This is a genomic window from Streptomyces sp. NPDC090119 (genome assembly GCF_044747085.1).
In the GTDB taxonomy this organism is placed as follows: domain Bacteria; phylum Actinomycetota; class Actinomycetes; order Streptomycetales; family Streptomycetaceae; genus Streptomyces.
In genome coordinates this window covers 397987-511287 of the sequence record NZ_JBIVDK010000002.1, presented here as the reverse complement: position 1 = coordinate 511287, position 113301 = coordinate 397987, and the positions used below count along the sequence as shown (strand labels likewise).

At 72.1% G+C, this 113301-nt stretch carries 102 protein-coding genes, 1 other RNA gene, 2 pseudogenes and 1 riboswitch (1 of these 106 only partly in view); of the genes and pseudogenes, 46 read left to right on the top strand and 59 right to left on the bottom strand.

Features of this window, described 5'->3' with window-relative positions; all coding sequences use genetic code 11:
* The first annotated feature begins 25 nt into the window (after nt 1-25).
* The gene (locus tag ACIPPM_RS09680) at nt 26-1441 is read left to right on the top strand and encodes a glycosyltransferase family 39 protein (RefSeq protein WP_401445172.1); all 1416 of its coding nucleotides are present in this window, start codon (nt 26-28) and stop codon (nt 1439-1441) included.
* Here the strand turns inward: ACIPPM_RS09680 and ACIPPM_RS09675 are convergent.
* From ACIPPM_RS09675 to ACIPPM_RS09645, 7 genes are all read right to left on the bottom strand, one after another.
* Nucleotides 1403-2089 carry a YoaK family protein gene (locus ACIPPM_RS09675; RefSeq protein WP_401445170.1) on the bottom strand — a complete coding sequence of 229 codons (687 nt, stop codon included), beginning with the start codon at nt 2087-2089 and terminating at the stop codon, nt 1403-1405. The genes ACIPPM_RS09680 and ACIPPM_RS09675 overlap by 39 nt on opposite strands.
* 112 nt (nt 2090-2201) lie before the next feature.
* Nucleotides 2202-2618: a transglycosylase SLT domain-containing protein gene (locus ACIPPM_RS09670; protein ID WP_401445167.1), complete on the bottom strand. Its 417-nt coding sequence runs from the start codon at nt 2616-2618 to the stop codon at nt 2202-2204.
* A gap of 302 nt (nt 2619-2920) precedes the next feature.
* Nucleotides 2921-3742 (bottom strand): ECF transporter S component, encoded by an 822-nt coding sequence (locus ACIPPM_RS09665; protein WP_401445165.1) that lies wholly within the window; start codon nt 3740-3742, stop codon nt 2921-2923.
* Entirely contained in the window at nt 3739-5385 is a 1647-nt protein-coding gene (locus tag ACIPPM_RS09660; protein ID WP_401445163.1) for an ABC transporter ATP-binding protein, read from the bottom strand. The genes ACIPPM_RS09665 and ACIPPM_RS09660 overlap by 4 nt, the downstream gene beginning before the upstream one ends.
* Nucleotides 5382-6506 (bottom strand): CbiQ family ECF transporter T component, encoded by a 1125-nt coding sequence (locus tag ACIPPM_RS09655; protein WP_401445160.1) that lies wholly within the window; start codon nt 6504-6506, stop codon nt 5382-5384. The genes ACIPPM_RS09660 and ACIPPM_RS09655 overlap by 4 nt, the downstream gene beginning before the upstream one ends.
* Nucleotides 6499-7137 (bottom strand): SCO2322 family protein, encoded by a 639-nt coding sequence (locus ACIPPM_RS09650; RefSeq protein WP_401445157.1) that lies wholly within the window; start codon nt 7135-7137, stop codon nt 6499-6501. Before ACIPPM_RS09650 ends, ACIPPM_RS09655 begins: the two co-directional genes overlap by 8 nt.
* Nucleotides 7134-8321 (bottom strand): prenyltransferase/squalene oxidase repeat-containing protein, encoded by a 1188-nt coding sequence (locus ACIPPM_RS09645; RefSeq protein WP_401445154.1) that lies wholly within the window; start codon nt 8319-8321, stop codon nt 7134-7136. Before ACIPPM_RS09645 ends, ACIPPM_RS09650 begins: the two co-directional genes overlap by 4 nt.
* A gap of 130 nt (nt 8322-8451) precedes the next feature.
* Nucleotides 8452-8526, bottom strand: a riboswitch (cobalamin riboswitch).
* 203 nt (nt 8527-8729) lie between these two features.
* On the opposite strand from ACIPPM_RS09645, the gene ACIPPM_RS09640 reads away from it, so the two are divergent.
* The 3 genes from ACIPPM_RS09640 to ACIPPM_RS09630 are packed head-to-tail and all read left to right on the top strand — an operon-like array spanning nt 8730 to nt 11973.
* Entirely contained in the window at nt 8730-10163 is a 1434-nt protein-coding gene (locus tag ACIPPM_RS09640) for a glycosyltransferase family 4 protein (RefSeq protein ID WP_401445152.1), read from the top strand.
* Nucleotides 10157-10906: a class I SAM-dependent methyltransferase gene (locus tag ACIPPM_RS09635; protein WP_388992940.1), complete on the top strand. Its 750-nt coding sequence runs from the start codon at nt 10157-10159 to the stop codon at nt 10904-10906. Before ACIPPM_RS09640 ends, ACIPPM_RS09635 begins: the two co-directional genes overlap by 7 nt.
* Nucleotides 10903-11973 (top strand): prenyltransferase, encoded by a 1071-nt coding sequence (locus ACIPPM_RS09630; RefSeq protein ID WP_401445149.1) that lies wholly within the window; start codon nt 10903-10905, stop codon nt 11971-11973. Before ACIPPM_RS09635 ends, ACIPPM_RS09630 begins: the two co-directional genes overlap by 4 nt.
* Nucleotides 11974-12019: 46 nt before the next feature.
* On the opposite strand, the gene ACIPPM_RS09625 is transcribed toward ACIPPM_RS09630, so the two are convergent.
* A complete protein-coding gene (locus ACIPPM_RS09625) occupies nt 12020-12307 on the bottom strand; it encodes a hypothetical protein (RefSeq protein ID WP_401445147.1) in 288 nt (95 codons plus the stop codon).
* 159 nt (nt 12308-12466) lie between these two features.
* Between ACIPPM_RS09625 and ACIPPM_RS09620 the strand changes: the two genes are divergently transcribed.
* Together ACIPPM_RS09620 and ACIPPM_RS09615 are read left to right on the top strand one after the other, a co-directional pair.
* Nucleotides 12467-13015 (top strand): hypothetical protein, encoded by a 549-nt coding sequence (locus ACIPPM_RS09620; protein ID WP_401445144.1) that lies wholly within the window; start codon nt 12467-12469, stop codon nt 13013-13015.
* Between the two features lie 107 nt (nt 13016-13122).
* On the top strand, nt 13123-13533 hold the full coding sequence (locus ACIPPM_RS09615) for a VOC family protein (protein WP_401445142.1): 411 nt from the start codon (nt 13123-13125) through the stop codon (nt 13531-13533).
* 120 nt (nt 13534-13653) lie between these two features.
* Here the strand turns inward: ACIPPM_RS09615 and ACIPPM_RS09610 are convergent, their stop codons facing one another.
* The 7 genes from ACIPPM_RS09610 to ACIPPM_RS09580 form a co-directional block, all read right to left on the bottom strand.
* Nucleotides 13654-14472 carry a DUF5336 domain-containing protein gene (locus tag ACIPPM_RS09610; protein ID WP_401445139.1) on the bottom strand — a complete coding sequence of 273 codons (819 nt, stop codon included), beginning with the start codon at nt 14470-14472 and terminating at the stop codon, nt 13654-13656.
* A gap of 85 nt (nt 14473-14557) precedes the next feature.
* A complete protein-coding gene (locus tag ACIPPM_RS09605) occupies nt 14558-15442 on the bottom strand; it encodes an N-acetylmuramoyl-L-alanine amidase (protein WP_401445137.1) in 885 nt (294 codons plus the stop codon).
* A gap of 52 nt (nt 15443-15494) precedes the next feature.
* The gene (locus tag ACIPPM_RS09600; protein ID WP_401445135.1) at nt 15495-16145 is read right to left on the bottom strand and encodes a class I SAM-dependent methyltransferase; all 651 of its coding nucleotides are present in this window, start codon (nt 16143-16145) and stop codon (nt 15495-15497) included.
* Between the two features lie 100 nt (nt 16146-16245).
* Nucleotides 16246-17994 (bottom strand): MFS transporter, encoded by a 1749-nt coding sequence (locus ACIPPM_RS09595; RefSeq protein WP_401445133.1) that lies wholly within the window; start codon nt 17992-17994, stop codon nt 16246-16248.
* A gap of 127 nt (nt 17995-18121) precedes the next feature.
* Nucleotides 18122-18733: a response regulator gene (locus ACIPPM_RS09590; RefSeq protein ID WP_401445131.1), complete on the bottom strand. Its 612-nt coding sequence runs from the start codon at nt 18731-18733 to the stop codon at nt 18122-18124.
* 31 nt (nt 18734-18764) lie between these two features.
* Nucleotides 18765-19955 carry a sensor histidine kinase gene (locus ACIPPM_RS09585; protein ID WP_401445129.1) on the bottom strand — a complete coding sequence of 397 codons (1191 nt, stop codon included), beginning with the start codon at nt 19953-19955 and terminating at the stop codon, nt 18765-18767.
* A 558-nt stretch (nt 19956-20513) separates the two neighbouring features.
* Nucleotides 20514-21665 (bottom strand): hypothetical protein, encoded by a 1152-nt coding sequence (locus ACIPPM_RS09580; RefSeq protein ID WP_401445126.1) that lies wholly within the window; start codon nt 21663-21665, stop codon nt 20514-20516.
* Nucleotides 21666-21850: 185 nt separating this feature from the next.
* Here ACIPPM_RS09580 and ACIPPM_RS09575 point away from each other — a divergent pair, with 185 nt between their 5' ends.
* Genes ACIPPM_RS09575 through ACIPPM_RS09565 form a run of 3 tightly spaced genes read left to right on the top strand, consistent with a single transcriptional unit; the run spans nt 21851 to nt 24831 of the window.
* Complete coding sequence (locus ACIPPM_RS09575) at nt 21851-22726, top strand: Nif3-like dinuclear metal center hexameric protein (protein WP_401445123.1); 876 nt, start codon at nt 21851-21853, stop codon at nt 22724-22726.
* The gene (locus ACIPPM_RS09570) at nt 22723-23466 is read left to right on the top strand and encodes a zinc ribbon domain-containing protein (RefSeq protein ID WP_393599082.1); all 744 of its coding nucleotides are present in this window, start codon (nt 22723-22725) and stop codon (nt 23464-23466) included. Before ACIPPM_RS09575 ends, ACIPPM_RS09570 begins: the two co-directional genes overlap by 4 nt.
* 12 nt (nt 23467-23478) lie before the next feature.
* Nucleotides 23479-24831 (top strand): bifunctional RNase H/acid phosphatase, encoded by a 1353-nt coding sequence (locus ACIPPM_RS09565; RefSeq protein WP_401445120.1) that lies wholly within the window; start codon nt 23479-23481, stop codon nt 24829-24831.
* Here the strand turns inward: ACIPPM_RS09565 and ACIPPM_RS09560 are convergent.
* Together ACIPPM_RS09560 and yaaA are read right to left on the bottom strand one after the other, a co-directional pair.
* Nucleotides 24803-25459 (bottom strand): bifunctional 4-hydroxy-2-oxoglutarate aldolase/2-dehydro-3-deoxy-phosphogluconate aldolase, encoded by a 657-nt coding sequence (locus ACIPPM_RS09560; protein WP_401445117.1) that lies wholly within the window; start codon nt 25457-25459, stop codon nt 24803-24805. The two genes, ACIPPM_RS09565 and ACIPPM_RS09560, sit on opposite strands and share 29 nt — an antisense overlap.
* Nucleotides 25460-25523: 64 nt before the next feature.
* Nucleotides 25524-26306: a peroxide stress protein YaaA gene (yaaA, locus tag ACIPPM_RS09555; RefSeq protein ID WP_401445114.1), complete on the bottom strand. Its 783-nt coding sequence runs from the start codon at nt 26304-26306 to the stop codon at nt 25524-25526.
* A gap of 107 nt (nt 26307-26413) precedes the next feature.
* On the opposite strand from yaaA, the gene rnpB reads away from it, so the two are divergent.
* An RNA gene (rnpB, locus tag ACIPPM_RS09550) (RNase P RNA component class A) lies at nt 26414-26814 on the top strand.
* Between the two features lie 61 nt (nt 26815-26875).
* Here the strand turns inward: rnpB and ACIPPM_RS09545 are convergent.
* Together ACIPPM_RS09545 and ACIPPM_RS09540 are read right to left on the bottom strand one after the other, a co-directional pair.
* A complete protein-coding gene (locus tag ACIPPM_RS09545; protein WP_401445111.1) occupies nt 26876-28024 on the bottom strand; it encodes a Fic family protein in 1149 nt (382 codons plus the stop codon).
* A 73-nt stretch (nt 28025-28097) separates the two neighbouring features.
* Complete coding sequence (locus ACIPPM_RS09540; protein WP_401445108.1) at nt 28098-28643, bottom strand: DoxX family protein; 546 nt, start codon at nt 28641-28643, stop codon at nt 28098-28100.
* Between the two features lie 131 nt (nt 28644-28774).
* On the opposite strand from ACIPPM_RS09540, the gene ACIPPM_RS09535 reads away from it, so the two are divergent.
* The 6 genes from ACIPPM_RS09535 to ACIPPM_RS09510 all read left to right on the top strand — a co-directional run bounded on the left by ACIPPM_RS09535 (nt 28775) and on the right by ACIPPM_RS09510 (nt 35049).
* The gene (locus ACIPPM_RS09535) at nt 28775-29101 is read left to right on the top strand and encodes a nuclear transport factor 2 family protein (protein WP_401445105.1); all 327 of its coding nucleotides are present in this window, start codon (nt 28775-28777) and stop codon (nt 29099-29101) included.
* Nucleotides 29102-29218: 117 nt separating this feature from the next.
* Complete coding sequence (locus tag ACIPPM_RS09530; protein ID WP_401445102.1) at nt 29219-30553, top strand: D-alanyl-D-alanine carboxypeptidase family protein; 1335 nt, start codon at nt 29219-29221, stop codon at nt 30551-30553.
* A 134-nt stretch (nt 30554-30687) separates the two neighbouring features.
* Nucleotides 30688-31986, top strand: coding sequence for a multidrug effflux MFS transporter (locus ACIPPM_RS09525; RefSeq protein ID WP_401445100.1), 1299 nt, complete (start codon nt 30688-30690; stop codon nt 31984-31986).
* 77 nt (nt 31987-32063) lie between these two features.
* Entirely contained in the window at nt 32064-33113 is a 1050-nt protein-coding gene (locus tag ACIPPM_RS09520) for a serine hydrolase domain-containing protein (protein ID WP_401446392.1), read from the top strand.
* A gap of 33 nt (nt 33114-33146) precedes the next feature.
* Nucleotides 33147-34139, top strand: coding sequence for a small ribosomal subunit Rsm22 family protein (locus tag ACIPPM_RS09515; RefSeq protein WP_401445098.1), 993 nt, complete (start codon nt 33147-33149; stop codon nt 34137-34139).
* Nucleotides 34140-34305: 166 nt separating this feature from the next.
* On the top strand, nt 34306-35049 hold the full coding sequence (locus ACIPPM_RS09510; protein WP_401445095.1) for a bifunctional DNA primase/polymerase: 744 nt from the start codon (nt 34306-34308) through the stop codon (nt 35047-35049).
* 7 nt (nt 35050-35056) lie between these two features.
* On the opposite strand, the gene ACIPPM_RS09505 is transcribed toward ACIPPM_RS09510, so the two are convergent.
* From ACIPPM_RS09505 to efeO, 4 genes are all read right to left on the bottom strand, one after another.
* Complete coding sequence (locus tag ACIPPM_RS09505) at nt 35057-36049, bottom strand: hypothetical protein (RefSeq protein ID WP_401445092.1); 993 nt, start codon at nt 36047-36049, stop codon at nt 35057-35059.
* Nucleotides 36050-36123: 74 nt separating this feature from the next.
* Complete coding sequence (gene efeU / locus ACIPPM_RS09500) at nt 36124-36966, bottom strand: iron uptake transporter permease EfeU (RefSeq protein ID WP_401445089.1); 843 nt, start codon at nt 36964-36966, stop codon at nt 36124-36126.
* Nucleotides 36967-36969: 3 nt separating this feature from the next.
* A complete protein-coding gene (efeB, locus tag ACIPPM_RS09495; protein ID WP_401445085.1) occupies nt 36970-38223 on the bottom strand; it encodes an iron uptake transporter deferrochelatase/peroxidase subunit in 1254 nt (417 codons plus the stop codon).
* Between the two features lie 17 nt (nt 38224-38240).
* Entirely contained in the window at nt 38241-39377 is a 1137-nt protein-coding gene (gene efeO, locus ACIPPM_RS09490) for an iron uptake system protein EfeO (RefSeq protein ID WP_401445082.1), read from the bottom strand.
* 214 nt (nt 39378-39591) lie between these two features.
* On the opposite strand from efeO, the gene ACIPPM_RS09485 reads away from it, so the two are divergent.
* Nucleotides 39592-40236, top strand: a complete 645-nt coding sequence (locus ACIPPM_RS09485) for a PhzF family phenazine biosynthesis protein (RefSeq protein WP_401445079.1) — start codon at nt 39592-39594, stop codon at nt 40234-40236.
* 11 nt (nt 40237-40247) lie between these two features.
* Here the strand turns inward: ACIPPM_RS09485 and map are convergent, their stop codons facing one another.
* The gene (gene map / locus ACIPPM_RS09480) at nt 40248-41105 is read right to left on the bottom strand and encodes a type I methionyl aminopeptidase (RefSeq protein ID WP_401445077.1); all 858 of its coding nucleotides are present in this window, start codon (nt 41103-41105) and stop codon (nt 40248-40250) included.
* Between the two features lie 57 nt (nt 41106-41162).
* On the opposite strand from map, the gene ACIPPM_RS09475 reads away from it, so the two are divergent.
* The gene (locus ACIPPM_RS09475) at nt 41163-41393 is read left to right on the top strand and encodes a hypothetical protein (protein ID WP_388992861.1); all 231 of its coding nucleotides are present in this window, start codon (nt 41163-41165) and stop codon (nt 41391-41393) included.
* A 70-nt stretch (nt 41394-41463) separates the two neighbouring features.
* On the opposite strand, the gene ACIPPM_RS09470 is transcribed toward ACIPPM_RS09475, so the two are convergent.
* Nucleotides 41464-42060 (bottom strand): hypothetical protein, encoded by a 597-nt coding sequence (locus ACIPPM_RS09470; protein ID WP_401445075.1) that lies wholly within the window; start codon nt 42058-42060, stop codon nt 41464-41466.
* Nucleotides 42061-42187: 127 nt separating this feature from the next.
* Between ACIPPM_RS09470 and npdG the strand changes: the two genes are divergently transcribed.
* Nucleotides 42188-42913: an NADPH-dependent F420 reductase gene (gene npdG / locus ACIPPM_RS09465; protein ID WP_401445073.1), complete on the top strand. Its 726-nt coding sequence runs from the start codon at nt 42188-42190 to the stop codon at nt 42911-42913.
* A 78-nt stretch (nt 42914-42991) separates the two neighbouring features.
* Nucleotides 42992-43186 carry a hypothetical protein gene (locus ACIPPM_RS09460; RefSeq protein WP_393598977.1) on the top strand — a complete coding sequence of 65 codons (195 nt, stop codon included), beginning with the start codon at nt 42992-42994 and terminating at the stop codon, nt 43184-43186.
* Here the strand turns inward: ACIPPM_RS09460 and ACIPPM_RS09455 are convergent.
* Nucleotides 43176-43976, bottom strand: coding sequence for a site-2 protease family protein (locus ACIPPM_RS09455; protein ID WP_401445071.1), 801 nt, complete (start codon nt 43974-43976; stop codon nt 43176-43178). The genes ACIPPM_RS09460 and ACIPPM_RS09455 overlap by 11 nt on opposite strands.
* A gap of 158 nt (nt 43977-44134) precedes the next feature.
* Here ACIPPM_RS09455 and ACIPPM_RS09450 point away from each other — a divergent pair, with 158 nt between their 5' ends.
* A complete protein-coding gene (locus tag ACIPPM_RS09450) occupies nt 44135-47410 on the top strand; it encodes a BTAD domain-containing putative transcriptional regulator (protein ID WP_401445069.1) in 3276 nt (1091 codons plus the stop codon).
* A 14-nt stretch (nt 47411-47424) separates the two neighbouring features.
* On the opposite strand, the gene ACIPPM_RS09445 is transcribed toward ACIPPM_RS09450, so the two are convergent.
* Nucleotides 47425-48249: an ABC transporter permease gene (locus ACIPPM_RS09445; RefSeq protein ID WP_393598983.1), complete on the bottom strand. Its 825-nt coding sequence runs from the start codon at nt 48247-48249 to the stop codon at nt 47425-47427.
* Nucleotides 48246-49271: an ATP-binding cassette domain-containing protein gene (locus ACIPPM_RS09440; protein ID WP_393598984.1), complete on the bottom strand. Its 1026-nt coding sequence runs from the start codon at nt 49269-49271 to the stop codon at nt 48246-48248. The genes ACIPPM_RS09445 and ACIPPM_RS09440 overlap by 4 nt, the downstream gene beginning before the upstream one ends.
* A gap of 134 nt (nt 49272-49405) precedes the next feature.
* On the opposite strand from ACIPPM_RS09440, the pseudogene ACIPPM_RS09435 reads away from it, so the two are divergent.
* Together ACIPPM_RS09435 and ACIPPM_RS09430 are read left to right on the top strand one after the other, a co-directional pair.
* Nucleotides 49406-49682: pseudogene (locus tag ACIPPM_RS09435) on the top strand (AraC family transcriptional regulator); the annotation flags it as partial.
* A gap of 162 nt (nt 49683-49844) precedes the next feature.
* Nucleotides 49845-50762, top strand: a complete 918-nt coding sequence (locus ACIPPM_RS09430; protein WP_401445065.1) for a DUF6891 domain-containing protein — start codon at nt 49845-49847, stop codon at nt 50760-50762.
* 130 nt (nt 50763-50892) lie between these two features.
* Here the strand turns inward: ACIPPM_RS09430 and ACIPPM_RS09425 are convergent, their stop codons facing one another.
* Complete coding sequence (locus tag ACIPPM_RS09425; protein ID WP_401445062.1) at nt 50893-51159, bottom strand: 2'-5' RNA ligase family protein; 267 nt, start codon at nt 51157-51159, stop codon at nt 50893-50895.
* On the opposite strand from ACIPPM_RS09425, the gene ACIPPM_RS09420 reads away from it, so the two are divergent.
* On the top strand, nt 51158-52315 hold the full coding sequence (locus tag ACIPPM_RS09420) for a methyltransferase domain-containing protein (RefSeq protein ID WP_401445060.1): 1158 nt from the start codon (nt 51158-51160) through the stop codon (nt 52313-52315). The genes ACIPPM_RS09425 and ACIPPM_RS09420 overlap by 2 nt on opposite strands.
* 68 nt (nt 52316-52383) lie before the next feature.
* Here ACIPPM_RS09420 and ACIPPM_RS09415 read toward each other — a convergent pair whose 3' ends face one another.
* The 4 genes from ACIPPM_RS09415 to ACIPPM_RS09400 form a co-directional block, all read right to left on the bottom strand.
* Nucleotides 52384-53598: an MFS transporter gene (locus tag ACIPPM_RS09415; protein ID WP_401445058.1), complete on the bottom strand. Its 1215-nt coding sequence runs from the start codon at nt 53596-53598 to the stop codon at nt 52384-52386.
* A gap of 99 nt (nt 53599-53697) precedes the next feature.
* A complete protein-coding gene (locus ACIPPM_RS09410) occupies nt 53698-54750 on the bottom strand; it encodes an endonuclease/exonuclease/phosphatase family protein (RefSeq protein ID WP_401446389.1) in 1053 nt (350 codons plus the stop codon).
* A 189-nt stretch (nt 54751-54939) separates the two neighbouring features.
* The gene (locus tag ACIPPM_RS09405) at nt 54940-55569 is read right to left on the bottom strand and encodes a TetR/AcrR family transcriptional regulator (protein ID WP_401445056.1); all 630 of its coding nucleotides are present in this window, start codon (nt 55567-55569) and stop codon (nt 54940-54942) included.
* Nucleotides 55570-55634: 65 nt separating this feature from the next.
* Nucleotides 55635-57221: an MFS transporter gene (locus ACIPPM_RS09400; RefSeq protein ID WP_401445054.1), complete on the bottom strand. Its 1587-nt coding sequence runs from the start codon at nt 57219-57221 to the stop codon at nt 55635-55637.
* 184 nt (nt 57222-57405) lie between these two features.
* On the opposite strand from ACIPPM_RS09400, the gene panB reads away from it, so the two are divergent.
* On the top strand, nt 57406-58269 hold the full coding sequence (gene panB / locus ACIPPM_RS09395) for a 3-methyl-2-oxobutanoate hydroxymethyltransferase (protein WP_031179807.1): 864 nt from the start codon (nt 57406-57408) through the stop codon (nt 58267-58269).
* Nucleotides 58270-58348: 79 nt separating this feature from the next.
* Here the strand turns inward: panB and ACIPPM_RS09390 are convergent, their stop codons facing one another.
* The gene (locus ACIPPM_RS09390; RefSeq protein ID WP_401445052.1) at nt 58349-59326 is read right to left on the bottom strand and encodes a transcriptional regulator; all 978 of its coding nucleotides are present in this window, start codon (nt 59324-59326) and stop codon (nt 58349-58351) included.
* 615 nt (nt 59327-59941) lie between these two features.
* Between ACIPPM_RS09390 and ACIPPM_RS09385 the strand changes: the two genes are divergently transcribed.
* The 4 genes from ACIPPM_RS09385 to ACIPPM_RS09370 all read left to right on the top strand — a co-directional run bounded on the left by ACIPPM_RS09385 (nt 59942) and on the right by ACIPPM_RS09370 (nt 63128).
* Complete coding sequence (locus ACIPPM_RS09385; RefSeq protein WP_401445049.1) at nt 59942-60895, top strand: hypothetical protein; 954 nt, start codon at nt 59942-59944, stop codon at nt 60893-60895.
* Nucleotides 60896-61009: 114 nt separating this feature from the next.
* Nucleotides 61010-62332, top strand: coding sequence for a UDP-glucose dehydrogenase family protein (locus ACIPPM_RS09380; RefSeq protein WP_401445047.1), 1323 nt, complete (start codon nt 61010-61012; stop codon nt 62330-62332).
* A gap of 71 nt (nt 62333-62403) precedes the next feature.
* Nucleotides 62404-62607 carry a hypothetical protein gene (locus ACIPPM_RS09375; RefSeq protein WP_388992822.1) on the top strand — a complete coding sequence of 68 codons (204 nt, stop codon included), beginning with the start codon at nt 62404-62406 and terminating at the stop codon, nt 62605-62607.
* Nucleotides 62604-63128 (top strand): putative immunity protein, encoded by a 525-nt coding sequence (locus ACIPPM_RS09370; RefSeq protein WP_401445043.1) that lies wholly within the window; start codon nt 62604-62606, stop codon nt 63126-63128. Before ACIPPM_RS09375 ends, ACIPPM_RS09370 begins: the two co-directional genes overlap by 4 nt.
* Here the strand turns inward: ACIPPM_RS09370 and ACIPPM_RS09365 are convergent, their stop codons facing one another.
* The 4 genes from ACIPPM_RS09365 to ACIPPM_RS09350 all read right to left on the bottom strand — a co-directional run bounded on the left by ACIPPM_RS09365 (nt 63129) and on the right by ACIPPM_RS09350 (nt 68481).
* Nucleotides 63129-64883 carry an NAD+ synthase gene (locus tag ACIPPM_RS09365; protein WP_401445040.1) on the bottom strand — a complete coding sequence of 585 codons (1755 nt, stop codon included), beginning with the start codon at nt 64881-64883 and terminating at the stop codon, nt 63129-63131. It abuts the gene before it with no gap.
* Nucleotides 64884-64979: 96 nt separating this feature from the next.
* Complete coding sequence (locus tag ACIPPM_RS09360) at nt 64980-66944, bottom strand: protease pro-enzyme activation domain-containing protein (RefSeq protein WP_401445038.1); 1965 nt, start codon at nt 66942-66944, stop codon at nt 64980-64982.
* A gap of 221 nt (nt 66945-67165) precedes the next feature.
* On the bottom strand, nt 67166-67798 hold the full coding sequence (locus ACIPPM_RS09355; RefSeq protein WP_401445035.1) for a DUF305 domain-containing protein: 633 nt from the start codon (nt 67796-67798) through the stop codon (nt 67166-67168).
* A complete protein-coding gene (locus ACIPPM_RS09350) occupies nt 67795-68481 on the bottom strand; it encodes a DUF3105 domain-containing protein (protein WP_401445032.1) in 687 nt (228 codons plus the stop codon). Before ACIPPM_RS09350 ends, ACIPPM_RS09355 begins: the two co-directional genes overlap by 4 nt.
* Nucleotides 68482-68610: 129 nt before the next feature.
* On the opposite strand from ACIPPM_RS09350, the gene ACIPPM_RS09345 reads away from it, so the two are divergent.
* Nucleotides 68611-69051 (top strand): RrF2 family transcriptional regulator, encoded by a 441-nt coding sequence (locus ACIPPM_RS09345; protein WP_401445030.1) that lies wholly within the window; start codon nt 68611-68613, stop codon nt 69049-69051.
* On the opposite strand, the gene ACIPPM_RS09340 is transcribed toward ACIPPM_RS09345, so the two are convergent.
* On the bottom strand, nt 69048-70211 hold the full coding sequence (locus ACIPPM_RS09340; protein WP_401445028.1) for a globin domain-containing protein: 1164 nt from the start codon (nt 70209-70211) through the stop codon (nt 69048-69050). The genes ACIPPM_RS09345 and ACIPPM_RS09340 overlap by 4 nt on opposite strands.
* A gap of 263 nt (nt 70212-70474) precedes the next feature.
* On the opposite strand from ACIPPM_RS09340, the gene ACIPPM_RS09335 reads away from it, so the two are divergent.
* Nucleotides 70475-71836 (top strand): glutamine synthetase family protein, encoded by a 1362-nt coding sequence (locus tag ACIPPM_RS09335; RefSeq protein WP_388992804.1) that lies wholly within the window; start codon nt 70475-70477, stop codon nt 71834-71836.
* A gap of 339 nt (nt 71837-72175) precedes the next feature.
* On the opposite strand, the gene ACIPPM_RS09330 is transcribed toward ACIPPM_RS09335, so the two are convergent.
* Complete coding sequence (locus ACIPPM_RS09330; protein WP_401445025.1) at nt 72176-72592, bottom strand: VOC family protein; 417 nt, start codon at nt 72590-72592, stop codon at nt 72176-72178.
* A gap of 136 nt (nt 72593-72728) precedes the next feature.
* On the opposite strand from ACIPPM_RS09330, the gene ACIPPM_RS09325 reads away from it, so the two are divergent.
* The 3 genes from ACIPPM_RS09325 (at nt 72729) to ACIPPM_RS09315 (ending at nt 76678) form a co-directional block, all read left to right on the top strand.
* Nucleotides 72729-72998 carry a CopG family transcriptional regulator gene (locus tag ACIPPM_RS09325; RefSeq protein ID WP_401445022.1) on the top strand — a complete coding sequence of 90 codons (270 nt, stop codon included), beginning with the start codon at nt 72729-72731 and terminating at the stop codon, nt 72996-72998.
* A complete protein-coding gene (locus ACIPPM_RS09320) occupies nt 72995-73432 on the top strand; it encodes a type II toxin-antitoxin system VapC family toxin (RefSeq protein WP_401445020.1) in 438 nt (145 codons plus the stop codon). Before ACIPPM_RS09325 ends, ACIPPM_RS09320 begins: the two co-directional genes overlap by 4 nt.
* Before the next feature lie 252 nt (nt 73433-73684).
* Nucleotides 73685-76678 carry a bifunctional [glutamine synthetase] adenylyltransferase/[glutamine synthetase]-adenylyl-L-tyrosine phosphorylase gene (locus ACIPPM_RS09315; protein ID WP_401445018.1) on the top strand — a complete coding sequence of 998 codons (2994 nt, stop codon included), beginning with the start codon at nt 73685-73687 and terminating at the stop codon, nt 76676-76678.
* Here the strand turns inward: ACIPPM_RS09315 and ACIPPM_RS09310 are convergent.
* Both ACIPPM_RS09310 and ACIPPM_RS09305 read right to left on the bottom strand, forming a co-directional pair.
* Nucleotides 76666-77532, bottom strand: coding sequence for a phosphatase PAP2 family protein (locus ACIPPM_RS09310; protein WP_401445016.1), 867 nt, complete (start codon nt 77530-77532; stop codon nt 76666-76668). The genes ACIPPM_RS09315 and ACIPPM_RS09310 overlap by 13 nt on opposite strands.
* 98 nt (nt 77533-77630) lie before the next feature.
* Nucleotides 77631-78665 carry a LacI family DNA-binding transcriptional regulator gene (locus ACIPPM_RS09305; protein WP_401445014.1) on the bottom strand — a complete coding sequence of 345 codons (1035 nt, stop codon included), beginning with the start codon at nt 78663-78665 and terminating at the stop codon, nt 77631-77633.
* 458 nt (nt 78666-79123) lie between these two features.
* Here ACIPPM_RS09305 and ACIPPM_RS09300 point away from each other — a divergent pair, with 458 nt between their 5' ends.
* The 6 genes from ACIPPM_RS09300 (at nt 79124) to pulA (ending at nt 91324) form a co-directional block, all read left to right on the top strand.
* The gene (locus ACIPPM_RS09300) at nt 79124-80398 is read left to right on the top strand and encodes an extracellular solute-binding protein (RefSeq protein WP_401445012.1); all 1275 of its coding nucleotides are present in this window, start codon (nt 79124-79126) and stop codon (nt 80396-80398) included.
* 105 nt (nt 80399-80503) lie between these two features.
* The gene (locus ACIPPM_RS09295; protein WP_393599028.1) at nt 80504-81508 is read left to right on the top strand and encodes a carbohydrate ABC transporter permease; all 1005 of its coding nucleotides are present in this window, start codon (nt 80504-80506) and stop codon (nt 81506-81508) included.
* Nucleotides 81509-81527: 19 nt separating this feature from the next.
* Nucleotides 81528-82448, top strand: a complete 921-nt coding sequence (locus ACIPPM_RS09290; protein ID WP_401445009.1) for a sugar ABC transporter permease — start codon at nt 81528-81530, stop codon at nt 82446-82448.
* A 58-nt stretch (nt 82449-82506) separates the two neighbouring features.
* Nucleotides 82507-84189, top strand: coding sequence for a glycoside hydrolase family 13 protein (locus tag ACIPPM_RS09285; RefSeq protein WP_401445007.1), 1683 nt, complete (start codon nt 82507-82509; stop codon nt 84187-84189).
* A 158-nt stretch (nt 84190-84347) separates the two neighbouring features.
* Nucleotides 84348-85724 carry an alpha-amylase family protein gene (locus ACIPPM_RS09280; RefSeq protein ID WP_401445005.1) on the top strand — a complete coding sequence of 459 codons (1377 nt, stop codon included), beginning with the start codon at nt 84348-84350 and terminating at the stop codon, nt 85722-85724.
* Between the two features lie 203 nt (nt 85725-85927).
* Complete coding sequence (gene pulA, locus ACIPPM_RS09275) at nt 85928-91324, top strand: pullulanase-type alpha-1,6-glucosidase (protein WP_401445003.1); 5397 nt, start codon at nt 85928-85930, stop codon at nt 91322-91324.
* Nucleotides 91325-91328: 4 nt separating this feature from the next.
* Here pulA and ACIPPM_RS09270 read toward each other — a convergent pair whose 3' ends face one another.
* From ACIPPM_RS09270 to ACIPPM_RS09250, 5 genes are all read right to left on the bottom strand, one after another.
* Nucleotides 91329-92021: a TetR/AcrR family transcriptional regulator gene (locus ACIPPM_RS09270; RefSeq protein WP_401445000.1), complete on the bottom strand. Its 693-nt coding sequence runs from the start codon at nt 92019-92021 to the stop codon at nt 91329-91331.
* A 68-nt stretch (nt 92022-92089) separates the two neighbouring features.
* Nucleotides 92090-93154: a PDR/VanB family oxidoreductase gene (locus tag ACIPPM_RS09265; RefSeq protein WP_401444997.1), complete on the bottom strand. Its 1065-nt coding sequence runs from the start codon at nt 93152-93154 to the stop codon at nt 92090-92092.
* Complete coding sequence (locus ACIPPM_RS09260; RefSeq protein ID WP_401444995.1) at nt 93147-94049, bottom strand: metal-dependent hydrolase; 903 nt, start codon at nt 94047-94049, stop codon at nt 93147-93149. The genes ACIPPM_RS09265 and ACIPPM_RS09260 overlap by 8 nt, the downstream gene beginning before the upstream one ends.
* A 79-nt stretch (nt 94050-94128) precedes the next feature.
* On the bottom strand, nt 94129-96051 hold the full coding sequence (locus tag ACIPPM_RS09255; RefSeq protein WP_401444993.1) for a hypothetical protein: 1923 nt from the start codon (nt 96049-96051) through the stop codon (nt 94129-94131).
* Nucleotides 96052-96121: 70 nt separating this feature from the next.
* A complete protein-coding gene (locus ACIPPM_RS09250; RefSeq protein ID WP_401444991.1) occupies nt 96122-96628 on the bottom strand; it encodes a tetratricopeptide repeat protein in 507 nt (168 codons plus the stop codon).
* 123 nt (nt 96629-96751) lie between these two features.
* On the opposite strand from ACIPPM_RS09250, the gene ACIPPM_RS09245 reads away from it, so the two are divergent.
* Nucleotides 96752-97168 (top strand): hypothetical protein, encoded by a 417-nt coding sequence (locus tag ACIPPM_RS09245; RefSeq protein ID WP_401444989.1) that lies wholly within the window; start codon nt 96752-96754, stop codon nt 97166-97168.
* Nucleotides 97169-97275: 107 nt separating this feature from the next.
* Here ACIPPM_RS09245 and ACIPPM_RS09240 read toward each other — a convergent pair whose 3' ends face one another.
* The 5 genes from ACIPPM_RS09240 to ACIPPM_RS09220 form a co-directional block, all read right to left on the bottom strand.
* On the bottom strand, nt 97276-98847 hold the full coding sequence (locus tag ACIPPM_RS09240) for a DUF1996 domain-containing protein (RefSeq protein ID WP_401444986.1): 1572 nt from the start codon (nt 98845-98847) through the stop codon (nt 97276-97278).
* A gap of 137 nt (nt 98848-98984) precedes the next feature.
* Nucleotides 98985-100013 carry an NAD-dependent epimerase/dehydratase family protein gene (locus ACIPPM_RS09235; protein ID WP_401444984.1) on the bottom strand — a complete coding sequence of 343 codons (1029 nt, stop codon included), beginning with the start codon at nt 100011-100013 and terminating at the stop codon, nt 98985-98987.
* A 71-nt stretch (nt 100014-100084) separates the two neighbouring features.
* Entirely contained in the window at nt 100085-100687 is a 603-nt protein-coding gene (locus tag ACIPPM_RS09230; RefSeq protein ID WP_401444982.1) for a winged helix-turn-helix domain-containing protein, read from the bottom strand.
* 435 nt (nt 100688-101122) lie between these two features.
* On the bottom strand, nt 101123-102154 hold the full coding sequence (gene glnII / locus ACIPPM_RS09225; RefSeq protein WP_401444980.1) for a glutamine synthetase: 1032 nt from the start codon (nt 102152-102154) through the stop codon (nt 101123-101125).
* A gap of 359 nt (nt 102155-102513) precedes the next feature.
* Nucleotides 102514-103260: a hypothetical protein gene (locus ACIPPM_RS09220; RefSeq protein WP_401444978.1), complete on the bottom strand. Its 747-nt coding sequence runs from the start codon at nt 103258-103260 to the stop codon at nt 102514-102516.
* Between the two features lie 322 nt (nt 103261-103582).
* On the opposite strand from ACIPPM_RS09220, the gene ACIPPM_RS09215 reads away from it, so the two are divergent.
* Nucleotides 103583-103888, top strand: a complete 306-nt coding sequence (locus ACIPPM_RS09215) for a hypothetical protein (RefSeq protein WP_401444976.1) — start codon at nt 103583-103585, stop codon at nt 103886-103888.
* A gap of 46 nt (nt 103889-103934) precedes the next feature.
* Here ACIPPM_RS09215 and ACIPPM_RS09210 read toward each other — a convergent pair whose 3' ends face one another.
* Nucleotides 103935-105584 (bottom strand): alpha/beta fold hydrolase, encoded by a 1650-nt coding sequence (locus ACIPPM_RS09210; RefSeq protein ID WP_401444974.1) that lies wholly within the window; start codon nt 105582-105584, stop codon nt 103935-103937.
* A gap of 91 nt (nt 105585-105675) precedes the next feature.
* On the opposite strand from ACIPPM_RS09210, the gene ACIPPM_RS09205 reads away from it, so the two are divergent.
* A complete protein-coding gene (locus tag ACIPPM_RS09205; protein ID WP_401444972.1) occupies nt 105676-105945 on the top strand; it encodes a hypothetical protein in 270 nt (89 codons plus the stop codon).
* A gap of 36 nt (nt 105946-105981) precedes the next feature.
* Here ACIPPM_RS09205 and ACIPPM_RS09200 read toward each other — a convergent pair whose 3' ends face one another.
* The 4 genes from ACIPPM_RS09200 to ACIPPM_RS09185 all read right to left on the bottom strand — a co-directional run bounded on the left by ACIPPM_RS09200 (nt 105982) and on the right by ACIPPM_RS09185 (nt 109129).
* Nucleotides 105982-106578, bottom strand: a complete 597-nt coding sequence (locus ACIPPM_RS09200) for a hypothetical protein (RefSeq protein WP_401444969.1) — start codon at nt 106576-106578, stop codon at nt 105982-105984.
* Between the two features lie 3 nt (nt 106579-106581).
* Nucleotides 106582-107502: a zinc metalloprotease HtpX gene (gene htpX, locus ACIPPM_RS09195; protein ID WP_164187584.1), complete on the bottom strand. Its 921-nt coding sequence runs from the start codon at nt 107500-107502 to the stop codon at nt 106582-106584.
* Between the two features lie 96 nt (nt 107503-107598).
* A complete protein-coding gene (locus tag ACIPPM_RS09190) occupies nt 107599-108648 on the bottom strand; it encodes a hypothetical protein (RefSeq protein ID WP_401444967.1) in 1050 nt (349 codons plus the stop codon).
* A gap of 223 nt (nt 108649-108871) precedes the next feature.
* Nucleotides 108872-109129 carry a hypothetical protein gene (locus ACIPPM_RS09185; RefSeq protein ID WP_401444965.1) on the bottom strand — a complete coding sequence of 86 codons (258 nt, stop codon included), beginning with the start codon at nt 109127-109129 and terminating at the stop codon, nt 108872-108874.
* A gap of 286 nt (nt 109130-109415) precedes the next feature.
* Between ACIPPM_RS09185 and ACIPPM_RS09180 the strand changes: the two genes are divergently transcribed.
* Nucleotides 109416-109667 (top strand): hypothetical protein, encoded by a 252-nt coding sequence (locus ACIPPM_RS09180; RefSeq protein ID WP_401444963.1) that lies wholly within the window; start codon nt 109416-109418, stop codon nt 109665-109667.
* Nucleotides 109668-109724: 57 nt separating this feature from the next.
* Here the strand turns inward: ACIPPM_RS09180 and ACIPPM_RS09175 are convergent, their stop codons facing one another.
* Complete coding sequence (locus ACIPPM_RS09175) at nt 109725-110831, bottom strand: sensor histidine kinase (RefSeq protein ID WP_401444961.1); 1107 nt, start codon at nt 110829-110831, stop codon at nt 109725-109727.
* A complete protein-coding gene (locus tag ACIPPM_RS09170; protein WP_401444959.1) occupies nt 110824-111498 on the bottom strand; it encodes a response regulator transcription factor in 675 nt (224 codons plus the stop codon). Before ACIPPM_RS09170 ends, ACIPPM_RS09175 begins: the two co-directional genes overlap by 8 nt.
* A 90-nt stretch (nt 111499-111588) precedes the next feature.
* Here ACIPPM_RS09170 and ACIPPM_RS09165 point away from each other — a divergent pair.
* Nucleotides 111589-112578, top strand: a pseudogene (locus ACIPPM_RS09165) (endonuclease/exonuclease/phosphatase family protein); the annotation flags it as partial.
* A 146-nt stretch (nt 112579-112724) separates the two neighbouring features.
* Nucleotides 112725-113301: the 5' portion of a VanZ family protein gene (locus ACIPPM_RS09160; RefSeq protein WP_401444957.1), read on the top strand. 776 nt of this gene lie beyond the right edge of the window; the window shows 577 of its 1353 coding nt (coding positions 1-577); it begins with the start codon at nt 112725-112727; the stop codon falls past the right edge of the window.

Here is a 113301-nt window from a genome sequence, read left to right as displayed (position 1 = left end):
AAGACGCGCGGGGGCCCCGACACTCGTGCCCGCCGCGCTCGCGATGGCCCTCGGACTGTGGGGCCTGACCCGCCACGACAGCATGTGGCGGGACGAGTCCGTCACCTACCAGGTAGCCCACCGCTCCCTCGGTGACCTCCTCGCCCTGCTGGGCCGTATCGACGCCGTGCACGGGCTGTACTACCTGCTCACGCACGGCGTCTTCGCCCTCTGGGACGGCGGGCTCCCCGCGCTGCGGCTGCCCTCGGTACTGGCCACCGCCCTCGCCGCCGCCGGGGTCGGCGCGCTCGGCACCCGGCTCGCCGGACCCCGGACCGGCGTCCTCGCGGGCACGCTGTTCGCCCTGTTCCCGGCGACCCAGCAGTACGCGCAGGAGGGCCGGTCGTACGCGCTGGTCACCGCCGGTGTCGTCTGGGCGACCCTCCTCTTCCTGCGCGGGCTCGGCTCCCCCGCACGCGGCTGGTGGGTGGGGTACGGGGTGCTGCTGGCGGTGGCGTGCTGGATGCACGAGTTCGCCGCGCTGGTGCTGTTCGCCCACGCGGTGACCCTGCGGCTGCTGGGCAAGCCGTGGCGTCGGTGGGGCGTGGCGGCGGCCGGGGTGCTGGTGGCGGTGGCGCCGCTGGCGGTGGTCAGCGCCGGGCAGGCGGACCGGCAGCTCGGCTGGCTGGGCCGCCCGAGCCTGGCCATGTGGCTGGCGTTCCTGGCCGTTTCCGCGCTGGGCCTGCTGCTGAGCCGGGTCCCGGCCCTGGCCGACCGCACGGTGACCGCGCTCGCCCTGCCCCTGCTCATCGTCCCGCCCGGCCTGCTGATCACCGGCTCGCTGCTGAAGCCCTGGTACGTCGACCGGTACGTCCTCTACGCCCTGGCCGGGCTCGCCCTGCTCGGCGGGGTCGCGCTGGACCGGCTGCCGGGACTGCTCGGGACCGGCCCGCGCAAGGGCGCCGCCTGTGTGCTGGCCGCCGCCCTGGTCGCCGCGTGGCTGCCCGCGTCCCTCGCGGTCCGGGCGCCGGAGAGCCGTAAGGACGACGTGGCCGCGGTCGCCCGGACCGTGCGGGAGCTGGCCGAGCCCGGTGACGGTGTCCTGTTCCTGCCGTCCCGGCGCCGCGAGTGGCTGCTGTCGTACCCCGCGCTCCACGCCCGCCTCGACGATCTGGCGCTCGCCCGCTCCCCGGTCGCCTCCCGCACCCTCGAGGGCACCGAGCTGCCGCCGGACGCCATCCGGGCCCGCCTCCTGGCCACGCCCCGGGTGCTCGCCCTGACGGACTCCGACGGCCAGCCGCTCGACCCGTTTCCACGGGAGGCCGTCAAACGGCGGACGCTGGCGGCGTACTTCCAGCAGTGCGCGCGGGTCCGGGTATGGGGTGCCCAGGTCGTGGTCTACGTCCGCAAGCCGGGCCCCGGTTCAGTCGCGGTCCGAGGCGAGGGCTGCCAGCGCCGCTGAGGCCAGTGCCGCGAGCAGCAGCGGGATGCCCAGACCGTGGTGGAGGACCAGCCAGGCGCCCAGACAGGCACCGCCGAACATGGCCAGCACCGCGGCCGTCCGGCGCGGGGCGCGGTGCCCGGTGCCGCTGCCGAGCCGGGACTCGGCGGCCAGGCCGGTCAGGGTCATCGTCAGCACGGTGGTGGTGAGGTCGGGGACGCCCAGCGCGCGGACGGTCGCGTTGCGCAGACCCATGGCGAGCGCGGTCAGGGCGATCAGCGCGTACCGGGTGCCCGGCTCCTCGGGCCAGGCGAAGGCGATGGCCGCCGAGGCGCCGACCAGCAGCGCTTCCGCCGTCAGGGTCAGCCGGGTCCAGCGCAGCCGGGTCGCGCTCCGGACGCGGGAGGTGAGCCGCCCGCCCGCCGCCGCGCCGAGCAGGAAGCAGCCGAGCGAGGTGGCGGTGAGGGGTACGGAGAAGCCGGGGGCGCCGACGGCGGCGAAGCCGAGGACGATCACGTTGCCGGTCATGTTGGCCGTGAAGACGCGGCCGAGGCCCAGATAGCCGACGGCGTCGATCAGCCCGCTCACCACGGTCAGCACCAGCAGGACGAGCGGGAGCCGCAGCCCGCGCTGCCGGGGCTCCGGCGCCGCAGCGGTCGTCGTCGGCATCCGGTCCTCCGGTCGGGCGGGCGGGGGCCGGACCAGTGGACCACGGGGGTGCGGACATGCGCGCGCACCCTCGCCGAGCGGTGGCGAGGGTGCGCGAAAGAAGGGGGGCTGCTCAGTACCAGCCGTTGGCCTGCCAGAAGTTCCACGCCTGCACGGGGCTGCCGTAGCGGGAGTTCATGTAGTCCAGGCCCCACTTGATCTGGGTCTTGGGGTTGGTCTTCCAGTCGGCACCGGCCGAGGACATCTTCGAGGCCGGGAGGGCCTGCACCAGGCCGTAGGCACCGGAGGAGCTGTTCTCGGCGGAGACGTTCCAGCCGCTCTCATGCTCGACGATCTTGCTGAACGCGTTGTACTGCGCGGCGTTCGGGATCATCTTGTGCGCCACGGACTGCGCCGAGGACGGCGACGGGGCGGTCGCGGCCTGGGCCGGGGCGGCGCCGAGCGCGACACCGGCGACACCGGAGGCCAGGGCGGCCACGGTGAGGGCCTTCTTCGGGGAAGCGATGCGGCGGATGGCGGGGAACGACACGAGAACCTCTTACGTCGGGGACATCGGGTCGCCGTTCGCGTTCCAGCACGCTCCGCGTGATGGCCGCATGCGTCGGCGCCGCGATCCGTGCGGACCGTGGCGCCGGGCGACGGGCTCCAGAGAAGCAAGCTTCCGAAACGCCCGCAATACCCCCTTTTACTAGTTGCGGCCGGACCGCCGAGGATGTCCCCGTATGTGACCGGGCTCTCAAAGCGCAGGTCGGAGGGGTTGCAAGAAGGTGCATAAAGGACGTGTCGGCCTACGATCCCAGGTCGTAGGTGACCTCGGTCATATGGGGTGGCTCACGCGCCGGGCGCGTCGAAGGTGACCGGCGCCTCGAAGGCGGCCCGGCGGGTGGCCCGGCGCAGGGCGCGCAGCACGGCCGGACCGACGGTCAGGGTGAGGACGACCGTGCAGACGGCCCGGCCCAGGTCCCAGCCCATGGAGGTGGCCAGACAGTAGGCGAGGAAGCGGGCCAGGTTGGCGGGGACCGCCGCGTGCGGGTCGAAGGAGATGTTTGACGCCATGGTGCCCATGAAGGGCCAGCCCGCCAGGTTCATGATCGTGCCGTAGGCGAAGGCCGCGAGGAAGCCGTAGAGGGCGAGCAGCGCCAGTTCGCCCTTGCCGCGCAGGCGGGCGGCGCCCGGCAGCAGGCCCGCGCCCATGGTGAACCAGCCCATCGCCAGCATCTGGAACGGCATCCACGGCCCGACCCCGCCGGTCAGCAGCGCGGACGCGAACATCGTCACCGAGCCCAGCACGAAGCCGAAGCCGGGGCCGAGCACCCGTCCGCTGAGCACCAGCAAGAAGAACATCGGCTCGATGCCCGCCGTCCCCGCGCCGATCGGACGCAGGGCCGCGCCGGTCGCCGCGAGCACCCCCAGCATGGCCACGGCCTTCGGGCCGAGCCCCGACTCGGAGACGGTCGCCGCCACCACCGCGACCAGCAGCACCAGCAGCCCCGCGAACAGCCAGGGCGCGTCCTCGGCGTGCGCGCTCACCTGCGAGTCCGGCGGCGCGAGGAACGGCCACCCGAACGCGGCCACCCCGACCGCGCCGACCAGCACGAGCGCGACGACGGAACGGGGGCCGAGCCGGACGGCACGGACAACGGTACGGGTCATGCCAGGGCCTTCCGTACCTCGGACACCGTCAGCCAGGGCTGCGGGGCCAGGATCTTGGTGACCTGGGGCGCGAAGGAGGGCGAGGACACCACGATGTCGGCCGTGGCGCCGTCCGCTATCACCTCGCCGTCCGCCAGCAGCACCACCCGGTGCGCGATCTCGGCGGCCAGCTCCACGTCGTGCGTGGCCAGCACCAACGCGTGCCCCTCGGCCGCCAGCCCGCGCAGTACGGCGACCAGGCGGGCCTTGGCCGCGTAGTCCAGGCCGCGGGTCGGCTCGTCCAGCAGGAGCAGCGGGGGGCGCGCCGTCAGGACGACGGCGAGGGCGAGGGCGAGACGCTGGCCCTCGGACAGGTCGCGGGGGTGCGTGTCGTTGCCGATGCCCGGCAGCAGCTCCGACACCAGGGCCCGGCAGGTGCCGGGGTCGGCGGCCGCGTCCTTGTCGGCGGCGACGCACTCGGCGCCCACCGTGTCGGCGTACAGCAGATCGCGCGGCTCCTGCGGCACCAGGCCGACCCGGCGCACCAGTTCGGCGGGCTTCAGCCGGTGCGGGGCGGCCCCGCCGACCTGGACGGAACCGCCGGTCGGCGCGACCAGCCCGACCAGGGAGCCGAGCAGGGTGGACTTCCCGGCGCCGTTGCGGCCCATGAGGGCGACGGTCTCGCCGGGGGCGACGGTGAGGTCCACACCGCGCAGCGCGTCGACCCGGCCCCGGCGTACGGCGAGGTCCCGGATCTCGGCGACCTGCGGCTCGGCGGGGGCGGGCGCGCGCCGGAAACGGCGGCGGGGCGCGGGGACGGCGGCCGGGGGGAGGAGGTCCCGCTCGCTTCCGGCGAGCCGCTCCCGCAGCGGGCCCGCCCGGCGCCGCGCGTCCCGGACGGTCAGCGGGAGCGGGCTCCAGCCGGCCAGGCGGCCCAGCTCGACCACCGGGGGGATCACCGGGGAGACGGCCATCATGTCGGCCGGGGCGCCGAGCACCGGGGGAGCGCCCGGCGCGGGCAGCAGCACGACCTGGTCGGCGTACTGGACGACCCGCTCCAGCCGGTGTTCCGCCATGAGGACCGTGGTGCCCAGGTCGTGCACCAGGCGTTGCAGGACCGCGAGGACCTCCTCCGCCGCGGCCGGGTCCAGTGCCGAGGTCGGCTCGTCCAGGACCAGGACGCGGGGGTGCGGGGTGAGCACCGAGCCGATGGCGACCCGCTGGCGCTGACCGCCGGACAGGGTGGCGATGGGACGGTCCCGCAGATCGGCGAGGCCCAGCAGGTCGAGCGTCTCCTCCACCCGGCGCCGCATCACCTCCGGGGCGAGGCCCAACGACTCCATGCCGTAGGCGAGTTCGTCCTCCACGGTGTCCGTGACGAAGTGCGCGAGCGGGTCCTGGCCCACCGTGCCGACCACGTCGGCCAGTTCGCGCGGCTTGTGGGTGCGGGTGTCCCGGCCCGCCACCGTGACCCGGCCGCGCAGGGTGCCCCCGGTGAAGTGCGGGACCAGCCCGCTGACCGCGTTCAGGATCGTCGACTTGCCCACCCCGGACGGCCCGACGAGCAGCACGAGTTCACCCTCGGGCACCTCGAAGTCGACGCCCTGGACGGTCGGTTCGGCCGCCCCGTCGTACGTGACGGCGACATCCTCGAAGCGGATCACGACGGCTCCTTGCGGTCCTGGGGTACGACGAGCACGGGCAGCAGCCCCAACAGCACGGCGGCCGCGGGCCACAGGGGCAGCGCGGGGGCGGCCAGCGGGACGACACCGGGGTTCAGCGCGCCCGGATCGCGCACCGCCGCCAGCGTCAGCAGCGCGGTGACGGCCGCGCCCGACCCCGCCACCAGCCACGCCCGCACCCCCCACGGTGCCGGACGGTACCGGGTGCGCGGCGAACGGCGGCCGCCCAGCCGCAGCCCGGCGAGCGCGGACAGCGCCCCGGCGAGCAGCAGCGGCAGCCCGTACACCCCGCCCTCGGCGGTGAGCAGCCCGTACGTGCCCGCGCACACCCCGAGCAGCCCGCCCAGGGTGAGTGCGGTCGTCGTACGGCGCACCCGCGCGGGCACCTCGGCGGTGCGGCCGTAGCCGCGGGCGTCCATTGCGGCGGCCAGCGCCACCGAGCGCTCCAACGCGCCCTCCAGCACCGGCAGTCCGACCTGGAACAGGCCCCGCAATCCACGGTCGGGGCGCCCCCTGAGGCGGCGGGCGGCGCGCAGCCGCTGCACGTCGGCGATGAGATGCGGGGCGAAGGTCAGCGCGACCACCACCGCCACCCCCGCCTCGTACAGCGCGCCCGGCAGCGACTTCAGCAGCTTGGCCGGGCCGGCCAGGGCGTTCGCGGCGCCGACACAGACCAGGAGGGCGGCCAGCTTCAGGCCGTTGTAGCCGGAGAACAGCAGCGCCTCCGCCGACACCGGCCCGCCCAGCCGGATGCCCTGCGCCCAGCCGGGCAACGGGATCTCGGGCAGCGTGAACAGGATGTGCGTACCCGGTACCGGCGAGCCCAGCACCGCCGTGAACACCAGCCGGATCAGCAGCACGGCGACGGCCAGCTTGGCGAACGCCGTGTAGGACCGGGCCCACGGCGCGCTGGAGCGGTGCACGGCCACCACGTAGCCCGCCACCGCCATCAGCAGGGCGAGCAGCAGCGGGTTGGTGGTGCGGGTGGCCGCGGTGCCGAGCCCGAGCGACCACAACCACCAGGCACCGGGGTGCAGTTCGAAGCGTGTCCGGCTGCGGACGGGCACGGTGGTGCGGGCGGCGCGGACGCCGGTGTCAGGCATTCCGGCGCCGCCGCGCCTGCCAGAACGCCGCCCCGCCGAGCACCACGATCACGCCGATGCCGAGGGGGAGGCCGAGGGAGGGGCCGTCGTCCTTCGGGGCGGCCTGCTCGCCCGACGTTTGCTCATCTGCCGCCACCTGCTCCCCGCAGCCCCGTGCCGGGTAACCGGCGATGGCGCACAGCAGGGCGTTGGTGTCGTAGCGCAGGGGCTTGGCCGCCTGGGCCAGGGCGTCGGCGGTGCTCGCGTCCGGGGCGACGCGGGCGCAGACCGTGCGCGCGGCGGGCGGGGTCTCCCCGGCCGGGGCGTCGGCCGGGGTGCCGAAGTCGAGGACGAGGGCGACGCGCTTGGTGCCCGCCTTCGCGGGCGTCTTCGCGCAGATCGAGCCGAAGTCCGCCGTGCCGCGCGGCCGGTTCGCGTCCGAGGAGTCCGCGCTGACCGCGAACCGGAAGCCCTGGACCGAGCCGTCGTCGGGACGCTGCATCGCCGGGCCCTGGGTGGCGTACGTCCACCGGTCGCCGGAGCGGTCCCAGAAGGACCAGTACCGGTATCCGGCGGCCTGCGCCTCAGCGGCGGCGGCCAGTACGAGGAGGGACGCGATCAGCAGGGCCGCGGCACGGCGGACCGAGGTCACGGGCGGTTCTTCTTCCGCCCGCTGAACAGGAAGCCGACGCCGATGCCCGCGACCAGGCCGACACCGATGATCCACCAGACGCTGTTGCCGGACTTCTCGGTCTGCTCGGCCGGGACCGTGCTCTGCTTGTCCAGACTCCGGACCAGGTCGGTGCCGCCGAAGTGGCGTGGGTCGGCGCCGACGGCGTGCGCGCTCAGGATGAGCTGGGCGTAGGCGGCCGGGCCGCTCTGCTCCGCCCACTTCGAGGCGTTCTTCTCCAGCCAGGCGTACGGGGCCTTCGCCTGCTCCGTCCAGCCGTCGGCGGCCAGAGCCACCACGGTGTCGGCGGTGTTGCCGTAGTCGGGCTGGTTCTCGGCGCCGGGCATCGCGGACATCAGGTGGCCGGTCTTGCCGACGGCGCCGATGAGGTACGCGGACGCGTTGTCCGCCAAGCGGGCCGGGGTCGCCTTGCCGTCGGCGGCGCAGGCGGGGGCCTTGTCGCGGGCCTTGCCGGGCTTCACGACGAAGCCCTTGCCGAGCGCGCCGAGCACACCGGCGGCCGTGGCGTCCGCGTTGGCCTCCAGCTTGCCCTTCTTGTCCGGCTGGAAGGCGAACGCGCCGCTGCCCTTCTCGGCGCAGGGCACGGCCAGCGAGGCCAGCGCCTCGTCCGGGGTCTTCCCCTTGCCGCGCAGCTCGGCGGGGGCCGCACCGGTGGCGGTCAGCGCGCCGACCACGACGGAGGTGGAGTTGGTGTCGCTCGGGGTGCCGGGGGAGTAGCCCCAGCCGCCGTCCTTGTTCTGCTGGGCCTTCAGCCACGTGACGGCCTTGCCGGTCACGTCGTCGTGCCCGCCGAGCGCGGCGAGCGCCTGGACGGCGGCGGCCGTGCTGTTGGTGTCCGCCGGGGCGCCCTTGCCGCCGCACGGCTTGCCGGTGTCGGCACGGAAGGAGGCGAAGCCGCCGTCGGCGCACTGCTGGCCGGTCAGCCACTTCACGGCCTGGTCCGCGGGCTTCTCGCCGACGGTGTGCTGCGCGAGCAGGGCGAGGGACTGGCGCCAGACGCCGTCATAGGTGGGGTCGGTCTTGCCGAACAGCCCGTCCGGGACCGTCACCTTCGGGGACGGGGCGGCCTCGGCGGCCGTGGCGGGCGCGGCTGCTGCCAGCACGCCTATGGCGGCGAGAGCCGCGGCACTGCGGCGGACGTTCATGGTCGGCGACTGCCTCTCCTGCGAGGAGCCGACGCGCGCGGGGCACTCCCCGGCGGCCCGGCCCCGTATGCCTCGACGGTGCCGTGCGGGGCAAAGCGCCCCGCACGTGAGCCGGTCAACGTCCCGCCGAGGCGTTCCGGCTCACCGGGCCCTGGGGGCGCCGGATGACGGTTGCGGGTCAGCGCCGGAATCACACCGGCTTCCCCCCGTACGGGTGTATGACGACCCCGCCACTTTACCGGGGGCCGCAAAGCCGCCGGTCGTGGCGTGAATCACCTGATCCACTGCTCACAGTGCCCCTACCTGCCGGTAGATTCAGAGCCTCTTGGATGATCAAGTCTGAAACTTGTTCCGGATTGTCGTCCCGTCGTAGTCTCGCGGGACCGTGCAGGCAGAAGGGGGCCCAGAGTGACCGCTGAGGCCAGTCAGGCGGCTCTCGCGGGCACCGCGGCCGACGGCGAGCGACCGCTCCGTATCGCGCTCCTCACCTACAAGGGCAACCCGTTCTGCGGCGGCCAGGGCGTCTACGTCCGCCACCTCTCCCGTGAACTCGCCCGCCTGGGCCACCGGGTGGAGGTCATCGGCTCCCAGCCCTACCCCGTGCTCGACGAGCACGATGAACAGGGTGCCTACGCGGGCCGGTTGAGCCTCACCGAGCTGCCCAGCCTCGACCTCTACCGCCAGCCCGACCCCTTCCGCACCCCCGGGCGGGGCGAGTACCGCGACTGGGTCGACGCCCTCGAAGTGGCCACCATGTGGACCGGCGGCTTCCCCGAGCCGCTCACCTTCTCCCTGCGCGCGGGACGCCAACTGCGCGCCCGTAGAGGCGAGTTCGACGTCGTCCACGACAATCAGACGCTCGGCTACGGCCTGCTCGGCGATCTCGGCGCCCCCCTGGTCACCACCATCCACCACCCCATCACCGTCGACCGGCAGCTCGAACTGGACGCCGCCGAAGACCTCAAGCGCCGCCTCTCGGTACGCCGCTGGTACGCCTTCACCCGCATGCAGAAGCGCGTCGCCCGCCGCCTGCCCTCCGTGCTCACCGTGTCCGGCAGCTCCCGCCAGGAGATCACCGACCACCTCGGCGTACGCCAGGACCGGGTGCACGTCGTGCACATCGGCGCCGACACGGGCCTGTTCGCGCCGAATCCGGCCGTGCCCGAGGTACCGGGCCGGATCGTCACCACCTCCAGCGCCGACGTACCCCTCAAGGGCCTGGTCTTCCTGGTGGAGGCGCTCGCCAAGGTGCGCGCCGAACAGCCCCACGCCCACCTCGTCGTCGTCGGCAAGCGCGCCGAGGAGGGCCCGGTCGCCCAGGCCATCGAGCGCTACGGCCTCGAGGACGCCGTCCAGTTCGTCAAGGGCATCTCCGACGCCGAGCTGGTCGATCTGATCCGCTCCGCCGAGGTCGCCTGCGTGCCCTCGCTGTACGAGGGGTTCTCGCTGCCCGCCGCCGAGGCCATGGCCACCGGCACCCCGCTGGTGGCCACCACCGGCGGCGCGATCCCCGAGGTCGCCGGGACCGACGGCGAGACCTGCCTGGCCGTACCCCCCGGCGACGCGGGCGCGCTCGCCGCCGCCCTGACCCGGCTGCTCGGCGACCGCGAACTGCGCGCCCGCCTCGGCGCGGCCGGTCGCGAGCGGGTGCTCGCCCGCTTCACCTGGGCCCGCGCGGCCGAGGGCACCGTGGCCCGCTACCGCGAGGAGATCGACCGCGCCGGTACGGGTCCCCGCGCGGACCGACCCCTTCCCGCGGCCGTCCCCGGCCGTCCCGTCGCCGCCGCGGCGGCCGTCGCCGCACCTTCCGAAAGCTCCTCCGAAAGCAGGGCCACGTGCTGACCGTCGACTTCTCCCGGTTCCCGCTCGCCCCCGGCGACCGTGTCCTGGACCTCGGCTGCGGGGCCGGCCGGCACGCCTTCGAGTGCTACCGGCGCGGCGCCCAGGTCGTGGCCCTGGACCAGAACGCGGAGGAGATCCGCGAGGTCGCCAAGTGGTTCGCGGCGATGAAGGAGGCCGGCGAGGCCCCCGAGGGCGCCACCGCCACCGCGATGGAGGGCGACGCGCTCGCGCTGCCCTTCCCCGACGAGTCCTTCGACGTCGTCATCATCTCCGAGGTGATGGAGCACATCCCCGACGACAAGGGCGTCCTCGCCGAGATGGTCCGCGTCCTCAAGCCCGGCGGCCGGATAGCCGTCACCGTGCCCCGGTACGGTCCCGAGAAGGTCTGCTGGGCGCTGTCCGACGCCTACCACGAGGTCGAGGGCGGCCACATCCGCATCTACCGGGCCGAGGAACTCCTCGCCAAGATGCGCGGCGCCGGACTCAAGCCGTACGGCACCCACCACGCGCACGCCCTGCACTCGCCGTACTGGTGGCTCAAGTGCGCCTTCGGCGTCGACAACGACAAGGCGCTGCCGGTCCGGGCGTACCACAAGCTGCTGGTCTGGGACATCATGAAGAAGCCGCTGGCCACCCGGGTGGCCGAGCAGGCCCTCAACCCGCTGATCGGCAAGAGCTTCGTCGCCTACGCCACCAAGCCGCACCTGCCCCGCCTCGACGAGGCCGGGACGGACGCCCGGTGACGACGCCCAGGACCGACCACCTCGTCCTGACCGGGGTCCTCACCGCCGAGCAGGCCGCCGACACCGTCCGGGGCATCCTCGCGGTGCAGCGCCCCGACGGCGCGATCCCCTGGTTCCGCGGCCACCACCTCGACCCCTGGGACCACACCGAGGCCGCCATGGCCCTCGACGCGGCCGGGGAGCACGCGGCCGCCGAGCGCGCCTACCGCTGGCTCGCCGACCACCAGAACGAGGACGGCTCCTGGTACGCCGCCTACGCGGACGGCGCCCACGACGACGTCACCGACTCCGCCCGCGAGTCCAACTTCGTCGCCTACATAGCCGTCGGCGTCTGGCACCACTACCTGTCCACCGGGGACGACACGTTCCTGGACCGGATGTGGCCCACCGTGTACGCGGCCGTCGAATGGGTGCTGCGGCTCCAGCGGCCGGGCGGGCAGATCGGCTGGCGGCGCGCCGAGGACGGCACCCCCGCCACCGACGCCCTGCTCACCGGCAGCTCCTCGATCCACCACGCCCTGCGCTGTGCGCTCGCCATCGCCGAACAGCGTGAAGAGCCGCAGCCCGACTGGGAGTTGGCGGTGGGCGCGCTCCGGCACGCGATCCGCAGGCACCCCGAGCGCTTCCTCGACAAGAACCAGTACTCGATGGACTGGTACTACCCGGTCCTCGGCGGCGCCGTCACCGGCGTCGAGGCCAAGGAGCGCGTCGAGGCCGACTGGGACCGCTTCGTCGTACCCGGTCTCGGTGTGCGCTGCGTCGTGCCCAACCCCTGGGTGACCGGCGGCGAGTCCTGCGAACTCGCCCTGGCCCTCTGGGCGGTGGGGGAGTCCGACCGCGCGCTGGAGATACTCCAGTCCGTCCAGCACCTGCGCGATCCCGAGTCCGGCCTCTACTGGACCGGCTACGTCTTCGACGACGACGCCATCTGGCCCCGGGAACTCACCAGTTGGACTGCCGGCTCGCTGCTCCTCGCGGTCGCCGCCCTCGGTGGCCACGACGCGACCGGCGCCGTCTTCGGAGGCGACCTCCTGCCCCGCGGCCTGGACCCCGACTGCTGCGCCTAGCGGCAGGCGGGGCCCCTTGGGCGGGTGGCGGGTGCCGGGTGCCGGGTCAGCGGTGCAGACGGCCCGCGATGAAGTGGCCGATGAAGAGGTAGACCACGGCGGCCAGGCCGTAACCGGCGACGACCCGCGCCCACTCCTCGTCGAAGGTGAACAGGTCGTGCGACCAGCCCGCGAGGAACGCCGCGGCGTCATGGACGAAGTCGACCAGGGCGTTGGCCCGGTTCGCGTCCAACAAGTACATCAAGATCCAGAGGCCGAGGATGAAGGCCATCACGTCCGCTATGACGGCGATGACACGGCCGGCCTGGTTGGTGCCTGAGTGGTATCGAGACATGGTGCTCGAATTGCCGCCGGACGGCCGCTGAAACCGGCCACAGGCCCGTAATACCGGGCCCGACGACCCGTACGGGCCTCCCGGCTGGCGGTGGCCCGGAGGCCGGGCAAGGCTTCGGACCAGAGACACCCGCTCGGGGAATCACGTCCGGAGGACCGCGTGCCCGTTCCGCTGCGCCGCACATGGGTGGCGCTCATCTTGTGCTGCGCCCTGCTGGCCGGTACCGCCGCCTGCGGCAGTGACGACAAGACCAGCACCAAGACCCCCGCCGCGGCCACCCCGAGCCCCAGCACGTCCGCCGAACGCCAGAAGTTCGCCAAGACCCGCTTCGTCGCCAACGCGGGCCTCGCGGCCGGGGCGACGTACCAGTGGATCGTGAAGCCCTGGCGGGCGGGCACCTTCAAGAAGGGTGCCGACGGCCGCAAGGTGGCCCTCGTCAAGGCCGGTCTGGCCGGTGCCTTCGCCTACAACCGGCTCAAGGCCGCCCAGAAGAACGCCCAGGGCGATCCCACCCTCGCCAAGGCGCTCGCCCCGCTCACCGCGGGCATCGAGAGCCTGAAGAACCTTCCGTCCAAACTGCGCGACGGCGATACGGGCGCGATGAGTTCGTTCGAGGACACCATCAATAAGGTGAAGAGCGCGGGCGCGAGCGCGGGTGCCCCGGTCAAGGACCAGGTCCCCTCCTCCTCGGACCTCTCCAAGGGCTAGGGCCTGTTGCGGCCCCAGGCCGTTTCCCCCGGATCACTTCGCCGACCGGATGAGGACGATGCGGAAACGCGAGGTCCGGACGGGTGGGATTGTGCCAAGATCGCGGGATGTTGCGACTCACCGACTTCATTGTCGGCTGTCCGGACACCATGAAGCTGGCGGCCTTCTACTCCGAGGTGACGGGCCGTCCGATCAAGGAGGACAGCTCGGCGGACTGGGCGGGCATCCGGTTCGGCGAGATCGAGCTGGCCTTCATCCGGGTGGATGACTACCGCGCTCCGCAGTGGCCCGACACCGAGCACCCCAAGCAGTTCCACCTCGACTTCGAAGTGGACGACATCGAGTCCGAGCAGAGCCGCGTCCTCGCCCTCGGCGCGACGCTGAAGCAGGACTTCGTCGGCCCCAACGGCTACGGCTGGCAGGTCTTCACGGACCCGGTCGGCCACCCCTTCTGTCTGTGCCGCAACAAGGGCGTCGTCTGGGGCGACCAGGGCCCGGTCTGGCCCGAGCGCGGCTAGGCTCGATGAGGTCGTCGATGAGGAGACCCGCGCCGCAACTGTCCACCGGGGCAGGGCCCGGAACGGCGACGGCCCCCCGCCCGGCAGGGGCGAGGGGCCGTGTGCGACGGTCCGGGGGGCTCAGCCGCGCTGGATGCCCGAGGTGTCCTGGAGGACACCGCGACGGCCGTCCTGGGTCTGCGCGACCAGCGCGTCACCGCGGTGCTCGACCGCCAGGTACCAGGTGCCGGGAGCCAGCTCGGCGACCGGGCTGGGCGAACCGTCCTCCGCGTACAGCGGGCGGGCCACCGGTACGGCGAACCAGAACGGCGAGAAGGCGGCGGGCGGCTGCTGCTGGGCCGGGGCGCCATGGCCCGCGGGCTGCCCGTACACCTGGCCGCCCGGCTGCGGCTGGCCGCCGAACGACGCGGCCTGGGCGCCGGGGTAGCCGTAACCCTGGGGCGGCTGCGCGCCGTAGGGCTGCGGGGCGGCGGGCTTCGGCGCCGGGATCAGCCCGGCCTGGAGCGCCGGGACGAGCGGGGTGGCGATGGCGGCGGCCGCCATCAGCAGCGTCGCGACCAGCGCCAGGATCAGGCCGGTACCGGCGCTCGGCGGCTTCGAGCCGGACGCGATGTTGTCCAGGCCGCCGATGGGGTCGATCACATTGCCCAGCGCGCTCCACGCGGCGAACACCGCGAACGCCACACCGAACACGCCGAGTTCGAGACCGGCGACCTTGCGGGGCTGCGGCAGCGCGCGGGCGGTGACGACGAGCGCGGCGGCGATCAGACCTGCCAGGACGACACTGAACAGGACCGGGCCGCTCTCCCAGAGGTTCGGCATGTCGACGTCGCCGGGAAGGTCGTCGTACGAAAAGTTGTCGAAGAACGACGCGATGAGCAGCAGCAGCGCCGCTCCGATCACCACGCCGTCGCCTCTGGTGAGGGATCGGATATTCACTTCATCAGGTCCTTCGTAGGTCGTCTCGTCGTCGGTAGACAGTACCGTCCGCGTGATCCGCTGTGCGGACGGTTTCGCCCGGCGGTCACGACTCGTGCAGGAAACTCACGATTCCCTCAGAGATCCCCTGCGCGGCCTTCTGCCGCCAGGGACCGCTGGTCAGCAGGGCCACATCGGACTTGTCCCGCATGTTTCCGCATTCGATGAACACCTTCGGAACCGTTGACAGATTGAGACCGCCGAGGTCCGTGCGCGTGACCATCCCGGTGCCGTCGCCCAGGTAGTTGGAGAAGGGGGAGCCGGTGGACCGGTGGTAGCCGTCCGCGACCCGCTCGCCCAGCTTCTTCGAGGGGCCGACGATCGGCCGGGTGTCCGCGGCGCCCGCGTGCACCGAGCCCGGCATGATCACGTGGAAGCCCCGGTTGCCCTCGGCCGAACCGTCCGCGTGCAGCGAGATCGCCGCGTCCGCGTGGGCGGTGTTGCCGATCCGGGCCCGCTCGTCCACGCACGGCCCCCACTTCCGGTCGCCGTCGTGGGTCAGCTTCACCGTGGCGCCCTGCTTCTCCAGCAGCGCCCGCAGCCGGTGGGCGAGGTCGAGCGTGAACTTGGCCTCCGGATAACCGGCGTTGGTGGCGGTGCCGGTGGTGTCGCACTCCTTCTTGCCGTTGCCGACGTCGACCTGCTTGTTGATCTCGGCCGTGTGCTGGAAGTTGCCCATGTTGTGGCCGGGGTCGATGACGACGACCTTCCCGGCGAGCGAGCCCGCGCTCGGCGAGGGACCGCTCGTGCTGCCCGGCGCCGCGGACACCGACGGGCTCGCGGCGGCCGCCGGGCGGTCCGGCTCGTCACCGAGTGCCGACCAGCCCAGCCAGCCCAGCAGGGCGACCGGCACCAGCGCGGCGAACGTCATGGGCAGCGCGCGGCGGGAGCGCGGCTGGGGGGCTTCGTCTTCCGGGCCTTCGTACGACACCCGGCCACCCTAACGGCAGGACCGGCCCCGCCCCCGCATCCCTGACGGCTCGTCAGATGCCGTCCCCGGTGCGCTTCAGCACCCGCAGCGAACCCGTTGCGGAGACCTCGGTGAAGGCGCCCGAGGCCAGCGCCCGCAGGTACACCCGGTAGGGCGCCTGGCCGGTGAACTCGTCCTCCGGCTCGGGGAACACGTCGTGGATGACGAGCAGGCCGCCGGGCGCGAGGTGCGGGGTCCAGCCCTCGTAGTCGGCGTTCGCGTGCTCGTCGGTGTGGCCGCCGTCCACGAACACCAGCGCCACCGGGGAGTTCCACACCTTCGCGACCTGCGGGGAGCGGCCGACCAGCGCGATCACGTGGTCCTCCAGGCCCGCCCGGTGCAGGGTGCGGCGGAAGGTGGGGAGGGTGTCCATCAGGCCGATCTCGGGATCGACGGTCTCCGGGTCGTGGTAGTCCCAGCCCGGCTGCTGCTCCTCGCTGCCCCGGTGGTGGTCGACGGTGAGCGCGGTGACCCCCGCCTCGCGGGCCGCGTCCGCGAGCAGCACGGTGGAACGCCCGCAGTAGGTGCCGACCTCCAGCAGCGGCAGCCCCAGCCGTCCGGCCTCCACCGCCGCCGCGTACAGCGCCAGCCCCTCGTCCACGGGCATGAACCCCTTCGCGGCCTCGAACGCGGCCAGGATGTCGGGCTTCGGTGCCGCGGGCATGCGGGTTCCTCTCGGTCGTACGGCTCTCTGGTCGCCCCATGCTGCCGCACCCCCCGCCGAGGAACGACGGGGGGTGCGGTGGCGGGGGGACTCGCGGGGTTTACGCCGTGACGGTCTCGCCCGGCAGCGGCAGGTCCAGCTCGACCGGACGCTCGTCCCCGGCGTGCGTCGCCGCCGAGGCCAGCGGGCCGTGCCCGGCGGCGCGGGCGGCCAGCACGTACGGGCCCTCGGACGGGACGGTGAGGGCGTAGCCGCCGTCATGGCCGGAGAGGGTGGAGCCCGCCTGGCGGCCCCGGCGGTCGATCAGGGTGACCTTGGCGCGGGCCACCGGGGCGCCGGAGGCGTCCAGCACCCGGCCCCGGAAGCCGCGCAGCACCTCCTCGGCGCGCTCCAGCACCGCGTCCTCCTCGCTGCTGGCCCGCAGCTGGGTGTGCTGAGGGGCCGGACGCGGGGTGCGCGGCAGGAACAGCGCGAGCGTCAGGCCCACCAGCACGGCCGCGGTGGCGATCAGGAACGACACCCGGAACCCGTGCATCGTCGGCACCGCGACCCCGCCGCCCAGGTCGTGCGCGGTGTTGGCCAGCACCATGCCGATGACGGCGCTGGAGACCGAGGTGCCGATGGAGCGCATCAGGGTGTTGAGACCGTTGGCGGCACCCGTCTCGGAGGCCGGGACCGCGCCCACGATCAGCGCGGGCAGCGAGGAGTAGGCCAGGCCGATGCCCGCGCCGAGGACCACCGAGGTGATGATCGTCTGCCACGCGGCGTGCATCAGGCCAAGGCCGCCCGCGTAGCCGACCGCGATGACCAGCAGGCCGATGATCAGGGTCGTCCGGGGTCCGTAGCGGGCCGAGAGGCGGGCGTAGACCGGGGCGGTGAACATCATCGTCAGGCCCAGCGGGGCCACGCACAGACCGGCGACCACCATCGACTGGCCCAGCCCGTAGCCGGTGGCGGTGGGGAGCTGGAGGAGCTGGGGGAGGACCAGCGAGACGACGTAGAAGCTGACACCGACCATGATCGAGGCGAGGTTGGTGAGCAGCACCTCGCGGCGGGCGGTGGTGCGCAGGTCGACCAGGGGGGCCGGTATGCGCAGCTCGTACACGCCCCACAGCAGCAGCACGGCGAGCGCGCCGCCGAACAGGCCGAGCGTGGTGCCGGAGGACCAGCCCCAGTCGCTGCCCTTGGTGATCGGCAGCAGGAGCAGCACCAGTCCGACGGAGAGGCCGACGGCGCCCGGGTAGTCGAAGGAGCCCTTCGCGCGGGCCGGGGACTCGGGGACGACGAGCAGGGTGAGGCCGATGGCGAGCGCGCCCAGCCCGGCGGCGCCGTAGAACAGGGCGTGCCAGTCGGTGTGCTGGGCGACCAGGGCGGCGGCGGGCAGCGCGAGACCGCCGCCGACGCCGATCGAGGAGCTCATCAGCGCCATCGCGGAGGCGAGCCGCTCACGCGGGAGCATGTCGCGCATCAGGCCGATGCCCAGCGGGATCGCGCCCATGGCGAAGCCCTGGAGGACCCGGCCCACGATCATCAGGAGCAGCTGGCTGGTGAAGGCGCTGACCAGCGCGCCGACCACCATCACGGACAGGCTGAGGATCAGCATCCGGCGCTTGCCGTACAGGTCGCCGAGGCGGCCCATGATCGGGGTGGCCACGGCACCGGAGAGCAGGGTGGAGGTGAGGACCCAGGTCGCGTTGCTCGGCTCGGTGCCGAGCAGCTGCGGCAGGTCCTTGATGACCGGCACGAGCAGGGTCTGCATCACCGCGACCACGATGCCCGCGAAGGCGAGCACCGGGACGACGGCCCCGCCCGCTCTCCGGGTGGCGTGGTCGGGTGTGGTGTGGGTCATGGAAATGGGGTCCTCCCGCGTGAATACGTGCAAGGTGAACCTCGTATGCACGGGAAACTATTCCGTTGCTTCGGGACGCTAATGAATCCTTGACCGAGACATGGGTTTCTGACCGGGTGTCAGTGCTTTACAGCCAGCCTCGCTGTCGTGCTTCTCGCACGGCCTCCGCCCTGTTGCGGGTGCCGGTCTTGCCGATCGCCGCGGAGAGGTAGTTGCGGACCGTGGACTCCGAGAGGTGGAGCCGGGCGGCGATGTCGGCGACCGTCGCGCCGTCCACGGAGGCGGTCAGCACCTCGCACTCCCGGCCCGTCAGCGGATTCGGCCCGGCGCTCAGCGCGGCCGCCGCCAGTACGGGGTCGACCACCGTCTCTCCGGCCAGCACCCGGCGCACCGCCCGCGCCAGCTCCTCCACCGGGCCGTCCTTCACCAGGAACCCGGCCGCCCCCGCCTCCATCGCCCGGCGCAGATAGCCGGGCCGCCCGAACGTCGTCAGGATCAGCACCCGGCACCCGGGCACCCGCTCCCGCAGCAGCGCGGCCGCGTCCAGCCCGCTCAGGCCCGGCAGCTCGATGTCCAGCAGCGCCACGTCCGGCCGGTGCTCCAGAGCGGCCCGCACGATCGCGTCCCCCGCCGACACCTGCGCGACCACCTCGATGTCGTCCTCCATGCCCAGCAGGAGGGCCAGGGCGCCGCGCATCATGCCCTGGTCCTCGGCCAGCAGGAGGCGGATCTCGTTCACCGCGCCAGCGTAGCGAGGGGCCGCCCGGCCGTCAGGACTCCAGCGCGAGAGGCACCGCGTCCTCGGCGCACGGGTCCGCCGGGCCCAGCGGCAGTTCCGCCGTCACCGTGAAGCCGCCCTGCGGGGCCGGACCGGCCGTCAGCGAGCCGCCCGCCGCGGCCAGGCGTTCGGTCAGGCCCGTCAGTCCGTTGCCGTCGGTGGCCGGGACCGCCGGTCCGGTGCCGTCGTCGGTGACGGTGAGCCGGACCCGTTCCTCCGCGCTCTCCACGGTGATCTCGCAGCGGGACGCGCGGCTGTGCCGGACCACGTTGGTCACCGCCTCGCGCACCACCCAGCCGAGCAGCGCCTCGGTCTGCGGGGCCAGCGGCGCCCCCGTCTGCCGGACCACCGGCTCCACGCTCGCCGCCGCCAGCGCCGAACGGGCCCGCGTCAGCTCGGTGGACAGGCTGCCCTCGCGGTACCCGGTCACCGCCTCCCGGATCTCGGTCAGCGCCTGCCGCCCCACCGACTCGATGTCCCCGATCTGCGCCAGCGCCGCGTCCAGGTCCCGCCCGGCCAGCCGCCGCGCGGCCTCCGACTTCACCACGATCACCGACAGCGTGTGCCCCAGCAGGTCGTGCAGGTCGCGGGAGAACCGCAGCCGCTCCTTCTCCACCGCCCGCCGCGCCAGTTCCTCCCGCGCGGCCCGCAGCTCCCGCACCGCCTCCGACAGGCTCAGGATCGCCGCCGTGACCATGCAGGACAGGAAGGTCGCGTACCCGATGTTCGGCGCCTCCCGCCAGCCCTCGCGCAGGCCCGCGAGGACCGCGCCGTACGCCGCGAGCAGCAGCCCGATCCGTCCCAGGTGCCGGCCGCGCAGGGTGGCGCCCGTGGCGAGGCCCAGCAGCGGGAAGAACAGCAGCCAGTTCCCGCCGTAGCCGACCGCCAGACCCGTGGTCAGCAGGCCCATCGTCAGCAGCGCCAGCCGGGTCGAGAGGGACTCGCGCTTGGCGCGGTCGAAGGCGCGGAACGTGACGTAGATGTAGAGCGAGTTGAAGGTGAACAGACCCAGCCCGCCGATCCACGGGCTCTCGGTCTTGCCCTGCAGGAGGTTGGAGAAGGAGCCCAGGCCCATCAGCAGCCAGGGCAGCAGCGCGAAGCCGGTCGGCGGGGGTCCCGCGTGCCCGGCGGCCCGCGCCCGCCGCGCCCCGGCCCGGCGGCGCGCCCGCGCCCACCACGTCATGTCCGTGTCCCTCGGCTTCTCCCGCCCCACCGCGTCCCGTCGGTCGGCGGGACGACGCTCCAGGGTAGGGAACGAGAGCCGCTGCCCGCACCGGGACGACGATCGCGTTTGTGTCATGCCTACGACGGTAGAAGCGGGCCGCCGCCCCGGACAGAGGCGTACGTACGGACTCGGGCAGTACAAATGTCCCGGCGCGAATCTCACGACCGGGCACGGCGAAGGGGCGGGGTGCGAGCCCTGTGGCCCGTACCCCGCCCCTTCGCCGTTCTGATCAGACAGCCGTGTCGCCGGTCCCGCCGGACGGACGGCGATGGCGCCCATGGGGGGTGTTCTCCCCGTCCCGGTCGGTGACCGGGCCCCGGTGGCGACCGTGTCCGTCCGCCTCCGCGGAGACGGATTCCGGCTGGTGGAGCCCGGAATCCGCGGATGCGGACAGCGGCTGCGTCGTGCTGGTGTCGGTCATCGGAAGCATTCACCCCGTCAACATGATCGTCTTGCAGCCGGGAGAGTCTAACCAACCCACCGGGGGTCCGGTCCAGGCGGCCGTGCCGACCTCCGCTACCCGGCCGCGACCTTGCCGAGCGGCGCCTCCCGCAGGGGGACCGGGCGGGGGGTCCGGGACTCCTCCAGGTCCGGCGCCTCGGCGGACTCCTCGGCGGGCTCCCCGGCCGTGGCCGGCTCCGGCTCCGCCCCCGGCGGGTTCAGCTCCGCCACCCCGCACGGCGTCTGCGCCGTGGCGTACGGCAGCCGCAGCACCCCCTCCGCCGTCCACAGCCCCGACCCCGCCAGCCAGCCCTCGGGCGCGGGCAGGTGCCGTACCCGGCGCTCGGCCGGGCGCCAGGTGCCCACCCAGGTGCCCAGCGGGCCGTCCACCCGCAGCGCGACCGCGCAGTTCTCCGGCGTCAGGACCTGGCCCGGCTGGATGGCGAACGGCGTCACCACGCAGTCCGGCAGCCGCAGCGCGCCGGGGAAGCGGACCGGCAGGGTGCCGCCCAGCACGCCCCAGCCCAATCGTTCCTGCCCCGGCGAGGCCGCGTCCGAGGAGATCACCACCAGCCCGCTGTCCGGGTCGGCCAGCAGCAGCCGGTCGTCGCTGCCGGGAGTGATCTGGAGCAGCGGCGAGACCTCGCCGTCCCGCCCCAGATCCACCACGACCGTCTTGGTCCGGCCGCCCAGCTCCCGGTCCAGCGCCAGCATCCGCCCCGCCGGGTCCAGCCAGACCCCGCCCGAGCACCGCCCCGGCATCCCGGCCACCCGCTCCGGCCCGGCGGCACCCCCCGCCACCAGCCACACCGCCGTGGACGTCTCGCACACCGCCAGCGCGTACGCCCGCTCGCCCCCCGGCGCGGGCGGCAGCAGCGTGACATAGGTGTCGGACTCGCACTCGATCGCGCCCACCTGCAGCTCACCGGTGCCGGGACCGGTCGGGTACAGCAGGGAGAAGGCGTGCCGCCGCTCCACCAGGCGGTGGATCAGCACCCGCCCGTCGCCCATCGGATGCACCTCGGTGCCCGGCTCCTCCGGCTGGCCGCCGGGCAGCGGCACCGCGTACGGCTCCGGGCCGTCCAGGGTCCAGCGCTCCGGGAACCAGCTCTCGCCGTCCAGCGCGAGCCGCGCGGCGTACGCGCCGTCCGCCGTGATGGCGTACCGCGTCGTGGGCGCCTCGTGTTCCGCACCGGTCGACGGGGATTCGATCGCACAGGCCGTCATCGTTCGGTCACCTCCGGCGACGAAGCTAGTTTTCGTACGCACGGCCGGGGGGCCGGGTCCGGTCCACTTCACACATACGGGTGGCGCAGAAGCGATTCCTCTGAGGAAAGGGCGGGGGTGGGCGTACCGGCCCGAGGCCGCCGTACGCGGTACGGCCCCCCTGGACGGACAGGTAGCCTTTCCTCGTGCCCCGTCTGTCTGAAGTCATCGCCGCGCTGGAGACCCTGTGGCCCGCCGAGCGGGCCGAGTCCTGGGACGCGGTCGGCACGGTCGTGGGCGATCCCGGCCAGGAGGTCACGCGCGTCCTGTTCGCCGTGGACCCCGTCCAGGAGGTCGCCGACGAGGCCGTACGGCTCGGCGCCGACCTGCTCGTCACCCACCACCCGCTCTATCTGCGCGGGACGACCACGGTGGCCGCCGACACCCCCAAGGGCCGCGTCGTGCACACGCTGATCAAGAACGACGTCGCCCTGCACGTCGCGCACACCAACGCCGACAAGGCCGACCCCGGAGTCTCCGACGCCCTCGCGGGCGCGCTGGACCTCCGGGTCACCGGCCCGCTCGTGCCCGACCCCGACGACCCGGACGGGCGCCGGGGCCTGGGCCGGATCTGCGAGCTGGACCACCCGCTGACCGTCCGCGAACTGGCCGAGCGCGCCGCCGAGCGGCTGCCCGCCACCGCGCAGGGCATCCGGGTGGCCGGCGACCCCGACGCCGTCGTCCGCAGGGTCGCCGTCAGCGGCGGCTCCGGCGACAGCCTCTTCGACCGGGTTCGCGCGGCCGGTGTGGACGCCTTCCTCACCGCCGACCTGCGCCATCACCCGGCCTCCGAGTTCACCGAGGTCACCGCGTCCGTGGACGAGCGCCCGCTCGCCCTCCTCGACGCGGCCCATTGGGCCACCGAGTGGCCCTGGTGCGAGCTGGCCGCGGCCGAGCTCGACCAGATCTCCGACCGTCACGGCTGGGGCCTCCGGGTCCACGTGTCCACGACGGTCACCGACCCCTGGACCGCCCACGCGGCGTCCCCCGTCACCACTAGCCCCATGGGAGCCCCCAACTGAACGCCGAGCCCGCCGACCAGATCCGACTCCTCGACGTCCAGGCCCTCGACGTCCGCCTGCAGCAGCTCGCGTACAAGCGGACGTCGCTCCCCGAGCACGCCGAGATCGAGACGCTGGGCAAGGACCTCGTCCAGCTGCGCGACCTGCTGGTGGCCGCGCAGACCGAGGAGGGCGACTGCGCCCGCGAGCAGACCAAGGCCGAGCAGGACGTGGACCAGGTGCGCCGCCGTGCCACCCGCGACCAGCAGCGCCTGGACTCCGGCGCGGTCAGCTCGCCCAAGGACCTCGCCAGCCTCCAGCACGAGATCACCTCCCTCGCCAAGCGCCAGGGCGACCTGGAGGACGTCGTCCTCGAGGTCATGGAGCGCCGTGAGTCCGCCCAGGCGCGCGTCGCCGAGCTGACCGAGCGGGTCGCCTCCGTGCAGGCCAAGTCCGACGACGCCACCGGGCGCCGCGACGCCGCGTACCGCGAGCTGGACGACGAGGCCGCCGCGGTGACCAAGGAGCGCGAGGTCGTCTCGGCCTCCGTCCCGGCCGACCTCCTCAAGCTCTACGACCGCCTGCGCGTCCAGGGCGGCGGTGTCGGCGCGGCCAAGCTGTACGCCCGCACCTGCCAGGGCTGCCGCCAGGAGCTGGCGATCACCGAGCTCAGCGAGATCCGCGCGGCCGCGCGCAATGCCGTGGTCCGCTGCGAGAACTGCCACCGCATCCTGGTGCGCACGGCGGAGTCGGGTCTGTAAGGAGCGTTCAACGTGCGGGAGTTCGTCGTCGAGGCCGACGGCGGGTCGCGGGGCAACCCCGGCCCGGCCGGGTACGGGGCCGCGGTGAGTGACGCGGCCACGGGGGAGACCCTGGCCGAGGCCGCCGAGTTCATCGGCGTCGCCACCAACAACGTCGCCGAGTACCGGGGCCTCGTCGCCGGCCTGCGCGCCGCCCACGCCCTCGACCCCGAGGCGCGGGTCGCCGTGCGGATGGACTCCAAGCTCGTCGTCGAGCAGATGTCGGGCCGCTGGAAGATCAAGCACCCCGACATGCGGCCCCTGGCCACCGAGGCCCGCTCGGTCTTCCCGCCCGGCCGGGTCACCTACGAGTGGATTCCGCGCGAGCGGAACAAGCACGCGGACCGGCTGGCCAACGAGGCGATGGACGCGGGTGCTAAGGGCGAGACGTGGACGCCCCGCACCCCGGCGTTCGTCGAGCCCGAGGGTCCGCCCGGCGACGCCCGCGCGGGCGCGGCGGCCGTACGGGCGGCGCTGGGGCGGGGGGTGCGTGCGGCGGGCGAGGGCGGTCCCGGCGCGGACGCTTCGGCGGCTGGGATCAGCGAGGCGGACTCGCAAGCCCCGGCACCTTCGACCTACCGCCAAGCCCCCGGACCGGCCGAGTCCGCAGCCGAACCGCAGCAGGCCGACACCCGTGCCGCCCGTACCGTCGCCTCCGCGACCACCGCCTCGCCCGGCTGGAGTGCCGCGCCCGATCTCGGGGCGCCCGCGACCTTCGTGCTGCTGCGGCACGGGGAGACGCCGCTCACTCCGCAGAAGCGGTTCTCCGGGAGCGGGGGGAGCGATCCCGCGCTGTCGGAGGTGGGCCAGGAGCAGGCCCGGCGGGTGGCCGGGTCGCTGGCGCGGCGGGGGACCGTGCAGGCTGTCGTCGCCTCGCCGCTGGCCCGTACGCGGGAGACCGCGGGGATCGTCGCGGCCCGGCTGGGGCTGGACGTGAGCGTCGACGACGGGCTGCGCGAGACGGACTTCGGCGCCTGGGAGGGGCTGACCTTCGGGGAGGCCCGCGAGCGTTACCCGGACGACCTGAACGCCTGGCTCGGCGACCCCTCGGCGCACCCCACCGGGGGCGGGGAGAGCTTCGCGGAGACCGCCGAGCGGATCGAGGAGGCCCGCGCCCGGCTGGTGGCCGAGTACCAGGGCCGTACGGTCCTGCTGGTCACCCACGTCACGCCGATCAAGACCCTGCTGCGGCTCGCCCTGGGCGCCCCGCCGGAGTCCCTCTTCCGGATGGAGCTGTCGGCCGCCTCACTGTCGGCGGTGGCGTACTACGCCGACGGCAACGCGAGCGTACGGCTCTTCAACGACACGTCCCACCTGCGTCCCTGAGCCCGGCCGCACCCCGCGCCAGCTCCTCGATCCGGGCCCAGTCCCCGGCGGCCACCGCGTCCGCCGGGACCATCCAACTGCCGCCCACGCAGCCCACGTTGGGCAGCGCCAGATACTCCGGCGCGCTCGCCTCGGCGATCCCGCCGGTGGGACAGAAGCGGGCGTCGGGCAACGGTCCGGCGAGGGACCTCAGATAGGCCGTACCGCCCGCCGCCTGGGCCGGGAAGAACTTCATCTCGCGCACCCCGCGCTCCAGCAGCGCCACCACCTCCGAGGTGGTCGACACCCCCGGCAGGAACGGCACCCCGGACCCCCGCATCGCCGCGAGCAGCGACTCGGTCCAGCCGGGGGAGACCAGGAACCGCGCCCCGGCCGCCACGCACCGCGTCACCTGCTCCGGTGTGATCACCGTCCCGGCGCCCACCACCGCCTCGGGCACCTCTTCGGCGATGGCTCGGATGCCGTCCAGCGCGGCGGGCGTCCGCAGCGTGACCTCGATCGCGGGCAGCCCCCCGGCGACCAGCGCCCGCGCCAGCGGCACGGCGTCGGCGGCGTCGGAGAGCACGACGACGGGGAGGACGGGCGCGAGATCCAGTACGGAGGCGGGCGAGGGCGCGGCTGAGGTCATGGACGCCATCGTGCCCAGCAGTGGCAGCGTGCGCAACGAACGTTGCGCAGAATGCAACGGACCTTCAGTGAACCTCGTCCACCAGCACGTCCAGCGCCCACGGCTTCCCGGCCTTCTCCGGTGCCGCCGCCTCCACCTCGTACCCGAGATCCCGCAGCGCGACGATCAGCTCGGCCGGGTCCTTCGGCGCGGTGCCCTCGGTGAGCAGGGCGCGGACGATACGGCCCTTCGTCGCCTTGTTGAAGTGGCTGACCACCTTGCGGGTGGGCGCGTGCAGCACCCGTACCGTCGCCGTGCGCCCCGCGACCTCGCCCTTCGGCTTCCAGGCGGCGGCGTACGCGGCGGAGCGCAGGTCCAGCACCAGGCCGCCCCCGGCCGCCTCGGGCAGTACCTCGGCCATCGGTGCCCGCCAGTGCCCGGCCAGCGCGCCCAGACCGGGCAGCTTGACGCCCATCGAGCAGCGGTAGGAGGGGATGCGGTCGGTGACGCCGATCGCGCCCCAGAGGCCGGAGAACACCAGCAGCGAGCGGGCCGCGCGGCGCTTGGCGGCGGGGTCGAGGGTGGCCAGACCGAGGGCGTCGTAGAGGACACCGGTGTAGATCTCACCGGCGGGCCGGGCACCGGCCGTGAGCAGCCCGGCGTTCTTGGCGACCTCGCCGCGCAGCCCCTCGCTCAGCCCCAGCACCTCGCGGGCCTTCTCCTCGTCCCCGGCGCACAGCTCGACCAGCTCGGCGAGCACGGCCCGCCGGGCGGCGGCGAGACCGGGCAGGGACAGCGACTCGGGCTTCAGCGGGGCACCCCGACCCGAGGACGCCTTTCCCTCCGACGGGGGCAGCAGGACCAGCACGGACGGACTCCTTGTTCTCGGCGTTCTCGGCCTCCGCGCCAGCGTACGGGCCTCCGGCGGCGGTCGGCGCCGCCCGCCCGGCCCGGTACCATGGTCGGCACGGCAGACGAGCCGGGCGGACGGCCGCGTGGAGTCCCTTAGGGGGCTTCCCGAGGAACGTCCGGGCTCCACAGGGCAGGGTGGTGGCTAACGGCCACCCGAGGCGACTCGCGGGACAGTGCCACAGAGAACAGACCGCCTCGCGCCTCGGCGCGGGGTAAGGGTGAAACGGTGGTGTAAGAGACCACCAGTGCCCAGGGTGACCTGGGCAGCTAGGTAAACCCCACCCGGAGCAAGGTCAAAAGGAAACACCCCGGTGTTTCTGCGCGGACGATCGAGGGCTGCCCGCCCGAGTCCGCGGGTAGACCGCACGAGGCCGGTGGCAACACCGGCCCTAGATGGATGGCCGTCACCGGGACGCCCGCGAGGGCCCCCGGAACAGAACCCGGCGTACAGCCCGACTCGTCTGTCGTACCCCCCCGCAAGAAGGGGCAACGCCGACTACTCCGCCGGGCGCGCGCGGGCCATGATCAGGCGGCACCGTCGTAGGGGTCGCGAATGGTGTGCCGCGCGGCAGCAGTGGCCAGGACTTCCTGTGGATAGCGGTCACCAGGAACGTAATAGCGCCCCTTTGTGTTGCCGACGGGCGTCAGTAGATTTTGACGCATCAGATGCTGCATATCGCGCTGCGCCTGCTGCTCGCTGATCCCTTCTGCCTTCTCGTACCGCGAACGACGCACCCGTCCAGTCATCGAGACTTCATGCAGAGCGGTGACCTGACGCTCGGAAACATCAAGGGCATCGCGCTGCTCATCGAGTTGGATCCAGCACGTGTTGGACCGGTTGACGCGTTGCTGCACGCTCTGGGTCTGCTCGTGATAAGCGCGAAGATTGAATCGTATCCACGGAGCAGCGTCTCGCTTCGGGCTGTAGACGGGCCCGCCGACCTCGCGCAGAACCTTGTAGTAGTCCCACGTGTGACCGGGCATTCCCAGCCATGCCTCGATGGAGGAAAACTCGGGTGCGAGAACGCCTTCTCTGGAGATCAGGAGAGTTTGCAGGGAGCGGGACATGCGGCCGTTGCCATCTGCCCACGGATGAATCTTGACAAGATTGAAGTGCGCCATCGCGGCGCGCACCAGCGGGTCGGAATCCATGTCGCCGGTGTTGAGCCAGTCGACCAGCTCAGCCATCAGGTCGGCCACGACGTCTTCGTGCGGGCCCTCATATTCCGTCGCGTGCGGGTCGCCGACCGCGGTGATGAAGATGGGGCCTTGCCGCCACTGCCCGGCGAGCTTCCGAGGGTGGTGGTGCCCCTGCAGCATCCAGTGCAGAGCATTGAGCAGGCCCTTGCTGTACTCGAAATCGGGTGCGCCATGCAGAGACTGGATGTAGGTCATCGCCTGCTGATAGGCGACAGTCTCCGCACGGTTCGCATCGGTGACATCCACCTTCTCCTGGGCGTCGTCCATGAGATCGGCGACGTCCCGGGCGTCCACCTTGTAACCCTCGATCGTGTTGGAGGCGGCAATGGCTGACGCGGTCAGATGGCGCCTCAGGTCAAGAGTCCATTTGGTGGGTGCTCGCTGCACGGCATGGCGCAAGTCGCGACGCATCTGGGCGATCTCGTCCAGGACGTGATGGTCGGCAACGGTGAGGCGGGGCATCTCGTACAGCATGACAGGATGATACCCACATGGTGTCATCCTGTCGACGGCGCAGGGGCGTGGTCGCGCCGCGGTCGCAGGCGCTCTACTCCTCGAACAGCACCTCCTGCTCCGTGATCACCGTCTCCCGCAGGCGGCGGCTTCGGGCGCCGATGACCGCTGCCGTGACGGCGGCCGTGACGCCGAGGGCGGTCGGGACCATCCAGTTGCGGTCGAAGACGTGGCCGAGGAGGTGGTCCAGGGAGAGGCGGCCGGGGCCCGTGACGGCGAGGCCCGCCGCGGCCAGGCCGAGGCTCGCCGCGTACTCGTAGCCGCCCTCCTGGGCGAAGAAGCCGTTGGGGACGTGCAGGGCCGCCGCGCCCGCCATCGCGCCGGCCGCCGCCGCGCCCGCCACGGGGGTCGCGAGGCCCAGGGCCAGCAGGACGCCTCCGCCCGCCTCCGCCGCGCCCGCCGCCGTCGCGCTCGCCTTCCCCGGTGCGAAGCCGACGGACTCCATGAACTGGCCGGTGCCCTCCAGGCCGTGCCCGCCGAACCAGCCGAACAGCTTCTGCGCGCCGTGCGCGGCCAGTACCCCGCCGGTGCTCAGCCGGAGCAGCAGCAGGCCCACATCGCGTCGGTCGTAACAGGTCATGGTGACTCCCTTCCCTCGCGTCCACGGTCAGTCCACCGTCGCACCGGGTCCCCCGTCCGGCCTCCCGGCACGGGCGTCCGGGTGGCGGACGTCCGGTGGCAGGGCGCGGGGAGCGGTGTGAGCCTGACGCCATGACGATTCAGCCCGCCAAGCTGCGCGACCCGGCCGTGAGGGCCTTCGTGCACGCCGTCAACTCCCATGACCGCGAAGGCTTCATGTCCCTCCTCGCGCCCGGCGCGACCATGGCCGACGACGGCGCCGACCACGACCTCGCCGTCTGGATCGACCAGGAGATCTTCTCCACCCACGGCCACTTCGAGGTCGACAACGAGTCCCGGGGCGGCCGCGCGCTCGTCGCCCGGTACCGCAACGACACCTGGGGCGAGATGCGGACCCGGTGGACGTTCACCGTGGCCGACGACGGGCGGATCTCGCGGTTCGAGACAGGTCAGGCATAGGGCACACGACACCCGGCATGCCATCGGTCCATCGGACTTTCATAAGAGTGCAAAGTCCTGGCCGGGGAAACACCTCCCCCGGGTAAGGGCCCTTCGGAGCCGGTGTACGGTCCCCGGGTGCGTGAATGTTCCCCGCTCAGCCGACGTGCCCTCCTCGGTCTCGCGGCCGCCGCCGTCCCCCTGACCGCCACCGCCCCCGCCTCCGCCGCCGGGGCGAGATCCGCGGGGACGAACGCCGTCGGCGGTGAACGGCTGGCCCGCGCCGGGGTCCAGGTGCGCGCGGCCGGTCTGCCGAAAAAGCTCACCGCCGCGGCGTGGCTCGTCGCCGACCGGGACACCGGGGAGGTGCTCGCCTCCTTCAACGCCCACCGCCGCCTCGCGCCCGCGTCCACGCTGAAGATGCTGTTCGCGGACACCGTGCTGCCCAAGTTCGACCCCGCCCAGCGCCACCGGGTCACCGACGCCGACCTCGCCGACATACCGTCCGGGTCCAGCCTCGTCGGCGTCCAGGCCGGGACCACGTACACCGTCGAGCAGCTCTGGCAGGGCGTGTTCCTGCGCTCCGGCAACGACGCCGTGCACGTGCTGGCCCACCTGAACGGCGGTGTCGCCCGCACGGTCGCCGAGATGCAGGCCAGGGCCGAGTACCTGCACGCCCTCGACACCCATGTGGTCAGCCCGGACGGCTTCGACCACAAGGGACAGATCTCCTCCGCGTACGACCTCACGCTGTTCGCCCGCGCGGGGCTCGAGAACCCCGACTTCCGGCGCCACTGCGGGACCCGTACCGCCGACTTCCCGGCGGGCGGCAAGAAGACCTTCCAGATCCAGAACACCGACCGCCTGCTCACCGGCGCGTTCGGGCTCACGCCGTACCCGGGGCTGCTCGGGGTCAAGAACGGCTACACCAGCCACGCGGGCAACACCTTCACCGGCGCCGCCACCCGCGGCGGCCGCACCCTGCTGGTCACCGTGATGCACCCCACCGAGGGCAGCAACGCCGTCTACGAGCAGACCGCCGCCCTCCTCGACTGGGGCTTCGGCCCCGGCCGCGCCGCCCAGCCGGTCGGCCTGCTCGCCGCACCCGGCGGCACCGACGGCAACAGCCCGACCGTCAGCCCGGTCCCGGTGCGCAAGCAGGCCCATGCCGACGTCACCCCGGCCGGCCCGTCCGCCCTCCGCCTCACCGAGGGCGCGGCGGGCACGGCGGCCCTGCTGGGCGCGGGCGCCTGGGCCCTGCTGCGCCGCCGCCGGGCCAGTACGGCGGGCGCCCCAGCCCCGGCTCCAGTCCCGGCCCCCGCCTCCGCCGAAGCGCCGCCGAGCGGCCGACGCCGAGCCCCCGCGGCGGACACCCCCGCCGAGACCGTCCCGCGCCAGGGCGGCCGACGCCGGGCCCGTCCGACGGAGACGCCCGCCGAAGCCCCCCAGCAGGGCGGCCGCCACCGCCGCTGACCCCTCCGGGCGGCGGCCGCATCGGCCGTCGTCCTCCCCTGGTCGTCGGCCAGCTTCGTACACACGTCCCCCGCACCCTGTTCGAGCTGAGACCATGGGAGGCGTCGTCCGGGGTGTTGGCTGGGAGGGGTTTCATGGGTGAGCGGCATGCCGTGACGGCGTCGGAGGTGGCGGCCGTCCGGGAGACGGCCGTGGTCGCGGGGCCGCCGCGCGGGGTGCTCGTCACCTTCCTGCTGGGGGCGCTCACCGCCACCACCCCGCTCGCGATGGACATGTACCTGCCCTCGCTGCCGGAGGTCACCCGCACCCTGCACGCGCCCGCCGCGACCGTGCAGCTCACCCTCACCGCCTGCCTGGCCGGGATGGCGCTCGGGCAACTGGTCGTCGGCCCGATGAGCGACCGGTGGGGGCGACGGCGCCCCCTGCTCACCGGGCTCGCCGTGTACCTCGTCGCCACCGCCCTGTGCGCGCTCGCGCCCACCGTCGAGACCCTGGTCGCCTTCCGGCTGGCGCAGGGCCTCGCGGGCGCGGCCGGGATCGTCATCGCGCGGGCCGTCGTACGCGACCTCTACGACGGGGTCGCCATGGCCCGCTTCTTCTCCACCCTGATGCTGATATCCGGGGTCGCCCCGATCGTCGCCCCGCTGATCGGCGGGCAGATCCTCCGGGTGACCGACTGGCGGGGCGTCTTCGTCGTCCTCACCGGCATCGGGGCGGTGCTCACCGCGCTGGTCTGGCTGCGGCTGCCCGAGACGCTGCCGCCCGCCGAACGGCACCGGGGCGGGGTGAAGGAGTCCCTGCGCACCATGCGCGGCCTCCTCGCCGACCTGCCCTTCACCGGCTTCCTCCTCACCGGCGGCTTCGCCTTCGCCGCGCTCTTCGCGTACGTCTCGGCGTCGCCCTTCGTCGTCCAGGAGGTCTACGGCGCCTCCCCGCAGACCTTCAGCCTGCTGTTCGGGCTCAACTCGGTCGGCCTGGTCATCGCCGGGCAGATCAACGGCAAGCTGCTGGTCGGCCGGGTCCGGCTGGACCGGGTGCTCGGCTGCGGCCTCGCGGTGATCGTGCTGGCCGCGACCGCGCTGCTGCTGATGGCCACCGGGGTGTTCGGCGAGGTGGGGCTCGCGCCCGTCGCCGCCGCGCTGTTCGTGCTGATGTCGGCGATGGGCTTCACCATGCCCAACACCCAGGCCCTCGCCCTGCTGCGCACCCGGCACGCCGCCGGGTCCGCCTCCGCGCTGCTCGGGACGACCTCGTTCCTCATCGGCGCGGTCGCCTCCCCGCTCGTCGGGATCGCCGGGGAGGGCACCGCCGTCCCGATGGCCGTCGTCCAGTTGGCGGCCGCGCTGGTGGCGGGCGCCTGCTTCATGGGACTGTGCCGTCCCTGGAAGGCGGGCGCAGAAGGACCAGAAGGACCAGAAGGAGGGGACCACTGAGCGCACCGAGACTCCGTCCCGGCACCCCCGAGCGGGCCGGGCTCGACCCGGCGGGGATGGCCCGCCTCACCGACGACCTGCACGCCCTCACCGCCGGAGCCCACCCCTGGGCTGCCGGAGCCGTCGCCGTGGCCGGGCGCGGCCCGGTGATCGCCGTCGCCGAGCCGTCGGGCTGGGCCGTGCGGTACGCCGCCTGGGACCCGGAGTCCGGCACCGGCGTCGAACTCCCGCCCGCCGAACGGGTGCCGGTCACCCTCGACACCCCCTTCGACCTGGCCTCGCTCACCAAGCTGTTCACGTCCGTCGCGGCACTCCAGCAGATCGAGCGGGGCACCCTTGGCATCGACGCCCGCGTGGGCGCGTACCTGCCCGAGTTCACCGGGGCCGCCGAACACGACGTCACCGTAAGGCAGTTGCTCACCCACACCGCCGGGCTCGCGCCCGAACTCCCGCTCTACGACTGCCCCGACCTCACCGCCCGCCTCGCCCGGCTCCGCGCCGAGCCGCCCACCGAGAAGGTGGGGGAGTATCTGTACTCCGACCTCGGCATGCTGCTCCTCCAGTTCGTGCTGGAGCGGATCACCGGGCGCACCCTGGACGTCCTGATCGCCGACGGCATCACCCGCCCGCTGGGCATGACGGCGACCTCCTACGGGCCGCGCCCCGAGGCGGCGGCCACCGAGGACCAGCGCAGACCCTGGGCCAAGGCGGACCGGGGGATGCTGCGGGGCGTCGTCCACGACGAGAACGCCTGGGCGCTCGGCGGGGTCGCGGGCCACGCCGGACTGTTCTCCACCGGCCCCGACCTCGCCGTCTTCTGCCGCGCCCTGCTCGCGGGCGGCGCGTACGGCCCCGCCCGCATCCTCGGCCCCGACTTCGTGGAGCTCCTCCTCACCCCGCCCGGCCTGGGCTTCGCCATCGACCAGCCCTGGTTCATGGGCACCCTGTCGGGACAGGGCGCCGCCGGTCACACCGGCTTCACCGGCACCTCCCTGGTCCTGGACCCGGCGACGGACACGTTCCTCGTCCTGCTGGCGAACACGGTCCACCCGGTACGCCGCGGCCCCGACAGCCACCCCCGCGCGGCCCTGGCGAGCCGCCTGGCCAAGGCGGTACGGGACGCCTAGATGGTGTCTCCCCGCACCTGAGAGAATCGTCCGGTGAACGCCCCCACCCCCACCGCCGATACCCTCCGTTCCACCCTTGCCGGGGTGCTGGACGGGCTGCCGCCGCGGCAGGCGGCGTCCGCTGTCGAGCGGCTCATCGCCAACTACCGGGGGGACACCCCGACGAACGCGCCGATCCTGCGGGACCGGGCCGACGTGGCGGCCTACGCCGCGTACCGGATGCCCGCCACGTTCGAGGCGGTGCGCTCGGCGCTGGAGGCGTTCGCGGACGCGGTGCCCGAGTGGGTGCCCGGCAGCCATGTGGACATCGGCGGCGGGACGGGCGCCGCGACCTGGGCCGTGGCCGCCACCTGGGACGGGGAACGACCGGTGACCGTGCTGGACTGGGCCGAGCCCGCGCTCGCGCTCGGCCGGGAGATCGCCGGTGCGCACCCCGCGCTGCGCGGCGCCGAGTGGCGGCGGGCCCGGATCGGGGCCGCGCTGGAGCTGCCGGAGACCGACCTGGTCACCGTGTCCTACGTCCTCAACGAGCTGTCCGAGCCCGACCGCGCCGCCCTCGTCGACGCGGCGGCCGGCGCCGCGCGGTCCGTCGTCATCGTGGAGGCGGGCACCCCGGCCGGGTACGAGCGGATCATCGAGGCCCGCGACCGGCTGATCGCGGCCGGGTTCCGTATCGCCGCGCCCTGCCCGCACAGCGCGCCGTGCCCGATCGTGCCCGGCACCGACTGGTGCCACTTCGCCGCGCGCGTCAGCCGCTCCTCGCTGCACCGCCAGGTCAAGGGCGGCTCACTGGCGTACGAGGACGAGAAGTTCAGCTACGTCGCCGCGACCCGGCTGCCCGCCGACCCGGCGCCCGCCCGGATCGTCCGGCGCCCGCAGCTCCGCAAGGGGCAGGTGCTGCTCGAACTGTGCGAGGCGGACGAGGAGTTGAAGCGGGCCACCGTCACCAAGCGGCACGGCGCGCTGTACAGGGCGGCCCGTGACGCCGAGTGGGGCGACGCCTGGCCGCCGCTGGACGACGCCTAGCCCTCGAACGCCCATTCCTGGCAAAGAAAGGGGAAAATCGCGCATACCCCTCCATTGTGAGGTATGTCTCGCCAGGTTCCTTCATATCCGTGCTCGGGCTCCCCGGCGCGCAGGAAGGTGCGACGATGAGGCATGCTGTCCGCACCACAGCGAGGCGAGGGGACAGATGAGCGCGACGTTCGGCGGCCGGTCCGGCCGCCAGGGCAAGATCTCCCAGTGGCTGCGCGGACGGCGTCCCAAGGACGAGACCGCCGCTGACGGCGGCCGGGAGTCGCTGCTGCTCGCCACCGCCGCGGCCGGGCTGCCCCTGGCGCTCGCCGCGTATCCCGCCCCCGGTTACGGCTGTTCCTGCGACCGGGTCGGCTGTCCCACCCCGGCCCGGCACCCGGTGTCCTTCGCCTGGCAGACCCAGTCGACCACCGACCGCGCCCAGATCGAGCGGTGGGCCCGCGACCAGCCCGACGCCAACTTCATCACCGCCACCGGCATGACCCACGACGTCCTCGACGTCCCCCTGGAGGCCGGGCGGGCCGCCCTGGACCGGCTCCTCGGCGCGGGCGTCGAGGTCGGCCCGGTCGCCGAGAGCGACGACGGCCGCATGCTGTTCTTCACCGAGACCCGCGGCACCCCCGAGGACGAGGACGAGTGGTGGCCCTGCGAGCTGGACTGCCACCCCGAGACCATGGACGAGCACCCGGGCCTGCGCTGGCACTGCCGCGGCTCCTACGTCCTCGTCCCCCCGGCCCGGCTCCCCGGTGACCCCGACCGGGGGGTCCGCTGGGTCCGCGGCCCCGAGCACCCGCTGCCCGAACCCCTGACCCTCCTGGAATCCCTCACCGACGCCTGCGCCCGCTACGCCGCCACGGCCACCGACCAGCACGCGGCCACGGCTTGGCCGTCCCGCCACTGACCCACGCCTACTCGCCCTGCGCGGCAGTCAGCCCCTGCACCCGTCCCAGCACCGACACCGGCCCCCCGCCGGACGGGTCGAGCGCGGCCTGGTTGGAGACGAACTCCAGCGTCAGGGACTGCTTCACCTCACCCTTGGTCAGCGCCCGCACGTCCTGGTTGGGGACGACCACCGACGTCCCGGCGGCAGCCGTCCGCTTCTCGTAGTGGTGCGAGGCGAAGAAGACCAGCGCGCCACCGTCCGCGGTGCGCAGCGCGAGCGGCGCGAAGTCGTCGCGGGTCAGCGGCTCGTCGACGTACTGCCGCACCAGCCCCGGCCGCCGTGCCTGCCCGGCCCGGACCGTACGCCAGCCACTGGTGCTGGGCCCGTCGGCGAACGTCTTCCCGCCGTCGCGCAGATACGCCGCGTACCGTTCGCTCAGCTCGCCCGGCGGGACCGCCTCAGCGGTGGACCCGGCGGGCACCGCCTCGGCCCAGCCGTCCGCGTCCAGCCGGAACCTCGGGACCTTGGCGGGCGGCACCAGCGTCACGTACGACACCCGCCACGGCTCGCCGAGTCCGTCGCGGAGGAACACCATCAGCCAGCGGGCGCTGCCGCCCTTGCTGCCCTTGGCGTCCGCGACGAACCACCGCGGCCAGCCCGGCTTCTTCGGGATGGTGAACTTCGCGTCGGTCAGCGTCAGCGGCACGTGCCGGGAGTTGCCGCCCGGACTGTTGGCGTGGCCCGCCCGCAGCCGGGCGGAGTCGATCGCGGCGAACGCCCCGGTGACGTGCCCGGCGTCCAGGGAGCTGTCGAAGGCCCGGTCGGCCTTGTTGTACGCGTCGGTGAACCCCGTGAGAGCGCGGGCGGCCTCGGCGCGGGTGGCGGCGGGCAGCAGCTCGCGTTCGCCGTGCACGACGACGCATCCGCTCGTCAGCAGCGTCATCGCGGTCAGCGAGGCCGCTATGAGTGCCCTCCGGTTCCGGCCGCGTAGCCCGCGGCGGCTGCGATCCCTGCTCATGAGGCGACTTCACCTTCCCCTTCCCGGAGGCGAACCCTACCGGGAGGGAAAGGGAGCCGGACCCCCGGAGGCGGCTACTTCGCCGCGCTCGCCGCGGTCTCGCCCGTGCGGCCGGAGAGACGGGAGGGAAGCAGGAACAGCGTGAGCACCGGCACCAGATACAGCGGCCAGACCGTGAGCTGGACGACCGTCGGGTCCGGCTGGAAGTTGAACACGCCCTTGAGCAGCGTCCCGTACCAGCTGTCCGGCGGGATGGTGTCGCTGATGTCGAAGGCCAGGTCCGTCAGGCCCGGCACCCAGCCCGCCTCCTGGAGGTCGTGGACGCCGTACGCCAGCACGCCCGCCGCGACCACGACCAGCATGCCGCCGGTCCAGGTGAAGAACTTCGCCAGGTTGATGCGCAGCGCGCCCCGGTAGAACAGCCAGCCCAGCAGCACCGCCGTGGCGATACCGAGGGCGACGCCGATCAGCGGGCGCGGGGTGCCGTCGCTCGCCGCGTGCACCGACGCCCACACGAACAGCGCGGTCTCCAGCCCCTCCCGGCCGACGGCGAGGAACGCGGTGGCGACCAGCGCGCCCGTACCCATGGCGAGGGCGGCGTCGAGACGGCCGTGCAGCTCGGACTTGAGGTGCCGGGCGGTGCGCCGCATCCAGAACACCATCCACGTCACCAGGCCCACCGCGACGATGGACAGTGAGCCGCCCAGTGCCTCCTGCGCCTGGAACGTCAGCTCCTGGGAGCCGAATTCCAGCGCGCAGCCGAAGCCCAGCGCGAGCGCGACCGCGATGGCGATGCCGGTCCAGATCGGCTTCAGGGCCTCCCGGCGGCCGGTCTTGACCAGGTAGGCGATCAGGATGCAGACGACGAGCGACGCCTCAAGACCCTCGCGCAGACCGATCAGGTAGTTGGAGAACACGGACTACGCCTCCTTGGAGAACAGCGCCCGGCCCCACCAGTCGTGGGAGTCACGGACACCGGGCGGGACCGCGAAGACCGCCGAACCCACGTGCTGGATGTACTCGTTGAGCGCGTCCTGCGCGGAGAGCCGCCGCTGGAGCGGGATGAAGCCCTCGCGCACGTCACGCTGGTAGGCCAGGAAGAACAGGCCCGCGTCCAGGCGGCCGAGCCCGTCCGTGCCGTCGGTGAAGGAGTATCCCCGGCGCAGGATGGTGATCCCGTCGTTGGAGTCGGGGTGGGCGAGCCGTACATGGGCGTCCGGCTTCATCGCCTTCAGGAACGGCGGGTCGTGTTCCTTCGCCTTGCCGACCGCCGCCCCCTCGCCCTTGTCCCGGCCGAACACGTCCTCCTGCTCCTGGAGCGAGGTCCGGTCCCAGGTCTCGATGTTCATCCGGATACGCCGGGCGACGAGGTACGAACCCCCGCTCATCCAGGCCGACTTGGCGCCCCCGTCCGAGGCGCCCACCCAGACGTGCTGGTCCAGCCGGGCGGTCTCGGTGCCCGCGATGTTGCGGGTGCCGTCCTTGAAGCCCATCAGGTTGCGCGGGGTCTGCGCGTCCGGCGTGGTCGAGGAGGTCTTGCCGAAGCCCAGCTGGGACCAGCGCACCGCGACCTTGCCGAAGCCGACGCGGGCCAGATTGCGGATCGCGTGCACCGCCACCTGCGGATCGTCCGCGCACGCCTGCACACAGAGGTCGCCCCCGGTGCGGGCCCTGTCCAGGTTGTCGCCGGGGAACTTCGGCAGGTCCGCGAGCGCGGCGGGCCGCCGGTCGGCGAGCCCGAACCGCTCGAAGAGCGAGGGCCCGAAGCCCAGGGTGAGGGTCAGCCGGGAGGGGCTCAGGCCCAGCGCCTCGCCGGTGTCGTCCGGCGGGGCCTCGGCGAGCCCGCCGTACGCGCCCTCGCCGACCGGCTTCCCGGCCGTCATCAGCCGGGCCGCCGCCGTCCAGTCCTTCAGCAACTGGACGAACTCCGCCCGGTCCTCGGTCTTCACGTCGAACGCGGCGAAGTGCAGCCGGTCCTGCACCGGGGTGGCGATGCCCGCCTGATGGGCGCCGTGGAAGGCGATCCCCTGGTCCGGGGAGGCCGACGCCAGGCCCAGGCCACCCTCGGACAGCGCCACACCGCCGCCCGCCGCGGCGGCGCCGAGCGCGAGCCCGGCACCGCCCCAGCCGATCAGCGCGCGCCGCGAGGGTCCGCCACGCTCGTTCTCCGTCATCGCCCCTGCTCCCGTGCCTACTTGACGACCGCGGCCGCGAGCTTGGAGAGCGGCTCGGCCAGCGCGTTCACCGCGTCGGACAGCTCCTTGCGCTGGTCCTTGCCGACCTTGTCGTAGGAGACGAAGTCGTAGGAGTGCTTGGCCGGGCGGTACTTGTCGAGCAGCTTGTCCAGCGCCGCGAACTGCTTGTCCAGCTCACCGGTGAGCGCGGAGTCGTTCTTGGCGGCGACCGGCTTCAGCAGGCCGTACGCCTTCTGCGCGCCCTCGACGTTGGCCTTGAAGTCGACCAGGTCGGTGTGCGAGTAGCGGTCCTCCTCGCCGGTGACCTTGCCGGTGGCGACCTCGTCCAGCAGCTCCTTGGCGCCGTTGGCCATCGAGGTCGGGGTGATCTCGGCCTTGCCGACCCGGTGCTGCCAGTCCTTGAGGTCGGTGACGAGCTGCGCGGCGAGCTTCTTGTCCTCGGCGCCGAGCTTCTTGTCCTGCCAGAGGGACTTCTCCAGCTTGTGCCAGCCGGTCCACTTCTGGCCGTCCTCCAGGCCGTCGGCGCGGGTGTCGACCCGGGGGTCGATGTCACCGAAGGACTCGGCGACCGGCTCGGTGCGCTCCCAGCCGAGGCGCGAGGGCGCGTACGCCTTCTTCGCGGCGTCCAGGTCACCGGCCTGCACGGCCTTGGCGAAGGTCTCGGCGAGCGGGACCGTCTCGTCGGCCTGGTCCTGGGCGTACTGGCGGTACCCGGCGACCGCGGCGTCCAGCGCCGGGTTCCGCTTCGCGGTCTTGCCGGAGCCGGTCACGTCGAGCTTCTGCCGGACGCCGTGGCCCTTCATGCCGGGACGGCAGGCGATCTCGTACGAGCCCGCCTTCACCTCGGCGGTCAGCGTGTACTTGGTGCCCGGCCCGATGTTCTCCTTCTCGGAGACGATCCGGTCGTCCGGGAAGACGATCTCGACCTCGGTGGCGCGCGAGCCCTTGTTCTCGATCTTCAGCGTGACCTGGCCGGCCGGCACGGACTTGGCCGAGGTGTCGCACGTGCTGTCGGCGGCGGTGACCTGGATGGCGTCGCCGTCCTTGGCGTCGCTCTTGGCGGTGCACGCCGACAGGGCGGTCAGCGCGGCGGCCGCGGTGGCAGCGATCGCGATCGGACGGACGGCTCGCATAACGGGCTCCATGCGGTCAGGACGGCATGAACCCGCCCATTCGGTTTGGTGAGGCTTGCCTAACTTACCCGAGCCTTAGTCCGCCCGTCTCTGCCTGATACCGGATTCGAACCGCACGAAAAGATCACAGACACGACTTGATGTCAGCGCCCCAAAAACGATCTCAAGCAACGGCAAAGAGCAGCCCAAGCGCCCGCGATGCTTCAATGCCCCGGTGACTGACTACGACGTACTCCGGGTCTTCTGCGGCCCCTTGGGCGGCTACGGGAACGAACTCGGCGTCGTCCGCGACGGCTCGCGGGTGCCCGACCGGGCCGACCGGCAGGCGCTTGCCGCCAAACTCGGCTTCAGCGAGACCGTGTTCGTGGACGACCCCGAGCGCGGAGTGATCGACATCTACACCCCCGCCTCCCGGCTGCCCTTCGCGGGCCACCCCTGCGTCGGCACCGCCTGGCTGCTCGACGTGCCCGAACTGGTCACACCCGCCGGAGAGGTCGGCACCCGCCTGGACGGCGAGTTCACCTGGATCGAGGCCCGCGCCGAGTGGGCCCCGCCGCGCACCCTGCGCCAGTACGCGAGCGCCGCCGAGGTGGACGCGCTCACCGTGCCCGCGCCGGGGGAGTGGATCTACGCCTGGGCGTGGGAGGACGAGGCGGCAGGAAGGGTGCGCGCCCGCGCCTTCCCCGGCCGGGACGACGGCATCACGGAGGACGAGGCGACCGGGGCCGCCGCGCTGCTGCTCACCGACCGCCTCGGCCGCGCCCTCAACATCACCCAGGGCCGCGGCTCCCAGCTCCTCACCGCCCCCCAGCCGCACGGCTGGGTGGAGGTCGGCGGCCGGGTCGTGCTGGAACGCTGACCACACGGGCCCTACGGCAGCGTCAGGATGTCAGCGCCGGTGTCCGTCACCACGAGGGTGTGCTCGAACTGGGCCGTGCGCTCGCGGTCCTTGGTGACCACGGTCCAGCCGTCGTCCCACATGTCGTACTCGTGGGTGCCGAGGGTCAGCATCGGCTCGATGGTGAAGGTCATGCCGGGCTGGATGACCGTGGTGGCGTGCGGTGAGTCGTAGTGCGGCACGATCAGCCCGGAGTGGAACGACGAGTTGATGCCGTGCCCGGTGAAGTCCCGCACGACGCCGTAGCCGAAGCGCTTGGCGTAGGACTCGATGACCCGGCCGATGATGTTGATCTGGCGGCCGGGCTTGACCGCCTTGATCGCCCGGTTCAGCGCCTCCCGCGTCCGCTCGACCAGCAGCCGCGACTCCTCGTCCACCTCGCCGACCAGATAGGTGGCGTTGTTGTCGCCGTGCACCCCGCCGATGTAGGCGGTGACGTCCAGGTTGACGATGTCGCCGTCCCGGAGCACGGTCGAGTCCGGGATGCCGTGGCAGATGACCTCGTTGACCGAGGTGCACAGCGACTTCGGGAAGCCCCGGTAACCCAGCGTGGACGGGTAGGCCCCGTGGTCGCACATGTAGTCGTGCGCGACCTTGTCGAGCTGGTCCGTGGTGACGCCGGGTGCGATGATCTTCGCGGCCTCCGCCATCGCCTGCGCGGCGATACGGCCCGCGGTCCGCATGACCTCGATCGTCTCGGGCGTCTGCACCTCGGGACCGGTGTACGGCGTGGGCGCGGGCTTTCCGACGTACTCCGGGCGGCGGATGTTCCCGGGCACCGGGCGGGTGGGGGAGAGCTCCCCTGGTACGAGCAGCGACTGGCCAGACATGCAGCGAGTCTAACCAGCGGGCATGGGGGAACATGTGGGTGGCGAGAGGAGCCGTTGATGTCCGTGTTCAAGAAGCGCACCGAGGGCAAGCCGGGCGAGTGGTACTACTGCCTGGAGCACAAGAAGGTCGAGGAGGGTCCCGAGTGTCCCGCCAAGGACCGTTTCGGTCCCTACGCCTCCCCTGACGAGGCGCGCCACGCGATGGAGACCGCACGCGAGCGCAACGTCGACTGGGAGACCGACCCGCGCTGGCACGACACCCCGGCCGACGGGTCCGACAAGGACTGACGTCACCCGTCCGACATGACTCCGGGCCGCTCCCACCGCTGGTGGGGGCGGCTTCGCGTTTCCCCCGGAGTCACCAGGGCGCCGCCGGGGGCGCCGTCAGCGTCTCCGCCAGCCGGGACAGCCGGTCCCGGAAACCCCGCCGGGCCCTGGACGGGCCCGCGTTCTCCCCGGCCGCCGCGCTCACCAGGTGCTGCACGCTGTCCAGGTCCAGTTCCGCGCCGTCCGGCACCGCCAGCGTCTCGTGCGCCATCGCCGCCAGCTCGCCGCCGCCCGCCCCCAGCGCCAGCACCGTCACCCCGGCCCGCCGCGCGCTGTGCACCCGCTCCAGCAGCTCGGCCGGTTCCTCCGGCGCCACCACCAGCAGGGTCTCGCCGCGCCGGGCCTCCGCGATCCGGCCGGGGCCCACCGCCAGATGCGCCGGATCACCGGGGCGGGCGTGGTGCCTGACCAGGGTGGGGGCCAGCTCGGGCGTGCCGGACCAGGCCGCCTCGTCCACCAGGTGCGCGGCCAGATGCCAGGGCTCGTACGCCTCCGTGCCCGCCAGCAGCAGGCCGCCGCCATGGGCCGTCACCGAGCCGCGCAGCACCCCCGCGAACCTGCGGGTCGCCCCCAACCACTCGGTCCCGCTGAGCACTTCGCGCAGCAGCGCGACCCGTACGGCGTCCATGCGGCCGCATCCTGCCGCAACCGGTCACCGGCGCACCGCAGTTCACTCGCGGTTCACCCCTGCGGGTAGCGCGTGACGCGGCCCACCTCGCCGGGTACGGGCGCCCGCGCGGACGTAGAGTCGGCCCATGACCTCCAGCGACAGCGCACAGCAGACCGGTACCGGTGCCGCGAAGGCCCCCGCCAAGGACCCCTGGGACCTGCCCGACGTCTCCGGGCTGACCGTCGGCGTGATCGGCGGCACCGGGCCGCAGGGCAAGGGCCTCGCCCACCGGCTCGCCAAGGCCGGGCAGAAGGTGATCGTCGGCTCCCGGTCCGCCGAGCGGGCGCACACCGCCGCCGAGGAGCTGGGCCACGGCGTCGAGGGCGCCGACAACGCCGAGACCGCGCGCCGCAGCGACATCGTGATCGTCGCCGTGCCGTGGGACGGCCACGCGGACACCCTGAAGTCGCTCCGCGAGGACCTCGCGGGCAAGCTCGTCGTCGACTGCGTCAACCCGCTCGGCTTCGACAAGCAGGGCGCCTACGCGCTCACCGTCGAGGAGGGCAGCGCCGCCCAGCAGGCCGCGGCGCTGCTCCCGGACTCGCGCGTCACCGCCGCCTTCCACCACCTCTCCGCCGTCCTCCTGGAGGACCCGGAGATCGACGAGATCGACACCGATGTGATGGTCCTCGGCGACAAGCGGGCCGACACCGACATCGTGCAGGCCCTGGCCGGCCGCATCCCCGGCATGCGCGGCGTCTTCGCCGGGCGGCTGCGCAACGCCCACCAGGTGGAGGGGCTGGTCGCCAACCTGATCTCCACCAACCGCCGCTACAAGGCGCACGCCGGGCTCCGCGTCACCGACGTGTGACGGCACCCGGGCGGGACGCACGGGCCCGATGGGGGACACTGGTCGGCGTAGCAGTGTCCCCCGACAGGAGCCGACCCCATGCCCCGCATCGCCCTCGTCACCCTCGCCGTCTGCGTGCTCGCCGTGGCCGCCGCCGTCGTGTCCTTCGTCCAGGGCAGCTGGCTGGGGATCATCTGGGTGCTGCTGGCGGGCCTGACGTCCAACATGACGTTCTTCTACGTCAAGCGCGGCCGGGCCAGGTCCGGCACGGGCACCGGGTCCGTCACGGGATGACCGAGCACACCTGCGGGGTCTCGGACCAGAAGCGGTACAGGTAGTAGCCGCAGTCCGAGAAGGCGCCGTCCACGCCCAGCGCGCTCAGCAGGGTGTAGATCACGTCGAAGAACACCTGGTTGACCGAGGGCACCCACAGCAGCGCGAACACGATCAGCAGGCCGAACGGGGCGATCGGCTCCACCTGCCGCTTGATCCCGTTCGACAGCCAGGGCTCGATCACCCCGTAGCCGTCCAGGCCCGGCACCGGCAGGAAGTTCAGGACCGCCGCGGTGACCTGGAGCAGCGCGAGGAACGCCAGCGCGTACCGGAAGTCGCGCGGGACGCCGTCCAGCGCTTGCAGCCAGAACGGCGCCGTGCACACCGCCGCGAACAGCACGTTGGTCAGCGGACCGGCCGCCGAGATCAGGCTGTGCCGCCAGCGGCCCTTGATCCGGCCCCGCTCGATGAAGACGGCGCCGCCCGGCAGGCCGATCCCGCCCATGATCACGAACAGCACCGGCAGGACGACGCTCAGCAGGGCGTGCGTGTACTTCAGCGGGTTCAGCGTCAGATAGCCCTTGGCGCCGATCGAGATGTCCCCGCTGTGCAGGGCGGTACGGGCGTGCGCGTACTCGTGCAGACACAGCGAGACGATCCACGCGGCCGTCACGAACAGGAACACCGCGAGGCCCGGCTGCGCCGCGAACCCCGTCCAGGTCGCCCACCCGGTCACCGCCGTGATGGCCACGATCCCGGCGAACACGGGACTGATCCGGCGGTCGCCGGTACGGGAGAGGGCGGTGGTCATGGGGCTCCTGAGTGCTCGGTGTGCCGGGGGTGCCGATGGTCGACCGTACCGGTGATGCGAGGGGAACGTCCCGGCCCCACCCCCGGGTTCCGGGACGCCTCCGGGTTTACGGGTCGCCACGGAAACCCGGAGGCGCCCCGAGTGCGTCCCCAGGGACAATGGACCCCGTGCGCTATCGGCTACTCGGCACCACCCAGGCTCTCCGTCCGGACGGCACCCCCGTCCCCGTCGGCGGCGCGCGGCTGCGTGCCCTGCTGACCGTCCTCGCGCTGCGCGCCGGGCGGACCGTACCGGCCGGGGCACTGGTCGACGAGGTGTGGGGCGCCGACCCGCCCGCCGACGCGCCGGGCGCCCTCCAGGCGCTGGTCGGACGGCTGCGCCGGGCCCTCGGGGCCGACGCGGTCGCCTCCGTGGACGGCGGCTACCGGCTCACCGCCGCCCCCGACGACGTGGACCTCACCCGCTTCGACCGGCTCACCGGCGACGGCCTGCGCGCCCTCGCCGACGCCGACCCGGCCAAGGCCGCCGTCCTCCTCGACGACGCCCTCGCCCTGTGGCGCGGCCCGGTCCTCGCCGACCTGCCCGACCGCACCGCCGACGCGGCCCGCTGGGAGACCCGCAGGCTGGACGCGCTGCGCGCCCGGCACACCGCCGCGCTCGCCCTCGGCCAGGCCGAGCCGTCCCTGCCCGAACTGGCCGCCCTGTGCGACGAGCACCCCCTCGACGAACCCCTCCAGGCCCTGCGGCTGCGCGCCCTGCGCGACACCGGCCGCACCGCCCAGGCCCTCGCCGCCTACGAGGAGGTACGGCGCCTCCTCGCCGACCGGCTGGGCTCCGATCCCGGCCCGGAGCTCCGGGGCCTGCACGCCGAGCTGCTGGCGGGCACCGGTCCGGCACCGGCGCCGCCCGCCCCGGCCCCGCCCCGGCCCGCGCCGGGCAACCTGCCCGCCCGACTGACCTCGTTCGTCGGCCGGGAGTCCGACATCGATGCCATCGGCGCCGACCTCGCCGCCTCCCGGCTGGTCACCCTGCTCGGGCCCGGCGGCGCGGGCAAGACCCGGCTCTCCATGGAGGCCGCCGAAGCCGTCCGGGGCACCGCGCCCGACGGTGCCTGGCTCGCCGAACTCGCCCCCGTGGACGACCCGGACGCCGTACCGCAGGCCGTGCTCACCGCCATCGGCGCCCGCGAGACCGTGCTGCACGGAGCGGGCGTCGACAACGTGCGCGCCGCCTCCGACCGCTGGGGCGACCCCGTCGATCGGCTGGTGGAGCACTGCGGGCGGCGCCGGATGCTGATCATCCTGGACAACTGCGAGCACGTCGTGGACGCCGCCGCCCGGCTCGCCGAACGCCTGCTGGCCGACTGCCCGCGCCTCACCGTCCTCGCCACCAGCCGCGAACCGCTCGGCGTACCGGGGGAGTTGCTGCGCCCGGTCGAGCCGCTGCCCGAGCCGGTCGCACTGCGACTGCTCGGCCACCGCGGCGCCGCCGCCCGCCCCGGCTTCACGGTGGCCGACGACCCGGAGGCGTGCGCCGAGATCTGCCACCGCCTGGACGGCCTGCCGCTGGCCATCGAGCTGGCGGCCGCCCGGCTGCGCATGCTGACACCACGTCAGATCGCGGACCGCCTCGACGACCGGTTCCGGCTGCTCACCTCCGGCAGCCGCACCGTCCTGCCCCGCCAGCAGACCCTGCGCGCGGTCGTCGACTGGTCCTGGGACCTGCTCGACGCCGACGAACGCGAGGTGCTGGGCAAGCTGTCGGTGTTCGCGGGCGGCTGCGACCTGGCCGCCGCCGAGGCCGTCTGCGGTCCCGTCGCGCTGGACGCGCTCGGCTCCCTGGTCGACAAGTCCCTGGTGGTCGCCGCCCCTTCGGCCGGTGCCGGGATGCGCTACCGGCTGCTGGAGACCGTCGCCGAGTACGCCGCCGAACGGCTGGACGAGAGCGGCGAACGCGCCGCCGCCGAGCGCGCCCACCTCGTCTACTACCGCGAACTCGCCCGCACCACCGACCCGTTGCTGCGCGGCCCGCGCCAGCGCGAGGCGATCGACCGCATCCAGCTGGAGTACGAGAACCTGCGCACCGCGCTGCGGCACGCCGTCGACCTGCGCGACGAGCAGGAGGGACTGTGCATGGTGCTGTCCCTGGTCTGGTACTGGCAGATGCGCGACCAGCGCCTGGAGGTACGGGCCTGGTGCGAGGAGGTCATGGCGCTCGGCCCCGACCCGTTCGCCGATCCCGCCGCGCCCGCCGAGCCGGTGTGGACGCGCAGCACCGACATCCCGCCGCCCCTGTCCGGCGAGGACCTCGCCGAGGCCCGGCGCGGGCTGCACCTCGCCCATCTGGCCTGCATGGACACCGACATGGAGGCATGGCGGACCCCGGCGGCACGGGACAAGCTGACCGTCGTCACCGAGGTCTACCGGCCCGGCCTGCCCCAGACCTGCCGCTCACCCGGCATGCTCTGGTGGTTCGCGGAGATGCTCGTCAACGGCGTCGGGCGGCTGCCCGAGATCACCGACGCCACCGTGCGCACCTGCCGGGCGACCCCCGGCTACGAATGGGAGCTGGCGGGCGCCCTCCAGACCCGCGCCAACCTGCTCGCCAACCGCGCCACCTGGGCGGGCGACGCCACCCGCGACGCCGACGAGGCGCTGGAGATCTACCGGCGCCTCGGTGACGACTGGGGGCTGGCCGAGGCGCTGTCCGCGCGCGGCGAGGCCCATGAGCGCAAGGGCCTGTACCGCGAGGCCGCCGCCGACTACGAGGGCGCCATGGCGCACGCCGAACACCTCGGCGCCCGCGCCCAGATGGCCGTCCTCGGCGCCCGCCTCGGCAATGTGCTGCTGGAGGCGGGGGACGAGGAGCGCGGCGAACGGCTGCTGCGCGAGGTCGTGCACGAGCTGGACGGCAGACACAGCGAGGCCATGCCGGTGGCCCGGCTCCATCTGGCCTCCTGGCTCCTGGCCACCGGACGGCCCGCCGAGGCACGCGCACAACTCCAGCTGCTCCGGGATGAGTTCGTGCTCTCCCGGTTCATCGTCTTCGACGCCATGATCCTCGCCCAGGAAGCCTGGCTGGACGCCGAGGAGGGGCACGCGGAGCGCTCGCTGGAGTCGGTCCGCCGCGCCTTGGAGCTGGCCGCCGACCCGCTGTGCGAGGTCGTCGTCCCACAGATGCCGACCGTCTGTCTCACCGTCGCCGCGCTCGCCCTGGCCATGGCCGACGACGGGGCCCGCGCCCTGGACGCCGCCCGCTGCCTGGGCGCCTCGGCGGCCCTGATGCCGGAGGGGCATCTGCGCCCCCAGGTGGAGCAGCGGGCGTACGACCGCAGCGAGGCGCGTATCCGTGACGTGCTCGGTGACGCGGCCTACGACGCCGCGTACGCCGAGGGCGGTGGCCTCTCCCTCGTGGAGGCCACCGCCCTGGTGTGAGACCCGGCCGGAACTCAGGTCTTGGTGCGGAACTTGTGGATGGCGACCGGCGCCATCACCGCGGTGATCCCCACCGACCAGGCGACCGTCACCCACAGGTCGTGGGCGACCGGGCCGCCCACCATCAGACCGCGCGCCGCGTCCGCGAGCGTGGACAGCGGGTTGTAGTCGGTGAACGCCTGCAGCCAGCCGGGCATCGACTTGGTCGGCGCGAAGATGGACGAGCCGAACTGGAGCGGGAACAGCACCAGGAAGCCCATCGCCTGCACGGACTGCGCGCTCTTCATCACCACGCCCAGGGTGAGGAACACCCACATGATCGAGGACGCGAACAGCGTGGCGAGGCCCACGGTGGCGAACAGTCCCGGCCAGCTCACGATGTCGAAGCCGACCAGCACGGCGACGACCATCAGCACGGCCGTGGCGAACAGCATCCGGCCCAGCTCCACCGCGAGCTTGGCGAACAGCACCGAGCCGCGGCCGATCGGCAGCGAGCGGAACCGGTCCATCACGCCGCTGTTGAAGTCCTGGCTGAAGCCGGTGCCGACGCCCTGCGACATCGTCATGCTCATCATCGCCAGCATGCCGGGGATGACGTACTGCACGTACTGGTCCTGGCCGCCGCCGAGGGCCTGGCCGATGGAGCCGCCGAAGACGAACACGAACAGCAGGGTGAAGACGACGGGCATCAGCAGCGCGTCGAACATCGACTCCGGGTCCTGCTTGATCCACAGCAGGTTGCGGCGGACGAGCGCGCCGGTGTGCCGCAGGTGGCCGCGCAGGGTGATGCGGGAGTCCGCCAGCGGGACGGGCGGGACGGTCGTGGTGGCGGCGCTCATACGGCGACCTCTTCGCGGGTCTCGGCGGGCGTGGCGTCCTGCGGGGCACTGGCGCGGTGGCCGGTGAGGGAGAGGAACACCTCGTCCAGGCTGGGGAGTTCGGTGACGATGGAGGAGATGGTGATACCGCGCGCGGTGACCGCGCCGACGACCGCGGTGAGCTGCTCGTCGCTGAGGATCGGCACCAGCAGGGTGCCGGTCTGGCGGTCCACGGTGGTGGTGGCCAGGCCGGTGATGCCCAGCTCGTCCAGCGTGGTGGCGAGCGGCTCCAGCTGCAGCGGGTCCACCGGGCGCACGCGCAGGGTGCGGCCGCCGACCTTCGCCTTCAGCTCCTCGATCCGGCCGCCCGCGATGACCTTGCCCCGGTCCACCACGGTCAGCTCCGAGGCGAGCTGCTCGGCCTCCTCCATGTACTGGGTGGTGAGCAGCACGGTCACGCCCTCGCCGACCATCGCCTTCACCTCGTCCCAGACCTCGTTACGGGTACGGGGGTCGAGGCCCGTGGTGGGCTCGTCCAGGAACAGCACCTGCGGACGCCCGATCATGGAGGCGGCCAGGTCAAGCCGTCGCCGCATGCCGCCGGAGTAGGTGGAGGCGGGGCGCTTGGCCGCCTCGGTCAGGGAGAAACGCTCCAGCAGCTCGTCCGCGCGGCGCCGGGCGTCCTTGCGGGACAGGTCCAGCAGCCGGCCGATCATGTACAGGTTCTCCCAGCCGGGCAGCTTCTCGTCCACCGAGGCGTACTGCCCGGTCAGCCCGATCACCCGGCGCAGCTGCCGGGGCTGCCGCACCACGTCGTACCCGGCCACGAGCGCCTCACCGGCGTCCGGGGTGATCAGGGTCGACAGAATCCGTACGAGGGTGGTCTTCCCGGCGCCGTTCGGCCCGAGCACCCCCATCACGGTCCCCTCCCGGACCTCCAGATCCACCCCGTCCAGTGCCTTGGTCTCGCCGTAGTGCTTGACCATCCCCCGCACGGACACGGCGGAACGGCCGCCGCCGGGGTTGTCTTCGATTCGCGTCATGGGGAGGACTGTGCCAGGCGGCACCGACAAAGCACCGACAGGCGACCGACAGGGCCGGTGCCTACACGGACTCGCGTATCGGTACGGCCTGCTGGAGCCGGGGCGCCGCCGGTTCGGGGAGGGTGGCGAACGGCCCGGCCGTCCTCGCGGTCAGCCCCCTGCTCCGCGAGCCGATCGTCGCCTACACGCGGACCCCGGCGGACGACAGCCCGCCCCGGCTCCGCCTGCGCGCGGTGCTCCTGGACCAGCTCAAGGCGGCCCCCGAGCTGCCCCAGCACCTTCCCGCCCCCACACCCCCCGGAGGGCACCCCGGTCACGGTGGTCGCCCACCGGTGCGGGTGGTCGTCGGCGAGCACGTTCGTCGACGTGTTCCGGCGGACGTTCGGGCACACGCCGGGCCGCATCGGCTGACGTTCGACCAGGTGCTCGCGTCACTGCCGGGTCGGCCAGGGGCCGCCGTCGAACCTCGACCGAGCGACCGCCCAGGATCAGGGCTTGTCCAGCCGTCGTAGCGACAGCTCTGCCGCTGGTCCCGGGATGTCCGTGGTCAGAGGGGTGTGTCAGAGTCTGCGCATGCTCAAGATCGTGGTGGAGACGGAAAACTGCGAGCGGCACGTCCGCGTGTCCGCCGAGGAGCTGGCTGGACTGGTCCGGCGAATCGGTGGTGATGGTGACCGGTTCCTGGTGGTCCAGCGGATACCCGACCTGCCCGATGTCTTCGCCCAGGTCTGGCACAAGACCGGTGGTGACTACACGTTGGAGTACCGCGACGGTGCCGCTGACCGGCACTTCCAGGCGATGGCCGACGGTCCTGAGAGCGTGATCGCCGCGATGACCGGCTGGGCTCGCCAGGAGGCCGGATGGGACAGCGGTCTGGCTTGGTCGCTGCTGGACATGGACCCTGTCCGCGAGGTGCCGCCGCTCGACCTGGCCGAGGACGAGCGGGCGGAGTTGGAGAGGCGTCTCCGCGAGGTACTGGTCGGCGGCTATGCCTCCCGCGCCGAACTGGCCGAGCTCGCGGAGGAGTACCTGGTCACCAAGGACCGCCGACCCGTGTCGCGTGAGCAGGCGGAGACGCTGGCAGACCGGTTGTGGCTGGAACGGGTAGGGGAGCAGACCGAGTGGCAGGGCGAGACCGACCCCGAGCGGCTCACCCGCGCGTTCACCGCCCTGCGGGAGGCCGGTATCACCGCCCGCGAGAACTTCACCTGTTGCCGTAGCTGCGGCCAGTCCGAGATCGGTGCAGAAGGCGGGCCCGACGCCCGCGGCTTCGTCTACTTCCACACCCAGTGCACGGACTCCGCCGTAGCGGGCCACGGACTGACGCTCCTCTACGGCGGCTTCGACGGCTCGTCCGACACCACCACAGCCATCGGCCACGAGGTCGTGGCTGCCCTCGAAGCAGTCGGCCTCCACACCGAGTGGGACCATGACCCCGGCCAGGCCATCACCATCACCCCCCTGGACTGGCGCCGCCGCCTGGTCGGCTAGGGACCGGCGCCACACCCACGTGAGGAGTGCGGCGAGGACGACGGCTGCCTGGCAGTACTCGGCCGTTCTGTCGTATCGCGTCGCGATGCCGCGCCATCGCTTCAGCCTGTCGAAGCATTGTGCCCGCCGCCTACCCCAGAGGCGCCGAGGCGAAGGTCTCCCACTCGTACATCTCGTCGTCCCGGTGGATGACGATCAGCTCGGCGCTGGTCACCCGTGCCTGTGCCGGGGTGAACTGGCGGGCTGCGAAGGCTTCTTCGACGGGGGCGGCCGGGTCGTCGCTCGCGCTGTAGGCCACCGAGACGTGTGGTCTGAAGTCGGTGGGGTTCTCGGGCACGTCGTGCAGTATGTCGGCGACGCCACCGCGGATCGCGTCGCGGACCTGGGAGACGAACATGACGCATCTGCCGGGGGAGCGGGCCGCACTGGCCCGTTCCCTCGTGGCGTCCGGGGCCATGACCCCGGACTGGTCGGCCGCTCTCCTCGCGGTGCCGCGCTCCCGCTTCCTGCCCGAGGTCTTCTGGGCGCATGACATGGACAGCGGTGAGAGCACGCGGGTGGACCGGCGAACCGAGCCGGAGGTCTGGGAGGGACACGCGTATGCGGACGCCCCCCTCGTCACCCAGTGGGACGACGGGGAGGGCGGTGGGTCCGGCGGGGTGCCGACCTCCTCCGCCTCGATGCCCTCGGTCGTCTTCCGGATGCTGGCCGCGCTGGACGTGCGTCCCGGCGATCGCGTGCTGGAGATCGGGACCGGCACCGGGTGGAACGCCGGTCTGCTCGCGGCCCGGCTCGGCGCGCGGAACGTCACGAGCGTCGAGATCGACCCGCAGGTGGCGGACGACGCCCGAGAACGGCTGGCGGCGACGGGCCTGCTCGGAACGGTGCTCACGCGGGACGGCGCGCTCGGCGATCCCGCCGGGGCGCCGTTCGACCGCGTCATCGCCACCGCCGGGGTCCAGAAGCTGCCGCCCGCGTGGATCGAGCAGACCCGCGAGGGCGGACTGATCGTTGCTCCCTGGGGGACGCACTACGGCAACGCCGACGCGGTCGTCCGGCTCGAAGTCGCCGAGGGAGCCGCGAGCGGGAGGTTCGTCGGCCCGGTGGAGTTCATGAAGCTGCGCGCCCAGCGGCTCCCCTTTCCCGGCCACGAGGCGTACGTCCCGGACGGCATGGACTCGGCCGAGCACACGAAGGCGGAGGTGACCGAGGCCGACCTCCTCGGCGCGGGCCGCTTCGACGCGGCCGCGTACGTCCTCGGGCTGAGGGTGCCCGGCTGCCATCAAGCCGTGGCGGCGAAGCGGGACGGGTCGCGGCCGGTCTGGTTCTACGGGCTCACGGACCGCTCATGGGCCTGCGCCATGCTGCACGACGGCCACGAAGCCGACGTGTGGCAGGCCGGGCCACGGCGGCTCTGGGACGAGGTCTCGCGGGCCCTCGGCTGGTGGACGGACGCCGGGCGACCGGGCATCGAGCGGTTCGGTCTCACCGTCCGCGAGGATGGCGAACAGTTCGCGTGGCTGGACCACCCCGAGGACGCCTGGCCGGTCTGATCAGGTGCGGAAGAGGCCCCGTCCATCCCCGGAGCGGGATGGGCGGGGCCTCGGCCGGTCGAAGGGGCTCAGCGGTGTACCTGCTCCGCGGGCTCCGGGACGTGCGCCGCCACCAGCCGCCCCGTGGGAGCGGACGCCCGGCGCCGGTCCACGCCGTACGCGACGCCCGCCACGCCCAGGCCGAGGACGGCGAGCACCGCCCCCGCCAGTGCGGGCGACGTCACGCCGAAGCCCGCCGCCAGGGCGAGCCCGCCGATCCAGGCGCCGCCGGCGTTCGCCAGGTTGAAGGCGGCCTGGTTGGCGGAGGAGGCGAGGGAGGGGGCCGCGGCGGCCTTCTCCATGACCATGAGCTGGAGCGGGGAGCCGGTGACGAAGGCGGCCATGCCGAGCAGGGTCACGCCGAGCGCCGCGCTCCACTCGGCGCGCATCAGCACCGGGAAGAGGGCGAGGACGACGCCGAGCGCGGTCAGGCCGCCGAACAGCGTGCCCCGCATCGCGTGGTCGGCGAGGCGTCCGCCCAGCAGGTTGCCCGCGGTGGCGCCGACACCGAACAGCGCGAGCAGCAGCGTCACGCTGGCCGGGGCGAACCCGGCGGAGTCGGTCAGCATCGGGGTGACGTAGCTGTACGCGGCGAACAGCGCGCCGAAGCCCGCGACCGTCGTACCGAGCGCCAGCCACACCGGCACGGACTTCAGCGCGGCCAGCTCGTGGCGCAGCCCGGCCGCGGTGGCGTGGGTGTGGTCGCGCGGTATGAGCAGGGCCAGCGCGGCTATCGCGGCGAGGCCGATGGCGCTCACCCCGAGGAAGGTGGCCCGCCAGCCCAGGTTCTGGCCCATCAGCGTGGCCACGGGCACGCCCGCGACGTTGGCGACGGTCAGCCCCAGGAACATCAGGGACACCGAGCGGGCCTTGCGCTCCGGCGCGACCATGCCGGTGGCGACGACCGCGCCGACGCCGAAGAAGGCGCCGTGCGGCAGGCCGCTGAGGAAGCGGGCGGCGAGCAGGGACTCGTAGCCGGGGGCGAGCGCGGAGAGCGCGTTGCCCGCGACGAACAGGGCCATGAGGCCGATCAGCACGGTACGGCGGGACATCCGCGCGGTGACGGCGGCCAGCAGCGGGGCGCCGATGACGACGCCCAGCGCGTACGCCGAGACCAGGTGTCCCGCGGTCGGGATCGAGATGTGCAGGTCGCCCGCGACGTCGGGCAGCAGGCCCATCATCACGAACTCGGTGGTACCGATGCCGAAGGCGCCCACGGCAAGGGCGAGGAGTGCCAGGGGCATGAAGGGACCTCTCAAGACGAAAGTGCCGTACAGGGCTCAGGGGGAATCTTCTATGTTCCCGTACGGAACAAAGTCTTTCAAGGCCACTATTCCAGCGGGTTACGAGGGCGTGTCGAGCTTCACACGAGCTGCCACCGGGAGGTGGTCGCTGTTGGTGCGCGGCAGGGTCCAGGAGCTCTCCGGCTCGACGCCCTTGACCATGATCTGGTCGATCCGCGCCATCGGGAACGCGGCCGGCCAGCTGAACCCGAAGCCGCTGCCCGCCGCGCCCTGCGTGGAGCGCATCTGGGAGGTGACGGCGTTGAGCGAGCGGTCGTTCATCGTGCCGTTGAGGTCGCCGAGCAGCACGACCCGGGTGAGGGTCTCGTCCGCGATGGCCTCGCCCAGCGCGTCGGCGCTCTTGTCGCGCTGCCGTGCGGTGAACCCGGCCTCCAGCTTCACCCGCACCGAGGGCAGGTGGGCGACGTACGCCGCGACCAGGCCGTCCGGGGTGGAGACGGTGGCCCGCATGGCGCGCTTCCAGCCGAGCTTGATGTCGACCGCCCGCACCTGGCTCATCGGGTACTTGCTCCACAGCCCGACCGTGCCCTCCACCGCGTGATAGGGATACGTGGCCTTGAGCGCGTCGGCGTACACCGGGACGGCGGAGGCGGGCAGCTCCTCCAGGGCGACCATGTCGGCGCCGGAGGCGGAGACGTCGCGGGCGGTGGCCGCCGGGTCGGGGTTGTCGGCGTTCACGTTGTGGGTGGCGACCACCAGTTCCCCGCCGGTGCCCGACTTGTCGGTGAGCAGCAGCCCGCCGAACAGGTTCAGCCACACGATCGCCGGGAGCAGCACCGCGATCAGCGCGATGGCGGAGCGGCGGACGAGGCCGAGCACCAGCAGCACCGGGATCGCCACCCCCGCCCAGGGCAGGAACGTCTCGATGAGGCTGCCCAGGTTGCCGAGCCGGTTGGGGATGCGCGAGTGCACCAGCATCACCAGCGCCAGCGCCAGCGCGACCGCGGCGGTGACCAGGCCCCGGCGCCAGATCCCCGGGTCTCCGCGCCAGCCACCGAGCAACCGGTGCGCCAGGCGCCGAAGCCAGGACACTGGTCGCTCGGGACCCGAGCCGCCGTTGTCCGTCTCCGTCACGTACGCCTGCTGCGCCATACCGTGTGCCTCACTGCCTGCCGTGCTCTCCGTCATCCCCCCGTGTGTGTGTACGACCCTAGGGGATGTCCGGCTTCGTTCCGCCGTCCCATGACGGCCGTTCGGAAGACGAGGACGTGCGAGGCGGCGCCGACAGTTCCGAGAACCCCTGCCACGGAGGGAGTCTGTGACGAAATCCGCACATCCGCGCTACGGAACCGGCGGCCTGACGGGCCGTAGGCCGACGAGCAACGTGTCGACGATCTCCTCCGCGAGCCCTTCGGGAAGGTCGGCGTCGGGGCGCAGGACGGTGCGTACGAGCATGGCGCCGACGAACATGTCGTTGGCCAGCTCCACGTCGATGTCGGTGCGCAGTTCGCCGTCGCGCTGGCCCCGGCGCAGCACGTCCAGGGTGAGGGCGCGGCGGGGCGCTATGACGCTCGCCTCGTAGGCGGCCCAGATGCGGGGGCTGCACTTCGCCTGGACGTAGACGTTGTGCATGATCGCCGAGGAGCGGCTGGCCAGGCCGCGGCGGCGCAGGGTCTCCAGCATGACGACGAGGTCGTCGCGCATGGAGGTGCCGGGGAGTTCCGGGTCGGGGGGTTCGGCGGCGCGCATGACGTCGACGAACAGTTCCTCCTTGCCGCTCCAGCGGCGGTAGATGGTGGCCTTGCCGACCCCGGCGGTGCGCGCGACCCGCTCGATGGAGAGGTCGGCCAGCGGTACGCCGTCCTCCAGGAGCTTCATCACGCCCTCCAGGATGGCGCGTTCCACGGTCTCGCTGCGGGGCCTGCCCCGGGCGGGGGCGGGCCGCTCGGGCCGGTCTGCGGCAAGGCTCACGTCCACGTCGTCCTCTCGGTGTGCTGCGGGTGATTCTCCCGCAGCGGCGGCCTCCCTCCGGACCCTCAGTCGCCGGTGCTGATCAGTTCGGGCTCGCGCTCGCCCGCCTGCGCGGCCGGGGGCCTGCCCGGCAGGAACGCGGCGACGACGACGGCGCCGACCAGCGCGACACCCGTACCCCACAGGGCGGTGACGTGCATGGCGTGCAGGAAGGCGTCGTGGGCGGGCGTGACGAGGGCCTGGCCGCGCGGGCCGAGCTTCTCCGCGATGCCGAGGGTGGCCTCGATGGACTCGCCCGCGGTGTCGCGCAGGCCGGGCGGCAGCGCGCCGAGCTTGTCCTCGATGCCGTTGCGGTAGGAGGTGGCGAGCACCGAGCCGAGTACGGCGATGCCGAGGGCGCCGCCGACCTGGCGGAACGTGTTGCTGAGCGCGGAGGCGGAGCCGGCCTTCTCGCGGGGCAGGGCCTGCATGATCACGACCGAGGTCGGGGTCATGATGTGCGCCATGCCGGTGCCCATGAGGAAGAAGACGACCTCCAGCAGCCAGATGGGCGTGTCGGCCTCGAAGGTGGCGAACGCGGCCAGGGTGGCGGCGATCAGCAGCATGCCCGCGGTGGTGGTGGCCTTGTTGCCGAACCGGTCGACCAGCAGCCGGGCGCGCGGCGCGAAGATCATCTGCGCGGCGGCCAGCGGCAGCATCAGCAGGCCGGACTCCAGCGGTGAGTAGCCGCGCACGCTCTGGGTGTAGAAGACGCCGAAGAACGTGACGCCCATCAGCGCGAAGAAGACCAGCGCGATGGCGGCCATGGCGGCCGAGAAGACCTTGTTGCGGAAGTAGGTCACGTCCAGCGAGGGGTGGTCGCTGCGCTTCTCGTGGACCACGAAGCCGATCAGCACGACGACACCGGCGATGATCGTGGCCAGCACCTTGGCATCGGTGAAGTCGGCCAGCTCGCCGCCCTTGATGATGCCGTAGACCAGCAGGACCAGGCCGAGCACGGAGAGCACCACGCCGACGGGGTCCAGGCGGCCGGGCTTGGGGTCGCGCGAGTCGGGGACCAGCCAGACCATCAGGGCGAGGGCGACCAGCACGATGGGCACGTTGATCAGGAAGACCGAGCCCCACCAGAAGTGGTCCAGCAGCGCGCCGCCGGTGATCGGGCCGATGGCGATGGCGAGACCGACGCCGCCCGCCCAGATGCCGATGGCCTTGGGCTGCTCGGAGCGCTCGAAGACGTTCATCAGCACGGCCAGGGTGGCGGGCATGACGAAGGCGGCACCGAGGGCCATCACGGCGCGGTAGGTGATCAGCTGGCCCGGCGAGCCGGACTCGGCGGCCAGCGCGGAGCCGATGCCGAACACCACGAGCCCGCCGAGCAGCACCTTCTTGCGGCCGAGCCGGTCACCGATGAGCCCGGCGGTGAAGAGCAGACCGGCGAAGACCAGCGTGTACGAGTTGATCGCCCACTCGATCTCGCTCTGCGTGGCGCCCAGACCGGTCGGCGCCGGGGTGGCGATGGTCTTGATGGCGACGTTCAGGATCGAGTTGTCGAGCACCACGATGAGCAGGCTCAGCATCAGCACGCCGAGGATCGCCCAGCGGCGCCGGTGCACGGCTTCCGGTATCCGGGGGGCAGGGACGGAGGTTGTCATGTGCCCGATCGTAGTGGCATTCCAATACGGAACCGTCTCGTATCTGAATTCCTTTGCCGAGGTATTGCGCGGTGAGGCACTCGGTGTGGGGGTCCCCTGGCCACCTCCGGCACGAAGTGCCACCATGGAGACGATCCGGGGACGCCGAAAGGGCGCCTCGAGATGAACTGAAGGAGCCGTTGCCATGACGCAGCTCTCGGCTGCCCAGACGAAGCCCTCCGACGGCAAGACGCTGTACGGAGGAAAGGGCACCCGCCGCATCACGGTCCGCGACATCGCCCTCGCCAAGGAGCGGGGCGAGAAGTGGCCCATGCTCACCGCCTACGACGCGATGACCGCCTCCGTCTTCGACGAGTCGGGCATCCCCGTCCTCCTCGTGGGCGACTCGGCGGGCAACTGCCATCTCGGCTACGAGACCACCGTGCCGGTCACCCTCGACGAGATGACCATGCTCTCCGCCGCCGTCGTACGCGGCACCAGCCGCGCCCTGATCGTCGGCGACCTCCCCTTCGGCTCCTACCAGGAGGGTCCGGTGCAGGCGCTGCGCTCGGCGACCCGGCTGGTCAAGGAGGCCGGGGTGGGCGCGGTCAAGCTCGAGGGCGGCGAGCGGTCGCACGAACAGATCCGGCTGCTGGTCGAGTCCGGCATCCCGGTGATGGCGCACATCGGCCTCACCCCGCAGTCCGTCAACGCCATGGGCTACCGGGTCCAGGGGCGCGGCGAGGAGGCGGCCCAGCAGCTGCTCCGCGACGCGAAGGCGGTGCAGGACGCGGGCGCGTTCGCGGTCGTGCTGGAGCTGGTCCCGGCGGAACTCGCCGCCGAGGTCACCCGCGTCCTCCACATCCCGACGGTCGGCATCGGCGCGGGCCCGGACACCGACGCGCAGGTCCTCGTCTGGACCGACATGCTCGGTCTGACCTCGGGCCGGGTCCCGAAGTTCGTCAAGAAGTACGCGGCGCTCCGTGAGGTCATGGGCGACGCGGCCAAGTCCTTCGCGGAGGACGTCGTCGGCGGAACGTTCCCGCTGGACGAGCACTCCGTCCACTAGCCACTGCGGCACCACCAAGGGCAGCCCGCCGATCTTCCCCCTATCGGCGGGCTGCCCTGTGGTTTCCGGGCTCGGCGGTCTACTCGGCTGCGCCGGCGGCCGCCACCAGCTCGCGCACGCCCGTCACCCTCGGGTGCCGGGCCCGCAGGTCGCTGACGATCTGCCGGATCGCCGGCCGGTCACGGACCTCGCCGGGAGAGACGCGCACCGCCGACAGCAGCTCGGCGGCCGTCTGCTCCGCCTTGCCCCACTGCCACCACGCCCGCCCGAGGTCGGTGTGCATCCTGCCCTTGCGCTCGGCGGTGGTGAACTGTCCCTCGCGCAGACCCCGGCCTGCCTCCAGCGCGGCGCCCGCGTCCCCGAGGGCCCAGTGCACGCCGACGGAGTACAGGTCCACGGCTGCCGGGGTGATGGGGAAGAGCCGCCCCCTCGGGGCCACGCCGGGAAGGGCCCGAGCGGCCCGCGCGGCGTCGCGGATCATGGTGAGGGCCTGGTCACGAACGCCGGCACGTGCCGCGGTGTACGAGGTGGTGCACAGCATCTGCGCGTAAGCCGAGCGCTGCGCGTCCGTTCGCAGCCCGGTCTCCTCGACCTTGGCCACCGCGTCGAGGATGTGGCGCTCGGCAGCGGCGGGCTGGTCCTGATGGCGCAGCACGATGCTCAGCTCCCGAGCCGCGGCGGCAGCGGCGAGCGGCGACCCCGACCACTCCGCGTACAGCGCCGCACGATCCGCGGCCAGCCGGGAGTCCGTGTAGCGGCCGACCTTCGTCAGTACCCGGCCGGCCAGGCTGTAGGCGGTCGAGAGGCGGGCGAGCGGCATCTCCTCGTGCGCGGGTGACGCGGCGTGACGGGCGTCGGCGAGCAGGCCCGGCAGTACGCGCAGCAACTCGGAGTTCTGTCCGGCGTCGAAGAGTACGCGAGCGGCGGCCAGCCGTGAGTCGAGAGGTACGGGCGACCCGGTGGGATCGGGAATGCTCGCCAGAGCGTCGCTCACCCCCGCCAGGAGGGAGGCTGGAACCGCCAGGCCGGTGGCGGTGAGCAACCTGCGGCGGCGCATGGGGTCCTCCTCGGCACAGCGTGGCCCGTCCGGGCGGCGCGCATGAACATGTCCAAGTTGGCCTTGCGGCCCCTGCGTTCCAGCCGGGAGACGGTGGCTGCCGGGTGGCCGATCCGGGCACCGAAGTCTTTGAGGCGCCAGCTACGTCCCACCCCGCGTTCATCCGGCTTCTCCCGTGCGAAGATCCGACACTGTGCGGCCACCCACCGTAATGGCTCGGCGGCCCTGCGTGTGCACCGTCCTTGGATTTCCTTCCCGAACTTGCGGATGCTGCAAGGCGTTTACACGCCCTGTCGGTCGATCACACGGCCGTCGTGCCGGCGGTGTCCTCGAACAGTGTCCACAGCGAGGGTGCTCACACGCTCACTTCACCCTCCCCGAGGAGAACGAGGTGTTCCTCGCCCACCCCGTGATGGGCGCCGGACGCAGGAACCGGCCAACGCGGCGCAGTCCGGCTGGGCCGAGGATGAGGACGGGCGCCGGCGCATCGTTCACTACCGGTACCGGTTCGACATCGACTACACGTTCCCCGTCCCGCGTCTGGTCCTCGCCGACCTGTACCTGTACACGTCGGTACGTGCCCCGGCGGCCGAGATCGACGCGTACCGCAGTGACGTGCGGGCCTGGCTCACCGAGGGCCGCTGGCGGCAGACCGACGACGACGTGTGGTCCAAGGGCGACCTGCGGGTCACCGTCACCCCCTACGAGATCCACCCGCAGGACGAACGTGCCGCCCGGAACACCCCCGGGGGGTTCAGCTCGTTGGATGTGGTCTTCGTCTCTGAGGACTTCCAAGTGACGCGCACCGTACGGCAGATGCCGTGGAACGTGCTGTCGGGTGGCATCCGCGTCAAGGACAGGCGTGGTAACCCGCGTTACGCGGACGACCTGGGCGAACTGAAGGACCATCTGCCGTTCCAGGTCGAGCTGGGCTGCGGCACGAGCGTCGAGGCCGGGGTGCCTCCGCTGCACTTCCTGCACCGGGTGTACCGGGTCACCGAGCGCACCGACGACGTCATGAAGGAGACGCACCCCTTCGTCCTGAGTCCGCAGAAGGACACCCTGGTCAGGGAGTTGCTGCTCGACGCCACCGCGAAGGCGGACGAACTGGTCGCGATGTTCCGCGCGAGCTTCCTCGCCCGGCCGACGCTCGCGCACCATGCGCTGAAGGCCCTGCACGACGCCGGGCACATGGTGGGCCCGGTCCTCCAGCACAACTTCGACCTGCTCGCCGCGCGAGCCGGGCTCGCCGAGTGCTTCGTACGCCGCTACGACCAGAAGATCCCGCCCGTGCCGCTCCTGGCCGAGGCCAGGGCACTGCTGGTGATCGGTCTGCACGCCGACCGGCGGTCGATCGAGAAGCGCGCCCGGGAGCGTGGGATGAAGGTGTTCTTCGTGGACACCGAGGGCCTTCACGAGTTCGGCCGGTACCTGCCCTACCCGTTGGAGGGACCGCAGGACGGTGACGTGGTCGTGCGGGCCGCGGCCATCCCCACGCTGGTCGAGCTGTGCCGTCAACTCGGTGTGGAGCTCGCGGTACAGCCCCGCTTCACCCACGTCCCCCGTTGATCGAACACCGCAACGAACAGGCATACGACCCGATTTGGACCCCGCGTGACAGCCGATAGCGTGCGGGGGCCCACCTGGTCCGGTGGGCCCCCGACCAGGCGAGGACGACCTGCGATGCGCGTTTCCGTGATCGGCTGTGGACACCTCGGCATCCCGCACGCGGCGGCGATGGCTGAACTCGGCCATGAGGTGATCGGCGTGGATGTCGACCGGGCGAAGGTCGACCGGCTCAACGCCGGCGAGTGCCCCATCTACGAGACCGGGCTGCCGGAACTGCTCACCCGGCACACCGAGAGCGGGCATCTGCGCTTCACCACCGACGTCGGCGAGGCCGCCGGCTTCGCCGAGCTGCACTTCATCGGCGTCGGCACCCCCATCGACGCCGACGGCCGCTCGTACGACACCGCGCAGGTCTTCGGCGCGATCCGCCGGCTCGCCCCGCATCTGGGCCGACCGTGCGCCATCGTGGGCAAGAGCACGGTCTCCGTGGGCACCACCGCGCAGGTCACCGCTCTCGCCCAGCGGCTCGCCCCGGCCGGGAAGGGCGTGGAGGTCGTGTGGAACCCCGAGTTCCTGCGCGAGGGCCACGCCGTGGAGGACACCCTGCGCCCGGACCGTCTCATCGCGGGCGTCACCACCGCGGAGGGTGAGAAGGCGATCCGCGCCGTGTACGCCGGGATCATCGACGCCGGGGTGCCGATCTTCATCACCGACCCGCAGACCGCCGAACTGGCCAAGGGCGCCGCGAACACCTACCTCGGCCTGAAGATCAGCTACATCAACGCCGTCGCCGACATGTGCGAGGCCGCGGGCGGCGACGTCGCCCAGATCGTGGACATCCTCGGTATCGACCCGCGGATCGGCAGCGCAGGGATGCGGCCGGGCATCGGCTACGGCGGCGGGTGCCTGCCCAAGGACGTACGCGCCTTCACCGCCTCCGCGCGGGCCCTCGGCGCCGACGCCGCCGCCTCCCTCCTGCGGGCGGCGGAGGTGATCAACGAACAGCGCACGGACGTCGCTCTTGGGCTCATCACCCGCGCCTTGGGGGAGCGGCCGGTCAGTGGTGCCCAAATCACCGTGTGGGGCGCCGCGTTCAAGCCGGGCACCAACGATGTCCGCGAATCCCCGGCCCTCGCCCTGGCCCAGGCTCTCCAGCAGGCGGGCGGGGTCGTCACCGTGCACGACCCGCAAGCCGTGCCCACGGCGATGGACCGCAACCCCGAGCTGGAGTACACCGACGACCTGGCCGGCTCCCTCGACGGCGCCGACCTCGTCGTACTGGCCACCGAGTGGCCCGAGTACCGGCAGGCCGACCCCCGCACCCTGGCCGCCCGACCGGCCAACGCTCTCCTCGTCGACTGCCGCACCACCCTGGACCCCGAGCCCTGGCGAGCGGCGGGCTGGACCGTCCACCAGCTCGGGCGCCCGGAGAAGTAGTACGAGAGCGCCACGGCAGGACGCCACCGCCCCCGGATACCCTGCCCCCCGGAGCCTGTTCGGGAGGGGTCATGGCGAAGGTCACCATCAGTCTGGACGCGGATCTGGCCATCGAGGTCATGCTGCTGGCCGGTACGAAGAGCCCGCAGGACGCGGTCGAGTTGATCGTCCGAGACTACCTGGCGCGGGGGCACCGCACCGAGGCCCGTACCGGGAACGCCGCCGACCAGGAGCGCCTCGCGGACCGGCGGTCGGCGCCGGAAGAGGGGCGGTGAGTGCCGCGGTCGTCCTGAGCAAGGACGATCTTCGCGCGGTGACCGCCTTCGCCGCCGCCTCCGCCGAGACCGTGCTGGGGATCTTCGAGGCCGATCAGCCCGGCGACCCGCGGCCTCGGGAGGCCATCGACGCCGCGTGGGCGTTCGCCCGCGGCGGCGAGCGGGGGAAGGCGCTGCGGGACACGGCGTGGGCGGCGCTCAAGGCCGCCCAGAACGCGCACACGGCGGCCGGGCGAGAGGCGGCGCGGGCGGCGATGGCCGCGGCCGGGGCCGCCTATCTGCATCCGCTGGCCAAGGCCACCCAGGTCAAGCACATCCTCGGGGCCGGGGCGCATGCGGCTAGGGCGGCCGAGCTGGCCGCCGGTGAGAGCGCGGCCGACCAGCTCGAACGGACGGCGCGGCGGGCGACACCCGTCGTGGTCGACGTGCTCACCCGCTACCCGGCCGCCCCCGACGGCGGCGGCCGGGTGGGCGAGCTGACCCGCCTGCTGAATGCCGCCCTGCGCGCACGCCCCGCGTAGCTACGCGCGCTCCCGCCACCCGTTGGTGATCGGCAGCCGCCGGTCCTTGCCGAAGCCCTTGGCGGAGATCTTGGTGCCCGGCGGGTACTGGCGGCGCTTGTACTCGGCGGTGTCGACCATGCGGAGAATCCGCACCACCAGGTCACGGTCGAAGCCCGCCGCCACGATCGCGTCGGCGCCCTGGTCGTGGTCCACGTAGAGGTCGAGGATCGCGTCCAGGACGGGATAGTCCGGCAGGGAGTCGGTGTCGACCTGGCCGGGGCGCAGCTCCGCGCTCGGCGGCTTGCTGATCGAGTTCTCCGGGATCGGCGGGGTCTCGCCGCGCTCCTCGGCGGCCCGGTTGCGGTAGCGGGCCAGCTGGAACACCGAGGACTTGTACACGTCCTTGATCGGGCCGTACGCGCCCACCGAGTCGCCGTACAGCGTCGAATAGCCCACCGCCAGCTCGGACTTGTTGCCCGGCGCCAGCACGAGGTGGCCCTCCTGGTTGGACACCGCCATCAGCAGCGTGCCGCGCAGCCGCGACTGGAGGTTCTCCTCCGCCAGCCCGCTCAGGCCGAGCGCGCCCATGTACGCGTCGAACATCGGCTCGATCGACACCGTACGGAAGTCGAGCCCGGTGCGCCGGGCCAGCTCGGCCGCGTCGCCTCGGGAGTGCTCGGAGGAGTACTTCGACGGCATCGAGATCCCGTACACGTTCTCCGGGCCCACCGCGTCGCAGGCGATCGCGGCCACCAGCGCCGAGTCGATGCCGCCGGACAGGCCGATCAGCACCGAGCGGAAGCCGTTCTTGACGACGTACGCCCGCAGGCCCGTCACCAGCGCGCCGTAGACCTCGGCGTCGTCGTCCAGCCACGTGGCGCGGCCGCCGGTGAACTCCGGCTCGTACGGCGGCACGGGCTCCGAGGAGAGGATCACGCGGTCGATGCGCAGCCCGTCGTCCACGACACCGGTGGGCGCGTCCGGGTCGGCGGCGGGCAGGTCCAGGTCCAGCAGCAGACAGGTCTCCTCGAACTGCGGCGCCCGCGCGATCACCTCGCCGTCCGCGCCGACCACGATCGAGTCGCCGTCGAAGACCAGCTCGTCCTGGCCGCCGGTCATGGCGAGGTAGGCGGTGGTGCAGCCCGCCTCCTGGGCCCGCTTGCGGACCAGCTCCAGCCGGGTGTCGTCCTTGTCCCGCTCGTACGGCGAGGCGTTCACCGAGAGCAGCAGGCCCGCGTGGGCCGAGCGGGCGGCGGGGACGCGGCCGCCGTCCTGCCAGAGGTCCTCGCAGATGGCGAGCGCCACGTCCACCCCGTGCACCCGGATCACCGGCATGGTGTCGCCGGGCACGAAGTAGCGGAACTCGTCGAAGACGCCGTAGTTCGGCAGATGGTGCTTGGCGAAGGTGAGGACCACCTCGCCCCGGTACAGCACCGACGCCGCGTTCTGCGGGGCACCGGCGGGCTGGCCGTACCTGGGCTGCGCGGTCGCCGAGCGGTCGAGGTGGCCGACGACCACCGGCACCTCGCCGAGCCCCTCCTCGGCCAGCCGGGCGGCCAGGGTGCGCACGGCGGCGCGGGAGGCTTCGACGAAGGAGGAGCGCAGGGCGAGGTCCTCCACGGGATACCCGGTCAGCACCATCTCCGGGAACGCGACCAGCCGCGCTCCCGCCTCGGCCGACCGCCGGGTGCGGCGGAGGACCGACTCGGTGTTGCCGGCGATGTCGCCGACCCGGGCATCGATCTGATTCAGGGCGAGACGAAGTTGAGGCACCCCGCCAGTGTAATCGTCAGAGCGACGCGATGTAGGGGCGTGAGGTGTTCCGCCACCTCACGCCCCCGTCAGCTCACGCTCACCGCCTACCGCGGATCAGTGGCCCTTGTACGACTGCACGTAGCCGTTCGCGGGGGAACCCACGCCGGTCACGTCGTCGTAGCCCTTCACCGCGTGCAGCGAACTGTCCTTGCCGAGGCTGCGGACCGAGGTCGCCAGGCCGCCCTTGTCGTCCACGCCGTTCAGGAAGTCGACGCGGGCGACCGCGAGGTCGGAGCCGGTCGGCTTGTCCGTGACGTCGTGGAAGACGCCCTTCTTGCCGTAGCGCTGGTAGATCGACGGGTTGGCGAAGCCGATCGCCTTGCCGCCGCGCGCCTCCTGCGCCAGCGCCTGGACCGCCGCGATCACCGGGGCGGCCAGCGAGGTGCCGCCGATGCGGTACTCGCCGTAGCTCTCACTGCCGTCCGGGAAGACCTGGGTGATGCCCTCCAGGAAGCCGGTGTTCGGGTCGGCCACGGCCGAGATGTCCGGGACCACGCGGTTGCCGGTCTTGTGGTGCACTCCGGCCAGCGAGCCCGGGACGACGCCCTTCTGGTAGTAGGGCTCCGCCACCGTACGGCTGGTGCCGCCGCCCGCGCCCGAGGTGAAGGCGCCGGGGAAGCCGGTCCAGCTCTTGCCGTCGGCCGACAGGGTCGCCTTCTCGGTGCCCCAGCCGGTCTCGAACTGGTACGTGTCGCGCTTGCCCACGGCCAGCGACGTACCGCCGACCGCGGTCACCCAGGCGGAGTTGGCCGGGGTGTCGACCTGCTTCACGCCGGGCTTGGTGTCCGTGGCGGTGTTGGCCACCTCGTCGCCGTCGTCACCCGAGGAGAAGTAGAAGCCGATGCCCTGCACGGCGCCGAGCTGGAACACCTGGTCGTACGCGGCGGCCAGGTCCGGCGTCTGGTTGGCCTCGATGTCGCCCCAGGAGTTGGAGACGATGTCGGCCAGGTGACTGTCCACGACCTTGCTCAGCGAGTCGAGCAGGTCGTCGTCGTTGCAGGACGCGGCGCCCACGTAGGTGACGTCGGCGTTCGGCGCCACCGCGTGCACGGCCTCGACGTCGAGGGTCTCCTCGCCGTACCAGCCGGAGGCGTCGCACTCGTCGGCCCCGGTGTGCGTGTACTTCTTCGGCAGCACCTGGTGCAGCTGGCCGGTCTTCCAGGCCGCGTCACCGTTGCGCTTGGCGTAGGTGCCCGCGTCGAAGGCGATGGTCGGCGAGGCGTAGGCGTCCGTGATGGCGACCCGGACGTGCTTGCCGGTGTACGCGCCCGCGCCGTAGGCCGCCCGCAACTGCTTGCCGGTGTAGCCCTTGATCGCGTACGGGATCTTCTTGCCGTACGCGTCCGGCAGCTTGGTCGCGACGTTCGAGCCGTAGTACGAGGAGAACGGACCGGCGTTCACGAACGCGGCCGCCGGGCCGGGCAGTTGGTCGGCGACGTGCGACTGGTGCGGGGCGTTGTCCAGACCGGTGACGGTCAGGACGGCACCCTTCAGCCCGGCCGGTACGGACGCCGTCTGCTGCGGTGCACGGTAAGTCCGCGCGCCCTTGGTGTAGTTGTGGAGCTGCGTGCCGAAAGCCTTCTCGGCGGCGGCCACGTCACCGGAGACGGTGACGTAGTGCGCGGTGACCCCGGTGACCGTCAGACCGGCCGACTTCAGCCAGGACTTGACGGCGCTCACCTGGGCCTTGGTGGCCCCGAAGCGGGCCTGCGCCTGCTGGGCGGTGAGGTGCTTGCCGTACAGCGGCGAGGCCGGGTCGGAGACGGCCTTGGCGTAGGCGGCCAGTCCGGCCGCGTCCCGCCCGGCGAGGTAGACACGGGCCTGCACCTGGGCGCTGTCGGCGGTGGCGCCCTTGTCCGCCTTCGCCGTGGCCCACAGCGGCCGGGTGCCCGTCAGCGCGTTGCGCGCCGGGCCGTCCGCGTGGGCCGCCGGTATGCCGAGCGCCAGCGCCCCGGCGATCATCGGCAGCGTCGCCGCCATGCTCACACCGGCGCGCGTCTTGGCGCGGTTGGATCTCATAGAACCCCCTGCGATGCGTTTCGCATGCATGTCGTGGTCGGAACGTCGCGGATGCGCGCCGGTGAAGCGGCGGTGTCGACCGGCGTGGAGATCGCACGATGGGGGCCACTCTGGCCGATGAACCGTTCATGTCAGGGGAAGCTAAAGGTCAAGAGAACCTCAAGTAACCATGGAAGGAACCGACTTGGCTCGAATCAGTCGCACCTGAGCGGACGCGCCCATCACGAACGAGCCGACGCGCCCCGCTTCTTGAGCATGTCGGCCATCAGCTGGATCTCCGACCGCTGGGCGTCGACCATCCCGCGCGCGAGCCGCTGCTCCGGCCCCGCCGCACACCGGGCCACACACCCCTCGGCCATGTGCACCCCGCCCTTGTGGTGCTCCGTCATCAACTGGAGGTAGAACACCTCCGCAGCCCGCCCCTTGAGCGAACTCAACTTCTTCAGGTCGGAGTTGGTCGCCATGCCCGGCATCAGCGCGCCGTCCTGCCCGGGCGGCATGTCACCCATGCCCATCCAGGTCATCGGCGGCTTCGCGGACACCTTCGGCAGCCCCCACAGATCCAGCCAGCCCAGCAGCATCCCGCGCTGGTTGGCCTGGGTCTGCGCGATGTCGTACGCGAGCCGCCGCACCTCCTCGTCGTCGGTGCGGTCGCGCACCAGGTACGACATCTCCACGGCCTGGTGATGGTGCACGGCCATGTCCCGCGCGAACCCGGCGTCCACCGACTCCGCGCCCGGCACCGGTACGGCGACGGAGTCGCGCTCCCCGCCCGCCGCGTACCCCCCGGCCCCCGCCGCGACCACGGCCAGCAGCGCCGCACCGGCCGCCAAGCCGACGTACCCGCGCCTCACTTCATGACCCCACCCGTGCAGGGGGCGCCCGGCTCCGGGGTCTGCTCGCCCTGCACATAGGCGGCGAAGAACTTGTCGACCTCCGGGTCGGACGCGCTCTTGACGCTCACCTGGTGCCCCCACGCCGACAGGATCAGCGGCGCGTCCTGGTCCGCGTACGGGCTCATCAGCGAGTACGGCGTCCGCTTCACCTTGGCCGCGAGCGCGTCCACGTCCGCCTTCTTCGCCTTGTCGGTGTACGTCACCCAGACCGCGCCGTGCTCCAGCGCGTGCACCGCGTTCTCGTCCCGCACCGGCTTCGGGTACACGGTGCCGTCGCAGGTGAGCCACGCCGGGTTGTGGTTCCCGCCGACCGGCGGGTGCATCGGGTACGTCACCTCGGTGCTGACGTGGGTGCGCGACAGCTTGCCGGACCAGGTGCGTACCCCGTCCGCGCCGGTGGTGAAGTGCCCGGAGCCGCCCTTGGCGTCCGCGCTCGCGGCCGTGTCCTTGCCCTTGTCCTCGCCCGAGTCCGACTGGGAGCGCAGCAGCACCACCCCGCCCACGACCAGCCCGGCGACGACCACCATGCTCGCGGCGATGGCCAGCACCCGGTTGCGGCGCGAGCGGGCACGCTCGGCGCGCCGCATCTCCTCTATGCGCGCGGCGCGCGCGGAGGCGGGGCTGTGCTGGTCGGTACCCATGGGGCGTGTCCTTCCGCAGGGGCGGTCTAAAGGGTCCGCTGATCGTAGTGGGGGTGAAGGGCCGCGGGCAGGCGCGTGCGACAACCGGATAATTTGAACCGAGGATGCGCAATTACCTACGCTTCCGGTATGCGGCTGTTGCGCTCCACCGATCTCGCCCTGCGTGTCCTGATGCGGCTCGCGGTGAGCGACAGTGGCCCGACCACTCGCCAGGTCGCCGACGACATGGGCGTGCCCTACACCCATACCGCGAAGGTCGTCGCCGAACTCCAGCACCTCGGACTGCTGGAGACCCGCCGGGGCCGGGGCGGGGGGCTGTCCCTGACCGAGCAGGGCCGTACCGCCTCCGTCGGCGCGGTCGTCCGGTCCTTCGAGGGCGACGGTGACGTGGTCGACTGCGAGGGCCCCACCCCCTGCCCCCTGAACTCCGCCTGCCGCCTGCGCGGCGCCCTGCGCCGAGCCCAGGAGGCGTTCTTCGCCGCCCTGGACCCGGTCACGGTGACAGACATGGTCGCCGACCCCACGGGCCCCCTGCTGCTGGGCATCGCCGGCGGCCCGCCGACCCCCTAACTGGCCAGCCAGAGATCCGGCCCGAACACCTCGTAGTGGATGTCGGCCGGAGCCACCCCCTTCTCGACGAGCTGCGCCCGCACCGCCCGCATGAAGGGCAGCGGCCCGCACAGGTAGGCGCGAGTGCCGGACCTCACCGGAATCCCGGTGAGGTCCACGAGCCCCGTCCGGGCACCGTCGGAGGCGTCGCGCTCGTAGAAGAAGTGGCAGGCGGAGTCGGCCAGCTTGCCGGTGTACCGCTCGTGGTCGGCGCGCAGGGCGTGGTCGGCGGGGGAGCGGTCGCCGTGCACCACGGTGACCGGGCCGGGGTGGCCGTCCGCCGCGAGCGAGGCCAGCATCGCGACCATCGGGGTCACGCCGATCCCGGCGGAGGCGAGCAGGAGGGGGCGGGAGTCGCCGGGGTCGAGCACGAGATCCCCGTACGGCTCGGACAGCGTGACCCGGTCACCGATGCCCACGTGCGCGTGCAGGAACCCGGAGACCTCGCCCGCGACCCGCTTGACGCTGATCTGGCGCAGCCCGGCACCGGGGGCGCCGGAGAGGCTGTACTGCCGTATCTGGTGCGCCCCGTCGGGCAGATCCACACCCACGGACACGTACTGCCCCGCCCGGAACCCGGACACGAGCCCGCCGTCCACCGGCCGCAACCGCAGCGTGACCACGTCCGCGGTCTCCGGCACCCGCTCCACGACCTCCCACTCCCGCCCGCCGCCCCCGCCACTCTGCTCGTACAGCCCGCGCTCCAGGCCGATCAGGGTGCGGGCCATCAGCCAGTAGACCTCGTCCCAGGCGGCCGCGACCTCGGGGGTGACGGCGTCGCCCAGCACCTCGGCGATGGCGGCGAAGAGGTGCTCGTGGACGACGTCGTACTGCTCGGGGGCGATGCCCAGGGAGGCGTGCTTGTGCGCGATACGGCCGAGCAGCGCGTCCGGCCGCCGGTCCGGGTGCTCCAGCAGCATCGTGGCGAAGGCGGCGACGGACCCGGCGAGGGCCTGCTGCTGGGCGCCGGACGCCTGGTTGCCCCGGTTGAACAGGTTCCGCAGCAGCTCGGGGTGGGCGGCGAAGAGACGGGCGTAGAACCGCTCGGTGATCTCACCGATCGCGGCCCCCACGGCGGGCAGGGTGGCGCGAACGGTGGCGGAGGGAGACGAGGACAGCACGGAGAGGACTCCTTAATTGGTATATCAGATGCCAATTAAAGCGCACGCGGCCGGGCCACCCGTTACGGATGGGGCCGTGAGCATGCAAGATGGGCGTGGGAGAGGTGCACCTGCCGTACGCGGGACGTTCAGTCCCCGGGCATCCGGCCGATCAAGGTCCGCAACGCGCGCGAAACGCCGATGTGGTGGGATGCTCAGGTGCCGACCGCCTCCCGTCGCACCACGGACAGGCGGCCTGACCAGCAAGGATGGGGAAGCGGAAGATGGACAAGCAGCAGGAGTTCGTGCTCCGGACCTTGGAGGAGCGCGACATCCGGTTCGTACGCCTGTGGTTCACGGACGTGCTGGGCTTCCTCAAGTCCGTCGCCGTGGCCCCCGCGGAGCTTGAGCAGGCGTTCGACGAGGGCATCGGCTTCGACGGCTCGGCCATCGAGGGCTTCGCCCGCGTCTACGAGTCCGACATGATCGCCAAGCCGGACCCCTCGACCTTCCAGGTCCTGCCCTGGCGCGCGGAGGCCCCCGGCACCGCCCGCATGTTCTGCGACATCCTGATGCCGGACGGCTCCCCGTCCTTCGCCGACCCGCGCTACGTCCTCAAGCGCGCGCTGGCCCGCACCTCCGACCTGGGGTTCACCTTCTACACCCACCCGGAGATCGAGTTCTTCCTGCTGAAGAACAAGCCGACCGACGGCAGCCGCCCCACCCCGGCCGACAACTCCGGCTACTTCGACCACACCCCGCAGAACGTCGGCATGGACTTCCGCCGCCAGGCGATCACCATGCTGGAGTCGATGGGCATCTCGGTGGAGTTCTCCCACCACGAGGGCGGCCCCGGCCAGCAGGAGATCGACCTGCGCTACGCCGACGCCCTCTCCACGGCGGACAACATCATGACGTTCCGCCTGGTCATGAAGCAGGTCGCGCTGGAGCAGGGGGTCCAGGCGACCTTCATGCCGAAGCCGTTCTCGGAGTTCCCCGGCTCGGGCATGCACACCCACCTCTCCCTCTTCGAGGGCGACCGGAACGCGTTCTACGAGTCCGGCTCGGAGTACCAGCTCTCCAAGGTCGGCCGCTCCTTCATCGCGGGCCTGCTGCGGCACGCGGCGGAGATTTCGGCGGTCACCAACCAGTGGGTCAACTCCTACAAGCGCATCTGGGGCGGCTCGGAGCGCACGGCGGGCGCGGGCGGCGAGGCCCCCTCGTACATCTGCTGGGGCCACAACAACCGCTCGGCCCTCGTCCGGGTCCCGATGTACAAGCCCGGCAAGACGGGCTCGGCCCGCGTGGAGGTCCGCTCCCTCGACTCGGGCACCAACCCCTACCTCGCCTACGCGGTCCTCCTGGCCGCCGGCCTCAAGGGCATCGAAGAGGGCTACGAACTCCCGCCGGGCGCGGAGGACGACGTCTGGGCCCTTTCGGACGCGGAACGCCGAGCAATGGGCATCGAACCCCTCCCGCAAAACCTCGGCGAGGCCCTCACCCTCATGGAACGCAGCGACCTGGTAGCCGAAACCCTCGGCGAGCACGTTTTCGACTTCTTCCTCCGCAACAAGCGCCAGGAGTGGGAGGAATACAGGAGCGAGGTCACGGCCTTCGAACTCCGCAAGAACCTGCCGGTGCTGTAGGGCGGTTCAAGAGCGCCCGCCGGACTCAGGAACGGCTCTTCCGGCGGGCGCGCAAGGCGAGGACCGCCAGCAGCACTCCGCATGCCACACCGACCGATGCCATCACGATCGACGGCACGTCACCCCTGACCACTCCGACCATGCACCCCCACGACCCCACGAGAATCAGGATCGCGGAGAAGATCAACGTCTTCCGTATCGCGTCATCTGTGGACACGCGGCCCCTCCCCATCCCCGCCACCACGGTCGGCCAGTCAAAAAGCCGATCCCGACCACCACGCTGCACCCCTTTTACCCCCAGGGTGCATCCGTAAGCCGCTGCCCGCGGCCCTCCACCGGTCAGCGCAGCGGCTGCCCGATCCCGATCAGATTCCCCTCACTGTCGCGGAACCAGACGGCCCGTTCCCCATGGGATGCCTTGCTCGGATAGTTGCCCTCGACGACGGCGATACCGCGCTCATCGGTCCGGAATCCAGGCGCATCGACATCCTCGAACTGCACCCCGCGCGACCGCAACTCATCCACCACGACATCGAGGTCGTCCACCTCCCACCCCATCTGGGTAAAGGTGCCGGGTGAGGCCCCGGTGGACTGAAAAACCGCGAAAAACGAATCCCCACACCGATAAAGCAGCCCCCCGGGCCGCTCATCGACGGGCTCCAGCCCGAGCTTCTCGGAATAGAACCGCCGAGCCCGCGCAAGATCCCGCGCAGGCAACCGAGTAGCAACAGACCCGCGCCCCAAGGCCCCGCTCACGACTCCCGCCCCGCGGCAAGCTGAGCGAGCACCTGATGAAGCGGCTCAGCGGCGACGAATTCCAGAGCCATATCCATCACGAGACGTAAGCCCTCTCCATCTGGAACCAGTGGTACAGGAGCTGTACCATGCCCCCATGGCTCTGAAACGCACGAACGTCTACGCGGACGACAGCGACTTGGCGCTGATCAAGGAGGCGGCGGCCAGGCTGGGCCTCTCGGAGGCGGAGATAATCCGCGAGGGCATTCACCGCATCGCACTTGCGCACCGAGTCTGGGACGAACCGTTCGTGGCGGACGAGGAGACCTTCGACCTCGGCGAGCCGATGGACCGGGACGAGGTCACCAGAACAGTGACCGAGGCATACGAGGCACGCGAGCATCGGAACAGGAACCACGCTGCGTGATCGCCATCGCCGACACCTCGGGCATCCTCGCCTTGTACAACCGCTCGGACCCGGCACACACAGCGGTCAAGAAGGCGGCCGACCAGTGCGGCGTCCTGGTGGCAACACCGATGGCCCTCACCGAGGTTCACCAGGTGGCCACCAGCAGAGCGGGCCGCAGAGCGGCGGACTCGATCCTGCGCAGCCTCACCAACAGGGTGAGCGAGATGCGCCTGATCCTGGCGAACCCCACCCCGGAGACCCTGGACGCCGCACTGACCGTAAGAGCCCGCTACCAGGCCCTGGACCTGGACTTGGTGGACGCGATGAACGTGGCCCTGGCAGCCGAGTACGGGACGGACGCCATCCTCACCAGAGACCTGCGCGACTTCAGGACCGTACGCCCCCTGAACGGCAAGCACACCCACTTCCGAGTCCTGCCGGACGACCTCTGAGCACACCCCACGATCCCGCACCCGCAAACGGCGGCAAGGGGACGTGTCGGGGGGTGTCCGCCCGCAGCGGCCGGCGAAACACCGAGTTCAGCGCATCGTAGAAACGTAAGTCGCCGGACCGAGGACGGATACCCCCCGGCGCGGCCCCGACCCACGGCGACGCGGGGGGCGCTGCCACGACCGGCGGTCGGTGGCACGGTTAGGCTCTGGCCAGGACCGTCTTGATCGTCTTGATCCCGAGGGAGGCCGCGGATGACGCCGGGGCGCAGGAGCAGCACGTTCACCAGACTGCTTCGGCACGGCTTCACGGACCCCTCAGGAGCGGAACGCCTGCTGGACGGCCCCGAGCTGACCCCGGTGAAGGCGGACCCCGTACTCCTGGAGGCCCTGGGCGGCACAGCGGACCCGGACCTGGCCCTGCGCGGCCTCGTACGCCTCCTGGAGTCCCAGCCCGCCGCCAAGGACCACCGCGAACTCCTGGACACCCTCATCGCGGCGAAACCCCTCCGCGACCGCCTCCTCGGCGTACTGGGCGCCTCCGCGGCCCTGGCGGACCACCTGGCCCGCCACCCCCACGACTGGCAGGAACTGGTCACCTACGAACCGAGGGACCTGCACCCAGGAGTGACGGAGTTCGAACGCGGCCTGGCAGAGGCGACGGACCCGGTCGAACTGAGGGTGGCGTACCGCCGCTGCCTGCTCTCCATCGCCGCGAGGGACGTCTGCGGCACCACGGACGTCACCCAGACCGCAGCGGAACTAGCGGACCTGGCCACCGCGACCCTCCGCGCGGCCCTGGCCATGGCCGAAAGGGAAGCCCCCCAGGACGCACAGGCCTGCCGCCTGGCGGTGATCGCCATGGGCAAGTGCGGCGGCCACGAGCTGAACTACGTCTCGGACGTGGACGTGATCTTCGTGGCGGAGCCCACCCAGGGCACGGACGAAACGAAGGCGCTGAAGGCGGCCACGAAACTCGCCTCCCACATGATGCGCATCTGCTCGGAGACGACGATCGAGGGCTCGATCTGGCCGGTGGACGCGAACCTCCGCCCGGAGGGCCGCAACGGCCCCCTCGTAAGAACCCTCAGCAGCCACCTGGCGTACTACCAGCGCTGGGCGAAGACGTGGGAGTTCCAGGCACTCCTGAAGGCCCGCCCGGTGGCGGGGGACGAGGAACTGGGCCAGGCATACGTGGACGCCCTGAGCCCCATGGTCTGGCAGGCGGCGGACCGCGAGAACTTCGTGCCGGACGTACAGAAGATGCGCCGCAGGGTGGTGGAGAACATCCCCCCGGCGGAGATCGACAGGGAACTGAAACTGGGCCCGGGCGGCCTGCGGGACGTCGAATTCGCGGTCCAACTACTGCAGCTCGTACACGGCCGCACCGACCAGACCCTCCGCAGCGGCACCACCCTCAAGGCCCTGCAAGCCCTGGCGAAAGGCGGCTACGTAGGCCGGGAGGACGCCGCCCGCCTCGACGAGGCATACCGCTTCCTCCGTGAACTGGAACACCGCATCCAGCTGTTCCAGCTCCGCCGCACCCACCTGGTCCCCGAGGCGGAGGAAGACCTCCGCCGCCTCGGCCGCTCGCTGGGCCTGCGCACCGACCCCGTGGCGGGCCTGCGCCGCGAGTGGAAGCGGCACACAGGAGTGGTCCGCCGCCTGCACGAGAAGATCTTCTACCGCCCCCTCCTCGACGCGGTGGCCCAGCTGGCCCCCGGCGAAACAAGGCTGAGCGCGGAAGCGGCACGCGAACGCCTCGTGGCGCTGGGCTACGCGGACCCGGCGGCGGCCCTCCGCCACCTGGAGGCCCTGGCCTCCGGAGTAACCCGCAAGGCGGCCATCCAGCGCACCCTCCTCCCGGTCCTCCTGGGCTGGTTCGCCGACTCGGCCGACCCGGACGCGGGCCTGCTGAACTTCCGCAAGGTCTCGGACGCCCTGGGCAAGACCCCCTGGTACCTCCGCCTCCTCAGGGACGAGGGCGCGGCGGCGGAAAACCTGGCGAGGGTCCTCTCGGCAGGCCGCCTGGCCCCCGACCTCCTCCTCCGCGCCCCCGAAGCGGTGGCCCTCCTCGGCGACGGAGACGCGGGCGGCCTGGAGCCACGCGGCAGGGCCCAGCTCGAACAGGAGATCACCGCGGCGGTGAACAGGGCCGAGAACGCGGAACAGGGCGTGACAGCAGCCCGAGGCGTGCGGCGCCGAGAACTCTTCCGCACGGCAGCAGCCGACATCGTCGGCTCGTACGGCACGGAGACGACCCCCGCCGAACCGGACGAAGGCGTCCTCCTGGACCGCGTAGGCGGCGCGATCTCCGACCTCACGGCCGCCACCCTGGCCGGAACCCTCCGCGCGGTGGTCCGCGAGAGCTGGGGCGACACCCTCCCGACCAGGTTCGCGATCATCGGCATGGGCAGGTTCGGCGGCCACGAACTGGGCTACGGCTCGGACGCGGACGTCCTGTTCGTGCACGAGCCGCGCGAGGGCGTGGACGAGCACGAGGCCGCGAAGGCCGCCAACAAGGTGGTGGCCGAGATGCGCCGCCTGCTCCAGCTCCCCAGCGCCGATCCGCCGCTGCTGATCGACGCGGACCTGCGCCCGGAGGGCAAGTCGGGGCCGCTGGTCCGCACCCTGAAGTCGTACGAGGCGTACTACCGCAGGTGGTCGCTGGGCTGGGAGTCGCAGGCGCTGCTGCGGGCGGAACCCGTCGCGGGCGACGAGGACCTGGGCCGCCGCTTCATCCAGCTGATCGACCCGCTGCGCTACCCGGCCCGCGGCCTGGAGGAGGACGCGGTACGGGAGATCCGTCGGCTGAAAGCCCGCATGGAGTCGGAGCGGCTGCCGCGCGGCGCCGACCCCAAGCTGCACACCAAACTCGGTCCCGGCGGCCTGTCGGACGTGGAGTGGACGGTGCAGCTGCTCCAGCTGCGGCACGCCTGGGAGGTGCCGGGCCTGCGCACCCCGAGGACCCGCGAGGCACTGGCTGCGGCGCGCGAGGCCGGGCTGATCGGGGAGGAGGACGCGGCGGTGCTGGACGAGGCGTGGGTGCTGGCCAGCCGGGTCCGCAACGCGGTGATGCTGGTCCGGGGCCGGGCGGGCGACACCTTCCCGACGGAGCCCCGCGAACTGGCGGCGGTGGGCCGGTACCTGGGCTACGGGGAGGGCCGGGCCGGGGACATGCTGGACGCGTACCGCCGTACGGCCCGCCGGGCGCGGTCGGTGGTGGACGAACTCTTCTACGCGGGCTGACCAGCCCCGGAACCCGCCCCCGAGCCCGGCGCGGCTCCCGGTACCTGCGGCCACCGCCCGTACCAGAGCCGGGCCACCCCCACCCCGAATCCGAGGCACACCACACCGCCGACCGCGTCGAGCCAGAAGTGGTTGGCGGTGGAGACGATCACCAGCAGCGTCAGCGCCGGGTACGCCAGCCCCAGCACCCGCACCCACGGCACCGAGGCCAGCGCGAACACGGTCAGCCCGCACCACAGCGACCACCCGATGTGCATGGACGGCATCGCGGCGTACTGGTTGGACATGTGCTTGAGGTCGCCGGAGGCCATCGACCCCCAGGTCTGGTGCACCATCACGGTGTCGACGAAGTGGCCGCCGCGCATCAGCCGGGGCGGGGCGAGCGGGAAGAGGTAGTACCCGGCGAGGGCCACGCCCGTGGTGGCGAACAGCACCAGCCGGATGGGGGCGTAGCGCTCGGGATGCCAGCGGTACAGCCACACCAGCACACCGATGGTGATCACGAAGTGCAGCGTGGCGTAGTAGTAGTTCATGCCGATGATCAGCCAACCCACCGAGTCGGCGGCGTGGTTGACGGACGCCTCGACGGCGATGCCGAGTTGGTGCTCCAGCCACCAGACCGCGTCGGCGTTGCGCAGCGCCTCGGGCTTCTGCTCCGGGACGGCGTTGCGGATGAGCGAGTACGTCCAGTAACTCGCGGCGATCAGCAGGATCTCGAACCACAGCGGGGGCCGCCGGGAGCCGCGCAGCCGGAGCAGCAGGTGCCGGCCGCCGCCGCGCTCGCCCGTGACGGTCCGCGGAACGGCCACCTCAGCGCGGCGGCCTCCCGGGCCTGTCACGGTCGAGTCACTCATAGCCACCAAGTCTGCCAGACAAGGGATGCTCGACAGATCATCCCAAGGCCGTTGCCCTCACGCATGTTCTGCGCGAAAACGCCTGGCAGGGGCGGTACTCAGCCCCGCGGGCGGTCACCCGGCGCGGAGGCGGTGGAACCCCGCACGACCAGCTCCGGCATGAACACGAACTCGCTGTGCGGGGCGGGCGTGCCGCCGATCTCCTCCAGCAGGGTGCGCACCGCGGCCTGGCCCATGGCCGGAACGGGCTTGCGGACGGTGGTCAGCGGCGGGTCGGTGAACGCGATCAGCGGCGAGTCGTCGAAGCCGACCACGGACACGTCGCGGGGCACGTCGAGACCGAGCTGCCGGGCGGCCCGTATCGCGCCGAGCGCCATCATGTCGCTGGCGCACACGATGGCCGTGCACTGGCGCCCGATGAGCGCGGTGGCCGCGGCCTGGCCGCCCTCCAGGGTGTACAGCGAGTGCTGCACCAGCTCCTCGGCGACCATGTCCGCGCCCAGCCCGAGCTGGTCCTGCATCGCGCGGACGAAGCCCTCGATCTTGCGCTGCACCGGCACGAACCGCTTCGGCCCGAGGGCCAGCCCGATCCGGGTGTGGCCCAGCGACACCAGATGCGTGACGGCCAGGGAGGTCGCCGCCCGGTCGTCGGGGGAGATGAAAGGTGCCTGCACCTTCGGCGAGAACCCGTCCACCAGCACGAACGGCACGCCCTGCGCGCGCAGTCGCTCGTAGCGCTGCATGTCGGCGGTGGTGTCGGCGTGCAGCCCGGAGACGTAGATGATCCCGGCCACCCCCCGGTCCACCAGCATCTCGGTCAGCTCGTCCTCGGTGGAGCCGCCCGGGGTCTGGGTGGCCAGCACCGGGGTGTAGCCCTGCCCTGTCAGAGCCTGGCCGATGACCTGCGCCAGCGCCGGGAAGATCGGGTTCTCCAGCTCGGGGATGATCAGGCCGACCAGGCCCTCGCTGCGCTGGCGGAGCCGCACCGGACGCTCGTAGCCGAGCACGTCCAGCGCGGCCAGGACGGACTGGCGGGTGGTGGCGGCGACGCCCGGCTTCCCGTTGAGGACCCGGCTGACGGTCGCTTCACTCACCCCCGCCTGCGCGGCGATATCCGCAAGCCGTGTGGTCACGCCACCGGACTGTACCGGCCGAACCGCGCCCGGCGCACCGGCGGGACGCCGTGCGCGGGCGGCCGAACGGCCCGCCGTGGATTGCCGCGTCATCGCGCTCCTCGCCCCTCATGGGTATGTCGTCGCTCGTGCCGCCGGGACGTCCGCCCGGCGCACGGCCGCAAGGGGATGATCCCGGCGGCGGCCCCCCGCGGCAAGAGCTTGCAGAGTCTTGCACAAGTGTCCGTCAACCCGCCTACCGGCGGTAGACCCGTATTTCGACAAGGTCTGGCGCAGGTCACGACACGGTAACCCGGCCGTCTTCTTGCACTTTTTTTCTGCAAGGTCTTTCGCGGCGCTTACAACGCTGTTACGTTCCGAGTCGCCCGGCCGCGGCAATGGCGCAGTCGGCACGACGCGGGCGGCGGCAGACGGGGCCGCCCCCGCAATCTCGGGCTTTTCACCCTCAAGGAGAACTCATGCGGCGTGGCATAGCGGCCTCCGCGCTCGTGGCGTCCCTCGCCCTCACGGCGACGGCGTGCGGCGGGAGCGACGACGGCGACAGCAAAGCGGACGGCCCGGTGACCCTCACCTGGTGGGACACCTCCAACGCCACGAACGAGGCGCCGACGTACAAGGCCCTGGTCGAGCAGTTCCAGGCCGCCAACAAGAACATCAAGGTCAAGTACGTCAACGTGCCCTTCGACCAGGCGCAGAACAAGTTCGACACCGCCGCCGGTTCCAAGGGCGCCCCGGACATCCTGCGCTCCGAGGTCGGCTGGACCCCGGCCTTCGCCAAGAAGGGCTTCTTCCTGCCGCTGGACGGCACCGACGCCCTCGCCGAGCAGGACAAGTTCGAGCCCAACCTGATCAAGCAGGCCCAGTACGAGGGCAAGACCTACGGCGTGCCGCTGGTCACCGACACCCTCGCGCTCGTCTACAACAAGGCCCTGTTCAAGCAGGCCGGCGTCACCGAGGCCCCCAAGACCTGGGACGAGCTGAAGGCCGCCGCCGCCAAGGTCAAGGACAAGGCGAAGGTCGACGGCTACTGGGGCTCCACCCAGGCGTACTACGCCCAGTGCTTCCTGTACGGCGAGGGCACCGACACCGTCGACGTCACGGGCAAGAAGATCACCGTCGACTCCGCCCCGGCGAAGAAGGCGTACGGCACCTGGCAGAGCACGTTCTCCGGCAAGGGCCTGCACAAGGCCGACACCACCGCGGACGCCTACGCCCACATCCAGGACGCGTTCGTCAACGGCAAGGTCGCCTCGATCATCCAGGGACCCTGGGAGATCACGAACTTCTACAAGGGCTCGGCCTTCAAGGACAAGTCCAACCTCGGCATCGCCACCGTCCCGGCGGGCTCGGCGGGCAAGGCGGGCGCCCCGACCGGCGGCCACAACCTGTCCGTGTACGCGGGCTCGGACAAGGCCCACCAGGAAGCGGCCCTGAAGTTCGTGAAGTTCATGACCTCGGCCAAGTCCCAGGAGACCATCGCGCTGAAGAACTCCACGCTGCCGACCCGTGGTGACGCCTACACCTCCCAGGTGAAGGCCGACCCCGGTATCGCCGGTTACCAGGGCGTGCTGTCCGCCGCCCAGCCCCGCCCCGCGCTGCCGGAGTACAGCTCCCTGTGGGGCCCGCTGGACACCGAGCTGCCCAAGGTGGCCGGGGGCAAGGAGCCGCTGGACAAGGGCCTGAGCAACGCCGAGCTGGCCATCGCCAAGCTGGTGCCCGACTTCAGCAAGTGAGCCCGCGTGGCTGCCGGGTTCCCCCCGCCGTGGGGGATGGGGGGAACCCGGCGGCCACCGGCCTTCGACCAGCCCGCCCCCTGAACTCGTAGAAGGTGTCGCACCATGACAGTCGCCATCGACCGCGCGACCGGCGAGCGCCGCGGTGAGCGGCCGCCCCGGACCGGTCTCGGGCAGCGCGTCAAGAACGGCTACCAGAGGTACTGGTACGCCTACGCGATGATCGCGCCCGTGGTCGTCGTGCTCGGTGTCCTCGTGGGCTACCCGCTGGTGCGGGGCGTCTACCTGACCCTCACCGACGCCAACAGCCTCAACTCGGCGCGCACCATCGGCGTCAACCACATCGACGCCACGTACAAGTTCATCGGGCTGGACAACTACCAGGACATCCTCTTCGGCCCCACGGCCTACGACCGCTTCTGGTCGCACTTCCTGTGGACCGTGTTCTGGACCGCCGCCTGCGTCGCCCTGCACTACGTCATCGGCCTGGGCCTCGCGATGATGCTGGACCAGAAGCTGCGCGGCCGCACCGTCTACCGGCTGCTGCTCGTGCTGCCCTGGGCCGTGCCCACCTTCGTCACCGTCTTCTCCTGGCGGATCATGCTGGCCGACTCCGGCGTGCTCAACCAGGTCCTCGGCGCCCTCCACCTGCCGCAGCCGCAGTGGCTGGAGGACACCTTCTGGCAGCGGTTCGCCGCCATCATGGTCAACACCTGGTGCGGGGTGCCGTTCATGATGCTCTCGCTGCTCGGCGGCCTGCAGTCCATCGACTCCACGCTGTACGAGGCCGCCGAGATGGACGGCGCGAGCGCCTGGCAGCGCTTCCGGCACGTCACCCTGCCCGGCCTGCGCTCGGTCAGCTCCACCGTCGTCCTGCTCGGCGTGATCTGGACCTTCAACCAGTTCGCCATCATCTTCCTGCTGTTCGGCCCGACCGGCGCCCCCGACGCCCAGATCCTCGTCACCTGGGCCTACTTCCTCGGCTTCGGCCAGCAGCCGCGCGACTTCGCCCAGTCCGCCGCGTACGGCGTACTGCTGCTGTCGATCCTGACCGTGTTCACCTCCTTCTACTTCCGCTGGCTGAAGCGCAATGACCAGCTCGCCGTCTGACGCCGCAGGAGCCGCCGCCATGAGCACCACGACACCCCCCGAGACAGCGCCGGGACGCCCGCTCACCGCCGAGGCACCGGCCGCCGCCCCGCCCCGCGCGACCCGCCGACGCGGCGAGCGCGGCCCGCTCGGCACCGTCCTGCTGCACGTCGGCCTGGCCCTGGCGAGCCTGATCGCGCTGGTCCCGGTGGCGTGGCTGTTCTTCCTGTCGCTCGGCCCGGAGAAGGACGACTACCTGCACCCCGGCCGCATCCTCGGCCGGGCGGGCTTCGCCAACTACGCCTTCGTGCTCCAGCACACCGGCTTCTTCGACTGGTTCAAGTCGACGATGATCGTGGCGCTCGGCACCACCTTCATCGGCGTCTTCGTCGCCGCCACCACCGGCTACGCCGTCTCCCGGATGCGCTTCCCCGGCTACAAGCAGCTGATGTGGGTCCTGCTGCTCACCCAGGCGTTCCCCATCGCCATCCTGATCGTGCCGATGTACGAGATCTTCAGCGAGCTGGGCCTGATCGACACCTACTGGGCGCTGATCGTCATCAACTGCTCCACCGCCGTGCCCTACAGCGCGTGGCTGCTCAAGGGGTACTTCGACACCATCCCCTTCGAGATCGACGAGGCGGGCCGGGTGGACGGGCTCACCCCGTTCGGCACCTTCTTCCGGCTGATCCTGCCGCTGGCCCGGCCGGGTCTGGCCGTCGCCGCGTTCTACAACTTCATCACGGCGGTCAGCGAGGTCGCCTTCGCCACCACCTTCATGCTGGACGACTCCAAGTACACCTTCGCGGTCGGCCTGCAGACCTTCGTCAGCGAGCACGACGCGCAGTGGAACTACATGGCCGCCACCGCGGTGCTGATCGCGATACCCGTGTCCGTGTTCTTCTACCTCGTGCAGAAGAACCTCGTCACCGGCCTCACCGCGGGCGGCACCAAGGGCTGACGCCCTGCCGCACCCACGCCTCACCACGAACCGCCCCTCGTCACGCACCAAGGACGCCATGAGCCAGCAGCATCTCGCAGCCCCGGCCGACGACACCGCCGTCGCCCCCGCCGCCCAGCACCGCGACTGGTGGCGCGGCGCGGTGATCTACCAGGTCTATCCGCGCAGCTTCGCCGACTCCAACGGCGACGGCATGGGCGACCTGGCGGGCGTGCGGGCCAGACTGCCCTACCTGCGCGACCTCGGCGTGGACGCCGTCTGGCTCAGCCCGTTCTACGCCTCCCCGCAGGCCGACGCCGGGTACGACGTGGCCGACTACCGCGCCGTCGACCCGATGTTCGGCAACCTGCTGGACGCCGACGCGCTGATCCGCGACGCCCACGAGCTGTCCCTGCGGATCATCGTGGACCTGGTGCCCAACCACTCCTCCGACCAGCACGAGTGGTTCAAGCGGGCGCTCGCCGAGGGCCCCGGCTCGCCGCTGCGCGAGCGGTACCACTTCCGCCCCGGCAAGGGCACCGACGGCGAACTCCCGCCCAACGACTGGGAGTCCATCTTCGGCGGCCCCGCCTGGACCCGGGTCACCGAGCCCGACGGCGCGCCGGGGGAGTGGTACCTGCACCTCTTCGCGCCCGAGCAGCCCGACTTCAACTGGAACCACCCCGCGGTGGGCGACGAGTTCCGGTCCATCCTGCGGTTCTGGCTGGACATGGGCGTGGACGGCTTCCGCATCGACGTGGCGCACGGCCTGATCAAGGCCGACGGCCTCCCGGACCTCGGCGCACACGACCAGCTGAAGCTGCTCGGCAACGACGTGATGCCGTTCTTCGACCAGGAGGGCGTGCACGAGGTCTACCGCCAGTGGCGGAGGGTGCTGGACGAGTACGCGGGGGAGAGGATCTTCGTCGCCGAGGCGTGGACGCCGACCATCGAGCGGACCGCCAACTACGTCCGCCCCGACGAGCTGCACCAGGCGTTCAACTTCCAGTACCTGGGCACCGACTGGGACGCCGAGCAGCTGCGTGAGGTCATCGACCGCACGCTCGCCGCGATGCGCCCGGTCGACGCCCCCGCCACCTGGGTGCTGTCCAACCACGACGTCACCCGGCACGCCACCCGCTTCGCCAACCCGCCCGGCCTCGGCACCCAGATCCGCACCGCCGGGGACCGCGCCCTCGGCCTGCGCCGGGCCCGCGCGGCCACCCTGCTGATGCTGGCGCTGCCCGGCTCGGCCTACCTCTACCAGGGCGAGGAACTGGGCCTGCCCGACGTGGTCGACCTGCCCGACGAGGTGCGCCAGGACCCCGCCTACTTCCGGGGCGCGGGCCAGGACGGCTTCCGTGACGGCTGCCGGGTGCCGATCCCCTGGACCCGCGAGGGCTCGTCGTACGGCTTCGGCGGCGGGGGCAGCTGGCTGCCGCAGCCCGCGGGCTGGGGCGAGCTGAGCGTGCAGGCGCAGACCGGCGTCCCCGGCTCGACGCTGGAGCTGTACCGGGCCGCGCTCGCCACCCGGCGCGCACTGCCCACCCTCGGCGCGGGCACGGGCGTGGAGTGGCTGACCGCACCCGAGGGCGTACTCGCCTTCCGGCGCGGGGAGTTCACCTGTGTCGCCAACACCACCGGCGCGCCGGTCACCGTCCCGGCGTACGGGCGGGTGCTGCTCGCCAGCGGAGAGATCGGCGAGGGTGCCGCCGGGGCGGAGATCCCGGCCGACACCACGGTCTGGTGGACCACGGGCTGACCCTCGCCCGCTGAAAGTTCTTGCATCAACTTCCCACGGCCCGCTGCCTTTTCAGGTGGCGGGCCTTTAACATCTGCGTCACCGCAAGTTTGCTGAAACATTTCAGCAAGGACGTCCAGTCCTGCGGCAACAGCCTTCAACGACGAAGGAACCCCCACATGGCACGCAGAACCCTCACCGTGGCGCTCGCCCTCGCGGCAGCGGCCTCGGTTGGCATGTACCCGACTACCGCGCAGGCGTCCCCGCCCGGCACCAAGGACGTCACCGCCGTCCTCTTCGAGTGGAACTTCGCCTCCGTGGCCCGCGAGTGCACCACCACCCTCGGCCCGGCCGGATACGGGTATGTGCAGGTCTCCCCGCCCGCCGAGCACATACAGGGCTCCCAGTGGTGGACCTCGTACCAGCCCGTCTCGTACAAGATCGCCGGCCGCCTCGGCGACCGTACGGCCTTCAAGAGCATGGTCGACACGTGTCACTCGGCCGGGGTCAAGGTCGTCACCGACACGGTGATCAACCACATGTCGGCGGGCAGCGGTACCGGTACCGGCGGCTCGTCGTACACCAAGTACAACTACCCCGGCCTGTACTCCTCGCCGGACTTCGACGACTGCACCGCGCAGGTCAGCAACTACCAGGACCGCTACAACGTCCAGCACTGCGAACTGGTGGGCCTGGCCGATCTGGACACCGGCGAGGACTACGTCCGCAAGGCCATCGCCGGGTACATGAACGACCTGCTCACGCTCGGTGTCGACGGCTTCCGCATCGACGCGGCCAAGCACATCGACAAGGCCGACCTGGCCAACATCAAGTCCCGGCTGACCAACCCGTCCGTGTACTGGAAGCAGGAGGTCATCTACGGCGCGGGCGAAGCCGTCCAGCCCACCGAGTACACGGGCAACGGCGACGTCCAGGAGTTCCGCTACGCCTACGACCTCAAGCGGGTGTTCAACAACGAGAACCTCGCCTACCTGAAGAACTACGGCGAGGGCTGGGGGTACATGAGCAGCTCGGTCGCCGGGGTCTTCGTCGACAACCACGACACCGAGCGCAACGGCAGCACCCTCAACTACAAGGACGGCGCGAACTACACGCTGGCCAACGTCTTCATGCTGGCCTACCCCTACGGCGCCCCGGACATCAACTCCGGCTACGAGTGGTCGAACGCGGACGCCGGGCCGCCCAACGGGGGCAAGATCAACGCCTGCTGGCAGGACGGCTGGAAGTGCCAGCACGCCTGGCCGGAGATCAAGTCCATGGTCGCGTTCCGCAACGCGACCCGCGGCCAGGCCGTCACCAACTGGTGGGACAACGGCAACGACGCCATCGCCTTCGGGCGCGGCAACAAGGGCTTCGTGGCCATCAACCACGAGTCCTCCGCGCTCTCCCGCACCTACCAGACCTCGCTGGCGGCGGGCACGTACTGCAACGTGCAGAACAACACCACGGTGTCGGTGAACTCCACTGGCCAGTTCACCGCGAACCTCGGCGCCAACACCGCGCTCGCTCTGTACGCGGGCAAGTCGAGCTGCTGACAGCTCCCTTGAGGTACCTCCCGGCGAACCGTCCGTCGTATACGGGCGGTTCGTCCCCCGTTCATCGTTGAAATTTCTTTCTTCATGTTTCACAAGTCTTGCTGCAAGGCTTTCGACGGCGGTACGGTCACGCCGCGTCCGGCAGCGAAGCCGTGCCTCTGGCCGGACTCGAACGAGCCGTGAGCGCAAGGAGTTTGTGCCCGATGAGACCCTCCTGGCAGGCGCGCCGGACGCGCCGCACCCCCTACCGGCGCAGGGCGGCGGCCGTCGTCGTGGCGGCCCTCGCCGCTTCCCTGGTGACGCCGCTGTCCGCCCACGCGGCGAGCCCGCCCGCACCGCCCTCCGACGCCCGCCTCGCCGCCGAGCCCGCCCGGCACGACGACACGCGCGAGCAGTTCTACTTCGTCATGCCGGATCGTTTCGCCAACGGCGACCGCGCCAACGACCGCGGCGGGCTGACCGGTTCGCGGCTGAGCACCGGCTACGACCCCACCGACAAGGGCTTCTACCAGGGCGGCGACCTCAAGGGCCTCACCCAGCGCCTGGACTACATCAAGGGCCTGGGCACGACCGCCATCTGGCTCGCCCCGATCTTCAAGAACCGCCCTGTGCAGGGCTCGGGCGCCGACGCCTCGGCCGGTTACCACGGTTACTGGATCACCGACTTCACCCAGGTCGACCCGCACTTCGGCACCAACGCCGACCTGAAGGGCCTGATCGCCAAGGCGCACGCCAAGGGCATGAAGGTCTTCTTCGACGTCATCACCAACCACACCGCCGACGTCGTCGACTACCGGGAGAAGTCCTACGACTACCTCTCCAAGGGCGCCTTCCCGTACCTGACCGAGGACGGCCGCCCCTTCGACGACGCCGACTACGCCGACGGCCGGAAGAAGTTCCCGGCCGTGGACGCCTCGTCCTTCCCGCGCACCCCGGCCGTGCGCAGCCGCGACAAGGTCCCGGCCTGGCTCAACGACCCGGCGATGTACCACAACCGGGGCGACTCCACCTTCGCGGGCGAGTCCGCCGAGTACGGCGACTTCTCCGGCCTGGACGACCTGTGGACCGAGCGTCCCGAGGTGGTCAGCGGCATGGAGAAGATCTACCAGCGCTGGGTGCGGGACTTCGCCGTCGACGGCTTCCGCATCGACACGGTCAAGCACGTGGACATGGACTTCTGGACCCAGTGGGCCACCGCGCTCGACAAGTACGCGGCCGAGCGCGGGCGGAAGAACTTCTTCATGTTCGGCGAGGTCTACTCCGCCGACACCTCGGTGACCTCCCCGTACGTCACCCAGGGACGGCTGGACGCCACCCTCGACTTCCCCTTCCAGGACGCCGCCCGCGCCTACGCCTCCCAGGGCGGCAGCGCGAAGAAGCTCGCCGGGGTCTTCGGGGGCGACTACAAGTACACGTCCGACAAGGCCAACGCCTACGAGCAGGTCACCTTCCTCGGCAACCACGACATGGGCCGCATCGGCTCCTTCCTGAAGCAGGACGACCCGAAGGCGTCCGACGCCGAGATCCTGCGCAAGGACCGCCTCGCCAACCAGCTCATGTTCCTCAGCCGGGGCAACCCGGTCGTCTACTACGGCGACGAGCAGGGCTTCACCGGCTCCGGCGGCGACAAGGACGCCCGCCAGACCATGTTCGCCTCCAAGGTCGCCGACTACCTGGACGACGACGAGATCGGCACCGCCCGCACCCACGCGGCCGACGCCTACGACACCAAGGCCCCGCTGTACCGGGACATCGCGTCCCTCGCCAAGCTCCGCAAGGCCAACCCGGCCCTGACGGACGGCGTGCAGACCGAGCGCTACGCGGCCGACGACGCCGGTGTCTACGCCTTCACCCGCACCGACGCGCGCACCGGTGCCGAGTACGTCGTCGCCCTCAACAACGCCACCGAGGCCAAGCGCGCCACCTTCACCACCGGCTCGGCGGGGATGGTGTACCGGGGCATCTACGGCGCCTGGCGCACCGTACGCACCGACGCCGGGCGCAGCCTCACCCTGACCGTCCCGGCCGGGACCGCCGTCGTCTACCGGGCCACCGGCCGCCCCGCCGCCCCCGCCACCAAGCCGACGCTCACCCTGACCGCCCCCGCCGCCGGGGCCACCGGCACGGTGGAGGTCGGCGCCGACGTGACCGGCGGGCAGCTCAACCGGGTCGTCTTCGCCGCGCAGGTCGGCAACGGGCCCTGGAAGACGCTGGGTTCGGCGGACCACGCCCCCTACAAGGTCACCCAGGCCATCGGCAAGGACGTACCCGGCGGGACCGCGCTGCGGTACAAGGCCGTGGTGATCGACTCGAAGGGCCGCACCGCGAGCGCCCTGGCGAGCAGCACGACCGGCACCGCACCCGCCCCCGAGACCCCCGCCGCCGCCTCCCGTGACTACGCGGTGGTGCACTACAAGCGCGCCGACGGCGACTACGCGAACTGGGGCCTGTACGCCTGGGGCGACCTCGCGGACGGCGAGGCAACCCAGTGGCCCGCCAGCCACCCCTTCACCGGCCGCGACGCGTACGGCGCCTTCGCCTACGTCAAGCTCAAGCCGGGCGCATCCAGCGTCGGCTTCCTCGTCATCGACAAGAACGGCGACAAGGACGTCTCCGCCGACCGGAGCATCGACGTCACGAAGACGGGTGAGGTCTGGCTCGAGCAGGGCAAGCCCGAGGTGCTGACCGAGCGCCCCGACTACCCCGCCCAGGACCAGGGCAAGGCCGTACTGCACTACCACCGCGCCGACGGGAACTACGACGGCTGGGGGCTGCACACCTGGACCGGTGCCGCGAACCCCACCGACTGGTCGAAGCCGCTGACGCCGGTGAAGACTGACACCTATGGCGCGGTCTACGAGGTACCGCTCACCGAGGGTGCCACCAGTCTCAGCTACATCCTCCACAAGGGCGACGAGAAGGACCTGCCCACCGACCAGTCCCTCGACCTCAAGGCCAACGGTCACGAGGTGTGGCTGTTGAGCGGCCAGGAGAAGTACCTGCTCCCGCAGCCGAAGGGCAGTGCGGCCGCGCTCGACCTGACCACCGCCAAGGCGGTCTGGATCGACCGGGACACCCTCGCCTGGAACGGCGCCGAGGGCGCCGCCTCCACCCAGCTGCTGTACTCCCGCGACGGCTCGATCGCCGTCAAGGACGGCACGCTGACCAGCGACGACGAGCGCTGGCTGCGGCTCACCGCGACCAGCCTCACCGACGCCCAGAAGGCGAAGTTCCCGCACCTGAGGAGCTATGCCGCCTGGACCGTCGACCCCCGCGACCGCGACCGGGTGCGCGAGGCCCTCACCGGCCAGCTCGTCGCCTCCCAGCGCGCCGCCAACGGTGCCGTACTGGCCGCGACCGGGGTGCAGATCGCCGGGGTGCTGGACGACGTCTACGCGAGCGCCACGAAGAGCGGCCTCGGCCCGGTCTTCCAGGCCGGGAAGCCCACCCTCTCGGTGTGGGCGCCCACGGCCCAGAGCGTCTCGCTGGAACTGGACGGCGCGCTGACGCCCATGCGCCGCGACGACACCACCGGCGTCTGGTCCGTCACCGGCCCCGCGTCCTGGAAGGGCAAGCCCTACCGGTACGTGGTCAAGGTGTGGGCGCCCAGCGTCGGCAAGCTCGTCACCAACTCGGTCACCGACCCCTACTCGGTCGCCCTGACCGCCGACTCCAAGCGCAGCCTCGTCGTCGACCTCGCCGACCGCGCGCTGGCCCCCGCGGGCTGGGCCGGGCTCACCAAGCCCAAGGCGGTACCGCTCAGGGACGCGCAGATCCAGGAGCTGCACATCCGGGACTTCTCGGTGGCCGACAAGACCGTCCCGGCGGGGGACCAGGGCACCTACCTGGCCTTCACCGACAAGGACAGCGACGGCTCGAAGCACCTGCGCGAGCTGGCCAAGGCCGGCACTTCCTACGTGCACCTGCTGCCCGCGTTCGACATCGCCACCATCCCCGAGAGGAAGGCCGACCAGACCGCCCCGGACTGCGACCTGGCCGCCTACCCGGCCGACTCCGACCAGCAGCAGGCGTGCGTGGCGAAGGCCGCCGCGAAGGACGCCTACAACTGGGGGTACGACCCGTTCCACTACACGGTCCCCGAGGGCTCGTACGCCACCGACCCCGACGGCACCGCGCGCACCGTGCAGTTCCGCAGGATGGTGCAGGCGCTCAACCAGGACGGGCTGCGGGTCGTCATGGACGTGGTCTACAACCACACGGCGGCCAGCGGGCAGGCGGACACCTCGGTGCTCGACCGGATCGTGCCCGGCTACTACCAGCGGCTCCTCGCCGACGGCAGCGTCGCCAACTCCACCTGCTGCGCCAACACCGCGACCGAGAACGCCATGATGGGCAAGCTCGTCGTGGACTCCCTCGTCACCTGGGCCAAGCAGTACAAGGTCGACGGCTTCCGCTTCGACCTCATGGGCCACCACCCCAAGGCCAACATCCTGGCCGTCCGCAAGGCCCTGGACGCGCTGACCGTCGCCAAGGACGGCGTCGACGGGAAGAAGATCATCCTGTACGGCGAGGGCTGGAACTTCGGCGAGGTCGCCGACGACGCCCGCTTCGTCCAGGCCACGCAGAAGAACATGGCCGGGACCGGCATCGCCACCTTCTCCGACCGGGCCCGAGACGCCGTGCGCGGCGGCGGACCCTTCGATACGGACCCCGGCGTCCAGGGCTTCGCCTCCGGCCTGTACACCGACCCCAACTCCTCGACCGCCAACGGCACCGAGGCCGAGCAGAAGGCCCGGCTGCTGCACTACCAGGACCTGATCAAGGTCGGCCTCACCGGCAACCTCGCCGGGTACCGCTTCACCGACACCGACGGCAAGGACGTCACCGGCGCCGGGGTCGACTACAACGGCTCACCCGCGGGATACGCGGCCGCCCCCGGCGACGCCCTCGCCTACGCGGACGCCCACGACAACGAGTCGCTGTTCGACGCCCTCACCTTCAAGCTGCCGAAGGGCACCCCGGCCGCCGACCGGGCCCGGATGCAGGTCCTCGCGATGGCCACGGCCGCGCTCTCCCAGGGCCCGGCCCTCTCCCAGGCGGGCACCGACCTGCTGCGCTCCAAGTCGCTGGACCGCAACTCCTTCGACAGCGGCGACTGGTTCAACGCCATCCACTGGAACTGCGCCGACGGCAACGGCTTCGGACGCGGGCTGCCCCCGGCGGCCGACAACCAGTCCAAGTGGCCGTACGCCAAGCCGCTGTTGAGCACGGTCAAGGTCGGCTGCCCGCAGATCACCGGCGCCTCGGCCGCCTACCGTGACCTGCTGCGCATCCGCACCACCGAGGACGCCTTCTCCCTCGGCACCACCGCCCAGGTGCAGGACCGGCTCTCCTTCCCGCTCTCCGGCAAGGACGAGACCCCCGGCGTGATCACCATGAAGCTGGGCGACCTGGTCGTGGTCTTCAACGCCACGCCCGAGCGGCAGGACCAGCGGGTGACCGCCCTCGCGGGGACGGACTACCGGCTGCACCCCGTGCAGGCGACCGGCACCGACGAGGTGGTCAAGTCCGCTTCGTACACGGCCGGTTCGGGCACCTTCACGGTCCCGGCGCGGACGGTCGCGGTGTTCACCCGCTAGCGGGTCACTGAGCCAGTGAGATGAGCCGGGTGGCGAGTTCCGCGAAGGGACCGTCACCCGGCTCGTTCTGCACGAACGTCTTGACCACGGCGGCCATTTCGGGGTCGTAGGCGGCGCTGATCGCGACCAGGGCGGCGAAGTCGTGCACCAGCTGGCGTTCCAGCTCCGCGCGTGGCACCCGGCGGCCCTCCAGCCAGATCAGCGCCGTCGACTCCACCAGCGAGATCCACGAGCGCACCACCAGCTCCAGCCGGGCGGGCGGCGCCCCGGTGATCCCCAGGTGGGACAGGATCTGCTCGTAGGACGCCTGGCGCACGGAGTCGACGAGGGCGTTGGTGGCCGAGGAACCGACCGCCGGGCCGCCCCGCATCAGGGCGGAGAAGCCCGGCCCGTGCTCGTCCACGAAGTCGAAGAAGCGGCCCATCACCCGCAGCAGCCGGGCGCCGAGCGGACCCTCGTGCGGCTCCTCGAAGCGGCCCGCCAGATCCTCCGCGGCCCGCGTCAACGCCGCCTCGTACAGGCTCATCTTGCCGGGGAAGTAGTGGTACACCAGCGGGCGGGAGATGCCCGCCGCCGAGGCTATCTCGTCGATCGAGACCTCGTCGGGCGAGCGCCTGCTGAACAGGTCGAGCGCGACCTTGATCAGCTGCTGCCGCCGCTCCTCGACGCCCATCCTGCGGCGAACCCCGGTACCCATGGGTTCAACCTTACCGACCGGCAACGACACTTGGACGATCCGGTTCCGCCTGGCCGCGCCCGCCGCGCTCACATGTCCAGGACGAGCCGCTCACCCCGGGCGCGGGACACGCAGATCAGCATCGAGTCGTCGCGCTCGCCGTCCGTCAGCAGCTCGTCCCGGTGATCCACCTCGCCCGCCAGCACCCGCTGCTGACAGGTCCCGCAGAACCCCTGCTCGCAGGAGTACAGGGTGTCCGGCAGCTCCCGGCGCACCGCCGCCAGCACCGTCGAGTCGGCGGGGACGGTCAACGTCCGCCCGCTGCGTCGCAGTTCCACCTCGAACGCGGTGTCGGCACCGACCGCCGTACGCGGGGCGAACCGCTCCAGGTGCAGCGCGGTCCCCTCCGGCAGCGCCGCCTCCACCGCCGCCATCAGCCCCTCCGGACCGCAGCAGTACACGACCGCGCCCTCGGGAAGACCGGCCAGCAGTGCGGCGAGGTCGGGACGCCCGTCCTCGTCCTCGGCCACCACCACGCACCCGTCCCCGACGAGATCCGCGGCCTCCTTCAGGAACGGCATCGAGGCCCGCGTACGCCCGCAGTACAGCAGCCGCACGTCCACGTCCTCCGACAGGGCCCGCAGCATCGGCAGGACCGGGGTGATGCCGATGCCCCCGGCGACGAACACGTACGCGGGCGCCTCCACCAGGGGGAAGCGGTTGCGCGGGCCGCGCACCTCCAGCTCCATCCCCTCGGTCAGCTGCTCGTGCACCTCCCGCGAGCCGCCCCGCCCGTCCTCGACCAGCCGCGCCGCGACCTCGTACGCCGAGGAGTCGGCCGGGTCCCCGCACAGCGAGTACTGGCGCACCAGCCCCGAGGGCAGCACCAGGTCCAGATGCGCGCCCGGCTCCCAGGCGGGCAGATCGCTGCCCTCCAGGCGGAGCCGCACCACGCCGTCCGCGATCCGCTCGTGCCCGGTCAGCAGCAGCCGCAGCGCCCGCGAGCGGGGGCGACCTGAGATCGGCGGGTCCAGCGTGGGCATCGGCCACAGCGGGGACTTCTCGACCCGGCGGCGCAGCGCCCGCCGGGTCAGCAGCCCGGCGCCCACCAGGAGCGCGGCGGCGGCGACGGACCGGGTGGTCTGCTCAGGCATCGTGCTCCGCCTTCTCCGCGGCCAGCGCCGCCGGGGACGAGGCCAGGTAGGCCACCGCCTGCGCGGTCGAGCCCTCCTGGGACGGGTGGTAGGCCCGGCCGAGATAGCGCGGGATGGACTTCAGCAGCGCGCCCGTCGCGGGCAGCGTGCCCTGGCGGCCGCTGGTGTAGAACTCCCGGAACGACGCCTTGCCGTCGACCAGCGTCGGGTCGTGCGCCATGAAGAAGCGGGCGCCGCGCTGCCACAGGAACATCAGCGCCGCGAACGCCAGCGCCCAGGTCCGCACCCGGCGCCGGTAGTCGCCGTCCACGTGCACGAACAGGTCGAAGGCGACCGAGCGGTGCTCCACCTCCTCCGCGCCGTGCCAGCGCAGCAGATCCAGCATGGTCGGATCGGCGCCCCGCCGGTCCAGCTCGGTCGCGTTGAGCACCCAGTCGCCGAGGAACGCGGTGTAGTGCTCGATCGCCGCGATCAGCGCGATCCGCTCCAGCAGCCACCAGCGGCGCGCCCGGCCCGGCGGCAGGGTGCGGTCCCCGAGCAGCTTCTCGAAGAACCAGTCGACCTGCGCGGTGTACGGCGTCGGGTCGAGCCCCTGCTCCCGCAGGTGCGGCAGCACCTCGTCGTGGGCCTGGGAGTGCATCGCCTCCTGCCCGATGAACCCGATGACGTCCTCGCGAAGCTGGTCGTCCTTGATCAGCGGCAGCGCCTGCTTGTAGACGTGCACGAACCACCGCTCACCGGCGGGCAGCAGCAGATGCAGCACATTGATGGTGTGCGTGGTGAAGGGGTCGCCCGGCACCCAGTGCAGCGGGGTGTCCTCCCAGGCGAACGACACCTTGCGCGCCTTCAGCGGGATGCGCTCGGCCTGCACCGGCCGCGCCTGCTTGTTAGACATGGCGTCAATGTACTGACGGGTACCGCGCCTGAGAACCCCCGTGCACGACCTTGTTCGGCAAACTGTCAGCAGCGCCCGCTCAGTGCAGCCCGCTGATCTTCCGGCCGCCCTCCAGCGTGCCCGCCAACTGCGCCTGCGCGCCCTGCTCCGCCTTCGCCACCAGCAACTGCCCCTGCCCGGCGCCGGTCACCCCGCCCGACGACCTGATCGAGGTCACGCCCCGGCTGCCCGCCGCCAGCAGGTACCAGTGGCCGCCGCTGGACTTCCACAGCACCCCGGCCAGCACATGCGGGTCGCGCGGACCGCACGCCGTGGTGTCCGTGCCCCTGGCCACGACCGCCCCGGCCGGGCCGCCCGGCGTACGGAACTGGGCCAGCGCGGCCGTGCCGTCGCCGCGCCAGGTCTCGGCCCGCGTGCACACCCACTCCCCGTCGCCGCTCGCGTCCGGCAGCGGCTGCTCGGCGAACGCCCACGCGTTCACCCCGCGCACCCCGGCCGACCGCTCCGCCGCCAGCGAGCAGGCGAACGGCGCCCAGGCCCGCAGTCCCTCGGCGCCCGTCACCTCGCCGGTCGAACCCGGTCGGCCCGCGGTGAGGTGGGCGGGCACCAACTCGCCCAGATCGCTGGAGAGCTGGGTGCCCGAGCCGTCCGTCAGCTGGAGCACGGTCCACGAGGTGCAGTCGCCGGTCCGCAGCGCCGGGCTGGCCAGCGGGGCGGTGACCCCGTCGGTGAGGGTGAGCGCGCTCGGCGCCGACTCCGGCTTGGTCAGGTCCCGCCCGGCCGCCTTCTTCACCCAAGGGGCGGTCAGATAGCGGACGTTGCCGTCGGAGCGGCCCAGCACCAGCGCACTCGCCTCGGCGCCGGTCGCGCCGTCCACCCGGGCGAAGTCCAGGGCCGCGCCCTCGGTGCCGTCCCTCGGCTCGGCGTAGCGGGCGATGCGCAGGCCGTCGTAGAGGATCACCACCCGGGCGGCGTCCACCTCGCCCGCGTACAGCAGTTGGGGCGGTCCGGCGGGGCCGCCGGTGAAGGTGCCGGGGGTCGCCGAGACGCGGACCGTGGCGCCGGGGCGGGCCCAGACCGCGAGTGCGCGGCGCAGCAGGCCGTCGTCGCCGGTGAGCGGGCCGCGCGCGGGCCAGACGGAGAAGTCGGTGCGCGCCGAGGTCTTCCAGGTGGCCGGGGCGACGCGTTGCACCCGGCCGGGGTCGAGCGCGGCCACCGCGGCCGGGTTCTCCGCGTACGAGGGCGCGGCCGCGCCGTCCGGGCCCCAGCCGCCGCCCGGCAGCGCGACCAGGGTGCAGGCCACCGCGAGCGCGGCGGCCGCGGCCAGCGCCGCCTTGGTGTGCTGACGGCGGCGCATCAGGTCGGTGGGGCGGGCCTGGAGCGAGCAGGCGTCGAACTCGGGGGAGGCGAGCAGCGCGTACCGCGCGGGCACCCCGTCCGCCTCGGCGAGCGCGGACTCGGTACGGGTGACCCCGGCGGCCTTGAGGACCTTGCGCACGTCGTCGTCCGCCAGCCCCTCGAGACCGCGCAGCACGTACGCGGCGCGGGCTGGGCCGGACAGGGCCGACAGCCGCTGGTCCAGGGCGAGTTCGTCGGCGCCGCCGGAGCGCGGGAACAGCCTCAGGCCCCACACCTGGGGGAGCGGGGCGGGCAGCTGGGACAGCTTGGGGAGCCCCTTGCGCGGCTGGGACGCCTCCAGCGCGCCGCGCAGCACCCGCAGCCGGACCAGGGAGTAGCCGGGGTCGCCGTCCCGGCCGGTCGACTGGGCCGGGATCAGCGCGCGCTGCTTGCGGCCACGCGGCAGGGCGCGCTGGGCGAGGGCGTGTGCGGTCAGGACCCGGCGCCCCCGGCCGAGGGTGGGCGGGAGCACCAGATAGGCGAGCCGGACCAGCCGCGGGTAGTGCTCGACGAGCGCGGCCTCGGCCTGGCCGACGTCGACGGCCGGGTCCTGGGTCCGGGAGGAGGCGGGTGCGTGACGCTGGGCTACATCCTGTGACTGCACATCGGGGAGAACGAGCGAGCCGGACTTAGGTCACCGCCGCACGGGTGAGCCGCGGCGGTGACCCACGGGATCACGCCGGATCGGTCAGCGCACGGGCGTAGTTGGCCATCGACCGCTGGTAGCGCGGGAGATGGGGCGCGAGCGCGCCGAGCACCAGGGCGAGACCCTCACGGTCCCGGCCCACGCTGGACAGGCACAGCGCCAGGCAGGCCCGTACCGCGTCGTCCAACTCGTTGGAGGGGGCGTCGAGTTCGGGGGTGAGCAGTTCGACGCCCTCCGCCGCGTGCCCGGTGTTCCGCAGCGAGCTGGCCAGCTGGATCTTCGTCCGGCGGGCCTTGTACGGGCTGGCCTCCGCCAGGCCGCCCGCCAGCGCCGCGCGGTACAGCACGGCCGCTTCGGCCGAGTGGCCGGTGGAGTCCAGGGCGCAGGCCCGCTCGAACAGGCCGAGCGGGCTGTCCTCGGGCAACTCGGCGGCCAGCTTGTCGATCGTGGCGCGGAATCCGGCCGCGTCGTCCTCGGGCCATGTGTCGAAGGCGGCCCAGGCGGCTGCCACGCGCTCTTCCCAGTCTCGGTCCATCGGGCCACCCAAGCAGGCATCCGGGCCGCGGATCAAGGGATTTGAGCAGGCCCGGCCTCGCAGCCGTATCCGATGCGAGGGCCGCAGTGCGGGATGCTGGGCTCCCCAGGACCGGAGGAACGGATGAGGATGACCAGCGCGGTGCTCGTGGGCGCCGTGGTGCTGACGCTGGCGGGCTGCGGCGCGGGCCAGGACGACGGGAAGGGCACCGAGAAGGTGCCGGTCACCGCGACCGGCAGCCTGGAGAGCCTGGCCGCCGAGGTGAAGTGCCGCCCCGACATGCAGACCGACGCCGACGAGATCCGCCAGGCGCTGTGCAAGAACGCCGACGGCAGGTTCGTCCTGGCCACCTTCGCCACCGACCGGGGCCAGCGCGAGTGGATCAACGACGCGAAGGACTACGGCGGTCACTACCTCGTGGGCCGCAAGTGGGTCGCGGTGGGCGACGACGGCGTGGTCAACGCGCTGCGCGGCACGCTCGGCGGCGATGTCGAGGTGGGCACGGACCACAGCGGCCACGGCGCCCAGCACACCGGCTGACGCCGACGGCGTACACGGCGAAGGCCGGTACCGGGAAGCTTCCCGGTACCGGCCTTCTGTCGTGATCCCCCGAGGAGGGGGGTCTTCAGAGGATCACGAGCCTGCGATCACGAGCAGTTCTGGCCGCGGTTCACGCAGTTGGCGATCTTGTTGGCGAGACCGTTCTTCGTGATGGCGATGAAGTCGTCGTGGTCGGTGGAGGGCTTGTGCAGCTGCTCCGGGAAACCGTCCACGGCGTAGGCGTTCTTCACCTGGCCGTTCTCGATGGTCGGCGGGGCGATGTCGTACACCAGCCGCATGGTCAGCTGCGGAATGGCCTTGAAGCCGTTCTGGCAGTTCCCGTTGGCATCGGCGAACGCCACGTGGGTGCGGTGGTTGGCGCTGTCGGCGTTCTGGCCGTCCCAGCAGCTCTGGAAGGCGAAGGACCGGACGACCTTGCTGCCCTGCGGGCAGATCGGGTACTGCTCGGTCAGCTGGACCTTGTTCTCGAACCCGGTGCAGCTCCAGTGCGCGTTGGCGTTGGCCAGACCGTTGGTGGTGGTCTTGGCGTCACCGGTGATGATCCGCAGGAACTGCGGCATGGCCACGACCTTGCCGGTGGGGCTGCCGACGTACTTGATCTGCGCCTGGACCGGCGTCAGGATCTTGCCGACGTTGCCCTCCTTGCCGCCGCCGTCGTTGTTCTGGTCGAAGTCCTGCGAACCGTCCTGGACACGGACGACCGGCCAGTAGTACGACGACAGGTCGCTCTTGTTCTGGCAGCTCGAACCGCCCTGCAGGAACGTGTCGTTGCTGGCGAAGGCGTCGATCTTCTGGTTGCCGACGTAGTCGTGCAGGTGGTGCGCACCGTTCTTCACACCGGGAGCCACGATCACGTTGTCGGTGTTGTGGTTCTTGTTGGTGTTCACCCCGCAGCGCGTGGTGAAGGTGCCCCGCGAGGCGTTGCCGGACTTGCGCGGCTTGGCCTTCACATTGGCCTGGGCCTTGGTGATGTCCACGAAGTCGGCCGCGACGGGACCGTTGCCGGCCTGGCCGCCGATGGCGCCACCCTGCTGGCCACCGCCCTGCTGCTGGCCGCCGTTGTTCTGGCCGCCCTGCTGCTGACCGCCACCCTGCTGGCCGCCGTTGTTCTGGCCGCCCTGCTGCTGGCCACCGCCCTGCTGCTGACCGCCGCCGTTCTGGCCACCGGCGTTGGTCTGGTCGGCGGCGGTGCCGGTGCAGTTGGCCAGCGTGTCCAGGTCGCCCGGGGCGGTGCCGCCCACGCGGGTGATCTCCAGCTTGATCCGGTCCAGGATGTTCTGGCGGCGGTCCTTGAGCGGCTGGAGGATGCTGTTCTGGACGAAGTTGGCGTCCCGGGTCTGCGCGTCCCGCGTGGTCGCCAGGCGCTGGTACGCCTCGGTGATCTGGCGGTCCAGGTTGGACAGCTCACCGGCCACATCGGTACGGGCCTTGTCCGGCACGTTGGTCAGCTTCTGGCCGACGTCCGGGCAGGAGATCGTGGCGACCTGCGCGGCCGCGGCCTTGGTGCGGTTGCCTCCCCACGCGTCGTTGTTCGACTCGTGAGCCGAGGCGTAGAAGTTCGCCCAGATCAGCCCGCCCCCGCCGAGCGCTAGGGCCGCCGATGCGGCGGTGACCTTGATGGCCAGCGGCGAGCGGCGTTTACGTGTGTTGCGTCCCATGGAACTCCTCTGACTTCCTTGCGGGGCAGCTTCGAGGCGCCCGACAGGAGTGAAGCGGCGCCCTTCCATACGAGCGCCGCCCCAGAGGTGTTCACCGGTCTCACAAATATTTCCCAGGTCTACCCGCGCTCGGAGGGTTAAATGCCGTCTGAACTGGGGGAGTTGGGATTCGCCTTGAGCGCCGCCGCTTCCTTGTCCGCGGGCACGCCCGGCGCCTTGCGGCCCGGCCGCTCGGGCAGCTGCCCGCCGATCGAGGTCAGCCAGCGCCAGGTGTCGGCCACCGTCTCGTCCACCGGCCGGCAGTTCAGCCCGGTGGCCAGCGCCCGCGACACGTCGCCGCGGTGCACACAGGACAGCTCGCCGTCCGGCGGCGCCCAGACCGGCAGCTCGGTCCACGGCTCGATCCCGGCCCCGGCGATCGTCTCCGGGTCGGTCCAGCGCAGCTCGGCAGCCGAACCGGTGACCTCCCGGCACCGCTCCAGCAGCTCGCCCATGGTGGTGTGACCCGGCGCGCTCGCCAGGTCGTAAGGCCCGCTCAGCCCCTTGTCCAGCGCGCCCAGCAGCCAGTCGGCCAGGTCGCGGGCGTCGACGTACTGGATCGGCATCTCGCGCGGCCCCGGGGCCAGCACCTCGCCGCCGCGCGCGATCCGGTTCAGCCAGTAGGGGAGGCGGCCCACGTTCTCGTAGGGGCCGAGGATCAGTCCGGCCCGGACCAGCAGGGCGCGGTCGGCGCCGAAGGTGTCCAGGACGGCCAGCTCGCCGCCCCGCTTGTCGGCCGCGTAGTCGGTGGCGTCCGCGTCGGCGGCGCCCTCCACCAGGGGGCCGTCCTCGGCGAGGCCGCCCAGGGTGGGCCACGGCCAGGTGTAGACGGAGCGGGTCGATATGTACGCGTACCGCTCGACGCGGTCCTTCAGCAGGCGGGCCGTCTTCAGCACCGTCTTCGGCGCGCCCGTCCAGGTGTCCAGGACGGCGTCCCAGTGGCCGTCGGCGGCGGCGAGCGCGGCCAGGCCCTCGGGTGAGGTGCGGTCTCCGTGCAACGACCGCACATTCGGCGGGGGTTGGCGGTTACCCCGGTTGAACGCGGTCACCTCCCAGCCCCGCTCCAGCGCGGCCTCCACCACGGCCCGGCCAACGAACTCGGTTCCGCCCAGCACAAGTAGTTTCATGCCGGGGATCTTGCCCCGAGCGGACACGGGCGGCACGCGCGTCCGCTCAGAGCTGATCCGTGCCGATCCGCTCAACCCGCCGTCGGCGGCGTGTACTTGTAGCCGACCCGGCGCACCGTCTGGATGGTGTGCCGGTGCTGGGCGCCCAGCTTGCGGCGCAGCCGGGCGATGTGGACGTCGACCGTACGGCCGTCGCCGACGTGGCCGTACCCCCACACCGTGGTGACCAGCTGGTCGCGGGTGTGCACCCGGTGCGGGTGCGCCACGAGATGGGCGAGCAGTTCGAACTCCAGGTAGGTCAGGTCGAGTTCACGGCCTTCCACGTGGGCGATCCGGCGTACGGCGTCGATCCGCACCGCCGGTTCCGGAGAGGGCTCGGCCGGGGCGGGGACGGCCACCGGGGCGAAGGGGGGCCGCTGGTCGGCGGGGACCAGGACCAGATAGCCGACCATCGGGGGACGGCCGGGAAGCTCGGGCAGGGTGTGCGGCGGGGCGGGCAGCCAGGTGGCGCCGGGCGGCAGGAAGTCCGCCACGGTCTGCGCGACGGCGGGGGAGGGCAGCTGCCACTCCTCGTCCCGGTCGACGGCGCGCAGCCGGTGCCGGGGGCCCGCGGCCGGGGCGGCGGGGCGGTCGGTGAGGGTGGTGGCGGTGGACTGAGGACGCTGGGTCGCCATGAGAGGTCAGCTCTTTCGCGCGAGGAGTGTCGTCGGGCGAGGCGGCGGCCGTGACTCGTGGTCGGGCGCGCGCCGGGGACGTTCGTCGTTCCGCGCTGGCCGGAGGCCGGGGAGTCCGTGAGACCGGTGGTGTCCGGTGCTCAGGGATCTACGGTGCTCAGAGGGCCCGCGCGTTCGCCGCGCGGCAACACACTCGGTCGAAGTCGTCATGCTGACGGGAAGGCCAGAACGGCTCCAGGTCATCACGACCCGTAGCTACGCAGTTCTGGAAGCCGACCATGCGCCCATTGAAGCAGACGCGGGCGCCGCGCAGGAGCGTTCTCTCACCCCTTGGACGCCTCCTTGACGCCTTCTTGGCCGAAACCCGCTGCTGGCCGGGGGTACGCCGAAGGGGCGCCCACCGGCTCGGCGGGCGCCCCTTCTCGGTATGTGGGATCAGACCTGGCCGGCCTTCTCCAGCGCGGAGCAGCAGGTGTCGACCATCAGGCAGGTCACCACGTAGGGGTCGACGTTGGCGTTGGGACGGCGGTCCTCGATGTAGCCCTTGCCGTCCTTCTCGACCTGCCACGGGATGCGGACCGAGGCGCCGCGGTCGGAGACGCCGTAGCTGTACTCGTTCCACGGGGCGGTCTCGTGCAGGCCGGTGAGGCGGTCGTCGATGCCCGCGCCGTAGTTCTTGACGTGGTCCAGCGGCTTGGAGCCCTCACCGAGCGACTCGCACGCGGTGATGATCGCGTCGTAACCCTCGCGCATGGCCTTGGTGGAGAAGTTGGTGTGCGCGCCCGCGCCGTTCCAGTCGCCCTTGACCGGCTTGGGGTCCAGGGTGGCGGAGATGCCGAAGTCCTCGGCGGTGCGGTACAGCAGCCAGCGGGCCACCCACAGCTGGTCGGAGACCTCCAGCGGGGCGAGCGGGCCGACCTGGAACTCCCACTGGCCGGGCATGACCTCGGCGTTGATGCCGGAGATGCCGAGACCGGCCTTCAGGCAGTTGTCCAGGTGGGCCTCGACGACGTCACGGCCGAAGATCTCGTCGGCGCCGACACCGCAGTAGTAGCCGCCCTGGGGGGCCGGGAATCCGTTCTCCGGGAAGCCGAGCGGACGGGTGCCGTCGAAGAAGGTGTACTCCTGCTCGATGCCGAAGATCGGCTCCTGGGCGCCGAAGCGCTCCTCGGCCTCGGCGAGCGCGGCACGGGTGTTGGACACGTGCGGCGTCATGTCGATGTCGAGGACCTCGCACAGCACCAGGATGTCGTCGCCGCCGCGGATCGGGTCCGGGCAGGTGAAGACCGGCCGGAGCACGCGGTCGGAGGCGTGGCCCTCGGCCTGGTTGGTGGAGGAGCCGTCGAAGCCCCAGATCGGCAGCGCGTCGAGACCGGCCGGGGTACCCGTGATGATCTTCGTCTTGGAACGGAGCTTGGCCGTCGGCTGGGTGCCGTCGATCCAGATGTACTCGGCCTTGAAGGTCACGGGGACACATCCTTCGGGGTGGTTCGGGTCGCACACGCGGTGCCGCCACGCCGCGGCACGGACGCCGCGTCGATATGTCCGGCAGCGTGCCAACAGGCGATTTCCCGATCATTGCCCGCATGTGAACCCCGTGTTACCTGGGGGTTCTGTGGTGCGACTCACCGCGGCCGGACATGACGGAGGCGGGGTCCGGAGGCGCCGCCTGTTCCTCCTGCGCGGGTGGGTGCGCAAGGCGGCGAGTCCTGGACCCCGCCCGTCGGTGCGGGGTGCGGGGTGTGGGAGACCGGGGAGCGGCCCGGAGCCGACGTGGAGTCGGTCCGGGCCGTCGTCTCACCGGTTTCCGTTCACCTCGTGGCGTCTCACCCCACCTTCTCGATCACGGCGCGGCGGATCAGGAACTTGCCCGGCTCCCGGACCTGCTCGAAGGCCGCGTTGTTGAGCAGGGCGCAACTGCCGGACACCGAGGCGACCTTGACGGTCGTGGACTTGTTGTTGTCCAGGTTGGTGACCTTCAGTGTGGTCCCGATCGGGAACTGGTTGCTGGACGCGGCCGGGGCGCCGCCCTCGCCGGAGAGCGTGACGGTGGAGCCGTTGCAGACCTGCTGGCCGGAGGCGGCGGCGCCACCACCGTTGCCCTGCGCGGGCGGGGCGCTCTGCGCGGGCGGGGCACTCTGCTGCCCGCCCGCCTGCTGCCCGGCACCTGCCTGCTGACCGCCACCGGCCTGCTGCCCGGCACCCTGCTGGCCCGCGCCCTGCTGGTTGCCCGCCTGGGAGTCCTGAGCCGACTCCCCAACGGTGCAACCAGCGGCCTGCTGCTGGACCTTGATCTGGGCGATGACCGCCTCACGGTTGGCGATCCGGGCCGACGACTGCGCGTCCGGGTTCGCCTTCTGGTCCGCGATGAACTTCTGGTTGTTGCCGAGGGCCGTGGCGAACCCCTGGCAGGCGGTCGAGTCCGCGGCGGACGACAGGGTCTTGGCGTCCTGCGGGGTCTGGGCGGCGTTCGACGTGGCCGCCAGCGCGAAGGCCCCACCGCCCGCCACCGCGGCGGCGCTGACGAACAGCGCGATCTTCTTCTTGGTGCCGAGACTTCTGCTGCGCGACATCGGCGCCTCCAGGGGGGTAGGGGAGCGTACGCCGCTATGTACGGGAGGCCCCGCCACCGTGTCTCAACGGTGACACGCGTCGAGCAAGTGACCTACGTCATACGGCGGTTGATTCGCACGCATGGAGGGCCGGCGTTGTTCGATTCTTGACGCCCCTCGCGTCACCCGTGTGGCAACACGTCAATATCCGCTGTCACCAGGGCATTCAATGCCTCTGTGCGCCCTCCCCGTTGTCAGTGCCCGACGGTAGACTGGGGGCAGTGTTCGAGAGTGTTCGCCGGGGTTTCCGGGCGGCCGCTCCGCTCGCCACAGGAGGTTGTCCGTGCCCGCTGCCGCTCTGAGGAACAAGCCGTCGCCGACCCAGTCCACCGCCAGGCGCCCCGTGCCGCTCGACTCGCCGTACACCCCCACCGCGAAGCGCCCGCTGCCCGCGGGCCGGCCGCGTGAGTGGTACGTCTCGCACAACCGGCGCCTGAAGGCCATGCGCCTCGCCATAGCCCTGCTCGACTCGGGCGTCTACCGCCCCTCCCAGGCCCGCGACGAGGCGATCCGCGCCACGGCCGACAAGCTCGGCGTCCACCCGCCCTCCGACACCACCTGCCGCATGGTCCGATCCCTGCTGCACTGAGCCCCCCCACCGGGCGCCTCCGCGGGGCGCCCGGTGCCGGGGCCGGTCAGTTCCCGTACCGGTCCAGCAGGCCCCGCACGTACGTCTCCAGCCGCCCGCCCAGCACCTCGGGGGTCAGGTCCGTTCGGCCCAACTCGCGCCAAGGAAGCGCCAGTTTGGCGGCATCAGGGGCGTATGCCAGGGCGTCCAGCAGGCACCAGTACAGGTGATCCGGGTCCGGCATGAGCCCATGGCCGCCCTCGCGTTCGTACCGGTCCCGGAAGGTCAGTCCCTCCTCGGGGCCGTGCAGCAGGGCCACGGCCGTCGAGCAATGGGCGACGTCGAGGTCGGCGGGGCCCCAGGAGGTCTCCACCCAGTCCACGACACCGCTGATCCGCAGTACGTCGCCCCCGCCGGTGTACAGCACATTGCCGGGGTGGTAGTCGCGGTGCAGGAACCGGCCCTCGTACGGTGGCGGGTCGCGCCGGATCAGCTCCACCGCCCGCTCCCACAGCGGCCCCTCCGGGGTGCGCGCACGCTCGGCCGAGGTCCACGCCTCGTAGGTGCGCGGCCGGTCCTCCGCTCGCGGGACGACCTCGTGGATGCGCACCAGTTGCGCGGCGAGCAGGTCGAGTCGTGGAGCCGGCTCCAGCCCGTCCACGCGCACGCTGCCCGGCAGCCGTGTCATCAGCAGGGACGGGTGGTCGCAATCGGCTGCCTCCGCGTCCACCGCGACCAGCCTCGGTGCCGGGACGTCCTGCCGCTCGGCCAGGAGTGTCAGCACCGTCGCCTCCCGCGCCAGCATCCGAGCGGCATGGCGTCGGAAGAAGGGCTTCACGAAGGTCCGCAGGACCAGGCCGGTGCCGTCGTCCAAGGGCAGCTCCCGCATCTGCGACGACCAACCACCGGTCAGCCGACGGGAGATGCGCACGGTGCGCTTCCCGGGCAGCACCTCGGCCAGCCAGCGCCTGGTCGCCGACCAGCCCCCGTCGTCCAGCCCCTTCAGCAGCTCGGCCGCCAACCTCCGCCCGTCCTCCGGATGGTCGCGGAACCAAAGCCCCAACTTGTGCTCAGCGTCCGGAAGTTCGAAGCGGGTGTACTGCGCCCGCGTGCACAGTGCCTCCTCGATCGCCTCCGTCACCTCCGCCGGGATGACCGTGTCCGTGCCCGGTACCACGAGGACCGCGCGGCCCTCGAAGGTGCGGAAGGCCGACAGGGCGGGGGAGTCCCGCCAACTGTCCTGCGTGCGGAGGATCTTGGTGAAGGTTCCCGTGCCGTCGTCGAACGGCTCGGCCCATGCCGCTGCCGCGAACACCCCCGGTGCGCCCAGGCCCACGGAGGTCACCCGGCACCCGTAGTGCCGGACCAGGTCCGCCACCGTCTGGCCGCTCATGCTGAAGCCGACCAGGATCAGCGGGCCGTCCCCCGCGTGGGCGTCGATCACCGCCACCGCCTGCTCGAAGCGGCGGCGCAGGCTCAGTTCGGACAGCTCGCCCGTGCTGTGGCCGTGGCCGGAGAAGTCGAAGGCCAGGGCGTGGCAGTCCTGGTCGGCGAAGGCCGAGAGGAGGGGCAGCAGGCGTTCCTTGCTGCCGGTGCCCGCGCCGTGCAGGAGTACGGCCGTGGCCCGGGCGGCCGGTGTGCCCGCCCGTACCGCGCTCAGCCGTTCGCCGTCGCATTCGTAGGTGAACTCGTCCAGCGGAAACAGGTGTTGAGGCATGGGTGACATTTACCCACAGTCACCGAACCCGGAAAAGGAGATGCACTCACAGTAGCCGCGCCGGTACGTTGAATCGCCAGGAGGTTCCGTCATGAGCGTTCTCATCGTCGCCGCCACCCTCACTCTGGCCGTTCTCGGTATCGGCAACCACCTCTACTGGCTCGCCGCCGTCGCGCTGCTCTGTCTGTACCTCAGAAGCGGCCGCGGCTCGCCACCACCACCCCCGCCGTCCGCCGGGCCGCCCCCGGAGACGTACCGCGCCTACCGTGACCGCCGTGACCGTCAGGCCAGGTGGGAGCGGCGCTACCGTCGGGAGCGTCCCCAGGAGGCGCGGCGGCAGCAGCGGGAGAAGAGCCGCTAGCCCGCCAGCCCGCCAGCCCGCCAGCCCACCAGCCCGTCAGCCCGTCATCCCCGGCGCGTCCCACAGCGGGAACCACCGGGAGGTGTCCTTCTCGATCCGCAGGTCCCCCTCCAGCGCCGACGCCACCTGAAGCTCCAGGGCGTTGTCCCGGCGCTGGAGGCCGGGGCGGGTGCACAGGGGATAGAAGGTGCCGCGCTTGTAGAGGTACACGAGGGCCAGCCGACGGTCGTCGTCCTGGTCCGCCCGCCGGAAAGCGGCGAGGGAGCACAGCAGTTGGGGGCCGAAGCCGTTGGCCTCCAGGGAGCTGTTCACCGCGTGGAGGTCGTTCACCAGCTCGGGGAGCTGCTCGGGGGAGCGGTGCGAGCTGAGCCAGGAGTAGCCGTAGTCGTCCTGGGTCAGCTCCACCGGAGGCCCGTCGCGCTCGGCGTCGGCGTCCAGCAGGTCCCGTATCTCCCGGTGCGTCTGCTCGAACGCGGCGCCCTCCACCGTGGCGAAGCACACCGCGCCCGCGCCGGTCGGGGTGAACCCGGCCGCCGCCTGGAGCGTGATCGCCGCCGAGGGCAGCGCGAAGAGCTGATCGAGATCGGGCGCCACCGGCTTCGTACGCCCCAGCAGGATGTCCAGCAGACCCAATGATCAGCCCGTCTTCTCGGGGGCGGCGGCCTCGCCCAGCTCCGCGGAGATCCGGCCCAGCTGAGCGAGCCGCTGCTCCAGGGGCGGATGCGTGGAGAAGATCCGCTCGATGCCCGGCTCCTTGCCGGTCGCCGGGGTGAAGTAGAACGCGTTGAACGCCTGCGCGGTGCGCAGATCCTTGGTCGGGATACGGGCGATCTCCCCGGACACCTTGGTCAGCGCCGACGCCAGCGCGGAAGGGCGGCCGGTCAGGTGTGCGGCCGCGCGGTCGGCGGCCAGCTCGCGGTAGCGGGACAGCGCCCGGATCAGCAGGAAGCTGATCGCGTACACGGCCGCCGAGACACCGATCACCGCGGCGAAGATCGCGGCGGTGTTCTGGTCGCGTCGGCCACCGCCGAAGAGCTGCGAGTAGAACATGAACCGGACGATCAGCCCCGCGATCACACCCAGGAACGACGCGATGGTGATCACGGCGACGTCCTTGTGCGCCACATGCGACAGCTCGTGCGCCAGCACACCCTCCAGCTCGGCCGGCTCCAGCCGCCGCAGCAGCCCGGTGGTCACACAGACCACCGCGTGATCGGGGTTGCGGCCGGTGGCGAACGCGTTCGGCATGTCCAGCTCGGAAACGGCGATCACCGGCTTGGGCATGTCCGCGATGGCGCACAGCCGGTCCACCACCGCGTGCAGCTCGGGATACTGCTCCCGCTCCACCACATGCCCGCGCATCGCGAACATGGCGATCTTGTCCGAGAACCAGAACTGCGCCACGAACATCACGGCCACCAGCACGGCGACCAGAATCCACGACTTCAGCAGCACGATCAGCGCGGCGACGAACGCCACGTACAGCAGTCCGAGCAGGAACATGGTGACCGTCATCCGCACGGTCAGCCGACGGTCACTGCGAAAACGGCTCTGCATCCCGCATCACCCCATACTCGACCTCTCCCCCTGCTTCCAGTGTGCACCCGCGGCAGCCCATGCCAGTGGCCGCGACCGGCAAAGGCTTACCCCGCTTCACCGGCCCACCGCTCCGGCCCGGTCGAGCAGCGCCGCGACCTCCGGGCTCCGCGACGCGCGTGGCTCCCGGTGCGCGACCCGCCGGACGGCATGCTCGGCCCACGTCCGCAGCCGTACGTCCGCGTCGGAGAGCAGCGGCACGGCCGTCCGGAGCCGGACGACATCACCGTGCGCGTCCAGCAGCCGCCATGCCGACACCCGCTCCCAGCGGGGCCGCCCGGCGTCCAGCCGGGACAGCAGCCACTCCTCGGGCAGCTCGCGGGCCGACGGCAGCAGGGCGAGCGTGACCTCGCCGACGACACCGGGCGCCGGATCGTCCAGCAGCGGCCGCAGCCGTCGTACGTCCGTCACGTCCAGCGCCCGCAGCCCGGCCACCGCCCGCGCCCGCACGCCCGGCGTTGGGTGCTCCAGCAGCGCCCACAGCAGGGGCGCGTCCGCGCGGTCACCGCACTCCGCGAGCCCGATCGCGGCACCGGGCTCCACGGCAGGGTCCGCGCAGCGCGCCCGGTACCAGGGCTGGGGGTCGGTGCCGTGCTGCCGCAGGACGTAGCGCGCACAGGCCCGCACCAGGGCCGAGCGGTCGGCCAGGAAGTCCACAGCTCGCTCCGGGTGCCCGAGCCGCCGCAGCGCGGTGACCCCGGCCGACCTGGCCTGCGGATTCCGGCCACCGAGCAGGACGTCCAGCGTCTCCGCGCCGAGACCTGCGGCCAGCGCGGCCTCGGCGCACCGGCCCTGGAGCACCGCGTCGTCGTCCTCGGCGGCCACACGGGCCAGCTCGACGGGGGAGAGGGTGCCCTCCTCGACGGCCATGCGGTACGCGTACCTGCGCACCGTGCGGTCGCCGGACACCAGCAGCGGGGCCAGCCGCTCGCGGGGCGCCCGGCGGAGTACGCCGTCGAGCAGGCCGAGGGCGTGGTCACCCCGGTCCCGGTCGGCGACGCGCAGGATCATGGGGGCGAGAGTCACGGCCGTCCCGGCGTCGAGGATCTCGGCGAGCAGCTCGCGGGCACGGGTACGTACGGGATCGGCCCAGTCGGCGCACCGCACGACGACCAGCGGGTACAGCTCCGGATGCCCGGCGACCTCGGCCAGCGCCCGGTGCCGGACCCGGCCGTCTCGGTGGCAGAGGGCGCGCGTGAACTCGTCGTCACCGAGGGGCTCGCCCGTGGCGAAGGCGGCGAGCAGCCCACGGCTGTCACCCGGCGAATCAGGCGTCCACCAGGCCCGCGCCCGCCAGTCCAGCTCCAGCCACTCCGCCGGTTCCCTGCCGTTAATAGCCCGACCTCATCTGCGCCCACCCCAGCAGCACGATCACCGCGGCCACGCACCCGAAGACCACGGCCGTCGACACCCAGGAGCCCCTGCGGGACCCCACCGGCGTCGGGTCGGCGCGGAACGGGACCGGGTCCGGGGGGTTCTCCTTCCAGCGGGCCGCGAGCATGCGGGCCCGCGCGGACGGCTCCTTCTGTTCGGCGGTGTCGGCCCAGCGGAGATCGAACTCCCGGTCCCAGTCGCCTTTTTCGGTCATGTCGCGCACACCCTTTCCCGTCCTGGGGACCACTCTCCCCCGAGAGTAGGAAGCACGGGCGGCGGAAAAGGTTGCAGGGGTCCGGGGCCCGGTGCGGCTCCGGATGCCGAGCGGGAGGTGCTCACCTAGCATCGGATGAGTGCCGCAGAGCGGGACGCGCAGAAGCGTCGTCCCGGCGAACGAAGGCGGCCAGCCCACCGACCGCGCCGGACTTCCCACTCCGAGTACGCGGCCATCCGAACCGTGCGGTCCCGGACCGCACGCGGGGTGGAAGGAAGGTACGTCCATGAACGCACAGCGCGCCAAGCGTCTCGTGGCGGCATCCGCCGCCGGACTTCTCCTGACAGCGGGCGGAGCCATCGCCACCGCCGGCACGGCCTCCGCGGCCACTCCCAGCAACGTCAACACGAACCGCGGCTGCGGCTGGTGGGGCAACTGTGGCTACGGCTACGGACCCGGCTACGGCTTCAACAACGGCTATGGCCCCGGCTACGGCTACAACAGCGGCAGCGTCGTGGTGATCGTCGTTCCTGGATGATCACGACGTTCCTGCGACAGAGGGCCGCCACCCCCGCCGGGGTGGCGGCCCTCCTCGTCACCCGGCGCTGCTCCCCGGCAGCTCCACCGTGATCCGCAGCCCGCCCGAGGAGCGCGGGGCGAGGGTCAGGGTGCCGCCGTGGGCGTGCGCGACGGTCTGGACGATCGCCAGACCGAGCCCGGCCCCCGCGTGGTCGGTGTGCACCCGCTCGGTGCCCCGCCGGAACGGCTCGGTGAGGGTCGCGGTCAGCTCGGGGGAGAGGCGCTCACCCGTGTTCTCGACGGTGAGCGTCACCGTGTCGTCGGACAGGGCGGCCGTACTGACCCACACACGGCCCCGACCAGGCACGTTATGGACGATCGCGTTGTGTACGAGGTTCATCGTGAGCTGGAGCAGCAGCGCCTCGGAGCCGGTCGTGGGCGTGATCCCGCCCGAGGTCTCCAGGGAGATGCCGTGCTTCTCGGCGAGCGGGAGCAGCGTCTCGGTGGCCTCCTCCGCCAAGAGCGACAGATCGATGTCCACCCGCTCGAAGGACCCCTGCTCGGCCCGGCTGACCAGGAGCAGCGCCTCGGTGAGGCCGATCGCGCGGGCGTTGACGGCGTGGAGACGGTCGAGGACTTCGGCGGTGTCGCGCTCCGGGTCGGTGCGGGCCACGTCCAGCAGGGCCCGGGAGATCGCCAGCGGGGTGCGCAGCTCGTGCGAGGCGTTGGCCGCGAAGCGCCGCTGCTCGGCGACGTGCGCGTCCAGCCGGGCCAGCATCGTGTCGAAGGCGTCGGCCAGCTCACGGAACTCGTCCCGCCGTCCCGGCAGCCGGATGCGGTGCGAGAGGGAGCCGTTCGTCGCCGCACGGGTCGCCTCCATGACGCGGGTCAGCGGCGCGAGTACGCGCCCCGCGAGGAACCACCCGCCCACCAGGCCGAACACCAGCAGGAACGCCAGTACCCCGGCCGCGCGCGGCGCGAAGACCCGCAGCAGGTTGGACCGGACCGGGAAGACGTCGTACCGGATCGGCGTGCCCGAGGGCACGATGAGCGCCCGCTCGGGCACGTACCGCAGCAGGAACAGCCACACCGCGGCGAGCAGCAGGGCGCCCGCGACCATGAGGAACCCGGCGTAGCTGAGGGTCAGCCGCAGCCGGACGCTCGGCCCCGGTGCCCTATCCACGCGTGCTCCCGGCGTCGATGCGGTACCCGACCCCCGGCACGGTGGCGATGAGCCACGGCTCGCCGAGCCGCTTGCGCAGGGCGGAGACGGTGATGCGTACGGCGTTGGTGAACGGGTCGGCGTTCGCGTCCCACGCCCGCTCCAGCAGTTCCTCCGCGCCGACCACCCCGCCCTCGGCGGCGACGAGCACCTCCAGCACCGCGAACTGCTTCCTGGTCAGCGCGACATGGCGCCCGTCCCGCTGGACCTCCCTGCGGAACGGGTCGACCCGCAGCCCCGCGATCTCCCTGACGGGCGGCCGGTGATGGGCCCGCCTGCGGTCCAACGCCCGCAGCCGGAGCACGAGTTCGCGGAGATCGAAGGGTTTGGTGAGGTAGTCGTCGGCGCCGAGCCCGAAGCCGGACGCCTTGTCATCCAGCCGGTCGGCCGCGGTGAGCATCAGGATCGGCATCCCGCTGCCCGAGGCGACGATCCACCGCGCCACCTCGTCGCCGGAGGGCCCAGGGATGTCCCGGTCGAGCACGGCGATGTCGTACGCGTTGATCCCCAGCAGCTCCAGCGCGGTGTCGCCGTCGCCCGCGATGTCCGCCGCGATCGCTTCGAGGCGCAGCCCGTCCCGGACGGCCTCCGCCAGATAGGGCTCGTCCTCGACGATCAGCACACGCATGCCGTCGAGGCTACGAGACCGTACCTATCGTCCGCGTATCGGAAACCGCATACGCCGCCGCAACACCGTGCCGCCTTGGCTGGCCCCATGATGCGAAACGCCCTCCGCGCCTGTTCCCGCCCGGAGCCCTGGAAGCGCGGCCCGCTGCTCACGGCGCTGGCGCTGCTGCTGGGCCTGCTCCTGTTGCTGCACGCGACGATCACGGACTTCGCGGGCCTGGGGAGCCTGGTGGAGAGCGTCCTGCCGTGGCTGGGCGTATTCATCCCCGTACTCCTGGCCGCCGCCCTCGGACGCCGCTCCCTCTCCGCGGCGACCGCGCTGCTGCTCCCGGCCGTGGTGTGGACGACCCTCTTCGGCGGCCTCCTCCCCGACAAGTCCCACCCGGGCGGCGACCTCACGGTGGCCGCCCACAACGTCGGCGCCGCCAACCCCGATCCGACCTCCACCGCCCGCACCCTGGCCGCCTCCGGCGCCGACCTCCTGGCCCTGGAGGAACTGACCCCGCAGGCGACCCCTGTGTACGAGAAGATGCTGGCCCGCACGTACCCCCACCACACGGTCCTGGGCACCGTCGGCCTGTGGAGCAAGCTCCCCCTCTCGGCCGCCCACCCGATCGACATCATGAACTACGGCCCCCTGGCCGCCACGAAGTCGGCCGCCGCGAAGCTCCCCGAGAACCGAGCCCTCCACACCACGGTGACCACCCCGGACGGCCCCCTGGCGGTCTACGTGGCCCACCTCGGCTCCGTCCGCCTCACCCCCCGCACCGGCTTCTGGACCACGAGCCGCAACATCGGCGCAGCCGCCCTGAGCCGGGCGATGGCCACCGAACGAAACCCCCACGTCCTCCTCCTGGCCGACCTGAACGGCACCTGGGACGACCGAGCCTTCACACCCCTCCGCACCCACCTCCACTCCACCCAGCAAACCTCCGGCACCGGCTTCGGCTTCACCTGGCCGGCCACCTTCCCGATGGCCCGCATCGACCAGATCCTGTACCGAGGGCTGGAGGCCAACCGCTCCTGGACCCTCCCCGAAACCGGAAGCGACCACCTGCCGGTGGCAGCGACGCTGACTTGGTCCCCGGAACACCGGCCAGGGGTTCGAGTTCATGGTGAGCGCTTGGGTTTTGGCGGCCCGCACGTGAAGATTCCTTGATCAACTGACGCCAGGGCGGGTGCCGTGGGACACGTCGGGCCGCACTCTCCCCGTATCAGGATCTCGCCTTGATCAACGCTGTCTTCCAGCACCACCTCACCTTCCTGGTCATCGCCATCGCGATGACCGCCGCGACGGGCTTGATCGTCCTTCTCCTGACCCGGCGCCGTACCACCGGCACTCAGGCCGCCCTGAACGGTCTCTGGGCGGCATCCGCTGCCGGACCGGCGATCCTGACGAGCTGGTCGGGCAGCGGAATACTCACCTACGAGTGCGCCGTGAACACCGATGTCGCCGGGGCCCTGCAGGGCACGCAGGGCCAGCTCAACCTCGTCCTGTTCATTCCGTACGGCCTGTTCGCCGCACTCGCCACCCGCCGTCCCCTGTTCGCCGCCGCCACCGGTGTGCTGTTCACGGCGGTGATCGAGACCGCGCAGGCCACCGTGCCGTTCATCAGCCGACTGTGCGACACCGACGACCTGGTCACGAACAGCCTCGGTGCCTGCGTCGGCGCCGCCCTGGGTGCCCTGGCCGCTCGCCGCCTGCCCGAGCGTGCCCCCACCGCCTCGCGGCCGCTCCGCACCGCCGCCCAGTTCGCATCGGTCCTCGGCCTGGTCACCCTCGTGTGGCTGGTGGCCATCAACC

Excerpts from the sequence above, each read along its gene's own strand:
- ACIPPM_RS09675 (WP_401445170.1), bottom strand. The coding sequence starts at position 2,089 with ATGCCGACGACGACCGCTGCGGCGCCGGAGCCCCGGCAGCGCGGGCTG.
- ACIPPM_RS09665 (WP_401445165.1), bottom strand. The coding sequence starts at position 3,742 with ATGACCCGTACCGTTGTCCGTGCCGTCCGGCTCGGCCCCCGTTCCGTC.
- ACIPPM_RS09655 (WP_401445160.1), bottom strand. The coding sequence starts at position 6,506 with ATGCCTGACACCGGCGTCCGCGCCGCCCGCACCACCGTGCCCGTCCGC.
- ACIPPM_RS09645 (WP_401445154.1), bottom strand. The coding sequence starts at position 8,321 with ATGAACGTCCGCCGCAGTGCCGCGGCTCTCGCCGCCATAGGCGTGCTG.
- ACIPPM_RS09625 (WP_401445147.1), bottom strand. The coding sequence starts at position 12,307 with ATGTCTCGATACCACTCAGGCACCAACCAGGCCGGCCGTGTCATCGCC.
- ACIPPM_RS09615 (WP_401445142.1), top strand. The coding sequence starts at position 13,123 with ATGTTGCGACTCACCGACTTCATTGTCGGCTGTCCGGACACCATGAAG.
- ACIPPM_RS09600 (WP_401445135.1), bottom strand. The coding sequence starts at position 16,145 with ATGCCCGCGGCACCGAAGCCCGACATCCTGGCCGCGTTCGAGGCCGCG.
- ACIPPM_RS09595 (WP_401445133.1), bottom strand. The coding sequence starts at position 17,994 with ATGACCCACACCACACCCGACCACGCCACCCGGAGAGCGGGCGGGGCC.
- ACIPPM_RS09585 (WP_401445129.1), bottom strand. The coding sequence starts at position 19,955 with ATGACGTGGTGGGCGCGGGCGCGCCGCCGGGCCGGGGCGCGGCGGGCG.
- ACIPPM_RS09580 (WP_401445126.1), bottom strand. The coding sequence starts at position 21,665 with ATGACGGCCTGTGCGATCGAATCCCCGTCGACCGGTGCGGAACACGAG.
- ACIPPM_RS09560 (WP_401445117.1), bottom strand. The coding sequence starts at position 25,459 with ATGACCTCAGCCGCGCCCTCGCCCGCCTCCGTACTGGATCTCGCGCCC.
- ACIPPM_RS09545 (WP_401445111.1), bottom strand. The coding sequence starts at position 28,024 with ATGCTGTACGAGATGCCCCGCCTCACCGTTGCCGACCATCACGTCCTG.
- ACIPPM_RS09540 (WP_401445108.1), bottom strand. The coding sequence starts at position 28,643 with ATGACCTGTTACGACCGACGCGATGTGGGCCTGCTGCTGCTCCGGCTG.
- ACIPPM_RS09535 (WP_401445105.1), top strand. The coding sequence starts at position 28,775 with ATGACGATTCAGCCCGCCAAGCTGCGCGACCCGGCCGTGAGGGCCTTC.
- ACIPPM_RS09525 (WP_401445100.1), top strand. The coding sequence starts at position 30,688 with ATGGGTGAGCGGCATGCCGTGACGGCGTCGGAGGTGGCGGCCGTCCGG.
- ACIPPM_RS09510 (WP_401445095.1), top strand. The coding sequence starts at position 34,306 with ATGAGCGCGACGTTCGGCGGCCGGTCCGGCCGCCAGGGCAAGATCTCC.
- ACIPPM_RS09505 (WP_401445092.1), bottom strand. The coding sequence starts at position 36,049 with ATGAGCAGGGATCGCAGCCGCCGCGGGCTACGCGGCCGGAACCGGAGG.
- efeB (WP_401445085.1), bottom strand. The coding sequence starts at position 38,223 with ATGACGGAGAACGAGCGTGGCGGACCCTCGCGGCGCGCGCTGATCGGC.
- efeO (WP_401445082.1), bottom strand. The coding sequence starts at position 39,377 with ATGCGAGCCGTCCGTCCGATCGCGATCGCTGCCACCGCGGCCGCCGCG.
- map (WP_401445077.1), bottom strand. The coding sequence starts at position 41,105 with ATGTCTGGCCAGTCGCTGCTCGTACCAGGGGAGCTCTCCCCCACCCGC.
- ACIPPM_RS09475 (WP_388992861.1), top strand. The coding sequence starts at position 41,163 with ATGTCCGTGTTCAAGAAGCGCACCGAGGGCAAGCCGGGCGAGTGGTAC.
- ACIPPM_RS09470 (WP_401445075.1), bottom strand. The coding sequence starts at position 42,060 with ATGGACGCCGTACGGGTCGCGCTGCTGCGCGAAGTGCTCAGCGGGACC.
- npdG (WP_401445073.1), top strand. The coding sequence starts at position 42,188 with ATGACCTCCAGCGACAGCGCACAGCAGACCGGTACCGGTGCCGCGAAG.
- ACIPPM_RS09460 (WP_393598977.1), top strand. The coding sequence starts at position 42,992 with ATGCCCCGCATCGCCCTCGTCACCCTCGCCGTCTGCGTGCTCGCCGTG.
- ACIPPM_RS09455 (WP_401445071.1), bottom strand. The coding sequence starts at position 43,976 with ATGACCACCGCCCTCTCCCGTACCGGCGACCGCCGGATCAGTCCCGTG.
- ACIPPM_RS09450 (WP_401445069.1), top strand. The coding sequence starts at position 44,135 with ATGGACCCCGTGCGCTATCGGCTACTCGGCACCACCCAGGCTCTCCGT.
- ACIPPM_RS09445 (WP_393598983.1), bottom strand. The coding sequence starts at position 48,249 with ATGAGCGCCGCCACCACGACCGTCCCGCCCGTCCCGCTGGCGGACTCC.
- ACIPPM_RS09440 (WP_393598984.1), bottom strand. The coding sequence starts at position 49,271 with ATGACGCGAATCGAAGACAACCCCGGCGGCGGCCGTTCCGCCGTGTCC.
- ACIPPM_RS09430 (WP_401445065.1), top strand. The coding sequence starts at position 49,845 with ATGCTCAAGATCGTGGTGGAGACGGAAAACTGCGAGCGGCACGTCCGC.
- ACIPPM_RS09420 (WP_401445060.1), top strand. The coding sequence starts at position 51,158 with ATGACGCATCTGCCGGGGGAGCGGGCCGCACTGGCCCGTTCCCTCGTG.
- ACIPPM_RS09425 (WP_401445062.1), bottom strand. The coding sequence starts at position 51,159 with ATGTTCGTCTCCCAGGTCCGCGACGCGATCCGCGGTGGCGTCGCCGAC.
- ACIPPM_RS09415 (WP_401445058.1), bottom strand. The coding sequence starts at position 53,598 with ATGCCCCTGGCACTCCTCGCCCTTGCCGTGGGCGCCTTCGGCATCGGT.
- ACIPPM_RS09410 (WP_401446389.1), bottom strand. The coding sequence starts at position 54,750 with ATGGCGCAGCAGGCGTACGTGACGGAGACGGACAACGGCGGCTCGGGT.
- ACIPPM_RS09400 (WP_401445054.1), bottom strand. The coding sequence starts at position 57,221 with ATGACAACCTCCGTCCCTGCCCCCCGGATACCGGAAGCCGTGCACCGG.
- panB (WP_031179807.1), top strand. The coding sequence starts at position 57,406 with ATGACGCAGCTCTCGGCTGCCCAGACGAAGCCCTCCGACGGCAAGACG.
- ACIPPM_RS09390 (WP_401445052.1), bottom strand. The coding sequence starts at position 59,326 with ATGCGCCGCCGCAGGTTGCTCACCGCCACCGGCCTGGCGGTTCCAGCC.
- ACIPPM_RS09380 (WP_401445047.1), top strand. The coding sequence starts at position 61,010 with ATGCGCGTTTCCGTGATCGGCTGTGGACACCTCGGCATCCCGCACGCG.
- ACIPPM_RS09375 (WP_388992822.1), top strand. The coding sequence starts at position 62,404 with ATGGCGAAGGTCACCATCAGTCTGGACGCGGATCTGGCCATCGAGGTC.
- ACIPPM_RS09360 (WP_401445038.1), bottom strand. The coding sequence starts at position 66,944 with ATGAGATCCAACCGCGCCAAGACGCGCGCCGGTGTGAGCATGGCGGCG.
- ACIPPM_RS09350 (WP_401445032.1), bottom strand. The coding sequence starts at position 68,481 with ATGGGTACCGACCAGCACAGCCCCGCCTCCGCGCGCGCCGCGCGCATA.
- ACIPPM_RS09345 (WP_401445030.1), top strand. The coding sequence starts at position 68,611 with ATGCGGCTGTTGCGCTCCACCGATCTCGCCCTGCGTGTCCTGATGCGG.
- ACIPPM_RS09335 (WP_388992804.1), top strand. The coding sequence starts at position 70,475 with ATGGACAAGCAGCAGGAGTTCGTGCTCCGGACCTTGGAGGAGCGCGAC.
- ACIPPM_RS09325 (WP_401445022.1), top strand. The coding sequence starts at position 72,729 with ATGGCTCTGAAACGCACGAACGTCTACGCGGACGACAGCGACTTGGCG.
- ACIPPM_RS09315 (WP_401445018.1), top strand. The coding sequence starts at position 73,685 with ATGACGCCGGGGCGCAGGAGCAGCACGTTCACCAGACTGCTTCGGCAC.
- ACIPPM_RS09310 (WP_401445016.1), bottom strand. The coding sequence starts at position 77,532 with ATGAGTGACTCGACCGTGACAGGCCCGGGAGGCCGCCGCGCTGAGGTG.
- ACIPPM_RS09300 (WP_401445012.1), top strand. The coding sequence starts at position 79,124 with ATGCGGCGTGGCATAGCGGCCTCCGCGCTCGTGGCGTCCCTCGCCCTC.
- ACIPPM_RS09295 (WP_393599028.1), top strand. The coding sequence starts at position 80,504 with ATGACAGTCGCCATCGACCGCGCGACCGGCGAGCGCCGCGGTGAGCGG.
- ACIPPM_RS09290 (WP_401445009.1), top strand. The coding sequence starts at position 81,528 with ATGAGCACCACGACACCCCCCGAGACAGCGCCGGGACGCCCGCTCACC.
- ACIPPM_RS09285 (WP_401445007.1), top strand. The coding sequence starts at position 82,507 with ATGAGCCAGCAGCATCTCGCAGCCCCGGCCGACGACACCGCCGTCGCC.
- ACIPPM_RS09280 (WP_401445005.1), top strand. The coding sequence starts at position 84,348 with ATGGCACGCAGAACCCTCACCGTGGCGCTCGCCCTCGCGGCAGCGGCC.
- pulA (WP_401445003.1), top strand. The coding sequence starts at position 85,928 with ATGAGACCCTCCTGGCAGGCGCGCCGGACGCGCCGCACCCCCTACCGG.
- ACIPPM_RS09270 (WP_401445000.1), bottom strand. The coding sequence starts at position 92,021 with ATGGGTACCGGGGTTCGCCGCAGGATGGGCGTCGAGGAGCGGCGGCAG.
- ACIPPM_RS09265 (WP_401444997.1), bottom strand. The coding sequence starts at position 93,154 with ATGCCTGAGCAGACCACCCGGTCCGTCGCCGCCGCCGCGCTCCTGGTG.
- ACIPPM_RS09260 (WP_401444995.1), bottom strand. The coding sequence starts at position 94,049 with ATGTCTAACAAGCAGGCGCGGCCGGTGCAGGCCGAGCGCATCCCGCTG.
- ACIPPM_RS09250 (WP_401444991.1), bottom strand. The coding sequence starts at position 96,628 with ATGGACCGAGACTGGGAAGAGCGCGTGGCAGCCGCCTGGGCCGCCTTC.
- ACIPPM_RS09245 (WP_401444989.1), top strand. The coding sequence starts at position 96,752 with ATGAGGATGACCAGCGCGGTGCTCGTGGGCGCCGTGGTGCTGACGCTG.
- ACIPPM_RS09240 (WP_401444986.1), bottom strand. The coding sequence starts at position 98,847 with ATGGGACGCAACACACGTAAACGCCGCTCGCCGCTGGCCATCAAGGTC.
- ACIPPM_RS09235 (WP_401444984.1), bottom strand. The coding sequence starts at position 100,013 with ATGAAACTACTTGTGCTGGGCGGAACCGAGTTCGTTGGCCGGGCCGTG.
- ACIPPM_RS09230 (WP_401444982.1), bottom strand. The coding sequence starts at position 100,687 with ATGGCGACCCAGCGTCCTCAGTCCACCGCCACCACCCTCACCGACCGC.
- ACIPPM_RS09220 (WP_401444978.1), bottom strand. The coding sequence starts at position 103,260 with ATGTCGCGCAGCAGAAGTCTCGGCACCAAGAAGAAGATCGCGCTGTTC.
- ACIPPM_RS09210 (WP_401444974.1), bottom strand. The coding sequence starts at position 105,584 with ATGCCTCAACACCTGTTTCCGCTGGACGAGTTCACCTACGAATGCGAC.
- ACIPPM_RS09205 (WP_401444972.1), top strand. The coding sequence starts at position 105,676 with ATGAGCGTTCTCATCGTCGCCGCCACCCTCACTCTGGCCGTTCTCGGT.
- htpX (WP_164187584.1), bottom strand. The coding sequence starts at position 107,502 with ATGCAGAGCCGTTTTCGCAGTGACCGTCGGCTGACCGTGCGGATGACG.
- ACIPPM_RS09185 (WP_401444965.1), bottom strand. The coding sequence starts at position 109,129 with ATGACCGAAAAAGGCGACTGGGACCGGGAGTTCGATCTCCGCTGGGCC.
- ACIPPM_RS09180 (WP_401444963.1), top strand. The coding sequence starts at position 109,416 with ATGAACGCACAGCGCGCCAAGCGTCTCGTGGCGGCATCCGCCGCCGGA.
- ACIPPM_RS09170 (WP_401444959.1), bottom strand. The coding sequence starts at position 111,498 with ATGCGTGTGCTGATCGTCGAGGACGAGCCCTATCTGGCGGAGGCCGTC.